This window comes from Bacillus paramobilis (assembly GCF_038096195.1).
In the GTDB taxonomy this organism is placed as follows: Bacteria; Bacillota; Bacilli; order Bacillales; family Bacillaceae_G; genus Bacillus_A; species Bacillus_A mobilis.
On record NZ_CP151108.1, the window covers coordinates 346,027 to 461,369 of the forward strand.

Below are 115,343 nucleotides of genomic sequence, written 5' to 3' on the forward strand. Positions count from 1 at the left end.
TTTCAGAAAGGGAGAAATTCCGTTATTAGTTACGACGACAATTTTAGAGAGAGGAGTAACTGTGAAGAATTTACAAGTTGCGGTGTTAGGGGCAGAAGAAGAAATCTTTTCGGAAAGTGCACTCGTACAAATTGCAGGCCGAGCAGGTCGTAGTTTTGAAGAACCTTATGGCGAGGTTGTTTATTTTCATTGCGGTAAGACAGAGGCGATGGTACGCGCGAAAAGGCATATTCAAAGTATGAACAAAAAGGCGAAAGAACAAGGATTAATCGATTAATGCATTGTCTACTTTGCGATGAGTATATGTTGGAAACAGTTAGTTGGTACACCTTCTTTGTAAAGTCTCACAAAAAATATATATGTGATAGGTGTGAGCGGAAACTTTCCTATATTATAGGAGAGATTTGCATGGAGTGTGGGCGACCTTTAGAGGACTTGACTTCTGAATATAAAAAAAATGATATTTGTGTGGATTGCATAAGGTGGATAAAAGAGGAGAAGTATCGTCCTTTTAAAAATCGTTCTTTGCACGTGTACGATGATGAGATGAAAGAAATATTAGCACAGTTTAAGTTTCGGGGAGATGCGGAGTTAGTTCATATTTTTTATCGATCCTTTCGAGAGCTATTTCAAAAGCATTTTACGAGCGTTTCAAGTGTTATTGCTGTTCCGCTTAGTAGGGAACGGGAATATGAACGTGGTTTTAATCAGGCAGAGTTATTAGCAGCATGTTTACCTGTCAAAATTTCTTATCCCTCCTTAAGAAGAAGGGAAACAGAAAAGCAAAGTAAGAAGACACGTAAAGAAAGGCTTTCGGGAAGTAATCCTTTTTATTTTCAGGGAGAAGATATGTTTCATGATCAACATATCTTACTCGTTGATGATGTATATACGACAGGAATTACAGTTAGACAAATTGGAAGTCTTTTATACGATAGAGGAGCAAGGGAAGTTTCTAGTTTGACGCTTTGTAGAAGTTGATCTGTAACTGTCGAAAGGGATAATAAAAAGACGATAAGTCTCCTTTGACTTCGTAAGTTGTCATTCGTTATAGTCAAAGTATGGGGCGAATGCCCTGATTTTTAGAGTGAAGGGAATGGAATGAACATGCAAGGAAGAGTGAAATGGTTCAATGCAGAAAAGGGATTTGGGTTTATTGAGCGTGAAGATGGTGATGATGTGTTTGTTCATTTTTCTGCTATTCAACAAGATGGATATAAGTCATTAGAAGAAGGGCAACAAGTTGAGTTTGACATTGTAGATGGAGCACGTGGACCACAAGCAGCTAATGTTGTAAAACTGTAGAAATATTGTTTTTGGGAAGAGAAAGCTGCGTTTGTGGCAACGTTATATATATGGTAGAACCTCTTGTTTTTTACAAGGGGTTTTTGTTATGAATCAAGTTGTCAAAAAGTTGTTTCTTTTCTGTAACGAATTGTCCACAGTTATATTCGTTATTCACGATGTTAATAGGATAAAATAAAGGTAGAAACGATGCATCTTTTCATTTCAACAAAAAACGATAAAAAAATCGCAATTCCACTAATTTTTTTAAAAAAGTTAGAAGGAATTTTTAAGCCAATGTCGAAATTATAGTACATAGGCTTGAAAGGAGGAATTCATCTATGAAATTCAACATTCGTGGTGAAAATATTGAAGTAACTCCAGCATTAAAGGAATATGTAGAGAAAAAACTAAGTAAGTTAGAACGTTATTTTGATACATTCCCAGAGATTAAAGTTAATTTAAAAGTATACTCTGACAAGCAACGTGTCGAGGTAACAATTCCATTTACTGATTTATTACTTCGTGCAGAAGAAACTAATAGCGATATGTACGCTGCTATTGATTTAGTAGTTGATAAACTTGAGCGACAAATTCGTAAACATAAAACAAAGGTAAATCGTAAGTTACGTGAGAAAGGTTCTGTGAAAACGAACTTTATCCTTCCAGAAGCAGTAGCTGTTCTGGATGCGGTAGAAGAGGATGAACTAGAACTTGTACGTACAAAACGATTTGATTTAAAACCGATGGACGTTGAAGAAGCGATCCTACAAATGGATATGCTAGGACATAATTTCTTCGTCTTCACAAATGCTGATACAAATGAAACTAACGTTGTATATGGCCGTAAAGATGGGAAATACGGTTTAATCGAAACTAAATAATAATTCAAAAGCGCAGCCGAAATGGCTGCGCTTTTTTTGCTGAAAATAGATTTTTTTTAAAAGTTTTCTTAATTTAGAACGAGACATTCGGCCGATTGTTGTCATAGTTATAAGACAAGTGTTACAATTATCATTAGGTATATACATTTTAGTTTTTTTAATTAGGAGAAAAATTGGCATAACATACATTTGATTTTTATAACGACTGATTGTAATAGAAAAAGAAAAAACAATCGGAAGTTTTATTTTAATAAAAAAGAGGAGCGTATTTCCTATGATCGGTATTTTAAAAAAGGTATTTGATGTAAATCAACGCCAAATTAAACGTATGCAGAAGACAGTTGAGCAAATTGATGCATTAGAATCATCTATTAAGCCACTAACAGATGAACAATTAAAAGGAAAGACGCTTGAATTCAAAGAACGTCTAACAAAAGGTGAGACAGTAGATGATCTACTTCCAGAAGCTTTTGCGGTTGTTCGCGAAGCTGCGACTCGTGTTCTTGGAATGCGTCCGTATGGCGTGCAGTTAATGGGTGGTATTGCCTTACATGAAGGGAATATCTCTGAGATGAAAACGGGTGAAGGTAAAACGTTAACATCTACATTACCTGTATATTTAAATGCTTTAACAGGAAAAGGTGTTCACGTTGTTACAGTCAATGAATACTTAGCACAACGTGATGCGAGCGAAATGGGACAACTTCATGAGTTCCTTGGCTTAACAGTAGGAATTAACTTAAACAGTATGTCACGCGAAGAGAAACAAGAGGCTTATGCTGCTGATATTACGTATAGCACAAATAATGAGCTTGGATTCGATTACTTACGTGACAACATGGTTTTATATAGAGAACAGTGCGTTCAGCGTCCACTTCATTTTGCTATTATCGATGAAGTCGATTCTATTTTAGTCGATGAAGCACGTACGCCGCTTATTATTTCGGGACAAGCTCAAAAATCAACAGAGCTATACATGTTCGCAAATGCATTCGTTCGTACGTTAGAAAATGAAAAAGAGTATTCATTTGATGTGAAAACGAAAAATGTAATGTTAACTGAAGATGGTATTACGAAAGCAGAGAAAGCTTTCCATATTGAAAACTTATTCGATTTAAAACATGTCGCACTTCTTCACCATATTAATCAGGCGCTTCGTGCACACGTTGTCATGCACCTTGATACAGATTATGTTGTACAAGAAGGCGAAATCGTAATTGTAGACCAATTCACTGGTCGTCTTATGAAAGGTCGTCGTTATAGCGAAGGTTTGCACCAAGCTATTGAAGCAAAAGAAGGCGTAGAAATTCAAAATGAAAGTATGACACTCGCAACAATTACGTTCCAGAACTATTTCCGTATGTATGAAAAGTTATCTGGTATGACTGGTACAGCGAAAACGGAAGAAGAAGAATTCCGTAGTATTTACAATATGAATGTTATCGTAATTCCAACGAACAAAGAGATTATTCGTGATGATCGTGCTGATTTAATCTTCAAATCAATGGAAGGCAAATTCAATGCAGTTGTTGAGGATATTGTAAATCGTCATAAACAAGGGCAACCTATTCTTGTTGGTACAGTTGCAATTGAAACGTCAGAGCTTATTTCAAAAATGTTAACACGTAAAGGTGTACGCCATAACATTTTAAACGCGAAAAACCATGCGCGAGAAGCAGATATCATTGCAGAAGCTGGTATGAAAGGTGCTGTAACGATTGCGACGAATATGGCTGGTCGTGGTACGGATATTAAGCTTGGAGACGATATTAAAAACGTTGGTCTAGCAGTTATCGGTACAGAGCGTCACGAAAGCCGTCGTATTGATAATCAGTTACGTGGTCGTGCTGGTCGTCAAGGGGACCCTGGTGTAACGCAGTTCTACTTGTCTATGGAAGATGAACTAATGCGCCGCTTCGGTTCTGACAATATGAAAGCGATGATGGATCGTCTTGGTATGGATGATTCACAGCCGATTGAAAGTAAAATGGTTTCTCGTGCGGTAGAATCTGCACAAAAACGTGTAGAAGGAAATAACTATGATGCACGTAAGCAGTTACTGCAGTACGATGATGTACTTCGTCAGCAACGTGAAGTTATTTACAAACAGCGTCAAGAAGTAATGGATTCTGAGAACTTACGCAGTATTATTGAAGGTATGATGAAATCTACAGTAGAACGTGCTGTTGCGCTTCATACACAAGAGGAAATTGAAGAGGATTGGAACATTAAAGGTCTTGTTGACTACTTAAATACAAACCTTCTGCAAGAAGGCGATATAAAAGAGGAAGAGTTACGTCGTCTTGCTCCAGAGGAAATGAGCGAGCCAATTATCGCGAAATTAATAGAGCGTTACAACGACAAAGAAAAGCTTCTGCCAGAAGAGCAAATGCGTGAGTTTGAAAAAGTTGTTGTATTCCGTGTAGTAGATACGAAATGGACAGAGCATATTGATGCGATGGATCACCTTCGTGAAGGTATTCATTTACGTGCTTACGGTCAAATTGATCCACTTCGTGAGTATCAAATGGAAGGATTCGCAATGTTTGAGTCAATGATTGCTTCTATTGAAGAGGAAATCTCTCGTTACATTATGAAAGCTGAAATTGAACAAAACTTAGAGCGTCAAGAAGTTGTTCAAGGTGAAGCTGTTCATCCATCTAGTGATGGCGAAGAGGCGAAGAAAAAACCAGTTGTAAAAGGTGACCAAGTAGGCCGCAACGATTTATGTAAATGTGGTAGCGGTAAAAAATATAAAAACTGCTGTGGTATCGGGAAGTAATACAGGGCGGTAGCCCAGATTGCTTTGCAAAATTTTACATCAAAAATGTATAATTAAGAAAGATTAAACTCTCTCCGTCATAAGTGGAGAGAGTTTCCCTTGTTTTCATAAGAAGTAACAGCAATTACATAGAGGTGAAGGAAATGGAATTAGTAGAAATTAGACAAGAATTAGAGAAAATGGCTAAGAGATTAGCGGCTTTTAGGGGGTCTCTTTGACCTTCCTACTAAGGAAAAACAAATTGCAGAATTAGAAGAGACAATGATGGGTGCAGGATTTTGGGATGACCAACAAGGCGCACAAGCTGTAATTAACGAAGCTAATGCACTGAAAGAGATGGTTGGAAAGTTCCGTCAGTTAGATGAGACATTCGAAAATTTAGAAATCACGCATGAGCTTTTAAAAGAAGAGTATGATGAAGATTTACATGAGGAGCTTGAATCAGAAGTGAAAGGCTTAATTCAAGAAATGAATGAGTATGAGCTTCAGTTACTACTAAGCGATCCTTATGATAAAAATAACGCTATTTTAGAATTACACCCAGGTGCTGGTGGAACAGAGTCACAAGACTGGGGTTCTATGCTACTACGTATGTACACACGTTGGGCTGAAAAACGTGGATTTAAAGTAGAAACGGTTGACTACTTACCAGGTGATGAAGCTGGTATTAAGAGTGTTACTTTATTAATTAAAGGTCATAACGCTTACGGTTACTTGAAAGCAGAGAAAGGTGTACATCGTCTTGTGCGTATTTCACCATTCGATTCTTCAGGCCGTCGTCATACATCGTTCGTATCTTGTGAAGTTGTACCTGAGTTCAATGATGAAGTTGAAATCGAAATACGTTCAGAGGACTTAAAAATTGATACGTACCGTGCAAGTGGTGCAGGTGGACAGCATATTAATACGACAGACTCAGCAGTTCGTATTACACATACACCTACAAACACAGTTGTAACGTGTCAGTCAGAGCGTTCACAAATTAAAAACCGTGAGCACGCGATGAAAATGTTAAAAGCGAAATTATACCAAAAGAAATTAGAAGAGCAACAAGCGGAGTTAGATGAAATTCGCGGTGAACAAAAAGAAATCGGATGGGGTAGCCAAATTCGTTCTTACGTATTCCACCCGTATTCTCTTGTGAAAGACCACCGTACAAATACAGAGATTGGTAACGTGCAAGCAGTTATGGATGGAGAAATTGATCCATTTATTGATGCTTACTTACGTTCTCGCATCTAATAAAGTTGAACCAATCGGGCTTTTACGGGCAGTTGATTCCACACCTAACTTCTTTGCTTTCGCTGAATTTTGAGTTGGGGATCTTATTGCCCGTTAATGCGGGATAAGCGAAAAAAAGCCAACAAAGTTGTCGGCGTATGCTGAGGATAGTCGAGGAGATAAAGCATTTGATTTTATTTCTATAGATGAAGTAAAGAGGAAGAGAAGTTGGAAACGACAACTTCTCTTTTTGATGGGATTATATGTAGCATATAATGTTGTATATTGTATTGTAAAAAGTAGAGAATAGTAAAACAGAGTAGCAATAGAGTAAGACTTGAACAGAACTTTTCTGATTTTCTGTTCAACAAGAATTCTTTATAGAAGTTTTTAAGTTGTTCACAGAATTGAAACAACTTATGAAAGCTTTATATTATCAGGGTTCTTACTGTATTTTTGAAAAATATGAAATATACCTTAGTTTTTCTATATAAAGATAATGCTTATAATGAAAATGAGTGTGTTAGGAATGAAAAGAATATCAACAATGGGGAGCGATAGAAGTGAAAAAGAAATTGTTGGCTATTGCGTTAGGAACATCAGTCGTTTTTGCTTTAGGAGCATGTGGAAATAAAGAAGAGAGTAAACCTTCGAAACAATCTGCAAGCACAGATAGCGCAGAGCAAATTTACCAAAAAAGTTGTATAGGCTGTCACGCGAAAGATTTATCGGGAGCAACTGGACCGGATTTACGAAAAGTGGGACAGAAATATGATGCAGCAGAGATTGAAAAGATTATTGAAAAAGGTCGCGGTTCCATGTCACCAGGAATCATTCAAGGTGAGGATGCGAAAAAAGTAGCTGAGTGGTTAGCTGAACATAAATAAAAAAGGTAAAGTGGACGAGTTGGTTATATAATCTTATCCCAAAATGATTTTGGGTGAGAACTATGACAGCTCGTTTCCTTTTTGTTGAGTGTAACATAACTGTAACAAAAATGTATCCGAACTGGAAACCGTTTGATGTTACAATGGGGTTTGTAGAATTTTGCTGAAATATATTACATAGAGTAGCGCTGCTAATAAAAAGCATGAATGGAAGCTACCTTCAACAAGAGTGGTTAAGTGAGAATAAAGTTTTTATTTTCAGATGTACAGAAAAGTATTTCGAAAAAAATCATTAAGTATTGGGTGATAAATAATGATAAAAATGACGAATGTTTATAAGGAGTACCCGAATGGTATGAAAGCCATTGCTGGTCTCACAGTTAACATTAAACAAGGTGAGTTTGTATACGTAGTTGGACCGAGTGGAGCCGGGAAATCTACATTTATTAAAATGATGTATCGTGAAGAGAAGCCATCTACAGGATCGATTAATGTAAATGGACTTGTTATTGAAACATTAGCAGAAAGAGATGTTCCATATTTCCGTCGTCAATTAGGCGTAATTTTCCAAGATTTTAAATTACTACCTAAGTTAACGGTATATGAGAATGTTGCGTTTGCCTTAGAAGTAATTGAAGAAGAAAAAGAAGCCATTCGTGAGCGTGTAACAGAAGTTTTAGGTCTTGTAGGTCTTGAGGATCGTGCAGACGCACTACCAAGTGAACTTTCGGGCGGAGAGCAGCAACGTGTTGCGATTGCGAGAGCAATTGTTAATAGACCAAAGGTTGTAATTGCCGATGAGCCAACAGGTAACTTAGATATTGAAACAGCTCTTGATATTATGAAGATTTTTACGCGTATTAACGAGCGTGGTACAACGATTGTTATGGCGACACATAACTCAGATATCGTAAATACAATTCGTCATCGTGTAATCGCGATTGAAGGCGGAAAAATTGTTCGAGATGAGATTGAGGGAGGATACGGATATGAAGGCTAAGACCCTTAGTCGACATTTGCGAGAAGGTGTAAAGAATCTATCACGTAACGGATGGATGACATTTGCTTCTGTTAGTGCAGTAACAGTTACATTATTACTTGTAGGTGTCTTTTTAACAGCGATAATGAATATGAACCATTTTGCGACGAAAGTAGAGCAAGATGTAGAAATTCGTGTACACATTGATCCAGCAGCAAAAGAAGCTGATCAAAAGAAATTAGAAGAAGATATGAGTAAGATTGCGAAAGTAGAATCTATTAAATATTCTTCTAAAGAAGAAGAGCTAAAACGCTTAATTAAAAGCTTAGGTGATAGTGGAAAAACGTTTGAGTTATTTGAACAAGATAACCCACTTAAAAACGTATTCATTGTAAAAGCAAAAGAACCAACAGATACAGCGACAATCGCGAAAAAGATTGAGAAAATGCAGTTTGTAAGTAATGTTCAATACGGTAAAGGGCAAGTTGAAAAATTATTTGATACTGTAAAAACAGGACGTAATATCGGTATTGCGTTAATTGCAGGTCTTTTATTCACAGCGATGTTCTTAATCTCTAATACAATTAAAATTACAATTTATGCTCGTAGTACAGAAATCGAAATTATGAAACTGGTAGGTGCAACAAACTGGTTTATTCGTTGGCCGTTCTTATTAGAGGGATTATTCTTAGGAGTATTAGGATCAATTATTCCAATTGGTCTAATTCTAGTTACGTATAATTCACTACAGAGTGTGTTTAACGAGAAACTTGGCGGAACAATTTTCGAACTTCTACCATACAGTCCTTTCGTGTTCCAATTAGCAGGTTTACTAGTGTTAATCGGGGCTTTAATCGGTATGTGGGGAAGTGTAATGTCAATTCGTCGCTTCTTAAAAGTATAAAAAGTTGCAAACATAATTCGTACAAGCTTATCATATAGTAGAAATAGGTAAAGGCATCACACACTGTGTGATGCCTTTTGCTACACCACCTGTGTGTTTTGGAAAGGGGAATTCCGCATTGAAACGTAGAGTTGCAATTATTGGAATGGTTGTTGCATTTTTAATTGGTGCTGGCGGAATGTTTGCAGGTATGTCTTTATTTGGGGTTAACCCAGCAGAAGTAACGCAAACAATTTCGAGTGGAAATGCTAGTACCGCGCAAGGGAATTTGGCAAAAATTAATGAGGCGTATGCACTAATTGATTCACGTTATGTGGAAGACGTGAAGGATGACAAGTTAGTCGAAGGTGCAATACAAGGCATGTTGTCTACGCTGAAGGACCCTTATTCCACGTATATGGATAAAGAAACGGCTAAACAGTTTAGTGAATCACTTGATCCTGAGCTAGAGGGGATCGGGGCTGAGGTGAACAAAACGGACGGTAAGCTTATTATCGTATCTCCAATTAAAGGCTCACCGGCAGAAAAGATTGGAATTAAACCGAATGACCAAATTTTATCTGTGGATGGAAATAGTGTGAAAGATTTATCACGTGAAGAAGCAGTATTAAAAATTCGTGGTAAAAAAGGAACGACTGTCGCGATTGAAATTAAGCGTGCAGGAGTAGCTGATCCGATTGTATTTAAAATTAAGCGTGAAAAAATTCCAATCTTCACGGTGTTTAGTTCTGTGAAACAAGAGAGCGGAAAAGATATCGGTTATATGCAAATCACTTCTTTTGCTGAAAATACGGCGAAAGAATTTAAGGATCAGTTAAAAGAGTTAGAGAAGAAAAATATAAAAGGCTTAGTTATTGACGTGCGTGGTAATCCTGGTGGCTACTTAAATAGTGTAGAAGAGATACTAGGGGAAATTATGACGGATAAAAAGCCGATGCTACAAGTAGAGCAACGAAATGGTGAGAAAAAGAAATTCTCTACGGAACTGAAAGAGAGAAAGTCATATCCAATTTCAGTATTAATTGATAACGGAAGTGCTTCTGCTTCAGAGATTTTAGCGGGTGCGCTAAAAGAGGGAGAAGGATACGATTTAATTGGTGAAAAAACGTTTGGTAAAGGCACTGTTCAGCAAGCCGTTCCATTTAAAGATGGCAGCAACATTAAATTAACGATGTTTAAATGGTTAACACCGGATGGAAACTGGATTCATAAAAAAGGAATCGCGCCAACAGTAGAAGTGAAGCAGCCAGATTATTATCATGCGACACCAATTCAAATTGAAAAAACACTTTCATATAATTCAAATGATGTGCAAGTAAAACACGCGCAAGAAATGCTTAAGAGCCTAGGATATGTACCGGGGCGTGAAGATGGATACTTTAGTAAAGAGACAGAATCAGCGCTGAAAGCATTCCAAAATGCGAATGAGATGGAAGCGACAGGACAGCTGGATAAAAAGACAGCTGAGGCGATTCAAACGAAAATTATTGAAAAAATCCGTTCTGGAGAAAATGATCTACAATTACAATCAGCATTAAAATTAATAGCGAAATAAGAAGAAATACAGGCAGTTTGCTGCCTGTATTTTTTTGTGTTAAACAAACGTTTGTCCAGTTATGATAATATAAAAAGAAAGAATGATATAAATGGTGGTGAATGAGTTCGTGGAGGCATGGATTTTTGAAATAATGCGGGCAGTTGGACGTTTTTTCTTACACCCTGCTGTCTATGTATTTTTAATAAGTAGTATCTTCGTTGGATACTTACGTATGTTACGAGAACGAAAGGATTTTTCCTTTAAAGTTTATGATATTTGGTTTGAACTGCGAACATCTCTATTTGCGGGCGTTGGATACGGATTAATCGTATCTATTATTACAATTGGACTTGGCCTTGTCGTTTCCAAAGCAAGCTTATGGGTCATCTTATTATGGACGTTATTATTTGGATTAACTGCTATGTATCGATATTTATCAGCAGCTTATACATTTAGTATCGCAATTGTATGCGTTCTATTATCTTCTAAGCTACCAGTTTCTTTCTTACAGCTTGGAGAAGGTGAAGAGAATACGATTGTATCTCTTGCTATTTTACTAGGCGTCATGCTCATTGTAGAGGGCTTGTTGATTTCTAAAAATGCAGTAGGATATTCGACACCGAAGATTAGGAAGGGTAAGCGCGGGTTAAAGATTGGTTTACATGAATCAAAGCGCTTATGGATCGTTCCTATTTTTATTCTTGTACCAGGTGACGCAGTAACACAATTTATTTCATGGTGGCCTGTCGTTTCAATCGGTTCAGATACTTATTCTTTATTCCTCGTTCCATTTTTAATTGGATTTATGAGAAAGATTAGAAGTTATGAGCCAACGGAAGCTTTATTATTTACAGGAAGACGTGTGTACGGATTAGCAGGACTTGTGCTTGTTTTAGGAATCGCAAGTTATTGGTGGCACGTACTTGCAATTATCGCGATGGGAGTTGCAATGCTTGGACGTTTCACAATTTCCATGCAAGAGAAAATTGTGGATGAGACAAGACCGGCGTACTTCGCTGCACGTAATGATGGGCTTGTTGTATTAGATACAATCCCAAATACAATTGGGGCAGAGTTGAATTTACTGCCTGGAGAAGTAATTACGAAAGTAAATGGAGTCATTCCAGGAAGCGCTGAGGAATTTTATGATGCGCTTCAAACGAAGACGACAGGAGCATTTTGCAAGTTAGAAGTATTAGATACTAATGGAGAGCTTCGCCTTGCTCAAACGGCATTATACGCCGGAGGACATCACGAATTAGGAATTGTGTTTGTTCAGCAGGAGCATGAGTGGGATTCGGAAGCGATGTAATAGAAGAAAGGGTATCACCTTGTGGTGATACCCTTTTTGGTTGTGAGGGGGCGGTAGTAATTGAGATTTATATCGGCGATTATTCAAATATATCGACTTTCCGGCAAAAAAAAGAAACTAGCGCAAACATTCTTTTTAGTTTCATAGACGGATAACTTGAATAATTATTTGATAATGGTTATCATTTAGAGGTGTTTTAATTTTGGAAAATGGAGGTAAGATATGCTACGTAAATTTTTTTCTTACTATAAACCGTATAAAGGTTTATTTATACTCGACTTTTCTTGCGCAGTTGTCGCAGGGTTACTAGAACTTGGCTTCCCGCTTATCGTAAATCAATTTATTGATAAGTTATTGCCAGGGCAAAACTGGACGCTTATTTTATGGGCTTGTTTCGGTTTACTTGCAGTGTATATTTTAAATGCAGGCTTACAATACGTCGTTACATATTGGGGACATATGCTTGGCGTTAACATTGAAACGGATATGAGGCAGAAATTATTTGATCACATTCAAAAGCTATCATTCAGATTTTTTGACAATAATAAAACAGGTCATTTAATTTCACGTCTTACAAACGACTTAATGGAAATTGGGGAAATTGCTCACCATGGGCCAGAAGATTTATTTATCGCTGTTATGACTTTAGTTGGGGCATTCTCATTTATGATGATGATCAACTGGAAGTTAGCGCTATTAACGTTCTTCGTTATTCCATTCTTATTATGGTTGGCACTTTACTTCAATAAAAAAATGACAGGTACGTTTAGACGTTTATTCTCAGACGTTGCTGATTTCAATGCATGTATTGAGAATAACGTTGGTGGTATCCGTGTTGTACAAGCATTCGGAAATGAAAGGTTTGAGAAAGATCAATTTGCTGTAAACAATGCTCGTTTCCGTACAACGAAATTAATGGCGTATAAAATTATGGCGTTAAATTCATCGATTAGTTATATGCTCATGCGTCTCGTAACGCTCTTCGTCTTAATATGCGGTACATGGTTTGTTCTGCAAGGTGAATTAACGTACGGTGGATTTATCGGATTCGTTCTATTAACGAATATTTTCTTCCGCCCAATTGAAAAAATTAATGCGGTAATCGAAAGCTATCCGAAAGGGATCGCTGGTTTTAAGAGATATGTAGAGCTTCTTGAAACAGAGCCAGATATTGTAGACTCTAAAGATGCGATGGAAGTGAAACATGTACATGGTGATATTCAATATAGCAACATTACGTTCGGATATGAAAATAAAGAACCGATTTTAAATGATATTAGTTTGAAAATACATGCAGGCGAAACGGTTGCGTTCGTTGGACCATCAGGAGCTGGAAAAACAACGTTATGTAGTTTACTCCCACGTTTTTATGAACAATCGTCTGGGTCAATCCAAATTGATGGTATTGATACGAAAGATATGACGTTATCTTCACTTCGTAAGCAAATTGGAATTGTGCAGCAAGATGTGTTCTTATTCTCAGGAACGATTCGTGAAAATATTGCTTACGGAAATTTAAAGGCATCAGAAGCTGAAATTTGGCAGGCAGTAAAACGTGCGCAGTTAGAAGACTTAATTTACTCACAACCAGACGGTTTAGATACTGTTATCGGTGAGCGCGGCGTGAAACTTTCAGGAGGACAGAAGCAGCGTCTAGCGATTGCTCGTATGTTCTTGAAAAATCCGCCAATTTTAATATTGGATGAAGCAACTTCTGCACTAGATACAGAGACGGAACTAGCAATTCAAAAATCACTTGCTGAACTATCTGTCGGCCGTACAACATTAGTTATCGCTCATAGACTTGCAACGATTAAAAATGCAGATCGTATTGTCGTTGTAAATAAAGATGGTATTGCAGAACAAGGTTCACATGAAGAATTAATTGAGCAAGGCGGAGGATACAGTAGGTTATACGAAGCTCAGTTTAGTTCGTAAATATAATTTGTACTGAATTAGCACATCATATAAGTAGATGGAAATCTCATATGGGAGGCTATAAAGTATGATTGTAACAACAACGTCTACAATTCAAGGGAAAGAAATTATTGAGTATATCGATATCGTCAATGGAGAAGCGATTATGGGTGCGAATATCGTTCGTGACCTTTTTGCCTCGGTCCGTGACGTTGTCGGCGGTCGTGCTGGCGCTTATGAAAGTAAATTAAAAGAAGCGCGCGACATCGCAATGGAAGAGATGAAAACTTTCGCAAGACAAAAAAATGCGAATGCAATTGTTGGTATCGATGTGGATTACGAAGTAGTTCGCGAAGGGATGCTAATGGTTGCAGTGAGCGGGACTGCTGTCCGTATTTAAAGTGAAAAGCCGTGCTGATGCACGGCTTTTTACTTTTATTGATGCTATTCTATGTCGAAGTTCCAATATTTCTTGGGAAATGCGGAAGGCCTTGTCGATATATAGGGAAGACATTAGAGCGCTTCTTTACATTTCCGGATTTGAACTAATAATGTTTCATATTCTTGTTCGAGAGATGTGATGTCATCGTGATGATTTGGTATGGAAATTCGGCTGATGATTTCTGTTAGTTTTGTTTGTAATCGTAATAATTCTTGTTCAGTAACGTTTACAGAATCCCCAGTCGTTCTTTTGGTGTATTGCTCGTAATTACCGTGGAATACTCTAGGTTCACTCTCATCTACTTGTAGAATATGGTCGGCAACAGAGCGAATAAAGGCACGGTCATGGCTAATGAAAAGTATTGTGCCAGGATATTCTTGTAACATGCTTTCTAATTCTTCTTGTGTTGCTAAGTCTAAATAGTTTGTCGGTTCATCAAGCAGAAGCATATTATAGTTTCCTAAAAATACTTTTGCGAGTGCAACCTTCATTCGTTCACCACCGCTTAGAACGTGCACAGGTTTATGAACATCTTCACGGCGGAATAGGAGCCTTGCAAGTATTGTTCGAACGAACGATTCAGTATAATTTGTTTCTTCTAGAACGTTTTCTAAAATGGTTTTATCTGTTTTTAAAATTGATAATGTTTGTTCGAAGTATCCAATTTTACAACTTTTCGAAAGCTGCATGCCACGCTCGTTTGCGAGAAGCATGTTGAACAAAGTTGTTTTGCCGCTTCCGTTTGCACCTAAAATAGCAAGTTTTGCACCAGGGGCAATAGTTCCATTCATATTTTTAAATAGTGTGCGGTCGCTTATTTTCTTTGTTGCTTTATTGAACTGTACTGCCACTTTACTATGAATGGGTGTATGGTATTGCACGTCAAACTGAGCCTGAGAAAGATCTTTTGGCTTTTCTTTCTTTTCTAGTTTTTCGAGACGTGTTTCTAATGCCTTTGTTGCTTTGCTAACCTGTTCTTGCCCATGAGCCCCACTTAACTTATAAAGTTTAGATTCAGATGAACTGAACCGAGTTGGGATTTTTGTCATGTTGGAAGCACGTTGTTTTCTTTGTGAAATGGATTGCTCTAAACGATTTTTTTCTTGTATATATTGCTCATACTCTGCTTGTTTTTGTATTCGTTCACGTTCTTTTTGTTTTCGATAGTTGGAATAATTCCCTTTATACTCTTGAATCATGCCGTCTTCAATTTCAATGATTTTTGTACATATATTATCTAAAAAGTCACGGTCGTGCGATATTAAAACAAGTGCCCCTTTATAAGATAAAAGTGCCTTTTCTAATTGCTCTGTACCGACCATATCTAAGTGGCTTGTTGGTTCATCAGCGAATAAAATGCCTGCATCTTGTTCGAGAGCATGAGCAATCTTTAGCCGCATTCGTTCACCGCCGCTCATTGCATCTGTAACGTTTGAAATACTCCATTTTCCTTTTGCGAGAGAAGAAGCGGTTTCCGGTAGTTCCTTACTAAGCTGAGGAATGATGCTGATAGAACTATGATGAGTTACTATGCCTTTGTCAGCTTCTATTTCTTTACTTAATATTTGTAATAACGTAGATTTACCAGCTCCGTTAACCCCGACAATTCCTATACGATCCTGTGCTTGAATTTCCAGTGACGGTAACGTAAATAGCGTGCGATCACCAAAGCTCTTTTCAATATTGCGTGCGAATAAAATAGTCATAAAAAAACCTCCCTAGTTTCACTAGAGAGGATAAACGTCGCCCTTGCATGTAAAAAATCGTACATAAATAAACGATTTTTTTACATGATCGTTTCGAAAGAAAGTATCGACAAATGGACAGACTAATCCTCTGCTAGTTTTCATCATTTTTTGTTCACTATTTGTGATGGATGAAATAAATAAGAGAATTAGAACTTCATTGGTCAAAGTACCTTCCTTTCATAATGTTACTTTTATTGTATGCGCATACAAAATGGTTTGTCAAAGTTATTTTTGCTTGTGATTTTTGAATTCGTTATTATACAGTTGTGCCTTTGCTAGTGCTTCAGCATCATTTTTAATTTCGTCCAATCCATTCGCATCCCCAATAACATACCCTTCAAATGATGAACCAACAAAATCAAAGATGTATTGGAACTGAGCGATAAGCGGTAATGCTTTCAGCTTTGGATTGTCTCCGCCAACGATTACAACGTACATTTTTTTACCTTTCATTTTTTCTTTGAAATGAAGAGATGTATCACGCAAGCTTTGTGACCAGCGATCGACGAAGTTTTTCATATGACCGCTCATTCCATACCAGTATAGCGGTGTAGCAAAGATAATTGTGTCGTGCTCTAGCATGCGTTCAATTAAATGTTGATAGTCATCGTTTACAGACTGGAATCCTTTTGCATCATGACGTTGGTCTGTAATAGGATGGACTGTATGGTCTCGCAAGTAAATTTGTTCTGTTTCGATTCCATCGATCATCGTATGTGTTAAAGCTTCTGTATTTCCGTTTTGTCTTGAACTGCCATGTATAACAAACATGTAATCATTCCTTTTCTTTTGTTTGTTTTAGGAGTGAAACGTGTTTTTGCAAATTCGTTTGAATGCTGGAAAGTAATGAGATTTGTTTCGTTACTTCATTGAGTTTATCTTCATAAAGCGTAAGGATACTGCTGCAAGGATTTTCGTACAGGTGCGGCTCTATTTCGAGGCAGCGCAGCATCCTTTCCGTCTCTTCTAAATTTAAGCCAATTTGTAAGTACATTTGAATAAGCTCCACTTTTTCGATGGCACTTTCATCAAAATCACGGTAGCCATTTGCGAGGCGCTTAGAAGGGAGTAATCCCTTTTCTTCATAATGTCTTAGTGATCTTTCGCTAACCCCGGTTTCTTTTGATAACTCTCCAATTCGCAATGTGTTTCACTCCTTTTACATGTATTGTAAACCTTCACACTAATGTGAAGGTCAACCCTGTTTTTTCGCAAAGGAATCTACATGATTTAAAAACACTTGAATAGCCTTAGACGGGATGAAGTATTTGCCGCGTACGATGGAGAACGGCCGGATGAGTTTTTCATTTGGAACTTCTACGTGGAATAGCTCTTTTGCCAGTAGCTCTTTCCGTACGGTCCAATCAGAAAGGATGGCGATGCCAAGCCCAGCACTAACTGCTTCCTTCACACTTTGGATACTACTAAATGTAAAGAATCGTTTCATTTTTAAATGGTGTTGATGAATAAAGCGGTCACTATAAGCGCGTGTTCCAGAACCACTTTCTCTTAATACCCATACTTGATCTTGGAGTGTACTTTCATTTATTTTCTTTGTGCGGAGTAGTGGATGATTTGGCGGGACGACGAGCTTCATTTCATCTTGCATAAACGTTTCAACGTCAACGTCGGCGTATACGACTTGCCCTTCCACTAAGCCGATATCAATTTGATTAGAGCGAAGGCTTTGCAAAACATCTTCTGTATTTGAGATAAAAGTATGAACTTCGACGTGTGGATTTTCATTCGCATAGTTAGCCAGTATTTTGGGAAGTAAGTATTCACCAATTGTAAAACTAGCACCGATGCGAAGAGTTCCTGTTACAACGTTATGTAGCTCGTTAATTTCTTGCTTAGCATCTTCATAAAGAGAGAGCATTTGCTTTGCATGTATATATAATATGTTTCCAGCCTCCGTTACTTGAACGTGCTTCGGAGAGCGCTGAATAAGTGTAGTGCCAAATTCGTTTTCTAAGTTGCGTATATGCATACTTACGCCAGGTTGTGAAAGGTTTAATAATTCTGCTGCACGGGAGAAGTGTTTCTGTTCAACGACAGTAACAAAAATTTTTAAAATGTCTACGTTCATGTAATGGGCTCCTTTCGTTTTTCTTTCATCTTATCATAAGTATTTCTGATGATAGAGATTCAATATTGATATTAAACTTATTATAGAAACTCTCTTATAATGTAAGTAGAAAGAACATGCATGTTCCAATACGATTATTGGAGTGGTTCAAAGTGGAACAAACACTTGTTATACAAAAGAAGAAGGGTTATGGATTTTCGCAAGGAATTGGGATTACACTATTAATCGCAATTGCTGCGAAATATTTAGCAGAGCTTCCGTTTTTAAATATTATGGGACAATTAGTAATTGCTATTCTAATTGGGATGGTTTGGCGTGCGGCAATTGGGGTTCCGCAAGAAGCGATAGCTGGAACGAACTTTGCGAGTAAGAAGTTACTTCGCTTTGGGATCATCTTACTTGGAATGCGATTAAATCTTGTTGATATTGCGAAGGCAGGGCCGAAAGTACTGGTCATCGCAGCGGTTGTTATTACATTTACGATTTTCGTTGTATATGGACTAACGAAAGTATTTAAAGTAGAGAAGAAGCTTGGAATTTTAACAGCGTGCGGAACAGCAATCTGCGGCGCGGCAGCGGTCGTGGCAATTGCACCGCAAGTGAAAGCGAAGGATGAGGAAACGGCAGTCGGCGCAGCGATTATTGCAATTTTAGGTACAATATTTACACTTATTTATACGCTATTATACCCAGTGCTTGGCTTCTCACCGTACGGTTACGGTGTATTCTCAGGTGCGACGCTGCATGAAATCGCTCATGTCATCGCAGCTGCGGCGCCAGGAGGAAGCACGGCTGTAGATATCGCAGTTATCGTGAAGTTAACGCGTGTTGCAATGCTTGTGCCAGTAGCGATTTTAATTGGACTATGGTTTGGTAAGAGCGAAGGTAGCGAGGAAAAAAGATCGTGGCGCGACCTTCCAATACCATGGTTCATCTTCGGATTTTTAGCAATGAGTGCCGTGCATTCGCTCGGTATTATCCCAGAAGTTGTTGCCGGATACATTGTTGTCATTGCTTACATGCTTATAGCTATGGCGATGGCAGGACTTGGTTTAAATGTAGAGTTTAAAACGTTCCGTAAGTTAGGAAGTAAAGCATTCGTGGCGGGGCTGATCGGCTCGGTTTGCCTTTCTATTCTTGGCTACGTTCTTGTATATGCGTTAGGATTTATGTAGTAGGACGAAGAGGCTGTTCCAAAAGATATTTTGGGACAGCTTTTTTCTTATGATTATAGTGCCACGGATGTCGATATATTTAAAAAATCGCTGATATAAATTGAATTACGCTTGTACTTTGTTAGAGAAGATGTTCAGTGAAATGTTTTACTAAAATTTGTAAAGATATCTTTACTTGGAAATGGAAAATATTTATAATTAAAGTAAAGATATCTTTACTTTCGAAGGTGGAGCCTATGGGTGTGAAAAATAAAATAAAAGAGTTAAGAAAGCAACATCATATAACGCAAGTTGAAATGGCAAAGGCGATGCAGGTGACGCGGCAGACGATTGTGGCGATTGAAAACCATCATTATAACCCGAGTCTAGAGTTATCCCTAAAAATCGCCAAATATTTTGGGGTGAAGGTGGAGGAAATATTTGCGCTAGAGTAAGGGGAGGAAACATGAACGATACTAAAAAGTTATTGATCGGTGCGACTTTTGGATTGTTTTTGGGAGACATTGTAGTTCATATTATGAACCCGGTTATACCAATTTTACCGCTCGTAGTGAGTAACGTTTTAGTAATTGTATTTTTGATAGTGTATACGTATTACAAAAAGCGTAAGTACAAAAAAGAAGAACTTCCAGATATAGATGAGCGAGTAAATGAAAATATAAAAAAATATGTAAATGTCTCATTTGTATTCGCATTTCTATTGCTTATTGTTTATATTGTTGCGAGTAAGGCGATAGGAAGAGCTGTTATACCAGTGCAAGAAATATTTCTGATATGTAGTTCCTTATTTGCGGGTAGTCTCATCATAGGAGTCATGATAGGAAAACGAGCATAGAGATAGGAGGAATGAAAAATGCAAGATGAGTTTGAGAGATTCCAGTCAGATAAAGCGTTTAAATATGTAGGGTTATTTTTTATGATTAGTTTAGCGGTATGGAGTTTATATAATTTAATAGTTGATGGAAATGCTGGTATGCCGTTTGTTTTATTTGTACTAGGACAGTGGGTGTATTTTCTTGTGAACTATTGGCCGAAGTGGAAATATAGAAATCAAAAAGAGGCTGATCATGTATGAGTAAGCAAGATATTATACGGTTCATAGGAAGTTTATCCCGCTTTAATGGGCAGTAAGACCCCATCTCAAAATTCAGTGAAAGCAAAGAATTTAGGTGGGGGATCAACTGCCCATAAAAGTCCGATTGGTTCAACTAATAATCAGTGGGGGATGAAGAAAACCCCCACTGATTAAAGTTTCACTTTATTTTTAGCGGGTCTTGTTTTAAATGTGAGTTTAATGATTTTAAGTATTTCGTGGGGAACGATCTTCATATCAAATGTAGCACTAGTCATTTTGTATGGTATTTCGGAATATAGAGAACAGAAGCGTTTGAAAGAAGAGGGAGTACCGTCGATTGATGAGCGAGTTGTGAACAAGATGAAGTCATATTTTACGATTAGTATGACAAGCTTCGTTTTTTTGTTCATTATGTATCTTTGTGTAAATAAGTATTTAGATAGGCAAGCAGTACATGTAAATGAGTTATTATATATTGCTATTTTTGGTTTATTAATAAGTATGGCATCGACGAGTGTGTTAGCAACAAGGAATAGATAGAAAAAAGGGGAACTGGGATGGGATTACCGGTATTATGTGTCGCTACGGCTATTTTTGCTTTGTTTTGGGGAATGCAGAACTTCTCTCGTAATCCAGTACCAAGTATTTGTATTATGCTTGGTACTGTAGGTTTATCATATTATTTATTAGTTTCAGCTCATTACCATAAAACAGCAACGAGTGTTGTTGTTGGAGCACTTATTTTATTTTGTGGGCGCGCTGTACAAAAGGGATTATTTCCGTAAAAGCTGTTTATACAAAGAGTATAAACAGCTTTTTGTATTTTTTTAGAAAAGTCTTGAAAGTTACGTAACGTCATCTTTTATAATGAAGGGGAAGAGGTGATGGTAGTGATTTCAATACAACAATTGACGAGAGAGACAGGGGTAACAGTACGTACATTACGTTATTATGATCAAATAGATTTATTAAAGCCGAGCGGGAAAACAGAAGGCGGGCATCGTTTATATAGTGAAGCTGACGTAATACGTCTCCAACAAATTTTATTTTTAAAGGAAATGGGATTTTCATTAAAAGAGTCTGCGAATATGTTAGTAAAAGGTGAGCTTAACTTAAAGGATTCGCTTGAAAAACAACTTCGGTTTGTACAGGAAGAACAAAAGAAATTCAATCGAATGGAGCGCGTTTTACAAGCAGTTGTTTATTCGGTAGATGTGGAGGGAGAGCTCGATTGGAAAGTTATGTTTGAACTGATCCAGCTTTCGAAACAGTCTCCTCGTATACGTGAAATATTTCAAAATGAAGTATTTTCAAAGGAAGAACAAAAGTTGCTTCATAATTTGCCAAATATGAGTGAAGAAGATCCGAATGTTTTAGAATGGGTGGATTTATTAAAGCAATTACGCACTTTTATGAAAGACGGTAAAGAAGCTGCAAGTGATGAGGTGCAAGGGGCAATGAAGAGATTAATGCAGAAGTGTTTAGAAATGGCCAATGGTGATGAAGCGTTTTTAGATAAGTTATGGGAAGTTAGAAAATCGAAGGAAGATTCACAGAAAATGAGCATGTATCCAATTGAAGAAGAACTTTTATTATATATGGATGAAGCTTTTCGTATATATGATGAGAAGGAGAGGGATAAATGAGTATACTCGCAGAATATCGTTGGTACTTTTTAATTGGGGCAGAGATTGTATTTTGGTTATCGGCTATCGGTTTCTTTTTACTCCGTTACGGATTCCGTTTGAAGAAGGCGAGCTTTATTATGGGGATTGTACTACTCGTAAATGAAGTGTTCATTTTAACCTTAGGGGTAGTGGACTATTATCAAACAGGAAAGTTCTCTAACTTTCAAATCATTACGGTAATTATTTTATTGTATGCAGTTTTCTACGGGAAAAAGGATTTGAAGAAGCTTGATATATTTGCGCAAAAGCTAGTTGCGAAATGGCGGAATGAACCAGCGCCAATTAGGGAAGAACACGTAGAATTAACAGGTATGGCTTATGCGAAGCAGGAAATAAAAAATTGGGTATTACATCTTGTTTTATTCGTTGTTGTGCATATTTTCTTTTTCTTTCTGTACGGTTTTGTCCCGTTTGAACAGTGGCATAATTGGTTAGAAACGGGGATTGTTTTAAATGAAAAAGCAAGTCGTGTTAGCCAAGTTTGGGCGATTATACTTTTAGTGGATACAGTTATTTCATTTTCATATGTTCTTTTCCCGAAGAAGGAAAAAGGAAAAGAGAAGCTACTTTCGTAGAGGAAAGTAGCTTTTGCAGTATACAAATGATTTTTATAGGAGCGGATGACAATAGGAAAAAGAAGTGGTTTTATATGCCTACTTCTCTTTAGTTTAGTAGCATGCTCACAACCTAACATTACAATTGATAAGAAGAATGATGTCATTGTAAAGGAAGCAGGAACTTCCAAGCTAGATAAATTTGAAAAGTTCGTTTTGAATGTGGAACAAGGGGAAGTTGATAAAATAAGAATTGTACATTATACACATGAAGGTGATCCGGTTTTTCAAACGTTAGAGTATAGTGGAACAGATATAATTCATATGTTAGATAATAGACAAGATCGATTTGCTGGTAATCATACAGGTATGAATGAAGATAGCTGTAAAAGGATTGTTAAAGAGTGGCGTGAAGCACAAATGGCTTATAGGTTAATAGATTGTGCGAATGAAAGTGGGCGCAATGGATATGATTTATTATATGTACCTAAAAAATAGAGTTAGTAGAGGAAGGAAGATTTGACTCCTTCCTTTTTCTATGTATATATTGTCGAAAATTTTACCGAATATCTGTTCGTTTTTTTAGGTTTTTTATGGGCGTTCGTGGTAAAATAATAATACAGATTTTTATGAGGAGGTCGGAACTTAAGTGGAACATCAATTTGAAATTATTTCAGCGTATTCCCCCCAAGGTGATCAGCCGGTAGCTATAGAGAAGCTTGTAGAGGGAATTAATAGTGGAAAGAAAAAGCAAGTGTTGCTTGGAGCGACAGGAACGGGTAAGACATTTACGATTTCAAATGTCATTAAAGAAGTGCAGAAGCCAACACTTGTCATGGCTCATAATAAAACGTTAGCGGGACAGTTATATAGTGAGCTGAAAGATTTTTTCCCGAATAATGCAGTTGAATATTTTGTTAGTTATTACGATTATTATCAGCCAGAAGCGTATGTGCCGCAAACAGATACGTTTATTGAAAAAGATGCGCAAATTAATGATGAAATTGATAAATTGCGTCACTCAGCAACGTCTGCACTATTTGAACGGGACGATGTAATTATCGTTGCGAGTGTTTCATGTATATATGGTTTAGGTTCTCCAGAAGAATACCGCGAGTTAGTTGTTTCACTTCGCGTTGGCATGGAGAAGGACCGCAATCAATTGCTTCGTGAACTTGTTGATGTGCAGTATGGACGTAATGATATTGATTTCAAGCGTGGTACATTCCGTGTGCGCGGGGATGTAGTTGAAATCTTCCCGGCATCACTTGACGAGCATTGTATTCGAATTGAGTTTTTCGGCGATGAAATTGATCGTATTCGCGAAGTAAATGCGTTAACAGGTGAAGTATTAGCAGAACGTGATCATGTAGCAATCTTCCCAGCATCTCACTTCGTTACACGTGAAGAAAAGATGAAGGTCGCTATTGAAAATATAGAAAAAGAATTAGAAGAACGTTTAAAGGAATTAAATGATAATGGCAAGTTGTTAGAAGCGCAGCGTATAGAGCAGCGCACACGTTATGATTTAGAAATGATGCGCGAGATGGGATTTTGTTCAGGGATTGAAAACTATTCCCGTCATTTAACACTTCGTCCGGCGGGTGCAACGCCATATACGTTATTAGACTATTTCCCGAAAGATTTCTTAATCGTTATGGATGAGTCGCACGTATCGGTACCGCAAGTAAGAGCGATGTATAACGGGGACCAAGCACGTAAACAAGTGCTTGTAGATCATGGATTCCGTTTGCCATCAGCTTTAGATAATAGACCGCTTACGTTTGATGAATTTGAAGAGAAAACGAATCAAGTTATTTACGTTTCGGCAACGCCAGGACCGTATGAGTTAGAGCAGTCACCGGAAGTAATAGAACAAATTATTCGTCCAACAGGGCTTTTAGATCCACCAATTGATATACGACCAATTGAAGGACAGATTGATGATTTATTAGGAGAAATTCAAGATCGCATTGCAAAAAATGAACGTGTATTAATTACGACTTTAACGAAGAAGATGTCAGAGGATTTAACGGATTACTTAAAAGATGTAGGAATTAAAGTAAACTATCTTCACTCTGAAATTAAAACGTTAGAACGTATTGAAATTATCCGTGACCTTCGTCTTGGTAAGTTTGATGTACTTGTCGGTATTAACTTATTACGAGAAGGGTTAGATATTCCAGAAGTATCACTTGTAGCTATTTTAGATGCTGATAAGGAAGGGTTCTTGCGTTCAGAGCGTTCATTAATTCAAACAATCGGTCGGGCAGCACGTAATGAAAACGGCCGCGTAATTATGTACGCAGATCGTATAACAAGATCGATGGGAATTGCGATTGAAGAAACGCAGCGTCGTCGTACGATACAAGAGGCTTACAATAAAGAGCACGGTATTACGCCGAAAACGATTCAAAAAGGCGTGCGTGATGTTATCCGTGCAACGACAGCTGCTGAAGAGCCGGAAACATATGAAGCAGCACCAGCTAAGAAGATGACGAAAAAAGAGCGTGAAAAGACAATTGCGAAGATCGAAGCAGAGATGAAGGAAGCAGCAAAAGCGTTAGATTTCGAGCGTGCAGCTGAATTAAGAGATTTACTATTAGAATTAAAAGCGGAAGGGTGAACAGAGTGAGCATGAGCAAGGATTTTATTGTTGTAAAAGGTGCTAGAGCACATAACTTAAAAAATATTGATGTAACCATTCCGAGAAATCAGCTTGTTGTTGTGACAGGATTGTCTGGTTCAGGGAAATCATCATTAGCGTTTGATACGATTTATGCAGAAGGGCAGCGCAGATACGTAGAATCGTTATCTGCGTATGCGCGCCAGTTTTTAGGGCAAATGGATAAACCTGACGTGGATACGATTGAAGGCTTATCTCCAGCGATTTCAATCGACCAAAAAACAACGAGTCGCAATCCACGTTCAACTGTCGGAACGGTAACGGAGATTTATGATTATTTACGTCTACTATTTGCGCGAATTGGTACGCCGATTTGTCCGAATCATGGTATTGAAATTACATCACAAACAGTAGAGCAGATGGTAGACCGTGTACTTGAATATCCTGAACGTACGAAATTACAAGTGTTAGCTCCTATCGTTTCTGGACGTAAAGGTGCACATGTGAAAGTGCTTGAAGATATTAAGAAGCAAGGGTATGTTCGTGTACGTGTTGATGGTGAAATGCTTGATGTATCTGAAGATATTGCGTTAGATAAAAACAAGAAGCATTCCATTGAAGTTGTAATTGACCGTATTGTTGTAAAAGAAGGGATTGCAAGCCGTCTTGCGGATTCTCTTGAAAGTGCATTAAAGCTTGGCGGGGGCAGAGTGTTAATTGATGTAATGGGAGAAGAGGAACTTCTATTTAGTGAACATCATGCTTGTCCACATTGTGGTTTTTCAATTGGAGAATTAGAGCCGCGCATGTTCTCATTCAACAGTCCATTCGGAGCATGTCCTTCTTGTGATGGACTTGGTTCAAAGTTAGAGGTAGATTTAGAACTTGTCATTCCGAACTGGGATTTATCATTAAATGAACATGCGATTGCTCCATGGGAACCGACAAGCTCACAATATTACCCGCAGCTTTTACAATCTGTATGTAATCATTACGGCGTTGATATGGATATGCCTGTGAAAGATATACCGAAAGATTTATTTGATAAAGTGTTGTACGGAAGCGGAGAAGAGAAGGTTTATTTCCGCTATGTAAATGAATTTGGTCAAGTAAAGGAAAATGAGATTTTATTTGAAGGGGTTATTCCAAATATTGAACGTCGTTATCGTGAAACGAGTTCGGATTATGTTCGTGAGCAAATGGAGAAATATATGGCAGAGCAAGCTTGTCCGAAGTGTAAAGGTGGACGCTTAAAGCCTGAGAGTTTAGCTGTTTTCGTTGGTGATAAAACGATTGCTGATGTAACGAAGTATTCTGTTCAAGAAGTACAGGAATTCTTCTCAAATGTGGAGCTAACGGAGAAGCAACAAAAAATTGCTCATTTAATTTTAAGAGAAATTCAGGAGCGCGTTGGATTCTTAGTGAACGTTGGTTTAGATTATTTAACGTTAAGTCGTGCCGCAGGAACTTTATCAGGTGGTGAGGCACAGCGTATTCGTTTAGCGACACAAATCGGTTCTCGTCTGACTGGCGTACTTTACATTCTTGATGAGCCTTCTATCGGTTTGCATCAGCGTGATAACGATCGTCTTATTCGCACATTGCAAGAAATGCGTGATTTAGGAAATACGTTAATTGTCGTTGAGCATGATGAAGACACGATGATGGCTGCTGATTATTTACTTGATATCGGACCTGGTGCAGGTATTCACGGTGGTCAAGTTGTGTCAGCAGGTACACCAGCTGAAGTGATGCAGGATGAGAATTCGCTAACAGGTAAGTATTTAAGTGGTAAAGAGTTTATTCCAGTTCCACTTGAAAGACGTAAAGGTGACGGAAGAAAAGTGGAAATTGTCGGCGCAAAGGAGAATAACTTAAAGAATGCGAAGATGTCATTCCCGCTTGGTACGTTTGTAGCGATAACGGGTGTATCTGGTTCCGGTAAAAGTACGATGATTAATGAAGTATTATATAAATCATTAGCGCAAAAGTTATATAAAGCGAAAGCGAAGCCAGGTACTCATAAAGAAATTAAAGGTCTTGAGCATTTAGATAAAGTAATTGATATCGATCAATCGCCAATCGGGCGTACACCACGTTCTAATCCAGCGACGTATACAGGTGTATTCGATGATATTCGTGATGTGTTTGCACAAACGAATGAAGCGAAAGTGCGTGGATATCAAAAAGGACGTTTCAGCTTTAATGTAAAAGGTGGACGTTGTGAAGCGTGCCGTGGTGATGGAATTATTAAAATCGAAATGCACTTCTTACCAGACGTATACGTTCCATGTGAAGTTTGTCACGGTAAACGTTATAACCGCGAAACGTTAGAAGTGAAGTATAAAGATAAGAACATTTCTGAAGTGTTAGGGATGACAATTGAAGACGGGGTAGAGTTCTTCGCTAATATCCCAAAAATTAAGCGTAAACTTCAAACGCTTGTAGATGTAGGGCTTGGTTATATGAAATTAGGGCAACCAGCTACGACGTTATCTGGTGGAGAAGCGCAGCGCGTAAAATTAGCTTCTGAATTACACCGTCGTTCTACTGGGCGTACGTTATATATTTTAGATGAGCCAACGACTGGTTTACATGCACATGATATCGCACGTCTTCTAGAAGTGCTGCAACGTCTTGTTGAGAGCGGTGAGACGGTGCTTGTTATTGAACATAATTTAGATGTAATTAAAACAGCTGATTATATCGTTGACCTTGGACCAGAGGGCGGAGACAAAGGTGGACAAATCGTTGCTTCCGGAACGCCAGAGCAAGTAGTGAAAGAAGAGCGCTCGTATACAGGTAAGTATTTAAAAGATATTTTAGTTCGTGATAAAGCAAGAATGAAAGAGAAAATAAAAGAAGTAGAGTTATCACAATAAGTGTATTATGAAAAACCGAGTGGAAATGACACTCGGTTTTTCGTTCATAGGGGGAGACGATGGAATTTTTAGATGTGTTGCAAAAGAAAAATATGAAAGTAAGGGAGTTTCAAAGTTGGGGTGTATATTTTCGCAAGCGCTGGGAGGGTCATTTTGCAAACCATTTAAGTGATGAGGAAAAAGAAGACATTTTCCTGTATGGAGATAAGTATGCATGTGGCTATCTTTGGCACATATTTAGTTATGAGAAAAAGAAGTGTATAGAGGGTGAAGAAGCGAAAAAGGATTGCTATATATTCTATCAACATTGTGATGATGTACTGCTAATAAAAGATGCAAGTTTATTACATATGGATGATATATTGTGTGAGAGGGACGATATGTATAAAGGGGATATCTATATCGTAGATAAAGCGTTCACTTGGACTTTTGTGAAAACTCATGAACATAGATGGTGTGGCCCTTATTTTGCGAGGAAATGTTAGTAGGTATACAAGCATGGAGAATAGAATAAGTTGATATAAGTGTTTGTATGATACTTGCGTTTATTATCTATTAGCGTATGATGAAATATATATGTCAAAAGGATGTGTAAGAAAATGAGATGGATTGTATCACTTCTTGTAAATAGCGTTGTGTTAATCGCTGTATCGGGACTTTTAAAAGGGATTGCGCCAGACGCGTTTTACGTAGCGAATATACAAACTGCAATTATTGCGAGTATTATCTTGGCCGTTTTAAATGTGTTCGTAAAACCGTTTTTAATTTTAATTACGCTACCGATTACTGTTGTAACTTTCGGGTTCTTCTTAATTGTTATTAATGCGATTACGTTAAAAATAGCAGATTCATTATTAGGAGATGCATTTAATATATCAGGATTTGGTGTAGCGATTGTAGCGGCAATTTGTATTTCAATTTTTAATATGATTATTGAAAAGGCAATTGTGGAACCACTATACGAAAAAAAGAGAAAATGACAAAAAGAAAAACATTTCATGATGTGTATGAAATGTTTTTTTCTATTTATTAGAAACCGTATTTCTTGTTTCCAGAAAAAAATGGTACAATATCCGGTAGAATGGAATTTTACATCAAATGAGACTGAACCCGCAGCGGAGTGGAGGTTTATACATATGCCGAAAGTAAGGACAAAAGATTTAATTGAACAATTTCAATTGGAGTTAATAAGTGGTGAAGAAGGAATTCATCGTCCGATTGATACAAGTGATTTATCACGACCTGGAATTGAAATGGCAGGATTTTTTACATATTATCCAGCTGATCGCGTACAGCTTCTTGGAAAGACGGAGCTTACGTTCTTTGACACGTTAACGACAGAGCAAAAACAAGAGAGAATGAAAGCGCTTTGTACTGAGGAGACGCCATGTATTATTATAACTCGTAATCAAGATGTACCAGATGAGTTACTGCAAGCGTCACGTGAATCGGGTATGCCTTTATTACGTTCTTCTCAAACGACAACAAGATTATCAAGTCGTTTAACAAATTATTTAGAAGGTAAGTTAGCGCCAACAACAGCTGTACATGGTGTGCTAGTAGATATTTACGGTGTTGGTGTTTTAATTACAGGTCAAAGTGGTGTCGGTAAAAGTGAGACAGCTCTTGAACTTGTGAAACGTGGTCACCGCCTTGTTGCGGATGATAGCGTAGAAATTCGCCAAGAAGATGAAGACACATTAGTAGGAAGCTCACCAGATTTAATTGAGCATTTATTAGAAATTCGTGGTCTAGGTATCATTAACGTTATGACGTTATTCGGTGCAGGGGCAGTGCGAAATTATAAGCGTATTACGCTTGTTATTAATCTTGAAATTTGGGATCAAAAGAAAAATTACGATCGCTTAGGTCTTGATGAAGAGAAGATGAAGATTATTGATACAGAACTTACGAAGATTACACTTCCAGTTCGCCCTGGTCGAAACTTGGCTGTTATTATTGAAGTGGCAGCGATGAACTTCCGTCTAAAACGTATGGGCGTCAATGCAGCACAGCAGTTCTCTGAACGATTAATGAGTGCGATTGAGTTAGGAAATCAGGAGTAAACTTTGGAGAAGGAGGTCATACATATGCTGTTAGGTTCTGTACCACAGCTTGACCGCGTAGCGATCCAACTTGGACCGTTTCCTGTTTATTGGTACGGGATTATTATCGGGACAGGTGTGCTATTAGGTCTTTGGCTAGCAACTAGCGAGGGAGAAAGGCTAGGTATTCCAAAAGATACATTTGTTGACCTTGTATTAATTGCAGTACCAATCGCTATTCTATTTGCGAGAATGTACTATGTTATTTTTGAATGGGAATATTACGCGCAAAACCCGAGTCAAATTATTAATATTCGTCAAGGTGGCTTGGCGATTCATGGTGGTTTAATTGGGGCTGTTATTACAGGGATTCTTTTTGCGAAACGCCGCGGGGTTTCATTCTGGAAGTTGGCTGATATTGCTGCGCCAAGTATTTTACTAGGACAAGCAATTGGCCGATGGGGAAACTTTATGAACCAAGAGGCACATGGTGATGAAGTAACGAGACAGTTTTTAGAAGGCCTTCATTTACCGGATTTCATTATTAATCAAATGTATATTGATGGTGTGTACTATCATCCGACGTTTTTATATGAATCATTATGGAATTTTGCAGGTGTCATTTTATTACTTGCATTACGAAAAGTGAACTTGCGACGTGGGGAACTGTTCTTTACATATTTAATTTGGTATTCAGTAGGGCGCTTCTTCGTAGAAGGCTTACGTACAGATAGTTTAATGCTAGGACCACTTCGTATCGCACAAGTAATGTCAATTGGACTTGTTGTTATTTCTATTATTTTCATTATTGTGAGACGAAAAATGGGGCAAGCTGATAAAAGATATTCGGAAAATTAGAGAAAAGTAGCATCTTATTATGAGATGCTGCTTCTTTCATATTCAGGAAAGAGAAAGGACTAAGGCAATGAGAATAAATACAGTGTTATTTGATTTAGATGGAACTTTAATTAATACAAACGAACTTATTATTTCTTCTTTTTTACATGTGTTACATACATATTATCCAGATCAATATAAACGTGAAGATGTATTACCATTCATCGGCCCGTCTTTACATGACACTTTCAGCAAGATTGATGAGAACAAGGTTGAAGAGATGATTACATGTTATCGTCAATTTAACCATGAGCGTCACGATGAATTAGTGGAAGAATATGAAACTGTATATGAAACAGTTCAAGAGTTGAAGAAGCAAGGCTATAAAGTTGGTATTGTTACAACGAAAGCGAGACAAACCGTTGAAATGGGATTAAAGCTGTCAAAGCTTGATGAATTTTTTGATGTTGTCGTGACAATTGATGATGTAGAGCATGTGAAGCCACATCCAGAGCCACTTCAAAAAGCGCTTGAGTTATTAGATGCGAAACCGGAAGAAGCATTGATGGTTGGGGATAACCATCATGATATTGTTGGTGGGCAAAATGCGGGTACGAAAACAGCTGCTGTCTCATGGACGTTGAAAGGTAGAGCGTATTTAGAGGCTTACAAGCCGGACTTTATGCTAGATAAAATGAGTGATTTGCTACCGATTTTGTCTAATATGAACCGGTCATAAGGGTCCGAGTAAGTTAGTAGGGGGTGTATTTCCCTACTTTAGTAGAGGAGCGAGCTAAGTGCGACGGACAACGCGCTATCCTGTTTCGGGAGAGAATTCATTATGGAATGTGTATAAAACAGTGTCCTTTTGGAAGGTAATGAAGAACTTTATTATTATCCAAATTGCGCGTTATACGCCATTTTTATCCGTTAAGAATTGGTTGTACCGCACATTCTTACGGATGAAAGTAGGAAAGAAAACATCATTTGCGCTTATGGTAATGCCGGACATTATGTTCCCAGAAAAGATAACTGTGGGAGAGAATTCAATTGTCGGCTATAACACAACGTTTTTAGCACATGAATATTTAATTCGTGAATATCGACTTGGAGAGATCATCATAGGAAATGAAGTGATGATTGGAGCGAATACGACTATATTACCAGGTGTGAAAATTGGGGATGGCGCGATTATTTCAGCTGGCACACTTGTTCATAGAGATGTCCCAAGTGGTGCTTTCGTGGGTGGAAATCCAATGCGTGTTATTTATACGAAAGAAGAAATGGATGCTAGAGAAGGTTGATGCCAAAAATGTAACATTTCTCTTCTTTTTTAATGAATAAAAAGGAAATAATTGAGTATAATATACTGTTTTGTTTTTTACGGAATCGTTTATACTTATAGATAGAAGAATGTGTGAACGAAGAAAACAAAAAACTGGAGGATATATGGGGAAAAATCAAGGAATATATAAGGAGAACGGACAAGTTATCTCTTTTAATCAATTAGCGGACTTCTTTTATAAAAAAGGGATGAGGGCTTACAAAGGGCAAAAATTGCAAGATGCAATTAAATATTTTCGAAGAGCGGCACAAAGTGAGAAGGAGCCGTTTATTTTATGTCAATTAGCAACAGTATTATCTGAGGCTGGTGAATATCAAGAGTCGAATCAAATCTTCTTTAAGCTTGTTAGATCTAATCCAGAACTTGAACAGTGCTATTATTTTATTGCAAATAATTATGCATATATGGGGCTATTTCAGCAGGCGAAAAAGTATGCGGATCGCTATTTAGAAGTTGCAGAAGAGAAGGAATTTGTAGAAGATACATTAGAATTACTTGAAATTATGGAAGAAGAAGCGATGGGTGCGGAAGAGATTGAGGATGAAGATGATCTAATTGTTATGCAGGAAGAAGCGAATCGTTATATTCGTAACGGACAATTGGAAGAAGCAATTGCTACATTAGAAATTGTTACAAAAGATTATCCGGAATTTTGGTCGGGTCATAATAATTTAGCCATTGCACATTTTCAATCTGGTAATGTAGATAAGGCACTGAAATTAACGGAAATGATTTTAGAGAAAAATCCTGGCAACATACATGCACTTTGTAATACGCTTATTTTTCTATATTCAATTGGAGAGCATAAACAAGTAGAAGCGTTAGCGGAGCAGTTAGTTTCAGTGTATCCAATTTCGTTCGAGCATCGTTTGAAACTTGGAACGACACTTGCCACAATTGGTCATTTTGAGCCTGCATATAAATGGTTCAAAGTATTAAAGCGTCAAGGGTACGAGGGAGACGTTAGTTTTTATTATTGGTTTGCATATTCTGCTTATATGGTGAAAGATCAGCAAGTTGCTGAAAAAATGTGGCAACATGTTGTAGAATTGCACCCTGATAAAAAGGGGAAAGAGCCGTGGAATGCGCTGAATTTAGCAGATGAAGGACAAAACGTATTATTTGAAGAATTACGAAAATCATTTCAGCAAAGTGGGACGCTAGAGGAACAAATGCTAGCTTTATATTTAATGAATGAATTGTCCACGCCAGAGAAGGTGGGATTCTTCTTTGATGTAACGCAGGCGAAGAACGGTGTTCCAATCGTATCGCAACTTGCAAAGTATTTCTTTTTACTTAATAGCCATAAGAGCATTCCGGCTGATTTACAGCAATTTGAACAGTGTGCGCGAATTGCGGATGCTTTATATAATTATACGAAAAAAGATGATGAATTAATCGAAGAGTGCTTACAATTTTGGTTCTGTACGTTCATACGTTTATATACATCTGGGGCAGTTTTCACAAATGTATACGGCTGGTCAGCTGCGGTTGAATATATCGTACGCAGCGAACAAGGAAATAAGATGACACAGTCGGAGCTCGGAGATGTATATAATGTATCTGTAGCGACTGTTCGAAAGTATGTGCAGGCTGTTAAGCGTACGCACACATAGGGTAAGCAAATCATTGGGAAAAAAATGATGCTAACAGTATAATGAGGGTAACTTAATTGTGTAGGAATGAATAGGAGTGAATAGTGTGTCAGAAGAAAAAATTTATGATGTCATTATTATTGGTGCAGGACCAGCTGGTATGACAGCTGCAGTATATACATCTCGTGCGAATTTAAGCACATTAATGCTTGAGCGTGGTATCCCAGGTGGCCAAATGGCAAACACAGAAGATGTAGAAAACTACCCAGGTTATGAGTCTATTTTAGGACCAGACTTATCGAATAAAATGTTCGAGCATGCGAAGAAATTTGGTGCTGAATATGCATACGGTGATGTGAAAGCAGTCATCGATGGTAAAGAATACAAAACAATTATTGCTGGTAAAAAAGAATATAAAGCACGTGCAATTATCGTTGCAAGCGGTGCAGAGTATAAAAAAATTGGTGTGCCAGGCGAAGCTGAACTTGGCGGACGCGGTGTATCATATTGTGCAGTATGTGATGGGGCTTTCTTTAAAGGAAAAGAACTTGTAGTTATTGGTGGCGGAGATTCTGCTGTTGAAGAGGGTGTGTTCTTAACACGCTTCGCATCGAAGGTAACAATTGTTCACCGTCGTGACACGCTTCGTGCACAGAAAATTTTACAAGATCGTGCTTTCCAAAACGAGAAAGTAGATTTCATTTGGAATCATACTATTAAAGAAATTAACGATGCAAATGGTAAAGTAGGAAGCGTAACACTTGTAGACGTAAACAGTGGAGAAGAGAAAGAAGTCAAAACTGATGGCGTATTCATATACATCGGTATGTTACCATTATCAAAACCATTTGTTGAACTAGGTATTACAAATGAAAATGGTTACCTTGAAACAAACGAGCGTATGGAAACGAAAGTTCCAGGTATTTTCGCAGCTGGAGATGTTCGTGAAAAAATGCTACGTCAAATTGTAACTGCAACTGGTGATGGTAGTATCGCAGCACAAAGTGCACAACATTACGTAGAAGAATTATTAGAAGAACTAAAAACTGTATCAGAAAAGTAAGGGATAACATACCTTTTGAGAAGAAAGCTACCGATAGGAGCTTTCTTCTTTTTTGTGAAAATGTCAAAGTTTTGTCAAAAAATATTAGGATTATAAGCTTTCTTATTGATATACTGGACTTTACGGAAAAATCACTATAAGAAATGAGGAATTTATTCAGTATGGAATGGCGTAATATATATCGTGGATTTTGTATGGGCGTTAGTGATTTAATTCCTGGTGTGAGCGGCGGTACAATCGCTGTTGTGTTAGGAATTTACGAACAATTACTTGCGGCAATTAGTGGATTCTTTAGTCGTGAATGGAAAAAACATTTAGGATTTTTAATTCCCCTTGCAGCTGGTGTGGCAGCAGCGTTTTTAACATTAAGCCACGTTATTAAATATTTACTTGCAAATCATTATGAACCGACTCAATTTTTCTTCCTCGGTTTAATTATTAGTATATTACCGATGTTAATGAGAGAAGCTGATGCAAAGTCTTCGTTTAAAGGTAAGCACATTGTTTTACTAATCGTTGCAGCAATTCTTGTTGCGATTACAGCTTTCTTTAAGCCAGATAAGGCAGCAGATCCAATTACAACGTTAACAATTTTAAATGCAATTGGTTTATTTTTCGCAGGATGGATGGCTAGTATGGCCATGTTGCTTCCTGGAATTAGCGGATCATTTATTTTATTAATTATTGGTGTGTATCCGACGGCAATTAATGCTTTAACTACACTGAACTTACCTTTAATCGTAGTTATCGGTGCTGGTGTTATGGTAGGATTCGTTGTAAGTAGTAAAGGAATTAGTTTCTTGTTAGATCGTTATAAAAGTATGACATTTGCGGCAATTATTGGACTTGTTATCGGCTCAATTGTAATTGTATTCCCTGGTATTCCAACTGGAGGATTTTCAATTATAAGTTCAATTATTACCTTTATTTTAGGATTTGCGATTGTTACTTATTTCGGTAAGAAATAAGGACTTTAATCCCCTTGGCGATAAAAATCGTTAAGGGGATTTTTCATGCTATTCATTGAAAGTCTAGGCATTTACATTGCTTGTTCTAGAAAGCTTTTTTAAAATTGTTGAGTATCAGTACTTAGCGAAAGGGGACTGGCTCCTTCGTTGTAGCAAACTGTTTTTGATAGTATAATGAAATGAGTATGCAGTGAGAAATTTACTGCAAGTAGCTGAGGTGAAGAAACATGCAAAGAGTGACAAACTGTGTGTTAATTAGAGATAATGAAGTGCTCTTACTCCAAAAACCTCGCCGAAATTGGTGGGTTGCACCAGGCGGGAAAATGGAGCGTGGTGAGACTGTAAGAGATTCCGTTGTTCGCGAGTATCGTGAAGAAACAGGTATTTATTTAAAGAACCCAGCGTTAAAAGGGGTCTTCACCTTTGTCATCCAAGAAGGTGATAAAGTTGTTTCTGAATGGATGATGTTCTCCTTTTTAGCGACAGATTTTGCAGGAGAAAACAAACTAGAGAGCGAAGAAGGCATCATTGGTTGGCATACATTTGACAAAATTGATGATTTAGCAATGGCGCCAGGAGATTATCACATTATTGATTATTTAATTAAAGGAAATGGCATAATCTACGGTACATTTGTATATACCCCAGATTTTGAGTTGCTTTCATATCGATTAGATCCGAGTTAAACCGTCAAGGAGAGGATACGATGACAGAGAATAATGATATAAAAATGGTAATTATTACAGGAATGTCTGGAGCTGGAAAGACAGTAGCTTTACAAAGTTTTGAAGATTTAGGATATTTCTGTGTTGATAATTTACCACCGATGTTATTGCCAAAGTTTATTGAGCTTATGGCGGATTCAAAAGGAAAAATGAATAAAGTAGCACTTGGCGTTGATTTACGTGGCCGAGAGTTTTTCGAACATTTATGGGGAGCACTTGATGATTTATCAGAACGCACATGGATTATTCCTCATATTTTATTCTTAGATGCGAAAGATGGCACGCTTGTAACGCGTTATAAAGAAACGAGACGTTCGCATCCACTTGCACCAACTGGTTTGCCGTTAAAGGGAATCGAAATGGAGCGCAGCTTATTAACTGATATGAAGGCACGAGCGAATATTGTGCTTGATACATCGGATTTAAAACCGAAAGAATTACGTGAAAAAATTGTTCATCTGTTTTCAACTGAAACTGAGCAAGCATTTCGTGTAAATGTTATGTCATTTGGATTTAAGTACGGTATTCCAATTGATGCAGATTTAGTATTTGATGTTCGTTTTTTACCAAATCCATATTACATTCCACATATGAAGCCATTAACAGGACTAGATGAGGAAGTTTCATCGTATGTGCTGAAATTTAATGAGACACATAAGTTTTTAGAGAAATTGACGGATCTTATTACTTTCATGCTGCCTCATTATAAAAGAGAAGGCAAGAGTCAACTTGTAATCGCAATTGGATGTACAGGTGGACAGCATCGTTCTGTTACGCTTACAGAATACCTTGGGAAACATTTGAAACCAGAGTATAGCGTTCATGTATCTCATCGTGATGTGGAGAAGAGAAAGGGCCATTAAGGGATGAAAAAGGAGAGAAAACCTAAAATTGTTATCATGGGAGGCGGTACTGGACTCTCTGTTTTATTACGAGGATTAAAACAATATCCAGTTGATATTACAGCAGTTGTTACAATCGCGGATGATGGTGGCAGTTCAGGTAGATTACGTGATGAGCTAGAAATTCCACCCCCAGGTGACATTCGTAACGTACTTGTTGCGTTATCAGATGTAGAGCCGCTGGTGGAAGCTTTATTCCAGCATCGTTTCACAACGGGAGACGGTCTGAAAGGTCATGCGTTAGGAAATTTATTATTGGCGGGTATGACCTCGATTACAGGAGACTTTTTCCATGCGATTACGGAAACGAGTAAAGTATTAAACGTCAGAGGACGTGTGTTACCGGCAGCGAATCAAAGTGCGGTACTTCATGCGGAACTAGAAGATGGAGAAATTGTAACAGGTGAATCAAAGATTCCTTATTACGGAAAGAAGATTAACCGCGTCTTTTTAACTCCAGAAGATGTAGAGCCGTTACATGAAACGTTGGCTGAGATTAAACGAGCTGATTTACTTGTTTTTGGTCCAGGAAGTTTGTATACGAGTATATTACCGAATTTAGTTGTTAACAAAATTGGGGACGCTGTTCTTGCTGCAAAAGCAAAGAAGGTATATGTGTGTAATGTTATGACGCAAGCTGGTGAAACGATGGGATATACTGCGTTTGACCATGTGCAGGCGTTACATGATCATTTAGGTAAACCATTTATCGATACTGCAATTGTAAATAACCGTGATATTCCTTGTGAATTACGTCAGTTATATGAGGAAGAAATGTCGGCACCAGTTGTAGTAGATGAAGAGCGTTTTGCAGAGAGCAATATTGATGTCATTCAAGATCAATTAGCGAAGTATGATGATCGTGTTGTAAGGCACGATACATTAAAACTAGCTTCTATTTTATATTCACTGTTGTAGATGTGCGTTGCCTCGTTTGAGGTAACGCTCATCCTTTCATATAGGACAAGATTTTTGTTCCAAAGTAATCGTATAAGGAGGTGTTGACTGTGTCATTTGCATCAGAAACAAAGAAAGAGTTGACGAATCTTGAGATGAAGGAATGCTGTGAGAAAGCAGAATTATCAGCGTTACTTCGAATGAACGGATCGCTTTCTTTTTCAAATCGTCGTCTATCTATCGATATTCAAACGGAGAATGCGGCAATTGCAAGAAGGATTTATACGCTTTTGAAAAAAGGATATGACGTGACGGTAGAATTACTTGTTCGTAAAAAAATGCGATTGAAGAAAAATAATGTATATATTGTGCGGCTTGTTGAGAAGTCTCGTGAAATATTAGCTGATCTTCATATTGTTCGAGACGACTTTTCATTTATCCGAAATATATCACAAGAATTGATTGAGAAGAAATGTTGTAAACGATCGTATTTACGCGGTGCATTTTTAGCAGGTGGTTCAGTAAATAACCCAGAAACATCATCTTATCATTTAGAGGTCTTTTCGTTATATAAGGAACATAATGATGCTATATGTGAACTGATGAACGGATTTGATTTAAATAGTAAGACGTTGGAAAGAAGAAAAGGGTACATTACGTATTTGAAAGAAGCAGAAAAGATTACGGAGTTTTTAAATATTATAGGTGCTCATAATGCACTTTTAAGATTTGAAGACATTCGAATCGTTCGCGATATGCGTAATTCAGTAAATCGTTTAGTGAACTGTGAAACAGCCAATTTAAATAAAACAATTGGTGCAGCGCTAAGGCAGATTGAAAATATCCGTTATATTGATGAGACAGTTGGTCTTGATATATTGCCAGATAAACTGCGAGAAATTGCACAATTACGAAGAGATTATCAAGATGTAACATTGAAAGAGTTAGGCGAGATGGTATCCGGGGGGAAAATTAGTAAATCGGGTATTAATCATCGTTTGCGTAAAATCGATGAGATTGCAGAGAAATTACGTGCGGGGGAAACGGTAGCAAAAAAATAAGAGGTTAAAGGGGAAATGGAGCTGTGGTTCAAAAAAGAGTTAAGGTTTCATTAAAAAACGGTTTACAAGCACGTCCGGCTGCGTTGTTTGTACAAGAGGCCAATCGCTTTCATGCGGATATCTTTATCGAGAAAGATGGAAAGACAGTGAATGCAAAGAGCATAATGGGGATTATGAGCTTAGCAATTGGAACTGGTAGCATGATAACAATTACAACAGAAGGTTCAGATGCAGAAGAGGCTTTAGAAGCATTAGCTGCATATATGCAATAAAAAGTTATCGCGCATGTGCGATAGCTTTTTTGTTTTGTTGTTTGTTATTGGGAGGCTGGGGTATGCGAGTGCGGAGGCCACACTATAAAAAAAGCGCCCTGTTATAGGGCGCTTCCGCTTTAAATCTATCTAGCTCCAGCGGCTAGAATGGTCGGTGGCTTCGCTTCTTCCGACGAGGTAAAAAGCACCTCTTTGTCAGAAGCTCCATCCTCCTCCCATTCTAAACGAGCCGCTTCCGCTTTAAATCTATTAACGATTTGTAAAGATCTTATCGATTAAACCGTATTCTAAAGCTTTTTCTGCTGTCATGAAGTTGTCGCGGTCTGTGTCGCGTTGTAGTACTTCAAGTGGTTGACCTGTGCGGTCAGCAAGAATTTGGTTTAGTTTTTCACGTAAGAATAGGATACGTTTTGCAGCGATTTCGATTTCAGTCGCTTGACCTTGTGCTCCGCCAAGTGGTTGGTGAATCATTACTTCACTGTTTGGAAGTGCATAACGTTTTCCTTTTTCACCTGCTGCAAGTAAGAATGCACCCATAGATGCAGCCATACCGATACAGATTGTTGATACTTGTGGTTTAATAAACTGCATTGTATCGTAAATTGCCATACCTGCTGTGATAGAACCACCAGGGCTGTTGATGTAGATGTGAATATCTTTTTCTGGATCTTGAGATTCCAAGAATAAAAGCTGGGAAACGATTGAGTTAGCTACGTTGTCATCAATTGCACTACCAAGCATAATGATGCGGTCTTTTAATAGTCGAGAGTAAATATCGTAAGCGCGTTCTCCACGATTTGTTTGTTCAATTACTGTAGGAATTAAATTCATCTGTTATTTCCTCCTTCTAAAGCTTTCTTAGTCTTATAATACAATTATGGTCAATAAAGGTCAAACGAAACCACTTTAAATCAAAAAAATATGTAGTTGTACCATGAAATATTCGCTATGTTTTTGAAATTCCCTGCTTATGTATCTTCAACATCATAACCGAATTACATAAATTTAAACGTTATAAAAACTGTAGAAAAAAAGAAAAGAACGCCTTTTTACTACAGCGTTCTTTCGATATTTATTCTTTTAAAAGATAGGTTACTTTATTTAAAATCTTTTCGATGTTTTTCGCGTTTTTACTATACATTTCGCTTGCTGATTTCGACTTTGTTTCTAGGGAAAATAGTTCAAGATCAGCATGACATTTTTTTAAAGATGCTAATAATAAAGGCTTGTTTTGAGGAGAAGGCATTTGTAGTTTGTCATTATAAATGTCGATAGTAAGTTGCCCATATGAATCCACTTGACCGAGAAAGACATTTTCAATAACAACACCGAGCTTTTCTAGTTCAGAATGTAACCAAGCACGGTTATGTCCGCTTGAGGATAAAGGTTCATCTAAGACATTTCCATCCATAATAACAGTTTGTGGTTCTTTTTCATTTGGTACTTTTAAGCCGATGTCTTTTGCTGTAAGTGGCTGAGAATCTTTCTTTAATAGTACATTTAATTCTCCGCTTGGTTCTAAGACAGCAAATTCGACTTCAGCTACGCTGAAAGCATTTTTTCCGCGAAGAAGTTCCAGTAATTCGTCACTTGTATATTTTTCTTTCTTTAAGTTGTCTTCAAGTATCTTTCCATCTTTTATTAGTACGGTAGATTTTCCTTCAAAAAAATCTCGAGCTGTTTTGTTCTTTAAAGAGAGGATTCCTGTTAAAAAAGGTACCACAGCGAAAATGAGTATCGCAAAGACGCCGTGGAAAAATTTTGAATCGAGCCCTGTAGATACTTGGGCAGCAATGTCACCGATTGTCATTCCGGCTATGTATTCAAAAAAGGAGAGCTGAGAGATTTGTCTTTTCCCTAACCATTTTGTAATAGCGAATAAAATAATTAATATGAATACAGAGCGAAGAATGACAAGTGTCCATTCCGGCAGGTGAGACATAGTCATTTCCTCCAGTCTACTTAAAACCCTTTATATTGAGGTTCTTCACGTTCTAATACTGAAACTCTATTCTGTAAATCAGTGATGATGTTGTCCATTTCTAACATGCATTCATGAAATACACGTTTTGATTCCGCGTCTTGTGAATTTAGTGAAAGAGAGCTTAAACTTGCTTGAGCACCTCTTACACTAGCGAGGCAGGTTTTAACGCTAGCGATAACTGTCATACGAACACCTTATCCTTTCGGTTTGAATAGCAATGCACCAATGAAGCCGAAAATAATAGCTGCTGATACACCGGCGCTCGTTACTTTAAACATACCGGTGATGACGCCGACGATGCCATGTTTTGCAGCTTCTTCCATTGCGCCGTGAACGAGGGCATTACCGAAACTTGTAATAGGTACAGTTGCCCCGGCTCCAGCAAAATCAATTAATGGTTCATACAGGTTGAATCCGTCCAGTATAGCGCCGACAACAACAAGTGTTGCCATTGTATGAGCGGGTGTTAATTTGCCGACATCAAACATAAGTTGTCCGATTACACATATGAGTCCACCAATGACGAAAGCCCAGAAAAAAATCATTGCGTTGCACCTCCAAATTCAATCGAAACGGCATGAGCGATACACGGAATCGTTTCTTCTTGTTGGAATGTAAGTGGAGATAGTAAAGCGCCTGTCGCAACGACAAGTATTTTTTTGAACTCTCCTCTTTTCATTCGGTTTAATAAATGACCGTACACAACTGTTGCGGAACATCCTGGTCCACTTGCCCCAGCTATGACTGGTTGTCCGTCTCTGTAAATAATGATCCCGCAATCTTGGAATTGTTCGCTCGTTACTTTTGTTCCGTGTTTATGTAGTAGGTCGTAGGCAATTTCGCGACCGACATGTCCAAGGTCACCTGTTACGATTAAGTCGTAATAAGAGGCGTCAATTTGTCGTTCGCGTAAATGAGCTTCAATCGTATCGACAGCCGCTGGGGCCATCGCACCACCCATATTAAAAGGATCTGTTAATCCCATATCAATCACTCGTCCGATTGTTGCAGATGTTACTCTAGGACCATGTCCAGTGTCGCTTAAAATAGCTGCGCCAGCTCCGGTTACTGTCCATTGTGCGGTAGGAGGTTTTTGGCCGCCATATTCAGTTGGATACCGGAATTGTTTTTCTACAGCGGCATTATGGCTGGATGCCCCGGTTAATAAATATTTTGCGCCTTTTGCATTTACAATGCTTGCCCCGAGTGCTAAGCCTTCCATTGAAGTAGAACATGCTCCGAATAATCCGAGGTATGGTGTTCCGAGTGTACGGCAGGCAAAGCTTGTTGGAGTGATTTGATTAATTAAATCTCCTGCAAGTACAAATTGAATATCGTCTTTACGAAGCTTGGCTTTTTCAGTAGCACGGCTACAAGCTTCTTCGAATAAAATTTTATGGGCTTTTTCATAGGAATCCTGTCCGAGCCATAAATCTTCATGAAGGATATCGAAGTCTTCTGGAATGTTCCCTTTTGCTTCAAACGGTCCACCAACGACTCCTGTTGAAATAATAACGGGCTTATTTTCAAATACCCACGTTCGGTGTCCTTGTAACATTTATAGCCCTCCCCATTGAACGAGAATCGTTTTAATAAGTGCGATGACGAAAGCTGAAAATACACCAAATAAAATAACAGAACCGGCTAATTTAAACATATTTCCTCCAACGCCGAGTACGAACCCTTCAGTTCGGTGTTCGATACATGCGGCAATAACAGAGTTCCCGAATCCAGTAACGGGTACAGCTGTGCCTGCTCCAGCAAACTGCCCAAAGCGGTCATATATACCGAATCCAGTTAGCAACATGGAGATGAAAATAAGAGTTGCGACTGTTGGATTTCCTGCGGAACGCTCAGTGAAATCAAAATATGTGATGTAAAAAGTAGAAATGAGTTGTCCGATGAAGCAAATAAAACCACCGACGAAAAAGGCTTTTATACAATTTTTCAAGACAGGACGCTTCGGTTCTCGTTCTTGCTCGAATTTTTTATACTCCTGTTGTACAGGGGTTAAGTTCTTATCTTTACTAGACATTGCGATCCTTCCTTTTCTTTTAAAAAGCGTTAAGTGTTAGACTCCATTTTTTTTCCGATGAGTTTTAATTGCTTATTAATCTCATCTTTAGATACTTTTTTTTCCTTAATCTTTCTTTCAAGCTTTTCGAGTAACATAAAGATTTTTTTATCTGTACTTACACGAACATCGAAAGTAGGATGTTCATCACTTAGCTGCTTTTGAAGCTTCTTACGTAAAGGTTTTAATCCAAACCTTTCGTGGTGCTCCGGTGTAACTGCTATGTAGAGATCTAAATTTGAATTCACTGCTGTGCTTTTTATAATTTCATCCATAGCGAGAGCCCTTTTCTTGGCTCCTTGTGATATAGATTGATTAAAGGATTCCGTACTCGTCTTTGTTAATTTGGGACCTTTCTCTTTCTCCGTTCGTTTTGCTTCTTCTTTCACTTTTTTATCTAAGGGACTATTATCACATCCGGTAAAAGAGCTACATAGAAGGGCAAATAACGCGGTTATGAGGCCGAGTTTTCGCATGATTATCATTCCATTTCTATTGCAATATGTAATGTGATAGAAAAAGGATGACTGCATATCATCCTTTTTCTATTTCACAGCATGACGAATACGTTATTGCTGTGAGTATTGTGGTTCTTCTTGTTGGACTTCTTCAACGCGTGGATTTAAAGAATCGATAATCGTTTGCGTTTGCTCTGCAGCTGTTTGGAAAAGTTGCTTTGCTTGTTGGTTATCCGTATCAAGAGCGAATCCCTCTAAGCTCGCTTGTGCACTTTTTAATCCAGAAACAGTTTGCTTTAGTTTTGTAATTACAGTCATTGAATGAAGCCCCCTTTGGAATATCAATTCAAAGGTTATAATTTGTGAGTTGGGGTAAATTTATGATTGGAAAATTTAGGGGAGAGTGCCTGGTTAATATACTACTAACTAAGGTGTATAAAGGATTACGGGGATATTTTTATTGATTTAGATGGATTTTATTGCTATTATTATGGAAAGAAAATGAAGTGTTTTCTATAATCATGCGCCCATAGCTCAGTCGGATAGAGCGGTGGTTTCCGGTACCACGTCTGCCGGGGGTTCGAATCCCTCTGGGCGCGTCAAAAAGTCCTAACTTACGTATTGTAGGTTAGGACTTTTTTATTTCCCTCTTGTTATATCTAGTAATAAGATTTACTATTAGTACTTGATAATAACTTTTTCGGTTTATTATTTTCTTTCAATATTATTCAAATTTCAGTTGTAAGTTGTAAATCTCATTAATACATATAAATTAATAATATTTTGGAATGGGTGTCTGTCATAGGATTCTCCTTTTACCAAACTTATTGTACAATAGAAACAAGGGGGAGATTAGTTTGAAGGCAAGTCTTTTACAAGAACAAAGCTTACGTTTGGCAATGACACAAGAGTTAAGGCAAGCGATTACAATGCTCCAGTATAATGTACAAGAATTATCGGAGTTTTTGTATGAGCAATCGTTAGAGAATCCCCTTATTGAGTTAGGTGGTTTTGAGAGGGAGAAGAAAAAGAGCTCTAACAACAGTAAAAGTACCAGCAAACAAATCGAGAATCAGATGGAAATCTACAGTGTGGATTCTACAACGATTCAGCAACATTTATTAAATCAAATACAGTATTATAAAATAGATGAAGAAGAGCGAAAGGTAGCTTCTTTCATTATTATGAACATGGATGGAAATGGATATTTACAAGAAACGAACGAAGAGTTAGCAGATCTCCTTTCCGCACCGCTTCATGTAGTCGACCGCTCTGTAGAGCTTGTCCAATCACTCGAGCCAGCAGGGGTAGGGGCGCGTAATATTCAGGAATGTCTAACCTTACAATTGAAGCGCTTACAAAGACGGAATGGATTAGCGGAAGAGGTTATAGAGGATCACTTCGCTTATTTCGTGAAGAAAGATTGGCGAAAGCTCGTTCAAGTGTTGAAGTGTAGTAATGAAGAATTGCAATCGGCGGTGAACTGTATTACGTCATTACAGCCGAAACCAGGTCTTGCGTTTTCTTCTGATAAACCACTTTATATCGTGCCTGATATGGCGGTGAAAAAAGATGGTGATCGTCTCGTTTTACAAATGAACGAGAGAAATATGCCGAGAATTGAAATTCATTCTGAGTATAGTGCGCTTCTGAATAATAGTGAAAGTGAAGTAGCATCTTACGTATCAGAAAAGTATCAGCATGTGCAGTGGATTATGCGCAGCTTAAAACAGAGAAAACAAACGCTTCTGCAAGTGATGACCATTATTATGGAAAAACAACATGATTTCTTCTGGGAAGGTCCAGAACATTTAAAGCCACTTGCTTTAAAAGAGGTAGCGGAAGAGTTAAGTGTGCATGAATCTACAATTAGTCGTGCAACGCGAAATAAATATGTGCAAACACCACACGGTTTATTTGAGATGAAATCGTTCTTTAGTAATGCTGTTTCGACTACTGAAGATGAAGCAGTTTCTACAAAGCGTGTGAAACGATTTATCCAAACGCTTGTTGAGGCAGAGAATAAGAAAAAGCCACTTTCAGATCAAAAGATTTCAAAATTATTAGAAGAAGAGCATGAAATCGTTATTTCTCGAAGAACAGTGGCAAAGTATAGAGAACAAATGCACATTCCAGCGTCGTCATTGCGAAAAACGATCGGATAGGTGAAGAAAATGAAAGTTGTACTGTATACAAAAAAAGATTGTGGTCTTTGCGTGCAGGCGAAACAAGTTTTACAGGAAGTACAATGTGAATATTCTTTTCATATTGAGGAAATAGATATATATGAAGATAATGACCTTTTAGAAAAGTATCACCTAATGATTCCGGTTGTAGAAATAGGCGGAAAACAGGTGGAATATGGTAACATTCACAAAGGTGTCATAATAAACTATATAAAGAATGCAGTTAAGAGTTGAATAAGTTTCTATCTCCTGTTACAATAATACACGTAGCAGGGATTATTTTTTTAACCTATGTGGGACGCAAAATGTCACTACGGGACGAAAAGTGACCACAAGGAAAAATGAACCAATGTAGTGAGGAGAAAAGATATGCGCTCATGGATTCAGAACACAAAAAAATTATTACCTGATCTGCTACCTGTTATGCAAACGAGAATGCAAATTCTTCAATACATTAGGCTCATGCAGCCGATTGGAAGAAGAAATTTGTCAGCAAGTCTCGGTATGACAGAACGAGTATTGCGAAGTGAAGTTCAAGTTTTGAAAGAACAAAACTTAGTTCACGTCGCTTCTTCTGGAATGACTTTGACAGAAGAAGGAACAGCTTTAGTTCTTGCTTTGGAAGACTTTATGAAAGAAATTTCCGGGTTAAAGGTTTTAGAAAAGCAACTTAAGGAAACATTAGACTTGGATGAAGTTTTCGTTGTCCCTGGTGATAGTGATGAATCGCCTTGGGTCAAACTGGAGATGGGCCGTGCTTGTGTGACTTGTATAAAAGACCGTCTGACAGCGAATAATATCGTTGCTGTGGCTGGAGGAACTACGCTAGCTGCTGCTGCGGACATGATGCAGCTTGATTGCAAAGATTTACATATGCTATTTGTCCCAGCACGTGGTGGAATTGGAGAAGGTGTCGAATTAGAAGCCAATACCATTTGTGCCAAGATGGCGCAAAATACGATGAGTAATTATCGCTTATTGTATGTTCCAGACCATGTTAGTAGCGAAGCATATGCGTCTATTGTGACAGAGCCTTCCGTGAAAGAAGTTCTTGAGTTGATTCGATCTTCCAATATCGTCATTCATGGAATAGGTGATGCGTTAACAATGGCACGTCGCAGAAATACTTCAGAAGCAGATTGGTTAAAGATTCAAGCAAGCGAAGCAGTAGGCGAAGCTTTCGGTTACTACTTTAATGAACAAGGAAATGTTGTTCATAAAGTAAGAACAGTTGGTATGCAACTTGAGGATTTACAACATGTATCTCACGTTGTTGCAGTCGCTGGAGGTTCTTCAAAGGCAAAGGCAATACAAGCTGTAATTAAACAAGGGCACACTTCAATTCTAATTACAGATGAAGGTGCAGCAAAACAGTTAACAAAGGGTATTACCCTTTAATATAATCCCCCAAGGAGGAAATTCAAATGACTAAAATTGGTATTAATGGATTTGGACGTATCGGACGTAACGTATTCCGCGCAGCTCTTAACAACTCTGAGGTAGAAGTAGTAGCAATCAACGACTTAACAGATGCTAAAACATTAGCTCACCTTTTAAAATATGACACAGTTCACGGAACTTTAAATGCAGAAGTATCTGCTAACGAAAACAGCATCGTTGTTAACGGTAAAGAAATTAAAGTTATCGCTGAGCGTGACCCAGCTCAATTACCATGGAGCGACTACGGAGTAGAAGTAGTAGTAGAATCTACTGGCCGTTTCACTAAAAAATCAGACGCTGAAAAACACTTAGGTGGATCAGTTAAGAAAGTTATCATCTCAGCTCCAGCTTCTGACGAAGATATCACTGTAGTTATGGGTGTTAACCACGAGCAATACGATGCAGCTAACCACAACGTAGTATCTAACGCTTCTTGTACTACAAACTGTCTAGCTCCATTCGCTAAAGTATTAAACGAAAAATTCGGCGTAAAACGCGGAATGATGACAACAATTCACTCTTACACTAACGACCAACAAATCTTAGACTTACCACACAAAGATTTACGTCGTGCTCGTGCAGCAGCTGAAAACATGATCCCAACTTCTACTGGTGCAGCTAAAGCTGTAGCATTAGTATTACCAGAACTTAAAGGTAAATTAAACGGTGGCGCTGTACGTGTTCCAACTGCTAACGTTTCTCTTGTTGACTTAGTTGTTGAACTTGACAAAGAAGTAACAGTTGAAGATGTAAACGCAGCATTCAAAGCAGCAGCTGAAGGCGAATTAAAAGGTATCCTTGGATACAGCGAAGAGCCATTAGTATCTATCGACTATAACGGATGTACTGCTTCTTCTACAATCGATGCATTATCTACAATGGTAATGGAAGGTAACATGGTTAAAGTACTTTCTTGGTACGATAACGAAACTGGTTACTCTAACCGCGTAGTAGACCTAGCTGCATACATGACTTCTAAAGGTCTTTAATTCTTAATTATATAAGTAATCAATGACAAAACGAGGGAGAGGGTTTGTTCCCTCTCTCTCTTCTTTCGTTTTAAAAGCAAATGTGTTAAGCTTTTGAGTGGGTTTTGTCAATCCTAACTAGTAGTCGGAGGGAAATCCAATGAACAAAAAATCAATTCGTGACGTAGATTTAAAAGGTAAGCGTGTATTTTGCCGCGTTGATTTCAACGTACCTATGAAAGAAGGCAAAATTACAGATGAAACTCGTATCCGTGCAGCTCTTCCTACAATTCAATATTTAGTAGAGCAAGGTGCGAAAGTTATTTTAGCAAGTCATTTAGGCCGTCCAAAAGGTCAAGCAGTAGAAGAATTACGTCTTACTCCAGTAGCAGCACGTTTAGGCGAGCTTCTTGGTAAAGATGTTAAAAAAGCAGACGAAGCATTCGGACCAGTTGCACAAGAAATGGTTGCAGCAATGAACGAAGGCGACGTATTAGTTCTTGAAAACGTACGTTTCTATGCGGGCGAAGAAAAGAACGATGCAGAACTTGCGAAAGAATTTGCAGCTCTTGCTGACATCTTCGTAAACGATGCATTCGGTGCAGCTCACCGTGCTCACGCTTCTACAGCAGGAATCGCAGACTACCTACCAGCAGTATCTGGTCTATTAATGGAAAAAGAGTTAGATGTATTAGGTAAAGCACTTTCTAACCCAGAACGTCCATTCACAGCTATCATCGGTGGTGCGAAAGTAAAAGATAAAATTGGTGTAATTCGTCATCTATTAGACAAAGTAGATAACTTAATCATCGGTGGCGGACTTGCTTACACATTCGTTAAAGCTTTAGGTCATGAAATTGGTCTATCTCTATGTGAAGACGACAAGATCGAACTAGCTAAAGAATTTATGCAACTTGCAAAAGAAAAAGGCGTAAACTTCTACATGCCAGTTGATGTTGTAATCACAGAGGAATTCTCTGAAACTGCAACAACTCAAATCGTAGGTATCGACTCTATCCCTTCTAACTGGGAAGGCGTGGACATCGGTCCTAAAACACGTGAAATTTATGCAGATGTAATTAAAAATTCTAAGCTTGTTGTATGGAATGGACCAATGGGTGTATTCGAAATGACTCCATTCGCAGAAGGTACAAAAGCAGTAGGACAAGCATTAGCAGATGCAGAAGATACATACTCTGTTATCGGCGGTGGTGACTCTGCAGCAGCTGTTGAAAAATTCGGTATGGCTGATAAAATGAGCCACATTTCTACTGGCGGCGGTGCGTCATTAGAATTCATGGAAGGTAAAGAGCTTCCAGGTGTAGTTTGTCTTAACGACAAATAAGTAGCAGCCAAAGAAAAAGGACGGTGCAAAGCATGCGTAAACCAATTATCGCAGGTAACTGGAAAATGAATAAAACTCTATCTGAAGCAGTTAGCTTCGTAGAGGAAGTTAAAGGTCAAATCCCAGCAGCTACAGCTGTTGATGCAGTAGTTTGCTCTCCAGCTCTATTCTTAGAGCGTTTAGTAGCAGCGACTGAAGGAACTGATTTACAAGTAGGTGCACAAAACATGCACTTCGAAAAAAATGGTGCATTCACTGGCGAAATTAGCCCAGTAGCACTTAGCGACTTAAAAGTAGGCTACGTAGTACTTGGCCACTCTGAGCGTCGTGAAATGTTTGCTGAAACAGACGAGTCAGTAAACAAAAAGACTCTTGCTGCATTTGAACATGGTTTAACACCAATCGTATGTTGTGGTGAGACTTTAGAAGAGCGCGAAAGCGGAAAAACATTTGATCTAGTAGCAGGTCAAGTGACAAAAGCACTTGCAGGTTTAACAGAAGAGCAAGTTAAAGCAACTGTTATCGCTTATGAGCCAATCTGGGCTATCGGTACAGGTAAATCTTCTTCTTCTGCAGATGCAAACGAAGTATGTGCGCACATCCGTAAAGTTGTTGCAGAAGCTGTTTCTCCAGAAGCTGCAGAAGCTGTTCGTATTCAATACGGCGGTAGCGTAAAACCAGAAAACATTAAAGAGTATATGGCACAATCTGACATCGACGGCGCTTTAGTTGGCGGTGCTAGCTTAGAGCCTGCTTCGTTCTTAGGTCTTCTGGGGGCGGTAAAATGAGAAAGCCAACAGCTTTAATCATTCTTGATGGTTTCGGACTACGTGAAGAAACTCATGGGAATGCTGTAGCACAAGCTAAGAAACCTAATTTTGATGGTTACTGGAACAAATTCCCTCACACAACGCTTACAGCTTGTGGTGAGGAAGTGGGTCTTCCAGAAGGTCAAATGGGTAACTCTGAGGTTGGTCACTTAAATATCGGTGCTGGCCGCATTGTATATCAAAGCTTAACACGCGTAAACGTTGCAATTCGTGAAGGTGAGTTCGATCAGAACGAAACGTTCCAAAATGCAATTAAAAGCGTAAAAGAAAAAGGTACTGCTCTTCATTTATTCGGTTTACTTTCTGACGGTGGTGTGCACAGTCACATGAACCATATGTTTGCTCTTCTTCGCTTAGCAGCAAAAGAAGGTGTGGAGAAAGTTTATATCCATGCATTCTTAGATGGCCGCGATGTTGGACCACAAACAGCAAAAGGTTATATCGATGCAACAAATGAAGTAATTAAAGAAACAGGAGTAGGACAATTCGCGACTATCTCTGGTCGTTATTACTCTATGGACCGTGACAAGCGTTGGGATCGCGTAGAAAAATGTTACAGTGCTATGGTGAATGGTGAAGGCCCTACTTATAAATCAGCAGAAGAGTGTGTAGAAGACTCTTATGCAAATGGTATCTACGATGAATTCGTATTGCCGTCTGTAATTGTTAACGAAGATAACACGCCAGTTGCAACAATCAATGATGATGATGCAGTTATCTTCTATAACTTCCGTCCAGACCGTGCAATTCAAATTGCTCGTGTATTTACAAACGAAGACTTCCGTGAGTTCGATCGTGGTGAAAAAGTACCTCACATTCCTGAATTCGTTTGTATGACACATTTCAGTGAAACTGTAAATGGTTACGTGGCATTTAAGCCAATGAACCTTGATAACACATTAGGTGAAGTTGTTGCGCAAGCGGGATTAAAGCAACTTCGCATCGCGGAAACTGAAAAGTATCCGCACGTTACATTCTTCTTTAGCGGTGGTCGTGAGGCTGAATTCCCAGGAGAAGAGCGTATCTTAATTAACTCACCGAAGGTTGCAACATATGACTTGAAACCTGAAATGAGCATTTACGAAGTAACGGACGCTTTAGTAAATGAAATCGAAAATGATAAACATGATGTTATCATTCTTAACTTTGCGAACTGTGATATGGTTGGCCATTCTGGGATGATGGAACCAACAATTAAAGCAGTAGAAGCAACTGACGAATGTTTAGGAAAAGTTGTAGAAGCGATTCTTGCAAAAGATGGTGTAGCACTTATTACTGCTGACCATGGTAATGCTGATCAGGAGTTAACTGCTGATGGCGAGCCAATGACAGCTCATACAACTAACCCGGTTCCTTTCATCGTTACAAAAAATGACGTAGAGCTTCGTGAAGGTGGTATTTTAGGAGATATCGCCCCAACAATGCTTACACTTTTAAATGTGGAACAACCGAAAGAAATGACAGGTAAAACAATTATTAAATAATTTGCTTATATAAAAAGGAGAGAATTTATTATGTCAACAATTATTGATGTTTATGCTCGCGAAGTCCTTGACTCTCGTGGTAACCCAACTGTAGAAGTAGAAGTTTACACAGAAAGCGGCGCTTTCGGACGCGCTATCGTACCAAGTGGTGCATCTACTGGTGAGCACGAAGCAGTAGAATTACGTGACGGTGACAAATCTCGTTACCTTGGTAAAGGTGTTCTAAATGCAGTAAACAACGTTAACGAAGCAATCGCTCCAGAAATCGTTGGTTTCGATGTAACTGACCAAGCTGGTATCGACCGTGCTATGATCGAATTAGATGGCACTCCAAACAAAGGTAAACTAGGCGCTAACGCTATCCTTGGTGTATCTATGGCAGTAGCTCACGCAGCAGCTGACTTCGTAGGTCTTCCATTATACCGTTACCTTGGTGGATTCAATGCAAAACAATTACCAACTCCAATGATGAACATCATCAACGGTGGTTCTCACGCTGATAACAACGTAGACTTCCAAGAGTTCATGATCTTACCAGTTGGTGCTCCAACATTCAAAGAATCAATCCGTATGGGTGCTGAAGTATTCCATGCACTTAAAGCTGTATTACATGACAAAGGTCTTAATACTGCAGTAGGTGACGAAGGTGGATTCGCTCCAAACCTTGGTTCTAACCGTGAAGCATTAGAAGTAATCATCGAAGCTATCGAAAAAGCTGGTTACAAAGCTGGCGAGAACGTATTCTTAGGAATGGACGTTGCTTCTTCTGAGTTCTACAACAAAGAAACTGGTAAATATGACCTTGCAGGCGAAGGCCGTACTGGCTTAACTTCTGCAGAAATGGTTGATTTCTACGAAGAGCTTTGCAAAGACTTCCCAATCATCTCTATTGAAGATGGTTTAGACGAAAACGACTGGGATGGTCACAAATTATTAACTGAGCGTATCGGTGATAAAGTACAATTAGTTGGTGACGACTTATTCGTAACTAACACGCAAAAACTTGCTGAAGGTATCGAAAAAGGTATCTCTAACTCAATCTTAATTAAAGTTAACCAAATCGGTACTTTAACTGAGACTTTCGAAGCTATCGAAATGGCTAAACGTGCTGGTTACACAGCAGTTGTATCTCACCGTTCTGGTGAAACTGAAGATGCTACAATCGCTGACATCGCAGTTGCAACTAACGCTGGCCAAATCAAAACTGGTTCTATGAGCCGTACTGACCGTATTGCTAAGTACAACCAATTATTACGCATCGAAGACGAACTAGGCGAAATCGCTGTTTACGATGGTATCAAATCTTTCTACAACATCAAACGATAATTGTAGAAAATAACGACAGACCGTGAGAAATCACGGTCTGTTTTTTTATGTTAAAATTGCTCACCCGTCATAAGTGACATGAAATGTTTAAAGAAACGGTTATAATCAAAATCAATTGCGATTTGATGACTCGGCCAATTAGTAAATGGTTTAGATTCTCCTAAAGAGCGAAATTCTCCAATGCTTGCTCCTTGTGCATAGGATTCCGTCATGACAGCGATAGGTGATTTATGATACGTAAACATAGAGTTATCAAGTAAAGCGAGTATTGGTATTGTGTCATGAAAGGGGCTTCCTTTTAAATCTGGTAGGGCATTTTTATAATATCCATAGTAATAATGATCGAATAACGGTTTGACAAGTGGGGCTTTTCCTTTTGCTTCAATGTATTCAGCCATTTCTGGTGTAATGACAGAATATTGAGTGACGTTTAACGGGTATATATACATGTTAGCTGTGGATTGAAGGACTATATTAGCAGCAGTAGGATCGCCATAAAAGTTTGCTTCGGAAATAGGTGTAACATTACCAGGGTGTAAAAAGGCACCGCCCATTACATAGTAAGATTTAATTTGCTTCATTAGCTGTTTACATAGGATGAATAAAATTGCGAGGGAGGTAAGTCTTCCTAAACTTACAATGATTAATTCATCTTTATATTGCTCAATAAGAGGGATAACTTCAAAAAAATTCTCCATTTCTCCGTTAGTGACATTCTCCTTTGGAATAATTGGCCCGAGTCCTTGTTTCCCGTGTACTTCCGTAAAGAAAGCAGGAGGGGCGCCAGTAAGTGGGCGTTCTGATCCACCAAATATCTTGATATTTCTATCCTTTGCTTCGCTCTTAAGAAAATGAGCGTTTTGTACGGCCATTTCTTTTGGAACATTGCCGTAATCAGCAACAATGCCGACGATTTCTATTTCATCGATAAAGAATGCTAAGAGGAGAGCCATCGTATCATCAATCCCAGGATCACAAAAAATAAGAACTTTTTTGGGCATATGTTCACCACCTATCTTGTTTATCCCGTAAAAGTCCGATTGTGGGGATGAAGAAAACCACCACTAATGAAAGTTTCACTTTATATATATGTAAGCTTAAGGATAAAAAGATTATTTTATTGAAATAACAACGTTATAAATTCAGAAAATAAAAACTTTTTGTATTAGGTCAAGGTTTTTGACTTAATTTCTATGCGAAAATCCAGTCATATCAAGGTTGTAAGCGTCTAACATAAGCTGTTTTTGCTGTCAAGTTGATAAATTGCAGCTTTTTACAATTTATACTATGATAAAGATATTAAGAGAAGATCGTATAAACATGAGGGATGATGAACATGAAATTTACAAAGATTCTTGTCCAAATTGCTGCTCTTTACGTCTTTTATATGGTTGGAACTTGGGTACAAGAAGTGTTAAATATTCCGATTCCAGGAAGTTTGATTGGAATGTTTCTCTTACTTGTTTTACTTAGCCTAAAAGTCCTTCCAGTGAAATGGTTCGATTTAGGAGCAGAAACACTCGTTGCTATTATGCCGTTTTTATTAATTCCGCCAACGCTTGGCCTAATGAATTACGGTGCTTTTTTTATGAGTAAAGGAATTTCTCTTTTCATTACAATTGTAGCGAGTACATTTTTAATTATTATTGTCGCAGGACATACAGGACAATATCTTGCGAATAGAAAGGAAAGAGAGTCGCGATGAGCCAAATATTAATCGGAATCGGTTGGGTTCTTTTTACGGTGCTATTATACCAATTATCTAAAAAAATCTATAAATTATTTCCAACACCATTCACCATTCCAATGCTTGTAGCAACAGGATTAATGGCTTTCTTATTTATCATGCTTGATATACCATATCAACATTATATGGAAAGCGGTGGTGGCTGGATTGCAAAACTGCTCGGACCCGGTGTTGTAGCATTTGCAATTCCTCTTTATAAACAACGTCACGTTCTGCAAAAATATGTTGTACCGATTGCTGGTGGCGTATTAGTAGGGACAACAGTTGCAATCGCAAGTGATTTTGCCATTGCATCACTTATGGGAACAGATAAAAGCTTAATTTTATCTTCTTTACCAAAATCGGTGACAATGCCAGTTGCGATGAGTGTTTCAGAGCAAGTTGGTGGTGTACCGTCATTAACAGCAGCTTTCGTTGTTATCGCAGGTATTACTGGAACGATTACCGGCCCACTTTTATTAAAATGGAGCCGCGTTACAAACTCAGTTGGTAAAGGTATCGGATTTGGATGTGCTTCTCATATTATGGGTGTAATGAGAGCGATGAAAAATAATGAACATGAAGGTGTTATTGGATCGGTAACAATGACATTAACAGCAATTTTGACATGTTTGCTCGGGCCGTTATTTGCAATGATGTTTATGTAATAGAAGAAAAGCGAGAGCGACTCTATAGCTCTCGCTTTTCTATAGAATTTATGCTACAGTTAAAATAACTGAATCTTTGTAGGAGGTACGCCAAGTGCATACGTTATTATCCGTTTTACTTATTATTGTATCGATTTTAATGATTGTTATGGTACTTATGCAGTCTAGTAATAGCTCAGGCCTTTCAGGTGCAATTTCAGGCGGTGCAGAGCAATTATTTGGTAAGCAAAAAGCACGTGGAATTGAAGCGGTATTAAACCGTATTACAATTGTTTTAGCTGTTCTATTCTTCGTATTAACAATTGCTGTTACGTACTTAAATTTATAGAATTGAAAGAAGAAGCGTTAGTAAGATGTACTAATGGTTCTTCTTTTTTATTTTGCCATTTGAAAGATGTTTCTAATTAGATTATAGAAATATAAATATGGTACACTAGATATAGAAAGAATACGACTAGATTACAGAAGAGAAAGAGGAGAAGTACATGATGAAATTAGCATCTCCGAAACCATTTACATTTGAGGGTGGAGACCGCGCTGTTTTATTACTACATGGTTTCACAGGAAACTCAGCTGATGTACGTATGTTAGGGCGTTTCTTAGAGAAGAAAGGCTACACTTGTCATGCGCCAATTTTTAAAGGGCACGGTGTACCACCAGAAGAGCTTGTTCATACAGGTCCTGAAGATTGGTGGCAAGACGTAATGGAAGCATATCAGCTTTTAAAAGATAAAGGCTTTGAGAAAATTGCTGTTGCTGGATTATCACTTGGCGGCGTATTTTCTTTGAAATTAGGTTATACAGTACCGGTTTTAGGTGTAGTACCAATGTGTGCACCAATGTATATTAAGAGTGAAGAAACGATGTACCAAGGTATATTAGCATACGCCCGCGAATATAAAAAGCGTGAGCAAAAATCACCAGAGCAAATCGAACAAGAAATGTTGGAATTCCAACAGACACCGATGAATACATTAAAAGCATTACAACAATTAATTGCTGACGTACGTAACAATGTGGATATGATTTATGCACCAACATTTGTTGTACAAGCACGTCATGATGAAATGATTAATACAGATAGTGCTAACATTATTTATAACGGTGTAGAATCTACGTTAAAAGATATTAAATGGTATGAAGACTCTACGCATGTCATTACACTGGATAAGCAACGTGACGAGCTACATGAGGATGTATATAACTTCTTGGAGCAACTAGATTGGTAAGATCTAGTTGCCTCTTTTTTTCATAAGGGAATTTTTTATGAAAGCTGTAAAAAAATCATTGGGAGATGATTGAAGTTTCGCTTTATACATCACCCATCTTTCGGATACACTAAATAATATAAGGGTTTAAAGGAGGTATTTTTGCTTGGAAGAAATCATACAAGAACATATTGATAAGTTGTTATTATTTATGAGAGAAGAAGCGTATAAACCGCTAACGATACAAGAGTTAGAAGAGGCATTTGGAATTGAAGGTTCTGAGGGCTTTAAAGATTTTGTAAAGGCACTTGTAACGATGGAAGAGAAGGGACTTGTTATTCGCACACGTAGTAACCGTTACGGTCTTCCTGAAAAGATGAATTTAGTACGTGGTAAGTTAATTGGACATGCACGTGGCTTTGCATTCGTTGTACCAGACGAAAAGAAAACGGGAGATGATGATCTTTTCATCCCGCCTACAGAGTTAAACGGTGCACTTCATGGCGATACTGTATTAGCACGCCTTAGTTCCCAATCGAGCGGTTCGCGTCAAGAAGGTTCAATTGTACGCATTTTAGAGCGCGGCACGAAAGAACTAGTTGGTACATATACAGAATCGAAAAACTTTGGATTTGTTATACCTGACAATAAGCGCTGGACGAGTGATATCTTTATCTTGAAAAGTGCATCAATGGGTGCTGTAGAAGGTCATAAAGTAGTTGTGAAAATTACGAGCTATCCAGAGAATCGTTTAAGCGCAGAAGGTGAAGTTATTCAAATTCTAGGTCATAAAAATGATCCAGGAGTAGATATTTTATCTGTCATTCATAAACATCATTTACCTTTAGCATTTCCTGAAGAAGTGATGGAGCATGCAAACAGTGTACCAGAAACGATTTCAGAAGAAGATTTAAAAGATCGCCGTGACCTGCGTGACCAAATGATTGTAACAATTGACGGTGCAGATGCGAAAGATTTAGATGACGCTGTTACAGTAACGAAGCTCGAGAACGGTAACTACAAGCTTGGCGTTCATATTGCGGATGTAAGTCATTACGTTCAAGAAGGTTCTCCAATTGATGTAGAAGCAGCGGAAAGAGCAACGAGTGTATATCTTGTTGACCGTGTAATTCCGATGATTCCGCATCGTCTATCTAACGGTATTTGTTCGTTAAACCCGAAAGTAGACCGTCTGACGTTATCTTGTGAAATGGAAATCAACAACTTAGGTGATGTTGTAAAGCATGAGATTTTCCAAAGTGTGATTAAAACGACAGAGCGTATGACGTATGCTGACGTAAGAAGCATTTTAGAAGATGAGGACGAAGAGTTAATCAAACGCTATGAGCCGCTAGTACCGATGTTTAAAGAGATGGGTCAATTGGCACAGATTTTACGTGAAAAACGTATGCGCCGTGGTGCAATTGACTTTGACTTTAAAGAAGCGAAAGTATTAGTAGACGAAGAAGGTAAACCGACAGATGTTGTCATGCGTGATCGTTCTGTATCAGAGAAGTTAATTGAAGAATTTATGCTTGTTGCGAACGAAACAGTAGCAGAGCATTTCCACTGGATGAACGTACCATTCATGTACCGTGTCCATGAGGATCCGAAAGAAGATAAGCTGGAACGTTTCTTCGAGTTTGTAACAAACTTCGGATATGCAGTAAAAGGACGTGCGAATGAAATACATCCTCGTGCGCTGCAACAAATTCTTGAAATGGTTCAAGGACAGCCTGAAGAAGTAGTTATTTCAACAGTAATGCTTCGTTCAATGAAGCAAGCGCGTTACGATGCGGATAGCTTAGGGCATTTCGGTTTATCAACTGAGTTCTACACACATTTCACATCACCAATTCGTCGTTACCCAGATACAATCGTTCATAGATTAATTCGTGAATACATCATTAACGGTAAAGTCGACAATGAAACACAAGCGAAATGGCGTGAAAACTTACCTGAAATTGCAGAGCATTCTTCTAATATGGAACGCCGTGCTGTTGAAGCAGAACGTGAAACAGATGAAATGAAAAAAGCAGAGTATATGGTTGATAAGATCGGCGAAGAGTATGACGGTATGATTAGCTCTGTAACAAACTTCGGTTTATTCGTAGAGCTTCCAAATACAATTGAAGGTCTTGTACATGTTAGCTACTTAACGGATGATTACTACCGTTATGACGAGAAACATTTCGCAATGATCGGAGAACGTACAGGTAACGTATTCCGCATCGGAGACGAAATTACAATTCGTGTTATTAACGTAAACAAAGACGAGCGTGCAATCGACTTTGAAATCGTTGGCATGAAAGGTACGCCTCGTCGTAAGTTCAAAGATCGCCCAGTCGTTATCGAACAGCCAAGAACAGGCAGAAAGAAACGCGGTGGACGTAGCGAGCGCAGTAATGAGCGCGGCGGAGAACGTGGTACAGGTAGAAAAGTCGACCGTGGTGGCAAAGGAAAAGGAAGAGGATCAGCTTCTGCTTCCACTTCCACGTCCGCTAGTCAGCCAGGGAAACAAGATGGTAACGGTAAGAAGAAAAAAGCATTCTTCGAAAATGTACCAGGATTCAAGAAGAAAAAGAAAAAGCGTAAGTAAGAAAAGGAGGGCTTCGCTTTGATGAAAAGCGGGGCTTTTTCTTTTTTATTGGTGGCTTGAGAGCGAGCCGCTTTCGCTTTTAATGAAGTCCAGCTACAGTGGCTAGAATGTTCGGCGGCTTCGCTTCTTCCCAAGAGGCAAAAAGCGCCTCAAGGTCAGAAGCTCCATCCACCTCACATTCTGAGCGAGCCGCTTTCGCTTTTTATTAACATTTGTTACAATAGTAAAAATAGAGGAGGGACGTTATATGCCAAAGGGTACAGGTAAGGTTATTGCACAAAATAAAAAAGCATTTCATGATTATTTCATCGAAGAAACATACGAGGCAGGGCTTGTCCTTCAAGGAACTGAAATTAAGTCGATTCGCGCTGGACGCGTGAACTTGAAAGATGCGTTTGCACGTGTACATAATGGTGAAGTATGGGTACATAATATGCATATTAGTACATATGAGCAAGGGAATCGTTTCAACCATGATCCGCTTCGCACGAGAAAGTTACTTCTTCATAAAAAAGAAATTGAGAAGTTAACGGGTGCTTCAAAAGAAACAGGCTATGCATTAGTTCCAGTTAGAATTTATTTGAAAAATGGATTCGCGAAAATGGCACTTGGTTTAGCAAAAGGTAAAAAGCAATATGATAAGCGTAACGATTTAAAAGAGAAAGAAGCAAAACGTGAAATTGCACGCGCGTTCCGTGATCGTCAAAAGATGTAATACAGATATTTACATTTGTAAAACGACGCGCGTATGTTATAATAACTTATGTAAGATTGTTGCACATTGAAAAACAGCTCTTAGTAGCTATCACGATATTTCTTCGTATGCTCCATTTTTATCATGGGGACGTTACGGATTCGACAGGGATAGTTCGAGCTTAGGTTGCGAGTCGAGGGGATCGGCCTCGTTAAAACGTCAAAGCCTATAATTGGCAAACAAAACAATCTTTCTTTAGCTGCTTAATTGCACTAAAGGTTCCTCCCTCCATCGTCCATGTGGTAGGGTAAGGGACTCAAACTAAGTGGACTACGCCGGAGTTCGCCGTCTGAGGGCGAAGGAAGAGAACAATCAGACTAGCAACTTGGAAGCCTGTCGATAGGCCGAAGAGTTCGCGAAATGCTAATATATCGACTACACTCGTAGAAGCTTAAGTGCCGATATTTTTGGACGTGGGTTCGACTCCCACCGTCTCCACCAATACATAACTGTTTGGTGGTTTTTTATTTTGTATGATATGAACCATAACTTTGCCAGATTGGCGAGGTTATGGTTCTTTTTGTTTGTGGCAAACTTATGGTTCCGAAAATAAAATGTAACAAGAAGCGTAGAATAGCCATTTTACGCTTCTTGTTACACTTTAAGGACCACATTACAATCAAGATAGGAAAAGCAAATACCCCAAAACTAATAAATAATCTCTTTGGTTCGATGGGCATGTGGGGGATCCCTACTAGGCGAATTTTAACCTAAAAAATTCGAATTTCTGTACATTAAGTAAAGTGAATTTTTATTCGCGTGATTCTTATTATCTGAAATTAATAAAGCATGTTATACTCTCTTCTTTAAGAACGTCTCCATAATATCCTTTTTGAATCTTTCATAATCAAACTGAAAAGCTACATTATGCATTTTATAGCCTGGATTAGCAACAAAGCGAAAATCTGCAATGCTTTGACCAAATCCTTCTCCTTGATCAGGAATTATTTTAATGGGTACTCTTGAAAGGCTAACAGCCTCTTGATTTAGCAAATACCACACTGTTACAAAATCATGCATAGGACTTCCACTTATACCAGGATTAGACTTGGAGTAGAAATTATAATAATAGTCTAGCATGGGCTTGATGATGAGTCCTGCAAGATCTTGTGTATTCCGATGAAATGTATCAATTTGCTGGACCATTTCAGGTGTAACAATCGCATGTTGAGTCACATTTAAAGGAATAATTGTCAAGTTCTTCGCATGCTGCAGAATTAAATTTGCTGCATAAGGGTCTGCGTAAAAGTTAGCTTCAGCCACAGCAGTTACGTTACCTGGATAGAAAAAAGCTCCCCCCATGCAAATGCATTCTCTTACGTTTCGCATTGTTTCTAAATTCAATACAAAAGTCGTGGCTAGCGAAGAAAGTCTTCCTAAATTGATAATTGTAAGATCTTCTAAATTTGATTCTATAATTTGATAAATATCATTTAAGGGGTAAATTGGATATGGAATTTCAGGGGGAATAATAGGACCTAATCCGACTTTTCCGTGTACCTCAGGGAAATACTGAATCAATATACCTGTCAACGGCACAGAAGCACCAAGGAATACAGGTATCTCTTCTCTTCCCGCAATGTACTTCAAATAGTTAATATTTCTTATTACATTTTCTCTTGATACATTTCCATAATCGGCTACAATTCCTACAAGTTGAATGTCTTTACGAAAAAAGGTGTACAGTATAGCAAACGCATCATCAATTCCCAAATCTGTAAACAGGAGAACCTTTTTTGGCATATCTCTCCCTCCAAAATTTATAGAATCCTATGTTCACTAATGAGTAGGCTAAACTTGTGTGTATATATTTTATGTATTCTTAAAGAGTGAATTCTATTCACTTGACGTGGCTTCGCTCATCTAATTTTAATATTATGTTTAAGCGTAAAATACATAAGGTGCATTAGAAATATGAAAAGATCCATTGTTATTGAGGAGTTTACACCGGATTGGGCAATATCATTAGGGCTCATCATATCAAAAAAAGAAAATGGTACGTTTAGATACAAAATAATCGATTTCTTGTATGTTAAGGAACTGGTTATTTGTTTTTCTATTTTTTAGGGAGTTTTTCTGGTAATGGTGTATACAAATAATAAAGTTGTTTAATTTACAATAAAGACGTTTAAAACAAAGTGTTTTTAATTGTGTGATTCGTGTTAACCCATATAGATCAAGAGAGAAACTTTATTGTAAATAGATAAAATAAAAGCAAGACTAATACTTAAAATTATACGTATCTCGGCTGTACTCTCATAAATAACTGTAGAAGATAAAAATCTCGTTATGGGGATGGGGCGGTATCCCTGAAACAAAAAATGAAGAAATAGTTATTGATGATAATCAGGTAGATACTATAGCTGCACCTTAATGATTAAATAATATTTATTTAAATCTTCATATCTTTTGTATTCGTCTCCATATCTATTGTAAGATTATATAGAGTTCCCCTAATAAGCTGTTATAATGGCTTTTTTTAGGAGTTTAATATTTATAAATCTTACATTATTTTTTTTGAGATAATTTTTTATCTAACTAAGTTATATTGAAGTAGAGGTGAACCATCGGTGAGGCAGGTGTTAGTAATTAAAAATGAACGGTCTTTAGCAAAGAAAATCGTAAGCGGTCTAAAGAAAGAAGGCCATTTCATTTTAAAACTTCACAATGAAAACGAAGGTTTAAATATAATATATGAACAAGATTGGGATATTATCATATTGGATTGGGATTCATTAAGTATATCCGGACCAGAAATTTGCAGACAAATACGACTTGTTAAAACGACACCGATCATTATTGTGACAGACAATATTTCTAGCAAGGATTGTATAGCAGGGCTACAAGCAGGAGCAGATGATTATATTAGAAAACCATTTGTGAAAGAAGAATTAGTAGCGAGGGTTCAAGCTATTTTAAGGAGAACTGACTATAATCAGCAAAATGAGATAAACTTTTTTCAATTTAAAGATCTCTTTGTTGATGCATCTAGCAATATTGTAAAAAAAGGTGGTAAAAATCTCTCGCTTACGAAGCGTGAGTACGATTTACTTGTATTTTTAATCAAGAATAAAAATACAATATTGAGCCGTGAAATGCTTTTGAATCAGGTTTGGGGATATAACGTAGTAGTAAATCCAAATGTAGTAGACTTATATATTGGGTATGTAAGAAAAAAGTTAAAGTGCGAGAAGAAAGACCGATATATTCAAACGATACATGGCAGAGGCTATTCAATGGTTGAATGATAAAAATAAGATAATAAAATAGTTTCTGTGAAATATTAAAAGACGGAAACTATAAAAAGAAGATTGCTATCAGATAGTGGAATATGTAATGGGCCCTTTTTTGCAGTAGAAATCATGGTATATAAGGTGCTAATCTATCAGTTAGTACGTGTGGGGGATGGATCTGGTGGAGACTGTATCTAATTTGTTTTTAATTTTGTTAACTCACACCATTCACAAGATTTTCACAGAATTAATGACTATACTTATTTACAGGATGTTCAAATGAAAATGATTATCAATAGCAATTTAGATACATGAAAGTTACTATCTAATTCAATCTATGGACGTCATCATTTTCGAACTAAATTACATAATAAGGAGTATACGTATGAAAAAAACTATGCTTTTAAAATTAGTAAGTATTCTAGCAATTTTCACTTTAATGTTAGTAGCTTGCTCAGATTCAGGTAAGGAAACTTCGAAAGCTAATAAAGGTGATAGTAGTGATAAGCCAAAAACGGTTGAAATCACTGATGCTCATGGAACTGTTAAAGTCCCTGCAAATCCAAAGAATGTAGTTGCTTTAGATAATAGAACTTTTGAAACTTTAGCTGATTGGGGAATTAAATTAGCGGCTGCTCCAAAGGATATCATGCCTGCAGATTCAGCATATAAAAAGGATGATTCAGTTAAAAATATCGGGAATCACCGCGAACCAAATCTTGAAATCATTGCAGCGGCAAACCCTGAACTTGTAATCGTTGGTCAAAGATTTGCTGATCATTACGAAGAAATCAAAAAATTAGTGCCAAAAGCAGCTGTTATTGATCTTAATTTTGATGTTTCTGAGAAATCTACTACGCCTGGAAAAAATTTAGTAGATGGACTTAAAAATTCTACAACTACTCTAGGAAAAATCTTTGATAAAGATAAAGAAGCTAAACAATTAGTAGCTGATTTTGATAAATCTATTGAAAAAGCAAAATCTGCTTATAACGGAAAAGATAAAGTTATGAGTGTTATCGTTACTGGTGGGAATATTGGTTTTGCTGCTCCACATTCTGGTCGTGTTTGGGGACCGATGTATGAAATTTTCGGTTGGACTCCAGCATTAGAAGTGTCTAATTCTACTGCAGGTCATAAAGGTGATGACGTTTCTGTTGAAGCTATCGCACAAACAAATCCTGATTGGCTGTTCGTATTAGATCGTGATGCTGCAACATCTGATGCAGCTAAGTCAACACCTGCTAAGGATGTTATTTCTAAATCACCAGCTCTTCAAAACACAACTGCTGTTTCTAAAAAACAAGTTGTTTATGCACCGGAAGATACTTACACAAATGAATCAATTCAGACTTATGTAGAGTTATTTGGAAATCTTGCAAAAACTTTAGCTAAGTAGTGTAAAGGAGTACGAAACAGTGTCAAAAAATATGATTTCTAGGGTTGAGAATATTTCTCAACCCCAGTTTTATAATCACAATAAAATATGGACAAAACCTTTTATAATAGCGGTTATAGTTGTTATAATTTTAGGGATTATATCACTGTTTACTGGAGTTTATGATATACGTGGACAAGAGGACGGAATGGAGATGTTTTTCATCACTCGTGTTCCGAGAACAGTTGCATTAATGCTTACTGGAGCTGCGATGGCGATGGCAGGACTCGTAATGCAACTCATTACACAGAATCGTTTTGTTGAACCTACTACAACGGGTACTATTGAATGGTCAGGCTTAGGCCTGCTTTTTGTGTATTTACTATTTCCTGCCCCGACTTTAGTTCAAAGAATGACTGGTGCAATCATTTTTTCTTTTATAGGAACTATGATTTTCTTTCTATTTTTAAGAAGAGTTAAGCTTCGTTCGTCTTTAATTGTCCCGATTATTGGATTGATGCTTGGAGCAGTTATTTCTGCAGTGTCTACTTTTTTGGGACTTCTTTTTCAAATGACACAAAGTATTGAAACTTGGTTCGTAGGTTCATTTGCTAACATTCAGGTGGGAAGGTATGAATATTTATGGCTGATTGTTATCATTACTTTGCTTATTTTTATGTATGCGAATAGATTGACTTTAGCTGGACTAGGAGAAGATGTCGCAACAAGCCTTGGCGTTAATTACAATAGAATTGTTCTTTTTGGGACTGCTCTTATCTCTGTTGCAGTTGGAATTGTTGCAGCTGTTATTGGACACTTACCTTTCTTAGGATTAATTGTGCCAAACATTGTTTCCATGTTTAGAGGCGATGATCTTAGAAGTAATTTACCTTGGGTTTGTGTGATTGGAATGGGGACAATAACTGCCTGTGACATCATTTCTCGAACAATTATAAAGCCTTTTGAAGTCCCTGTTTCTTTAATACTTGCAACAGTGGGAGCGGTCGTGTTTATTACTATTCTATTGAGACAAAGAAAACCAAGGAGGCTGCGATGATCACATTAGAATATAAAAATAAAGAAAATGTCGAAATCGATTCTAGCCTTCATAATGCAAGTAGATCAGCTAGTGCTTTTCGTTCTAAAAAGGAAGCAAGACGTTATTGGATTTTACTCATAACATTGATCGCTTTAGGTCTCCTTTCTTCATATGGACTTTTAGTTTATAACAATCCAGTTCCGATAGATTCACCTTCTTTTATCCCAGTTGTTAAGAGAAGGATAGTAGCTATTGTTGCAATGATTATTGCTGCAGTTTGCCATAGCTTATCGACAGTTGCTTTCCAATCTATTACGAATAATAAGATTATTACTCCTTCACTTTTAGGTTTCGAATCACTTTATTCGGCAATTCAAACGAGTACAATATTCTTCTTTGGTGCTAGTGCATTAATAAACTTTAATGGAATTGGATCATTTTTATTTCAAGTTGTTGTGATGGTCTTCATGAGTTTGATACTTTATGGATGGTTACTTTCCGGTAAATATGGGAATTTACAACTTATGCTGTTAGTTGGAATTATTATTGGTACCGGGCTAAATTCTGTGTCAACTTTTATGAGAAAACTACTTGCGCCTTCAGAATTTGATATTTTACAAGCGAGATTATTTGGTTCTGTTAATCATGCAGACCCTGCATATTTTCCTATTGTAATTCCTATGATCATAATTGTAGCGGTATTAATTTTTGCTCATTCTAAGAAGTTGAATGTTTTGTCACTAGGAAAGGATGTTGCTACTTCTTTTGGGGTTAAATATCAACCTAGTGTAATTTATACGCTTGTGTTAGTAGCTATTTTAATGTCTATCTCAACAGCTCTAATTGGGCCACTTACGTTCTACGGCTTTTTAGTAGCAACTTTGAGTTATCAGGCGGCGTCAACTTATGATCATAGATATATTTTCCCAATGGCTTTTGCTATAGGATTTTTAATAATGACGAGTGCATACTTTTTAATGTATCATGTATTCCATGCTCAAGGGGTAGTTTCAGTTATTATTGAATTATTTGGTGGAATCATATTCTTAACTATAGTTTTAAGGAAGAGGGCTTTATGATAAAAATCGATAATGTTAAAAAGTTCTATACGGATAAGGTGAAAATAGGACCTTTGGATATTGAAATACCAAAAGCGGGCTTTACTTCTTTAATTGGACCAAATGGCGCTGGAAAGTCTACGACACTTTTGATGATTGGAAGACTCTTAGATATGGATGAAGGTCAAATTCAAGTAGCGAATATGGATGTTTCTGAATCCAAATCAAAAGACTTAGCAAAAATCCTGACTATATTGCGACAAGAAAATCATTTTGTAACGAGGCTCACTGTTAGACAATTAGTTGGATTTGGGCGCTTTCCTTATTCAAAGGGTAGATTAACTAAAGAAGATGAGGTTATCATTTCTAAATATATCGATTTCTTAGATTTAACTAGTTTAGAGAATAGATATTTAGATGAGCTTTCTGGTGGTCAAAGACAAAGGGCATATGTAGCGATGGTATTGTGCCAAGAGACTGAATATGTGCTATTGGACGAGCCTCTGAACAATCTTGATGTTGCTCGTTCTGTTCAAATGATGGAGCATTTAAGACGTGCGGCTAATGAGTTTGGAAGAACAATTTTGACTGTTATGCATGACATCAATTTTGCAGCTAAATACTCTGATAAAATTTGTGCTATGAAAGATGGACAAATTGCTGCTTTTGGAACAGTAGAAGAGGTTATGGACCCAATACTTTTGACAGATATTTTTGAAACGAAAATTGAAATTATCCAAGGTCCTTATGGGCCGATTGCTGTTTATTAATTACAAAATGAGTATGAAAAAAGCTGCTGCCTATATTTTATAGGTAGCAGCTTTTTTATGCGATTGCCGATGATAGCTCTGTCCTACAGGTATTTCATTATTTTCGGTCCTGCGACGCTCCCAACAATAAACTTGTAAATTACTCATAAAATGCAAAGGAATGCTTCAATTTTTCAAGTATCTACTAAACGAAAAATTTATCCCGCTTTAATGGGCAGTAAGACCCCCACCTCAAAATTCAGCGAAAGCAAAGAATTTAGGTGGGGGGTCAACTGCCCATAAAAGTCCGATTGGTTCAACTAATAATCAGTGGGGGATGAAGAAAATCCCCACTGATTAAAGTTTCACTTTATCTCTGTATAACTTTTTATGAGGATTCAGCTTGGTTCTTAGTATGTAATATTGCATATAAGAGTGTATTGATAAAAGTGTAAGGGGTCACTATAATGAGGGCATAAAGATAGATCACATTTTCGTAGCAATAAAAAAGGAGGAAATAATATGGAAATCGCAATGGCTGTTTTGAAATTTGTAGGTGGCGTAATCCCGTTAATTCAAGAACTTTTAAAAGCATTTATGTAGGTTTATTAGTTAGCAATCATTTATCAATCATTATCATATCTTACTAAAAAAAGAACGGGGTGATTTTTCTGAATATTAAGAAAAAAACTAAAAGAAGAAAGTTCCTTGCATGTTTATTAGTTAGTCTATGCACTATTAATTATTCATCTATTTCCTTCGCAGAAACACAAGTAGGTAATGCAACTGATGTAATCAAAAATGCTAGTGGCATTGATACTGGTATAGCAAATCTTAAATATAATAATCAAGAGGTTTTAGCTGTAAATGGTGATAAGGTAGAGAGTTTTGTTCCGAAAGAAAGTATCAATTCAAATGGTAAATTTGTAGTAGTGGAACGCGAGAAAAAATCACTTACAACTTCACCAGTCGATATTTCGATTATTGATTCTGTGGTGAATCGTACGTATCCAGGAGCGGTACAACTTGCAAATAAAGCTTTTGCAGACAATCAACCGAGTTTATTAGTGGCTAAGAGAAAGCCTTTGAATATTAGTATAGACTTACCTGGCATGAGAAAAGAAAATACAATTACTGTCCAAAATCCGACATATGGTAATGTGGCTGGAGCAGTAGATGATTTAGTATCTACTTGGAATGAAAAGTACTCTAAAACACATACGTTACCTGCAAGAATGCAGTATACAGAATCTATGGTTTATAGTAAATCACAAATCGCAAGTGCCCTTAACGTTAACGCTAAATATCTCGATAACAGTCTAAATATCGATTTTAATGCGGTTGCAAATGGAGAGAAGAAAGTGATGGTAGCGGCATATAAGCAAATATTTTATACCGTAAGTGCTGAACTACCTAACAATCCATCCGATCTTTTTGATAATAGTGTTACTTTTGGTGAGTTAACTCGTAAAGGTGTAAGTAATTCGGCTCCACCTGTTATGGTTTCAAATGTAGCTTATGGTAGAACTGTTTATGTAAAATTAGAAACAACATCTAAGAGTAAAGATGTACAAGCTGCTTTTAAAGCTTTACTTAAGAATAACAGCGTCGAAACGAGTGGACAGTATAAAGATATTTTTGAAGAAAGTACCTTTACTGCTGTAGTATTAGGCGGAGATGCGAAAGAGCATAACAAGGTTGTTACTAAAGATTTCAATGAAATCCGAAATATCATTAAAGATAATGCTGAATTAAGTCTTAAAAATCCAGCATATCCAATTTCATATACAAGTACTTTCTTAAAAGATAATGCAACTGCTGCTGTTCATAACAATACAGATTATATTGAGACGACAACTACAGAATATTCAAGTGCTAAAATGACACTTGATCATTACGGTGCTTACGTTGCTCAATTTGATGTATCTTGGGATGAATTCACATTTGATCAAAATGGAAAAGAGGTACTAACACATAAAATATGGGATGGTAGCGGCAGGGATAAAACGGCTCATTACTCTACAGTTATTCCTCTTCCACCAAATTCCAAAAATATAAAAATTGTAGCTAGAGAATGTACTGGTCTTGCATGGGAATGGTGGAGAACAATTATTAATGAACAAAATGTTCCATTAACAAATGAAATAAAGGTTTCAATTGGAGGAACAACATTATATCCAACTGCTAGTATTAGTCATTAGGTATAAAAAAGCGCCCTGTAAGCAGGGCGCTTTTTTACTTAGTTATAAATTTTACTCTTTCCAAAACTGTTCTAGCAAAATAACGATCATAGTACCTACGAGTAATCCGTTACTTAAAACATATTGTAAGGAAGAAGGAACTCCGCTAAATGCGCTTTCTGGAAGAAACATTATTCCTAAACTGATTAATAATGTAATTCCCAATATAGTTAATCGGCGTTGATTTAATTCTTCACGTAAAATCGAGTGAAATGAAATGCCTATTACTTGGACAAACGTCGCTAAAAGTGCAGCATTTGCAATAGGTCCTGGCAGCAAGGATATAAAGCTTACAATTGAGGGGATAAAAGAAATACCTGCTAATATAAGACTTGCTATAAGGAACGACTTCACTTTTCTTTGTCCTGTTAGTTGGATAAATCCTGCCGATGCAGGTAATGGTACAATTCCAATTGTAGAGAACAACGACGAGATAATATGTGATATACCTCCGACCCATACACCACGGTTCAGTGTTTGCTTTTCATTTTCTTTAGATAACGGAGTCGCTTGTTTTACAGCCGAAATAGCAGCGATTGTATTTGCAACTAAAAGAAATGTAAATAAAGTTGCAGTTAGAGTCATTCCAATATCGAATCTAGGTGTGCCCCAAGCAAATATCTCTGGTAACTTAACTAGCGTTGTGTGCGAAGGCATATGAGATGATTTTCCTAATACTGCATACAAAAGCCAACCGCATGAAATTCCAAGTAATACAGCGTAACTTTTCATCCATCCTTTCCCTTTAATTGATAAGAAAGTAATAAGGGCAAAAACAAAGAGAGCAATAGTAGCTGTTGTATAGTCAGGATGAGTTGCAGATCCTTGTAATCCCATCATGCCTTTTAGTAACACGCCACTAAGCTGAAGTGCTAAGATTAAAAGAAAAGTTCCTGTAACTAAAGGGGTAAATAAACGTAAGATTCGATGAACAAGCCCTGTTATACCAAGAACGAAGAGTAATATACCTGCAATAATTAAACCACCTTCTAAAAGTTGTAATACATCTTTTGCACTCTGTCCTTGATGCATAGCGACTTGTCCCAATATGACAAATATACTTACCCATGAACCGGCTGGTCCATCCGCAATAGGATAGCGATGCCCAAACCATGCTTGTATAAATGAGCTTACTCCTACTACTAAAAAAGTTCGCTGCATTAATGTTGAGATATCTTCTATTGGTAAATGGAATATGCCACCAATAATGATAGGTAATGCAATTGCATTTGCTAATAAAAACACAAACCATTGTAGAATACTAAAACTCGTATCAAAGTGTTTTTTATTCATATTATTCTCCTTTGCCGAAAAAGAATTTCATAGTTAAAATCCATCCTTTCTACACAGTTAGAAAGGATGGATTTTGTAAATCTATAAAATTACTTTAATTATATAGATGGATTTTTTGATTATTCACCATGTACGGAATGGTAAGAATTTCCCGTTAAGTGTAATGACGATACGAGGGTCGCCACCTTGTGGATCTTCTTGTGTATCCACACCTAGGTTGAAGTTAATTGCACTCATTACACCCTCGCCGGCTTTTTCTAAGATTAATTCTCTAATAGTTGGTGCATATTGTAACATCATTTCATATAAACGATATGCAATCGGGTCAGTAGGAGGCATTTCCATTACTTGGCCACGAAGTGGAACTACTGTTAATGCTTGAACTACTTCTTCATCTAATTCTAATAGTTTACCGATTTTTTCTGCTTCTGGACGTGTCATTGTAGCTTGTCCTAATAACGCTGTTACAACCCAAGTCTCAGAGTTTTCACTTACTTGTGCAATCTCTTCCCAAGTTAACCCTTTTTTAATTTTTGCCGCTAGAATTTTTTGCGTAGCTTCTTGTCTATTCATATCTAATACTTGTTTTTTCATATTTAATAACTTCCCTTCATGTACGTAATAATTATTATTTTGTTTCACTATTTAATGCTTTATATCCATCAACCACTACATCTAATTTACCTGTGTGAGGGTCAATAACTAAACCATGTACAGGAACATCTTTTGGGATAAGTGGATGGTTTCTTACTAAATCAACATTAGCTTGCGTTGAGTCGCAAACATCATCGAATCCGAATAACCATTTTTCAAGGTTAATACCAGCATATTCAATTGCTGATAAAATTTCTGGTGAAGCTACTCCGCGATCTAATATTTTTTGAAGTGTTCCTTTTGGATTCGTTTGGCTCGCACCACATCTATGGTGTCCAATAAGGAAGATTTCATCTGCATTTAAATCGTATACTGACGCTACAACACTTTGCATAACACTATCGAAAGCAGAAGCAATTTTACCGCCTGCATTTCTGATAACTTTTGCATCACCATCATGTATATCTAAAGCTTTTGGAAGTAGCTCAATTAAACGAGCATCCATGCAAGAAACAACAACCATACGTTTTTTAGGCATTTTTGTCGCTTCACGAGGAGCGTAGTCCTTATTTTCTACAAATTGTTCATTGAACGATAGAATTTCTTGTAATAACATATTTGTAACCTCCTTTAAATCTAGATGTATTTTTTGTTGCGTCCTCTGTGTTATAAGTAAATATAACTGATAAACAATGTGATGTAAGAGGATAAACTAAGTATAGTGAATTGTATCGATAAGCAGAATAAGTTGGCGAAACACTTTCGGGCTTTCTACTTTCACGGTGAAAGGATTGGTTTATATCATTGATCAAACAGATTTTGAGATACTGAAATTATTAGGAGAAAACTCGAGAATACAATGGAAAGAACTTGGTCAGAAAATACATATGACAGGGCAGGCTGTAGGAAATCGAATTCGGAGATTAGAGGATCTAGGAATTATTGAACAATATACAATTGCAATAAACCGAATCAAGTTAGGACAAGTAGTGACTGCATTTGTTACTTTGTTCGTAACAACAGCTAATCACCAAGAGTTTATGAATTTCTTTCAAGGAGAAGAAGGGATTTCTGAAGTGCATCGTATAAGTGGTGAGGGGTGTTATTTATTAAAAACACATTTTGCGTCCAATGAAGACTTAGATAACTTTCTAGGACGACTATTAAAATACGGGAATTATCGTGTTAACTTATCAATAGGAAAGTTGAAATAAGGTTTCTTTTCCTTGGAGGGGATGGTAACATTATTTGCTAAACTTTATTTGTATAGAGATAATGAAGTCGTTTAATGTTTATCTTAAATAGTCAGAGCCTTACTACAATGTATGTGTAGTAAGGCTTTTTTAAGGGAGTCATAAATAATTTTTCCTTAAAAAAATCCTGTAGCTCAGTACAGGATTTATAATGAAATGTTTTTAAAAGCTAAATTGTGGTTTCATATCACCTTTATAAGGCTCATGTTCAACGAATATAGTTATGTCCTTACCAGCTTGCTGTATGCCTCTTTCGAACACGTACCAATTTTTTCGATGCCTACAAGTAATCCAAAAATACATAGTAAGGAAGAAGGAAAGCCGTTAATAGTAATGTAATTCTTAATAGAGTTAATTGATTGTATTGTAAAAATTTTCAAAGTGAGTTGTAGGGGAAATGAAGATCTTATAGAAGGTGATTATATAGGAAGGGGACGGCTATGTTTGATTCAACAGATTTTAAAATTATAAAGTTACTACAAGAAAACGCTAGGATGAATTGGAAGGAAATTGGAGAGTTAGTACATTTGACGGGCCAGGCTGTTGGGAAACGAATTAATAAATTAGAAGAGGCAGGTGTCATTCAAAAATATACGATAGATATCGACAGGGCTAAGTTAGAAGGGTCTATTATGACGTTTGTTACACTATTTCTGCATGCACCACATTATCATAATCAAATTCAAACCTTTTTCGAAAAAACGGACGTAATTGCTGAAATGTATCGTATAAGTGGCGATGGGTGTTATATCATGATTCTTCATACATCTTCGCACCAGCAATTAGAAGAGACTCTTGCAGATGTTTTACATTATGGTGATTATCGTATAAACACTGTCATTAAAACAATTGAAAAAAAGAAAGAATAAGATATTTATTCTTTCTTTTTTCATATGGAACTGTAATTCTTTATTTGATTTTGTTTATAAAACTGCTTGCTAATACGACTTTTGCATAAATATTACCAAACTCTAATGCACTCATGAACGATTGATGAGCATGTACTGCGGGGATTAGATTTCCTTGAAACTCTAAATCTTTTGTTGTACAAGCATCTTCAATTACAACACATTGAAATCCTAAATCACTGGCAGCGCGTACGGTTGCATCAATACATACGTGAGTCATCATACCGCAAATGACTAGTTGATCTATTTTTTCTTTTTTTAATGTTTCAAATAAATTGGTTCTTAAAAAACTGTTAGGATGATGTTTTTGTATGACTAGTTCGTTAGCAATTGGTTGTACATCATCATGAATTTGAACACCCACTGTTTCAGGTAAGAAGAAAGTAGCTCCGTCATTGTTCGCAATATGTTGTACGTGAATAACTGTTTTATGATTTTCACGAAATACTTTCAAGACTTCTTTCGCTTTTTGTACGGCTTTTTCAGATTGATGTAATTCCATATTGCCGCCTTCAAAGTAATCATTTTGTATGTCGACTAACAGTAAAGCTTCGTTCATAGTTAATCCCCCCACATATATTTGTACAGTACGTTCTTTATACTGTACCGTTATTATATAAACTGTAGGTATGTGCAGGTAATAATGTCATGAAACGATTTTGACGCATATAGTTTCATTGTGAAAAAGCTCAAAGATACAAAGTGAAGATTGGGGAAGCGACTATATTAAGCGTAAATATCAGAATGGTGAAGTGATAGTGAAAGAGGACGATCATATTGGATTTAACACTTTTGTAAGTATAATTTTGCTATAATAAATAAGTATTTACGTGAAGGAGAGTGTGAAATGAAGTTTAATATCGATCATTATATAGCTAGCGTTTTACAGTGGATATTAAATATAGCGTTAATTATATTGTCCATTGTTTTATCGATCTTTTTAATAAATGAGACAATCACATTTATTCAATACATATTTTCAACAAAGGAATATACGTCGTATAAATTAGTTGAGAGCATCATCGTTTATTTCTTATACTTCGAGTTCATCGCATTGATTATTAAGTATTTTAAGTCGAATTATCATTTCCCGTTACGTTATTTTATTTATATCGGAATTACGGCGTTAATTCGTTTAATTATTGTATCTCATGAGGAACCGATGGAGACGTTGTTATATGCAGGATCCATTCTCGTTTTAGTCGTTGCTTTATACATATCAAATATGAGAGATTTGAGAAAAGAGTAGTGCAGGCATAAGTTTGCACTACTTTTTTATGTCTTGACCTTCAAGTTGCTTGAAAGTTTACAATGTAAATAGGGCGTTTGAAATTGAAAAAAATTGAGAAATTAAGTGAAGAGGTTTCTTTTACTTGGAGGTTATAACAATGAGTCAGGAATTGAAGTTACGTCCTTTAGAACGGGAAGATTTAAAGTTTGTACACGAACTTAATAATAATGCACATATTATGTCATATTGGTTTGAAGAGCCGTATGAGGCATTTGTAGAGCTGCAGGATTTATACGATAAACATATACATGATCAAAGTGAACGCCGATTTATCGTTGAGAAAGATAATGAGATGGTTGGATTGGTCGAGTTAGTGGAAATCGATTATATTCATCGTAGAACAGAATTCCAAATTATTATTGATCCAAATTATCAAGGACATGGCTACGCAGCAGAAGCGACGCGTTTAGCGATGGACTACGCTTTTTCTGTATTAAATATGCATAAGATTTATTTAGTTGTGGATAAAGAAAATGAGAAAGCAGTCCATGTGTATAAAAAGGTTGGATTTATAGTGGAAGGCGAGCTTTTAGACGAGTTTTTCGTTGATGGTAACTATCATAATGCGATAAGAATGTGTATGTTCCAGAAGGAATATTTTAAATATAAGTAGTTGAATGATTTGGAAGTAATGTTGACGCTTCATAAAACCGTGTGCTAAAATCCCTTTTAAGTATTAAGGAAGGTGCAGAACATGCTTTATATAAAATTTGTAAAACTCATTAGAAAACTTTGCTCCGCACAAATGTATACGGTGAAGCGTTGTACGGAGCTTAATCAAGGGGTATAAATCCCTATATTCATCGGCTGAATAACTTTTCGAAAAAAGTATAGTTTATCTATGCTTATTTGGTTATGGTTTTTCAGCTGATGTATAAAATAGATTAAGGGGCCATAGACAATGCTTTGTCTATGGCCCTTTGTGTATATTATTCCAATGAGCTTTTACTGTAAATTGGAGTAGTATGGGAAAAATCACGAAGCAGAGGGCTAGTGTCGAATGACGCTATCTCTCTGCTTTTTTTAATTTCAGGAAAAGAGGAATAAAAATGAGTTTACTTAAAGTTGAAAGTTTATCACATAGTTTTATAGATAAAGCATTATACGAAAATGCTTCTTTTGATTTGCATAAAGGAGAACATATGGGGATTGTTGGGCAGAATGGTGCAGGAAAAAGCACATTAATGAAAATATTGGTGGGGGAAATTATTTCTGATAAGGGGAGCATTAAGTGGCAACCTAATATTCAAATTGGACATCTTGATCAATATGCAGAAATTGATGGGAGCTATACCATTGCACAATATGTAAAGCGAGCCTTTTATGATTTGTTTGAAATGGAAAAGAGAATGAATACGTTATATGAAGAAAGTGCGATGACTGGAGATGAGAATCAACTATTGAAAGCAGCTGAAATACAAGAGCAGCTTGAGGCTCGTGATTTTTATTCAGTAGACAGCGTAATAAATAAGGTGGCAGCCGGTTTAGGTATTGACGCTATTGGGATGGATTGTGTTATTGGTGAATTAAGCGGAGGACAACGGGCAAAGGTGATTTTAGCAAAGCTTTTATTAGAAGAGCCTAATATTTTATTACTAGATGAACCGACAAACTTTCTTGATAAAGAGCATGTTGAATGGCTTGCTAATTATTTAGTGAATTTTGAAGGGGCGTTTATTGTCGTATCACATGATTTTGATTTTCTAGAAAAGGTGACTTCTTGCATATGTGATGTAGAGTTTGGAACGGTGAAGAAGTATTACGGCAAATACTCAGATTTTGTAAGACAAAAGGAGCATTTGCGAAAAGATTATATGCGCCAATATTATGCACAGCAAAAGAAAATTGAAAAAACGGAAGAGTATATTCGTAGAAATATTGCTGGAGTAAATTCTAAAATAGCACAAGGACGTAGAAAGCAGTTGCAACGTATGGAAAGAATTGCGCCGCCAAGTTTTACTCATAAACCGTCTATTCATTTTCAGGAACTTCCTATTTCTGTTCAGACAGTTCTTGAAGTAAATAACCTTGAAGTTGGTTACGATTTTGCTCTTTTACCAAAATTGAATTTTTCAGTAATGGGTGGGCAAAAATTTGTTATTACAGGGTTCAATGGAGTAGGGAAATCTACTTTATTAAAAACAATCGTTGGAAATATTGCTAGCATTTCTGGAGAATTTCACTTCTCAGAGCAAATAAAGATTGGATATTATGAGCAAGATTTAAATTGGAATAATGATTCTTTAACGCCGCTTCACATTATTTCGGAACAGTTTCCTAAACTAAGCGTGAAGGAAATACGTCATCATTTAGCTGCGTGTGGTGTGAAGGATACTCATGTTTCCCAAGAAATACGTACGTTGAGTGGTGGTGAACAATCAAAGGTTAAATTATGCGGGTTGTTATTATCACCTTGTAATTTCTTAATATTAGATGAACCGACAAATCATTTAGATGCAGAAGCAAAGGAAGCTTTGCAAAAGGCGTTAATACAGTTTAAGGGGAGCGTTATACTTGTATCTCACGAAGCGAGTTTTTATCTTGATTGGGCAGATAGTATTTTTAATATAGAGACAGGATTAGTTAAGGGGGTGTGAAACATATGAGTGAAAATAATTGGAAAACGAAAATTATATTATTTTTGACCGCTCAAACGATTTCGTTGTTCGGTTCATCTCTCGTACAGTACGCGATTATATGGTATATCACCCTTACAACATCATCGGGGATGATGTTGACCATTTCAACTGTTTGCGGTTTCCTACCACAAATCGCGATTTCTTTATTTGCAGGTGTGTGGATTGATCGTTACGACCGTAAAAAAATGATTATGTTATCGGACGGGGTTATAGCAATTGCTACGTTAGTTTTAGCAGTTCTATTTGTAACAGGATATAAAAGTATTTGGTTACTTTTTATCGTACTACTCATTCGTTCAGCTGGGACAGGGGTACAAACGCCAGCTGTGAATGCATTAATCCCACAAATCGTTCCGAAAGATCATCTTATGAAAGTGAATGGGATAAATAGCAGTATTACATCTTTAATTATGTTTCTTTCTCCAGCAGCAAGTGCTGCAATTCTTTCTATTGCTAGCATTGAAACGACATTTTTTATTGATGTTATTACGGCTATGATTGGAATTAGTATTATGTTTATCATTCAAGTGGAGAGACATGTGAATACAGAGAGTAAGCAAAAATCTAATCTACAAGGTATAAAAGAAGGCTTTGCTTACTTAAAAGAAAATGTATTTATTAAAAGGCTACTCTTTTTATTAATCATTGTCATGATTTTAATAAGTCCAGCCGCCTTTTTAACACCTTTAATGGTAACTCGTTCTTTCGGTGCAGAAATGTGGAGACTTACTGCTAGTGAAATGACTTTTAGTGCGGGGGCGGCAGCTGGTGGCGTATTGATTGCGGCATGGGGTGGTTTCCGTAATCGTATGCATACAACGGCGATAGCTTGTGCGTTGTATGGACTGCTTATGATTGGACTAGGGATTGCTCCGGTATTTATTGTGTATTTAGTATTTAACTTTTTAATTGGTATAACAATGCCGTGCTTCAATACACCGGTTACCGTGTTATTGCAGGAAAAAGTAGAACCTTCTATGCACGGAAGAATGTTTAGTGTTGTACAAATCGCTAATTCATGCGCGCTTCCTTTAGGAATGATCATATTTGGCCCATTGGCTGATATGTTTAGTGTAGAAATTTTGTTAATTTATGCTGGGATGTTCGTGCTATTGTGTGCGATTTATGTTGTAGTAAGCAAGAGGTTTGAAGTGTAAATATTTATGTTTGAAAAGGTTTGTAAGGCAATTTAAGGTGCCTTAACAAACCTTTTTTTTGTTTTGGTCAATAATTATTTATTGTTTTACGATAAAAAATTATTGACCATTAATGTTGTTTTGAGTAATATGATGTTAACTAATCAAAAGATTATACGAATAGAGGAGAATATAAGATGAAGAAAAAATACTTACTAGCTTCTAGTCCAATATTTTTGGGAGTGTTATGCATCATCATGTTTAATATAATTGGTTCTGAAGTGAAACCAGATGGAACTTTAGTGGAGCCATTTTTCTTAATTCCGTTAGCATATTTATTTACTTTTACTGGAATTGTTTTGGTTTTGTGCGTGGCTCTTTTCTCGGTGCTTCGAAAAAAGACAGTATGACAAAACACTCACTATGAAATAGAAACATACTATATGGAAGAAAAATAATAAGTGAGCTGAATCATGATGAATCATTATTTTTATAGTGGTAGACAAGTGGGAGCAGCTATTACGCTGGCAGGAGCGCAAGGGACTATGCATGCTGTGTATCAGGCTATTCAAATGCAGCAGCAACAAGCACAAGTAGCGCAAATGATGCAAAGTCAGTATATGCCGTATGCGCAGCCGCCTATGCAAATTGTACATTACGATGTGCATCCAGCAGATTTATTTTCCATTCCATATGGTGGGACATATTTCTTATGAAAGAAAGCGACTGATCAGAGTCGCTTTCTTTTTTATATTCCGCCTAGCTTCATTCCAAGGAATGAGAAGAGGAGACCAATTATGTAAGTAGCACTTAAATATAGAAATAGTATGCCAAGGTTTTTACGATTGAAGAGCTGAATGGACTCTAGCTTAAATGTCGAAAATGTAGTGAACGCTCCCATAAATCCAGTACCTAATAATAATTGCCAACTTGTAGTGACGCCGTTACCAATTATATATCCGAGTAAAAATGCTCCTGTTATATTAATGAGAAACGTAGCAATTGGAAATGAAGTTTTATTCCTTTTTTTTAACCAATTGCTAATTGCAAATCGTGTAATAGCACCGAAAAATCCTCCTGTTGCTACTAATAAAGCTTCTATCATAAGTGATCACCTTCCGTAAGATGTTTCTTAATTAAGAAATCACCTAGTGTAAACCCAAGACCAGACATAATGAGCCCACCAAGTATACTGCATGATACATATAAGAAAGCTATACTCCACTCAGAATGATTGATTAATTGCACAGTTTCTACACTGAATGTCGAAAACGTCGTAAAGGAACCGATGAATCCAGTTCCAATGCCTGTAATAATTTCTGAAGGCAAGATATTTCTCCGAGCGATATACGTAGTTAGCCACGCTAATAAGAAGCAGCCGGCTAAGTTAATAAGTAATGTAGCTAATGGAAATGAATGATGCCAAAATGTATGAATAGTAAGTCCTAAATAATAACGAGAGAGGGCTCCTAATATACCGGCAATGCCAACGATAATATAAATCAATTTTCTCACCTCTTTAAATAGCTTGCTCAAAAAAATAGACCCCTACCAGTAGTTATACTGGTAGGAGTCATTAGCTAAGCAGCAGTTATGGCGAACTCCATCGCCTATAATTATTACATATAGTGTACTAAACATTTTGCTGGATTTCCAGTGAAGGAGTCGGGGCATTTTGTATTTTTGCTAATTTAAGAGCGAGAATAATTACTTATAAACTAAATATAGTGATATAGGGTTTTCAATGTGATAAAATATTTCTTATGTCTGTCATTCAGTTTTAGTTAACTGAAAATAAAGAAAATTAAGCTATGTGTTTTAGAAAAGGGGCGTTTATTTGAAAAAATTATTAAAAATAGTACTTATATGTATTTTAGTAGGGGTGGGAGTTGTGGGTGGTTTTTTAGCGTATATGACACTTACAAAAGAACAGCCAGCTGATGTTATAAGCTTGAAGGTGGAAAATAATAAGGAGCGTGTATTAGCGCCTGACAATGAGTTTAAAGTTACAACGTTTAATATTGGATATGCTGGATTAGATAAGGATCAAGATTTCTTTATGGATGGTGGAAAGGGATCTGGTTCAAGTAGTAAAGAGCAAACGGAAACGAATTTAAAGAATATGCTTTCGTTTTTACAAAATGAGAATAGTGATTTTGCGTTATTACAAGAAGTTGATATAAAGTCACTGCGATCTTTTGATGTAAATGGGCATGAATTTTTGAAGAAGGGATTACCTGATTATGCTTCGTCGTTCGGAAAGAACTATGATACAAAATGGGTTCCCGTCCCAATTACAAGTCCAATGGGATATGCGGAGGCCGGACTAAGTACGTTTTCTAAATATAAGGTTCAAACAGCGGAGAGGTTCCAGCTTCCTGGAATGGAGCCTTGGCCAAAGCGTTTGTTTGATTTAGATCGAGCGATTGTTGAGCACAAAATCCCTGTTAATAATGGGAAGTTTGTTAGACTCGTAAATTTACATTTGTCTGCGTATGATGAAGGCGGGAAAATTAGAAAACAGCAAGTAGAGTTTTTAAAAGAATATATGAACAAGCATTATGAAAATGGTGATTACGTAATAATGGGCGGAGATTGGAATCAATTACTTTCTGATGTTCAGTTAAGTGATCCGAAGTTTGTGAAAGAGCGTCCTGAATGGTTAGTAGAGTTGCCGAAGGACTTTACTAATGGTGGCTTTAAGTGGGCTGTAGATCCGTCTGTTATGACGGTGAGAGATGATGTGAAGAAGTATGTAGAAGGTGAAAACTTTGTCACGATTATTGATGGCTTTATCGTTTCACCGAATGTTGAGATTGTAAATGTACAAGGGAAAGATTTAAAGTTTAAAAATAGTGATCATAACCCAGTGAGTGCGGTCTTTAAGTTGAAGTAATTAAGTGTAGAAAGTGGGACTTTATATATGGAGTGGTTAAAGAAAACTTGTTTTTCTAACCTGGAGAAAGAATCACAGAAAAATCATTTATTGCTGTTTATCACGATTTGTAGTTTCTTCCTCGGAATAATCGCGATTGGGTATTACGGATATATTTTTACAGAGAGAGCAATAGCGTTTTGGGTTTGCGGTATTTCAGTTGTCGTATTTGGAACGCTCCTTACTTTTATAGAAAGCATGGAAGCAATGTATAAATATATCATGACATTTATGCTGCTTATTATGTCTTTCATTATGGTACAAGCTTTTAATGAAAGTCCGGCTGTATTCCAAATGGTCTATTTTACATTAGCAGTTTCACTTATTTATTTAAGTGAACGTCTCGTTATCATTCTCGGCGGAGTGGCGGTTGTTATTACATTTATTCTTTGTAGTTATTGGCCGGAGCAATTTTTTGCTTATACAGCGGCATCTGAAGCTGCAAACTTCGCAAGCTTGTTAGCAATCGTAACGATTGCTATGTGGGGCGTAACGAAGATTGGCTCTAATCTGCTAGCTCGTTTAAGTGATGAGAAGCAAGAGGTAATGAGGAAAGCTCAGGAGCTAGAAGAGACTCAAAGACTTATTGAGGAAACTGTTATGAAACTAGATAGTAATTTCAATCATTTAAGACAAAATATGAATATATCGATGGAGTCGATGAGTGAAATTAATTTCGCTTTTGAAGAAGTGGCAGTTGGTACCCAATCACAATCAGAGATGATGCATCGTTCGGTAGAAGTATTGAATGATATGGAAGGAAATATTGAACAAATCATTTCTCAAGTAAGAAATGCGTCACTTCGTATGGATGAAAGTTTAGAAATTTCAAAGGGCAGTGTACATACTTTACGAAATTTTGAAGCGAATATGAGAAGTTTAAACGATGTTGTTTCACAATCAGGAATTATATTTAGAGATTTAATGATGCAGTCGAAGCAAATTAATGAAATTGTAGATGTAATAACGAATATTTCAAGTCAGACGAGTTTGCTAGCTTTAAATGCAAATATTGAAGCGGCAAGAGCAGGAGAGCATGGAAAAGGATTTGCTATTGTAGCGAATGAAGTATTAAAGCTTGCTGAAGAATCGAATCGTTCTGCGGGGAGAATTCAAGGTATTTTGAAGGAGTTTAGTAATCAAGCGAGTAAAGTGGAAGTACAGGTAGAGAAATCAGAAAGAGTACAAGAAGAATGTAACGAAATGTTAGCAAGTGTTTTAACAAATGTAACGGATTTAGGGAAGTTTATTGATGTAATTAATGATGTAATGAGAGAGATTGTTGATCATCAAGAAAGTTTCCAAGTTAAAACGACGAATATCGTAAAGGATGTTACGCATGCTTCTAATGTAATTCAGCAAACTTCTGCTGCTACGGAAGAAGTATTGGCAAGTGTGGAAGAAGAAAAGCATCGAAATGATACATCGGTGAAGACGTTACATACTGTTAGCGAGCAAGTGAAGTTACTAGAAGATATTCTAGAAAAGTAATATTTCTTGAAAAGGGCACACTATGTGTGCCTTTTTTTATTTAAATGAATACTTGATAGTAATTTAATTGCTTTTCTGCGCGTTTTCTGCCAAGCTTAAGGAGATAAAGTGAGACTAATACCTACTGATTATTAGTTGAACCCCTGCAAATAGCGGGATAAAATACTTCAAAGAAAGAATTGTATAGGTGACGCATATGATTGAAGTTAAGACTTCTGAACTTAGTGATGGAGAATTTAATAGAGGTGTATTTGCAACTCGTGATATTAAAAAGGGTGAGTTGATTCACTCAGCGCCAGTTATCTCTTATCCGAATGAACAGCATGAACACATTGAGAAAACGTTACTTGCTGACTACGCATTTGAGTATGGGGTAAATCATACGGCATTCCTTTTAGGATACGGCATGTTATTTAATCATGCATATAATCCGAATGCAACGTATGAAATTGTCTTCGAGAATCATACGTTTAACTTCTTCGCTTATAAGGATATAAAAGCGGGAGAAGAGATTCTAATCAATTATAATGGTGAAGTTGATGATGAAGAACTATTATGGTTTGATAAGGAAAAAGAAGAGAACGAAAAGTAAATTATAATAAGTAATAAAAAAGATGCTTTTACATAAGTAAAAGCATCTTTTTTATTGATGAAAATAAAGTAAAGATTACAAAAAATACCACTTTATTTTCGTGTGATATAGTAAGATACTGAAGGATAGTGTTTTGAAAAAGTAATATATTTTACAAATTGTTGTCTTTCTGATGACATGTCAAGTTTAGTAGCTCATTTGGGTTGCTTTATTATGCAATATATATTTTAATATGAGTGGCACCTCTTATAAATTAAGAGGTTTATAGGTGTCTCGAATTGATTTTGGGTACACTGTATCCACCACTTTAGGTTCGTTCATGTATGTGGGGATATTATGGGCCCGTATAACGGGATAAAAAGAATATAGAAATAGAGGAATCGTAAAATGAATATGCAAGAGGTTTATGAATATTTAAGTACGGTATTGCCTGAAGGTCATGTGAAACAAGATGAAATGTTAAAGAATCATACGCATATTAAAGTTGGTGGAAAAGCAGATGTGTTCGTTGCGCCGACAAATTATGATGAAATTCAAGAAGTTATTAAATATGCTAACGAATATAATATTCCAGTTACGTTTTTAGGAAATGGATCGAATGTCATTATTAAAGATGGTGGAATTCGCGGGATTACAGTAAGTTTAATTCACATTACAGGTGTGACTGTAACAGGAACGACAATTGTAGCACAGTGCGGTGCAGCAATTATTGATGTATCACGTATTGCATTAGATCATAATTTAACGGGTCTTGAGTTTGCTTGTGGTATTCCAGGTTCAGTTGGCGGAGCATTATATATGAATGCTGGTGCTTACGGCGGTGAAGTATCGTTTGTATTAACAGAAGCTGTTGTAATGACAGGTGATGGAGAGCTACGTACTTTGACGAAAGAAGCATTTGAATTTGGATATCGTAAGAGTGTATTTGCGAACAACCATTACATTATTCTTGAAGCGAGATTTGAACTTGAAGAAGGTGTACGTGAAGAAATTAAAGCAAAAATGGATGATTTAACGTTCAAACGTGAATCAAAACAGCCTCTAGAATATCCTTCATGTGGTAGCGTATTTAAGCGCCCACCAAATAACTTTGCTGGTAAATTAATTCAAGAATCAGGACTACAAGGTAAACGAATTGGCGGAGTGGAAGTTTCTCTAAAACACGCTGGATTTATGGTGAATGTAGATAACGGAACAGCACAAGATTACATTGATTTAATTCACTTTGTACAAAAGACCGTTGAAGAGAAATTTGGCGTGAAGTTAGAGCGAGAAGTAAGGATTATTGGGGAAGACCTACAGTAATCTTTGAATTAAAAGTGTATAAAAGTATGAATTATTTTGAAATAATATTTGGGTATTGTTGACAATTTGTTTTCAATTCAATATAATGGCTAATAATTTAACAAATAACATACGTTGAAAGAGCCCAGTAGCAGTTTGTCACTGTTAACGAGAGAGCTAGGGGTTGCTGGAACCTAGCACAAACAAACTTGCGAATTACACTCTGGAGTATCTTAGGTAATGCTAAGCGGATTGGCAATCGATATTATTGCTAAGAGTGGTATGAGTAGCTATGCTATTTATACAAACTGGGTGGTAACACGGTGAATCATCGTCCCTATGTCATAGACATAGGGACTTTTTGTTTTCAAAAAATAGAGGGGGATGACAAAAGATGAATATTATTGATGAATTAGAATGGCGCGGTGCCATTAATCAACAGACGGACGAAGAAGGTTTACGTAAGCTAGTAGATGAGAAAAAGATTTCACTATACTGCGGAGTGGATCCGACTGGTGATAGTATGCATATCGGACATTTGATTCCGTTTATGATGATGAAGAGATTCCAGTTAGCTGGCCATCATCCTGTTATTTTAATTGGCGGGGCAACAGGAACAATCGGTGATCCGAGTGGACGACAATCAGAACGTCAACTTCAAACGTTAGAAGTAGTTCAGCATAATGTGGATGCGTTAACAGCGCAAATGAAAAAGCTATTTGATTTTGGCGGAAATAGCGAAGTGAAGATGGTAAATAACTACGACTGGACACATGAAATAAACATTATTGAGTTTTTACGTGATTACGGGAAAAACTTTAGCATTAATAGCATGTTAGCGAAGGACATTGTAGCAAGTCGTTTAGATACAGGGATTTCTTTCACGGAATTTACGTACCAAATTTTGCAAGCGATGGACTTCCATCATTTATACACGAAAGAAGGTGTTCAACTGCAAATTGGTGGTAGTGACCAATGGGGGAATATTACGAGTGGTTTAGATTTAATTCGTAAGTTAGAAGGGCACGAAGCGAAAGTGTTCGGATTAACGATTCCGTTATTATTAAAATCAGATGGTACGAAGTTCGGTAAATCAGCAGGTGGTGCGGTTTGGCTTGATTCTGAAAAAACAACACCGTTTGAATTTTACCAGTTCTGGGTGAATACAGATGACCGTGATGTCGTTAAATACTTGAAATACTTTACGTTCTTAACGAAGGAGCGCATTGATGAATTGGCAGCGAAGGTAGAAACAGAGCCTCATAAGCGTGAAGCACAAAAAGTATTAGCGGAAGAAATGACGAAATTCGTTCATGGAGAAGAGGCATTATTGCAAGCTGTGAAAATTACAGCAGCGTTATTTAGCGGAGATATTAAATCGTTAACAGCTGATGAAATTGAACAAGGCTTTAAAGAGATGCCAACATTCGAGTCTTCAAAAGAAACGAAAAACATCGTAGAATGGCTAGTTGATTTAGGAATTGAACCATCTAGACGACAAGCACGCGAAGACATTAATAATGGTGCGATTTCTATGAATGGTGAAAAAGTAACAGATGTGGGTACGGATGTAACTGTAGAAAATTCATTTGATGGACGATTTATTATTATCCGTAAAGGGAAGAAGAACTACAGCCTTGTGAAGTTAGGAGAATAGTTTGTGTGAAAGGATGGGAGTAGGAAGAATACTTCCATCCTTTCGTATACATAATTTAGACATAAAATAATCAGTAAATTTAGATAATTAAAAGGGTTATATTATTCTTCTGCCGAATAAATAAGTTAGAGAAAATTACGGATAAAGTGAAACTTTAATCAGTGGGAGGGGTTGATCCCCACTGATTATTAGTTGAACCAATCGGGCTTTTACTGCCCGTTAATGCGGGATAAAAATAGCCCGAACCATGCAGGGCATGATTCGGGCTTATATTCAGATTAGTAAGCTAAGCTGAATAGACCTTTAATGTGTGATAAGTAACGAACGTTACTTGCTTCTTTCATTAATGATGCTGGTAAACCTTTAAGTGGAGTATTGCTTGCTCCGATTGTAGCAACAGCATCTTTACGTCCTAGACTAGCAAGTGTTCCAGAGTTTACAGGTGCGAACTCTTCGAATGCTTTGCCTTCTAGTGCTGCGTATAAGTTGTATCCAATTAACTCACCCATTTGCCAAGCGATTTGTGCAGTTGGTGGGTATGGACGACCATCTGGAGAGAAGACAACAGCGCTGTCTCCAGCAACGAATACGTCTTTGTGAGAAGTAGATTGTAGGTATGCATCAACTGTTGCACGACCACGGTTTACTTCAAGACCTGATTCACCGATTAATGGGTTACCTTGTACGCCACCTGTCCAAACGAATGTGTTAGCAACAAGTTTTTGACCGTCTTTTAAGTCAATTTCATTGCCAGCAACGTTTGTTACAGGAAGACCTGTTAAGAATGTAACACCGCGTGCTTCTAGGCTAGTAGTTGCACGTTCGATTAAGTGGTCTGGTAATACTGGAAGGATTTTTGGACCTGCTTCAACAAGAAGAAGTTTAACTTCTTTTGGATTTACGCCGTGGCTTTTTGCAAGTTTAGGCATAATGTCAGCAAGCTCACCAACTAGCTCAACGCCAGTTAATCCGCCACCACCGATTACGATTGTAGCATCAGCTTCGTTTTTCGTTTTCGCGTATTCACGAATACGGTCTTCAACGTGTTTGTAGATTTTGTTTGCATCAGCAGCAGATTTTAATACCATGCTGTTTTCTTCCAGTCCTGGAATACCGAAGTAAGCAGTTTTACTTCCTAAAGCAACTACAAGTGCATCGTAAGATAAAGTAGTGCCACCAGCTAGTTTAATTTCTTTGCTATCAACTGAGAATGACTCAACTGTTGCAATTTTAAGATCGATGTCTTTACCTTTGAAAAGCTTTGTAAGTGGCATTGCAATTGCTTGCTCAGCAACGTTACCAGCTGCAAGGCGGTGTAGTTCAGTGATGATTTGGTGTGTTGGGTATTGGTTAATCACTGTAACTTGTGCTTCTGATTTGCTGTAATATTTACGTACGTTTAAAGCGGCAAGAAGACCGCCATAACCAGCGCCTAAGATGACAATTTGTTTTGACATAGTATGATATCCCCCGTCTTTACTAATTGTTGTTATAAGTTAAATTATTTATTGTTACGTTCTGCACTAATTTGAAGATATGCGTTCACAAAGCGGAACATTTTTTGTGCTTGTGGGTCTTTTAATAATTTTAATAGACCGAACAGGCCGATAACTTCGTTGCTTTCGTCAGCACGATCTTTCGCTTCGATTGCAGTAGCAGCCATGCTTTTCACTGTATCTTTTACAGGTTCTACAAGCTCTGTGATTGCACCAACAGTGTCGCTTTTTAATACTTCATCAGTAGCAACAGTTTGAGCGAAGTCATAAGACTTAGTTAAAATGTTAACAAGCTCAGTTAATTTTGGAAGCTGTTCTACTAGTGTAGTTAATGATTCTTGTACCTCAGGTTTTAACAACTGATCAAGTACATCAAGTTGTCCTTGGCTAGCAGAAATTTGTACAGTTTCTTGTTCTGGCTTTGTTTGAGTCATAGTTTCTGGCATCTCCAATTCTCCTTTACGATAGCAATACTCTTATTTTTGATAGGTAAGATAGTAAACGCTTGCGAAACTTTATACAAAGTTTCACAAAGCACAATAAAATGCCTTTAAATTTATGCCAGCAAGTAAGCTGAAATCATAAATCCAAAACCATAATGTCTTACCTATTATTTATGAACTGTCCGATACATGGCTTGTCCGCATAATGGAAAGCTCCGTTACCGGAAAGTGTATATAATATATATCCTATATTATATACTATATACACCTATGTTAACATAAAAATGATTCCTAATTATTCGATATTAAGCGTATAACGTAGTACTGACAAGGCATGAAAGCGCATAAATTATTTTGTTACGGTTAGAAATGTACGTATATATAAATAAAAAAAGGAAAAAATGGACAAATTTATGTTCATTTTTTCCTTTTTTTATTGTTCACCTTCTGTTATTAGCATCGATGTGTTACCGCTTTTTTCAAGATGGCATTCGCCCCAAGTACAAAGGGAATCAAGAATGGATTCTAAAGACCAACCGTAGTCTGTAAGGGAATACTCTACTTTTGGTGGTACTTGATTGTATACCTTTCTTTGAATAACTCCATCTTCTTCTAATTCGCGTAATTGCTGTGTTAACATTTTTTGTGTAATACCAGGCATGAGACGTTTTAATTCACTCGTTCTCTTTGTCCCTTTCGTTAAGTGGCAAAGAATAACGACTTTCCATTTTCCGCCGATAACCTCTAAAGTTGCTTCAACGGGAATATTATATTTCTTCATATAAAAATCTCCTTTGATGAATGTAGATGTCAGTTTTCCAACAAAAGAAGCTAAATAATTTAAATGTTACTAAAAAGTACCTATAGCACTTTAAAGTACGTACTTTTTATCATGTTGAATATGTTCCATAATAGCATAAGTAAGAGGGAAATGAGTAGTACGGTACTAAAAAGTGCCTATGTTACTTTTTGGTACCTATCGTACTTTTAAGTGCGTTCTTCAAAAAAAGAGTGAAGCCATTCATAATAGCATATATGAGCAGTAAATATATTTTTGTAGAAGAAAAAAGGCCTTTTTTCATACTATTATGATTGGATTTCTCGCATTAAGGAGGAGTTCAATTGAATTCATATACAGTATCTTCTTCGGCTATGCAGACGAATCGAAGAAGTATGTTTGCTTTATTAGCGCTAGCAATTAGTGCGTTTGGAATTGGTACAACCGAATTTATTAGTGTCGGTTTATTACCATCTATTTCAGAGGATTTACATGTTTCTGTTACAACAGCGGGTTTAACCGTTTCTTTATATGCATTAGGAGTAGCGTTTGGTGCTCCGGTATTAACGTCATTAACAGCTAGTATGTCGCGAAAGACGTTATTAATGTGGATTATGATTATTTTCATTATTGGTAATGGAATTGCGGCAGTGGCAACAAGTTTTACTGTGTTACTTATCGCGAGGGTTGTATCTGCGTTTGCGCATGGTGTTTTTATGTCGATAGGATCCACAATTGCGGCTGCGCTTGTACCAGAGAATAAACGTGCGAGTGCAATTGCATTTATGTTTACTGGTTTAACTGTTGCGACTATTACAGGTGTGCCAATTGGAACATTTATTGGTCAGCAATTTGGCTGGAGAGCATCGTTTATGGTAATTGTGGCAATTGGAATCGTTGCCTTAATTGCCAACAGTATGCTGATTCCGTCTAACTTGAAAAAAGGTACATCCGTATCATTTCGTGATCAATTCAAACTGATTACGAATGGAAGACTATTACTTGTATTTATCATTACTGCATTAGGGTACGGGGGAACATTCGTAACGTTTACGTATTTATCTCCGCTATTACAAGAAGTAACAGGATTTAAATCAAGTACTGTTACAATTATTTTGTTAGTGTACGGAATCGCAATTGCGATTGGGAATATGGTCGGTGGAAAATTATCAAATCATAATCCGATTCGAGCATTATTTTACATGTTCTTTATTCAAGCGATTGTATTATTTGTTTTAACATTTACAGCGCCGTTTAAATTCGCTGGATTCATCACAATTATTTTTATGGGACTATTTGCGTTTATGAATGTTCCAGGACTACAAGTATATGTCGTTATATTAGCTGAGAGATTTGTACCTAGCGCTGTTGATGTAGCATCCGCGATTAACATTGCAGCATTTAACGCAGGTATTGCTCTTGGTGCTTACTTGGGCGGTATTGTAACGAACTCGTTAGGGTTAATTCATACAGCTTGGGTAGGTGGCATCATGGTAGCAGGGGCTGTTATTTTAACAGCGTGGAGTATGACATTAGAAAAAAGAAATCAAGTGAAATAAGGGAGAGAAAATATAATGAAACATTTACAAAGTACAACAACATTGCATAACGGTGTAGAAATGCCTTGGTTCGGTTTAGGTGTATTTAAAGTAGAAGATGGACCAGAACTTGTAGAAGCTGTAAAATCGGCGATTAAAGCAGGATACCGCAGTATCGATACAGCTGCGATTTATGGAAATGAGAAAGCTGTAGGAGAAGGAATTCGTACTGGTATAAAAGAAGCAGGGATTTCTCGAGAAGATTTATTCATTACTTCAAAAGTGTGGAATGCAGATCAAGGATATGAAACGACACTAGCTGCATATGAAGAGAGCTTAAAAAAATTAGAGCTAGATTATTTAGATTTATATCTTGTTCATTGGCCTGTAGAAGGGAAATACAAAGATACGTGGAGAGCTTTAGAAACACTTTATAAAGAAGACCGCGTACGTGCAATTGGCGTGAGTAATTTCCAAATCCATCATCTGAAGGATGTACTAGAAGGCGCAGAGATTAAACCGATGATTAATCAAGTAGAATATCACCCACGTTTAACACAAAAAGAATTGCAAGCGTTCTGTAAAGAGCAAGGTATTCAAATGGAAGCATGGTCACCACTTATGCAAGGTCAATTATTAGATAACGAAACATTGCAAGAAATTGCTGATAAGTATGGTAAAACGACAGCTCAAATCATTTTACGTTGGGACCTTCAAAATGAAGTTGTAACAATTCCGAAGTCAACGAAGGAACACCGCATCGTTGCAAACGCTGATATATTTAATTTTGAATTAACGAAAGAAGATATGGAGAAAATCGATGCGTTAAATGAAAATCATCGCGTTGGTCCAGATCCTGATAACTTTGATTTCTAAACTTATAGTGGAGAGAAAGAGTGCAAACAGTTTGCACTCTTTTTTGTTTTGTTTATGTATAAAAAAAAATTCTAACTAAATAATAAACAGAAGAAAATTTGTTATTTCATAAGGGGTTGTAAACATGAATATAAAAAGATCGTTCAAGCTAATGGCCGCTTTTTTGAGTGTTTTATTTGTATTTGCGAACTTATTATTTCCACTTCAAAAAGCATTCGCGGAAGTTATGGATCATACAAAGTATGAAATGGATTGGAGTTATAGTAAGTCAAAGAAGAAACCAATTCGAACAGAGCTTATAAAAACAGCAGATGGTAAAATTGCCTTTTGTTTAAATGTAGATTTGAAATCTCCCAGCGGTCAAGATTTACCGGAAATGGGGAAAGTGGATATTAATGTGTACCGTGTACTATTGAATGGATATCCACAAAAGAGTCCACAAGAATTAGGTGTTTCTGATTGGAGAGAAGCACATTATGCAACGCAGCTTGCAGTATGGAATGCGTTAAAACAAATCGATATTAATGATTTAGATTTCCGTAATAAAAATGTAGAAAAGGTAACGAAAGATATCGTTGCAAAAGCAAACGCTAGTGAAGAGTTACAAGAAATTACGATGAGTGTAACGCCTACAGAAGAACAAGAAGCGGTATTAAAAGATGAGTTTTTTGAAACAGGTTTATACACAGTACAAACTAACGCGAAAAGTGGAACGTATAAAGTACAGGCAACAGGTGCACCGCAGGGCGCGAAGTTCGTAAATGAAAAAGGTGAGGCGAAAACAGAATTTAATGTGGGAGAGAAATTCCGCATTTTAATTCCGAAACAAACACCGGCTGGTGGATTTAGTTTCAAAGTAATAGGGAATTTAACGAAGTTACAAGGGATTGCACATAAGGGCACACCGACAATTCAAAATGCAGTAGTATTACTTGAGCGTAGTGAAGAAAAAACAAGTCCAGAGTTAGCGGTAAGTTGGAAAAAAGCAAATGGTCATGATAATAAACCAAATAAACCCTATACACCAAATGAACCACATAAACCGAATCAATATAACAGATGATGAAAAAAGCGTTGGCATTTGCCAATGCTTTTTTATTGGTTTAAATTTTGCCACGAAAAATTTCTATAGCACCTTTTCTTTAGAAGTACGAAAAGGGTTAGAATTCGTTTGTTTTGGCCTCATTACACCACCGTAAGGTATAATGAAAATGAGAAATTAGAAAGAGAGAAGGAATTATGACTCTTCATATTTGTAAAGTAACGGATGAAAATTGAAATGAAATTGCCAATTTAGAAGTAACGGGAGAACAGCTTGCATGTATTGCAAGTACGGTTTCAGAGTGTTTAGTCGATGCTGATACAAGATATAAAGGTGAGGCTGCTTCAGTAGGTTTTTATGACGGTGATATGCCAATCGGATACACGATGTATGGTTGGTTTGAAGAAAAAGAGAAGGCTGTATATTTAAATCAATTTATGATTGATAGTAATTGCCAAGGTAAAAGGTATGCGAAAACATTATTGCGTTTGCTAATAGATTATTTACAAAAAGAATATGATAGAAAAGTTATATATTTAAGCATACATCCAGAGAATAAACTTGCCCAAAAATTAAATGAATCCATCGGGTTTCATTTAACTGGTGAAATTGAAGGTGAATGGATAAATGGAAAAGGATTTATAATGAAACGTATACTGAACTAATAAAAAAACCTGTTAAAAAAGAGTAGTATCTTTTTTGACAGGTTTTTATTTTAAAATAATATTTAATCCATTAATCTTAACGTTAAGATTAATGGATTAAATTCACTAAATTGTAACATTATTCTGATTGGGAGTGCTATCAAACAAAGTGTAAAGCGTGTACAATTCAGTTGGAAAAACTGCCTATAGATGGTCATATATGAAGAAAATGTAAGATTTTATTACTATTTTTTAGATGTATAGATGACAATACTAAATGATATCTTTTACTATTCTCTTTTTATGTACGAAGAGAACTCATCACAAATAGAGAGAAGTGAGGAGGGCATATTACATAAAAATTTTACAATGTAAGAAAGCGAATATACTTAGAGAAATGCGGTAGTAATTGATATAGGTGTGCGAGGTGTTAGTCTATTCTTTAAATGTTTTTATAAAAATAATAGGATTTTTCATTAAATGAATATATAGGATGCTTTTTCTAAAAAAAGGAACAGGGGACACAGATTATGTCAAAGAACAAAAAGAGTAGGGTATTAGTAGCTGGTATATGTATATCTACATTATTATCACCAGTAGCTTTCGAAGCATCGAGAGTGTATGCGGCGCCTTTGGAAGAAGTTAAAGGCGAGAAATTAGAAGAGGTTAAAGAGAATAAGTTTGAGCAGAGGGTATTTCAGTTGCCGGGAAAAGGTAGCGTGGAAGAAGAAAATAACCGCTTAAGAGTTACTTGGAAACTTTCCGCTAATGAGCCGACTGGAATTTATGCGGCGCCAAATGAAGAGATTACAATTGATATAAAAGGAACACAGACTATTCAAGCTTTCATAGGAACGAGATCTTATGATGAGGAGGGGCCAGAAGAGTTTGATTTAAAACCAGGGAAAAACGTTATATCATCTCCAAGAGGCGGTATTCTATATTTTTACAATATGAATAATGAAGGGGAAGTAACAGCTTCAGTTACGAATGGCGGTAGCCACTTTCCTTTGTTTATCTTAGGTAAGCATACGGAAAAAGATTGGGATGAGATGTTGAAGAAATATAAGGATCCTTATGCAGTTGAATTAAAAGGTGAGAGAAGTTTAATCACTACTACTTACGATTCAGTGCAGAAATATATGAAGAATACGGATCCAACAGATTTAATGAAATTGCACGATAAGATTATTCGTTTGGAAAATGCAGTGGCTGGATTATCTGAGGACGGTGTTGGGATAGCGAAATCTCCAATTCATTATGTACAGTTTATTGAGAAACGGAAGCCTGCTGAAGGGGACTTTATGTTTGCGAAAAATTATCATACAGGATATATCCCGAGGGCGATGAATAGAGTTTTAGATATAGAAGTGCTTGAAAAGGATGGCTGGGGACCCTGGCATGAAGTTGGACATTTACATCAGCAAGAACCTTGGAAGTGGTCTAAAGTAAGGGAAGTTACAGTAAATATTTACTCATTAGCTGTTCAAAAGGCGTTAGGGAACCGATTAGAAATGGATGGGCACTATAAAGACTCATTTGAATATTTAGAGAAACCTAAAGCAGAAAGGTTCATTGATGACATTAATCCTCTAACAATGTTTTGGCAATTAAATGTAGTGTATGGAGAACATTTCTATCCTAGGTTACATCAAGCTTATCGCTTGTTACCACAGAGTGAAATGCCTGCGTCTGATGGAGAGAAAAAGCAAATGTTTGTTTATATGACATCAAAAGTGGCAGGACAAAATTTAATTCCTTTCTTTGAGGAATGGGGATTAACGCCAAATGATGATATTAGAGAGAAAATAGAAAAATTAAATCTACCTAAATTAGAAAAGGAAATTTGGAAAGCTACAGATAGTAATGATATTCGTGAGAAGCAAGTTGAAGCTTACGAAGTTCCATATGGTGAACCCTCTAATGAGATGAGAAATCTTTTAGTTGGTACAGATTTTGATGAAAATGAAGCAAGTAAGCTTGTTCAAAAGTTAGGTGAGAATGTAAAAGTAACAGGTAAGATGATATGGTCTAAATTAGAGAATGGGAAACAGGAAGTATTAGTGGAAATTGAGGATGAGAAGGGAAATAAAAATTCAATTCCTGTTCAAGTTAATGGGATTTATGGTGACAGTATTATTTTCCAAGGAATTTCAAACGATGTAATGTCAACAGTGATGCTTCGTCACAATGAAAAAAAATTAAATGCAAACTTTACTAATAATGAGATACATTACCGTTTTGAAAAAGAAGAATATATGGGCTTAACGCTATACGATCGAAATGGGATTGAAAAGAAACGTGTATCAGCAGAAGGGCAAGAAACTGGAAAACGATTCGCAATGGAACTAAATGAATTGGATTTTGAATATGGTGATGTAGTAAAAGTATTCCACGCAGAACCAAGCCGTCTGAAATGGTACAAAAATAACGCACTTGTAGATCAAGGGAAAGCTAAAAATAAAGAAGAAAAATTATTCAAAATTACTCCGCAAGGGTTCGAGTTAAAAGATGGTTTACAAGAAGTGACGGCGAAACCGCAAAAAGTAGTAGTCGGAACAGATATTAAGAAGTTAGATGCGAAAAACTTTGTTGAAGTAAAAGATGGAGAAGTAGTTGGATTTGTAGAAAAACCGAATACAACAAAAATCGGTGAACAAAAAGTAAAAGTAGAAACGAAAGATCGTTTTGGAAATAAGAAAGTGACGGAAGTACCGTTAGAAGTCATTTATGGAGACAGCATTATGTTCTTCGGTACATGGCATGGCGGAAGCAATATTAAATCGGTTGTCACGTTAAATCATGAAGAAAAGAAATTTAGTACAACAGATTCAGAAGGTCCAATGCATACTTCATTTGCAGATGAGAAGTATATGGGGATGACTGTATACGATAAAAATGGAAAAGAGAAGAAAGCTCTATCAGTAAAGGCATCTGAAAATACAAAAGGATTTGCAGAACAATTCAACGGAATGACGTTTGAATATGGGGATATGGTAAAGGTATACCAAAAAGAGTTTGATAGATTTAAGGTGTACAAAAAGAATGAAATAGTGGATGTGCAGTACGGTATTCATGAAGTAATCTTTAAAGTAACGGAGCATGGTTTCGAGAGAATAGAAGCTCAGCAAGAAGTAAAGGCAGTACCGCAAAAAGTAGTAATCGGAACAGATGCTGAAAAATTAGAAGCGAAAAACTTTGTTCAAGTGAAAGATGGAGAAGTAATTGGATTTGTAGAAAGACCAGATACAACAAAAATCGGTGAACAAACAGTGAAAGTAGAAACGAAAGACTACTTTGGAAATAAGGAAGTGACAGAAGTACCATTGGAAGTAATCTATGGCGATAGTTTAGTCTTCCAAGGTAATGGTAATACAACGCGTTCTGTCGTAACTGCGGATCATAATACGAAAAAGCTACAGGCAACATCAACGGATTCTAAAGTTCATTATCGCTTTGAAAAGGAAAAATATATGGGAATCACGCTATATGATCAAAATGGAAATGAAAAGAAAGTTATTTCTGTAGAAGGACAAGAGACTGCTAAAAATTTTGCAGAACAGTTAAATGGTGTAAACTTCGCATATGGTGATGTTATTAAGGTATATCATGCAGAATCAGATCGATTAAAGTGGTATCAAAAGAATGAGTTTGTAAGTAGCGGTAAAGGGAAACAAGAGTTGTACTTTGAAATAACGGAAAAAGGTTTTGAAAAACTGGAAAGCTTACAAGAAGTAACGGCAGTACCACAAAAAGTAGTAATCGGAATAGACGCTGAAAAATTAGAAGCGAAAGACTTTGTTCAGGTGAAAGATGGAGAAGTAATCGGATTTGTAGAAAAACCGAATACAACAAAAATTGGTGAACAAAAAGTAAAAGTAGAAACGAAAGATCGTTTTGGAAATAAGAAAGTGACGGAAGTACCAGTAGAAGTAACATATGGAGATAGCATTGTATACCAAGGGCTTAGTAATGTTGTTCGTTCTATTGTAACGTTAAATCATGAGGATAAGAAACTACATGTAACGTCTACAGATGAACAAATTCATAGCTACTTTAAAAATGAATTATATATGGGAATTACGTTATACGATCAAAATGGAACTGAGAAAAAGCATGTAACAGCAGAAGGGCAAGAGACTTCAAAGAATTTTGCTGAGCAAGTAAATGGCACTCCATTTGAGTATGGAGATGTTATTGAAGTGTATCATGCAGAACCGAGTCGTTTAAAATGGTATAAAAAGAGTAAATTAGAAGAGCAATTAGCTTCAACAAAAGTTTCATTTAAAGTTACTCAAAGTGGATTAGAACAAGTAAAGGGAATATAATAAAAGAAAAACGCGCATAGATATTGTATCTATGCGCGTTTTTTTTTATTCAGCTTCAGAAACAACTGTGAAGCGTTCGTTTACGTGTTTTGGATTTTCGATTTCATCAAGTGCTGCAACTGCGAAGTCTTCGTAACTTACGTAGCTATCACCTTTTGCGTTAACAAGAAGGTTGTCTTTGCCAGCTGTATAAGAACCAGTACGTTTTCCTAGTGCGAATAGTGCAGAAGGGCTGATAAATGTCCAAGTAATATCGTTTGTTTGTTGCAGAATTTCTAAGTTTTTTCCTTGGTTTTGAGCTGTTGCAAGGTATTCGTTAGGGAAACCAGGTGTATCAAATACACGTGTTGTTTTCTCTTCGTCTACAAATAAGCTGCCAGCGCCGCCAACTACAAGTAATTTTGTGTTAGGTGCACCTTTCATAGCTTCAATTAGTACATTTCCTGCATCTACATGAAGATGTTCTTCTCCTGCTGGAGCGCCGAATGCATTTACAACTACATCGAATGCTTGTAGGTCGTTAGATGTAAGAGAGAATACATCTTTCTCTAAAACTTTTACGTTTTCTTCTGTAATTTTTGCAGCATTTCTTACGATTGCAGTTACTTCATGTCCACGATCTAATGCTTCTTTTAAAATACGACTTCCTGCTTTACCAGTTGCTCCGATGATTCCGATTTTCATAATAAATCCCTCCAAAGTGTTTTGTTAAAGTGTATATCTGAAAGTAAATGAATTTGTTGTAATTAGGTTTGTTACAACCTGATGTAATCATTATAGTTACAGGTTGGTACTTTTGTCAATGGGGTAGTTTGTAGATTTATTTTTTGTTTTAGTATGCACAGTTAGAGGGAAGAGAGTCATAAAGATATTGTTACTTCGTGCCTGGCTAATATTTGGAAATTGCAAATTGTCGAAAAATGTTGATTTTTGAATGTTTTTTAAATATAATTCGTTTTATGGAGAAAAGGAGGGGTTAATTGTATGAATATTTTAGAGCAATTTATTTCATCAACGAATACAATTCTTTGGTCATATATTCTTATTGCAATGTTAATTGGTTTAGGTCTTTATTTTTCTATTAAATTGAAATTCGTACAAATTACTCATTTAGGGGAAATGGTTCGACTAATGAGTGATGGATTAACTGGAAAGACGCGTAAAAAAGGTAGTGTATCTTCTTTCCAAGCGTTCTGTATGAGTTCAGCAGCTCGTATTGGTATCGGTAATTTAGCTGGTGTAGCGTTAGCTATTTCTATGGGAGGACCTGGCGCAGTATTTTGGATGTGGGTTATTGCGATTATCGGAGCTTCTTCAAGTTTCGTAGAAAGTACGCTTGCACAAATTTATAAAATAAAAGATGGCAGTGGCTTCCGTGGTGGTCCTGCTTATTATATGGAAAAAGGTTTAAATAAACGTTGGATGGGAATTTGGTTCTCTATCCTTATTACAATTAGTTATGGTTTAATTTTTAACTCAGTACAAGCAAATACAGTTACATTAGCATTTAAAAATGCTTTTGGTATTGAGCGTTATATTGTTGGGATTGCATTAGCTGCATTAGTTGCGGTTATTATTTTTGGTGGTGTAAAAAGTATCGCACGTATGTCGGAAATGATTGTTCCGCCAATGGCGCTTATTTATATTGCGGTAGCTATTTTTGTTGTCATTAAAAACTTCTATTTAATACCAGATGTGTTTACGGAAATCTTTAAAGGTGCATTCGGTTTAGATTCAGCTGTAGGTGGCGGTATCGGTGCTGCAATGAAATATGGTATTCAGCGCGGATTATTCGCGAACGAAGCAGGTATGGGTAGTGCGCCGAACGCGGCAGCAACAGCTGATGTAACGCATCCAGCGAAACAAGGTTTTATTCAAACGATTGGTGTTTTAGTAGATACATTCTTAGTATGTACATCAACAGCATTTATCGTACTATGTTCTGGTGCATATAAAGCGACAAATTTAGAAGGTATTGAATTAACGCAAAATGCATTAAGTTCACAAATTGGCCCGTGGGCGAGCAGTTTCTTAGCGATTATTATTTTCTTATTTGCATTCAGTTCACTTTTAGGAAATTACTATTATGGTGAAACGAATATTGAATTCATTAAACAAAGTAAAACTTGGTTAACAATTTACCGTATTGCGGTAGTTGGAATGGTGTTATTCGGTTCTATTGCGACGCTTCAAGTCGTATGGAATATGGCAGATTTATTCATGGGTCTAATGGTAATTACAAACTTAATTGCGATTACACTTCTTGGGCGATTTGCATATGCTGCTTTGGCAGACTATGTAAGGCAAAAGAAACAAGGAAAAGATCCAGTCTTCAGTGCAGATTCGATTCCAGGTTTAACGAATACAGAGTGTTGGGATAAGTCAGCGGTAACGGATAAAGAAAAAGCGGTATAATGAAAAAACGAGCATCGAGATGAATTCGATGCTCGTTTTTTTGATCTTTTTTTCTGTGATTTGTAGAAAATATGTGGTTGGGTATTAGGTAAATGCACTAGTTAAGTACAGTTTTATTTTATGAAAAAATCCGTATGTAACATAATGTAACACCATCATGTCATAAAAACTAACATGAATTTGTCGAAAATTCTTGATTACTAAAAGTTTTTAGAATATAATTTTCTTATTGTTAGGAAGAGGGGGCAATACAATTATGGATTTTTTAGCTAAGGTAATTGGGGATATAAATAATGTCCTTTGGTCATATGTCATTATTGCGATGTTAATTGGGTTAGGGCTCTACTTTTCATTCCGTGTGAAATTTGTCCAAGTTCGTTACTTCGGTGAAATGATTCGTTTGCTTGGGGATGGAGCAAGCTCGAAAACGAGGAAAGCGCAAAAAGAGAAGAGCGGCGTATCATCATTCCAAGCATTTTGTATGAGTACAGCTTCTCGTGTAGGTACTGGTAACTTAGCTGGTGTAGCTATTGCAATTTCAGCAGGTGGACCAGGAGCGGTATTTTGGATGTGGTTAATTGCGGTAATTGGGGGTGCTTCTGCATTTGTAGAGAGCACATTAGCGCAAATTTATAAAGTAAAAGATGGGAATGCGTTCCGTGGTGGACCAGCTTATTATATGGAAAAAGGATTAAATAAGCGCTGGCTTGGAGCTATTTTCTCTGTTTTAATAACAGTAAGTTTCGGATTAATTTTTAACGCTGTACAGTCTAATACTGTAGCTGCTGCTTTTGATGGGGCATTCAAAACAGACAGTAGATTAGTAGGTCTTGTAATGGCTGGTTTACTTGCAGTTATTATCTTCGGCGGAGTAAAACGTATTGCACGCGCGGTTGAAATGATTGTTCCAGTAATGGCAATTATTTATGTAGCAGTGGCATTATTCGTTGTTGTAACAAACATTACGGCAATTCCGTATGTATTTAAAGAGATTTTCTTACATGCATTTGGAATTAAAGAAGTAGTGGGCGGGGGATTAGGAGCTGCGATTTTACTAGGGGTAAAACGTGGATTATTCTCAAATGAAGCAGGTATGGGTAGTGCGCCGAACGCAGCTGCGACTGCAAACGTAACGCACCCAGTTAAACAAGGTTTCATTCAAACTTTAGGGGTATTTACAGATACATTATTAATTTGTAGTTGTACAGCATTTATTATTCTTTTATCAGATGTGCATAATGCAGCTGATTTAAATGGTATTCAATTAACGCAGCAAGCATTAAGCCAACATATTGGACCGTGGGCATCTATATTTGTAGCGGTTGCAATCTTCTTATTTGCATTCAGTTCATTAGTAGGTAACTACTACTATGGTGAAACAAATATTGAGTTCTTAAATGGAAGTAAAGTGTTATTAAATGCATACCGCATTGCTGTACTTGGTATGGTTATGCTAGGATCTGTAGCGACAATTCAAATCGTTTGGGATTTAGCAGATTTATTTATGGGAATTATGGCTGTTATTAACTTAGTAGCAATTGTATTCCTTTCTAAGTACGCTTTCGCAGCGTTATCAGATTATATTAAGCAAAAGAAACAAGGGAAAGATCCAGTCTTTTATGCGGAGTCTATTCCAGGTTTGAACAATACAGAGTGTTGGGATAAGCCAGCGGTAGCTGATAAAGAAAAAGCAGTATAATGAGGTGAGCATCAAGTGAAACTTGATGCTCATTTTTTTGTTTTATAAAGATATTTATGGGTAGTAAAAGACGAACATTCATGAGTGTTTTATAATAAAATGTAATTTTTTTAAGAAAAGTGCGGATATGAGTTGTGATTTATGTTAGAATGGAAAATGCCTTTGAAACAAGAGATTTTATGGTCTTTTCTATCCGATTGAAGGTTTTTGAGGAGAAATGGAAAGTTCGGATTATTTCTTATTTTGAATGGTCAGACGTTCAACGTTAATGAAGAGTTAAATGGAGGATTTTATTAATGAAGTTTGTTATGTTTCTTGTAGGATTGCTCGTTGTATTCGTACTCGGTTTTCTTATAAGTGCCGATCGAAAGAAGATTAAGTATAAACCAATCGCAATCATGCTTGTTATTCAGCTAGTGTTAAGTTATTTCTTATTAAATACGCAAGTTGGTTATATTTTAGTAAAAGGAATTTCAGATGGATTTGGCGCGCTGCTTGGATATGCGGAAGCTGGAATCGTTTTCGTATTTGGCGGTCTTGTTAATAAAGGAGAGGTTTCATTCTTCTTAACGGCGCTATTACCAATCGTATTCTTTGCCGTTTTAATCGGAATTCTGCAACACTTTAAAATTTTACCGGTATTTATTCGTGCTATTGGTACGTTGTTAAGTAAAGTCAATGGTCTAGGAAAACTAGAATCATATAACGCAGTAGCAGCTGCAATTGTTGGGCAAGCAGAAGTATTTATTACAGTAAAAGATCAATTAAGTAAAATCCCAAAACATCGTTTATATACATTATGTGCATCTTCCATGTCGACAGTATCAATGTCAATCGTTGGTTCTTATATGAAAATGATCGAACCGAAATATGTAGTAACAGCACTTGTATTAAATTTATTTAGTGGTTTCATTATTATTCATATTATTAACCCGTACGATATTACAGAAGAAGAAGATACACTGAAATTAGAAAATAAGAAAAAACAATCATTCTTTGAAATGTTAAGCGAATATATTATGCTTGGTTTCACAATCGCGATCACAGTAGCGGCAATGTTACTTGGTTTTGTAGCATTAATTACAGCAATCAATAGCTTGTTTGATTCCATGTTCGGTATTACATTCCAGGCTATTTTAGGATACATTTTCTCACCATTGGCATTCGTAATGGGTATCCCGCAAGCAGAGATGGTAACAGCGGGACAAATTATGGCAACAAAATTAGTATCAAACGAGTTTGTTGCGATGCTTGATCTTGGAAAAGTAGCTGGTGACTTATCAGCTCGTACAGTTGGTATTCTTTCTGTATTCCTTGTATCATTTGCGAACTTCTCATCAATCGGAATTATTGCAGGTGCAACGAAAGGTATCGATGAAAACCAATCAAATGTTGTATCATCATTCGGTCTACGCCTTGTGTACGGTGCGACATTAGTAAGTATTCTATCAGCGATTATCGTTGGTGTTATGTTATAAACAAAGATGGCCCTAGCTCATAGCTAGGGTTATTTTTTATGGTAAATTTGCATGAAAAAACCAATTATTTAGGAATATATTAACATATAAAAATCTTTTAAAATTTATATTGCATTTCGATTAGATAACGCTTACAATTTGATTTGTAGGTGGTATCAATTTCAGACCTTCAAATATGGTAGGAGAGAAGAAGCTACCTTTTATAAATTGCAATTTATGTAAACGCTTACTGATTTTAGATAACAGTTGAATAGTATTTAGGGGTTTTGAATTTTTTTAACATCAATGGTCAGACGTCATTCGTTATACGTTATACGACCAATAACTCGTGGGAGAAGTGGAGGATTCACATATGAAAATAGTAATGTTCCTAGTCGGTTTACTTGTAGTGTTTGTACTAGGGTTCCTTATCAGTTCAGATCGTAAGAAAATTAAATATAAACCAATTGCACTTATGCTTGTCATTCAATTGGTACTTGCGTATTTCTTACTAAATACAAAGGTCGGATTTGTGTTAGTAAAAGGGATCGCAGATGGGTTTGGCGCTATTTTAAAATTTGCGGAAGCAGGGGTTAATTTCGTATTTGGTGGTCTAGCAAATGATGGACAAGCACCATTCTTCTTAACAGTATTATTACCAATTATTTTCTTAGCAGTACTAATTGGGATTCTGCAACACATTAAAGTATTACCGATTATCATTCGTGCAGTCGGTTTCCTATTAAGTAAAATTAACGGCTTAGGAAAACTAGAATCATATAATGCAGTAGCAGCTGCGATTGTTGGTCAAGGGGAAGTATTCATTACAGTAAAAGATCAATTAAGCAAATTACCGAAAAATCGTTTATACACACTTTGTGCATCTTCCATGTCGACAGTATCGATGTCAATCGTCGGTTCTTACATGAAAATGATTGATCCAAAATATGTAGTAACAGCACTTGTATTAAACTTATTCAGTGGATTCATTATCGTTCATATCATTAATCCATATGAAGTAAAAGAAGAAGACGATATTTTAGAATTACAAGAAGATAAAAAACAAACATTCTTTGAAATGTTAGGCGAATATATTATGCTTGGTTTCTCTATCGCTGTAACAGTAGCGGCGATGTTAATCGGTTTCGTAGCATTAATTACAGCAATTAACGGTGTATTCGATTCAATTTTCGGAATCACATTCCAAAGCATTTTAGGATATGTCTTCTCACCATTAGCATTCGTAATGGGTATTCCAACATCAGAGATGCTAACAGCAGGACAAATTATGGCAACGAAATTAGTAACGAACGAATTCGTTGCAATGCTTGACCTTGGAAAAGTAGCTGGTGATTTATCAGCTCGTACAGTAGGTATTTTATCTATCTTCCTTGTATCATTTGCGAACTTCTCATCAATCGGAATTATCGCAGGTGCAACGAAGAGTATCGATGGCAAACAAGCAAACGTTGTATCTTCATTCGGACTAAAACTTGTATACGGTGCAACGTTAGTAAGTATATTATCAGCGATTATCGTTGGGGTTATGCTTTAATAAAACGGTAAAGAAGTCGTTTGTCTCTCGCCTAGAGGGATGAACGACTTTTTTTGTTTTGATATGATAAATAGTGTGGAGAGGGGGAATTAGGGTGAAAGAACAGGATAGTTTGAAGGAATTTGATGAGGTTATAGATAACATTAATCGTTTAACTGGTGAAGATGCTAGAACCTTTTTGAAATTCATACATGGATATTTAAGTATAGTAGAAGAAGGCGATGGGACGTTTGCTCATAGTAACTTTGTTGAAAAGGTTTCAAGTTTTTATAAGAAGGATTTGGCTAAGATTATTAATCTGAGAGAAGAGATCAAAAAATCACCTTAATACATTCATTAAGGTGATTGAAATACTATTCAGCTGGAGGCGTAAATGTACGTTTCTCTAATTCAGCATCTAGCATAAATAGTGCGTTTGAATCGCTTGTAATACGTTTTAATTTTTGGATGATGCTATCGAATGAAGCTTCTTCTTCTACTTGCTCATCGACGAACCATTTTAAGAATGTAATTGTTGCGTGTTCACGCTCATCCCAAGCGATATCAGATAAGTTGTAAATACGCTTCGTTACTTCACGCTCGTGCTCAAGTGCGACTTCAAAAGCGTTCAGTACAGATTCATATTCGTTATTTGGATTATCAAATCCAGTAACAATAGCGCGCTCACCGCGGTCGTTAATGTAGTTGTAAAGCTTCATTGCGTGGAAGCGTTCTTCTTCAGCTTGTACAAGGAAAAAGTTAGCGAATCCATCATAGCTCTCCGCCGTACAGTAAGCAGCCATTGCCATATAAGCGTGGGCAGAGTAAAATTCAAAGTTCATTTGATCGTTTAATGCGTCGTGCAATTTTTTAGATAACATAAAATCCCCCTTAGTATTGTGACAAGAATATTATACCATAATTGATAATATTCTCATTTGGATGTCTCGAACCTTTTTGAAAGCTTTGTGACGTGTGCTTCCATAATGTCTTGTAAATCTAAATCATATTTTTGTGAAAGAATAATAAGATTAGATAGTACGTCACCAAGTTCTTCTTTTAACTCTTGTTTTAGCTCTTCTTCTGTTTTCGCGTCTTCATCAGGGCGATCACGGCCGATTTCAATGGCACGAACAACTCGTGAAACTTCCCCAACTTCCTCTGTTAAGAAATTTAAGCGAATAAAGGAATTATACTGTGACCAGCTTCGTTTTTCGTAAAATTCCTCCACCCATCTTTGAAATGCGACGATATCCATTTCTTCCTCATCCCTTCAATATGTTGTACAATATTCATTGTATCATAACAATATATAGTTTCGGGGTGTAGGGATGAGAAAGATTTGTGTGTTTGCAGGTTCCAACTTAGGGGAGAGACCAGAATTTAAAGAGCAAGCAATAGCGTTAGGAAAAATGTTTGTTGAGAACGATTATGAGCTCGTATACGGCGGTTCATGCGTTGGATTAATGGGAGAAGTAGCAAATGAAGTTCTTCGTTTAGGCGGGCGTGTAACAGGTGTTATGCCGCGCGGTCTATTCCGAGGAGAAATTGTACATACAGGGTTAACGGAACTAATTGAAGTAGAAACGATGCATGAACGTAAAGCGAAAATGGCAGAGCTTGCGGATGCCTTTATTGCATTACCAGGCGGATATGGAACGTTTGAAGAGCTATTTGAAGTTGTATGTTGGTCACAAATTGGTATACATAATAAGCCGGTTGGTTTATTGAATATAAAAGGCTTTTACGGACCAATCCTGCAAATGGTTGAACGTGCAGCAGAAGAAGGGTTTATGAACCCATCTAATAAAGAGTTGATTGTTTCAGCTGAGACGGCAGATAAACTAATTCATGAAATCCAAAATTACGAGCGTCCTGTTTTAGGAACGAAGTGGAAACAGTTATCATAATACAAAATTATAGAGATTTTTGGAAACACATGTCATTTTATCTTGAAAAGGCATGTGTTTTTTAATTTGGTTAAATATATTAATGTTGAGATATAATGTTTTTGGAAGAGGAGAAACAGATGGAGGAGTTTGTGTATTTACGTCCTGTTTTTAAAAGTATATTAGCAACATCCCTTCTTGTTATGCTAATTGTTTCAACACAGAAAAAAGAGCTAATTAATGAATTTTCGCTTTGGTTTATCTCGATATTATGTATCGGTGTTTCTGCGATAACGTTGTTTATGTCTGGGTTTATCGTCGATGAGTATAATTTAGGTGGAGATGCACAGAGTTTTAGCATGTTTATTGCGATTGGTTGTATTAGCGGTTTGAATTTTATTATTTATCCCGCTTTAATGGGCAGTAAGACCCCCACCTCAAAATTCAGCGAAAGCAAAGAAGTTAGGTGGGGGATCAACTGCCCATAAAAGTCCGATTGGTGAGGGCTGATAATCAGTGGGGGATGAACAAAACCCCCACTGATTAAAGTTTCACTTTATTATAGACGGCAATAAAAGAAGGCATTCCGTATTATTTTGGAATGCCTTTATCACTTTGATTACTTTGTTTTTTATACAGGTACCAGCCACCCCAGCCGCCACCAATTGCTACAACAACGAGGAAAGCATAGTCTTTCACCTCGACACGTATATTGAAAATATTAGCTATAAGTAAGACAATCCCAACTGTTATTAACGCAAAAAATGCTCTAATTAAGTAGTCTTTCAACTGAACCACTCCCGCCATTTAAGTAGTAAATGATGAATATGGAAAAGCTTTTGGGTCTATTTTACTAAAAGGTGTTACCTATATTTTAACATAAAAGGGATTGTAATATATTGATAAAAGTAGAGGAGAGGGGCGCTGATATTGTCGTGATTTGTCGGTAAGTCGATATCCTGTGTCGAATCGTCGATATAATGAAAAAATCGTTGATATAATTTCATGTATCAGCATGTGCAATCCCCTCATAGAAAAAAGCGACTCTGAACGAGCCGCTTCCGCTTTAAGTATTATCCAGCTCCGGTGACTAGAACAGTCGGTCATTTCGCGCCTTCCTGTGAGGCAAAAAGCGCCTCTTCGTCAGGAGCTCCAATGCCCTTTTGTTCTGAGCAAGTCACCTCCGCTTTTAAGTGATATCCAGCTCCAGCGGCTAGAACAGTCGGTTGTTTCACTCCTTCATTCGAGGCAAAAAGCGCCTCGTAATCAGGAGTTCCAACACCCTCCTGTTCTGAACGAGCCGCTTCCGCTTTTAAGTGATATCCAGCTCCAGCGGCTAGAACAGTCGGTTGTTTCACTCCTTCATTCGAGGCAAAAAGCGCCTCGTAATCAGGAGTTCCAACACCCTCCTGTTCTGAACGAGCCGCTTCCGCTTTTAAGTGATATCCAGCTCCAGCGGCTAGAACAGTCGGTTGTTTCACTCCTTCATTCGAGGCAAAAAGCGCCTCGTAATCAGGAGTTCCAACACCCTCCTGTTCTGAACGAGCCGCTTCCGCTTTTAAATATATTATTGATTCAAGAACGCGCGTAGCATCCAAGCGTGTTTTTCTAGTTCTGTGTAGATGCCTAGTAGTAGGTCAGATGTCATTTCGTCGTCAGAGTTTTGAGCAATTTCCATGCCTTTTTTCAGTTCGACTAGCATCATTTCGTAGTCTTTCATGATTGCTTCAACCATTCCTTCTGCAGTTTCTCCGTAAGCTGCTTCTTGAATAGTAGAGATTTCTAGGTATTCTTTCATAGTCGCTACTGGTTTACCACCGATTGCTAAAATACGTTCTGCAATTTCATCGATGTGAGTAGCTGATTCTGTGTATAGTTCTTCGAATTTCTCATGTAATGTGAAGAATTGAGGTCCTTTTACGTACCAATGGAAGTTGTGTAATTTTGTGAATAAAACGCTCCAGTCTGCTACTTGTTTGTTTAATACTTCGATTACTTGTTTGTTCATTATGATCAATCTCCTTTTGAGTTGTTATGTTATATCAATTACTAATTTATAATTATTATAATCTAGTAATTTGTATAAATCAACCCTTTTGCTGGAATTAATTTGAACAAATTATGAACTGTTATAAATAAAAATCCCTATTACTGTTGAGTAATAGGGATTTTGTTTGATATAGCTCTTGTTCTAAACGAGCCGCTTCCGCTTTTAATTATTATACAGCCTTTTGCTTCTCTTCTATATCCTGTCCATCCCAGCACTCTGTATTCTGTAAGCCAGGGATAGAACTTGCAACGAAGACAGGGTCTTTTCCTTGTTTCTTTTGCTTCATATAGTCTACTAATGCTGCGTAGGCGAATTTGCTAAGGAATGAGATGGCAATTAAGTTTGTGAATACCATTAGTCCCATGAATAAATCAGCTAAACTCCAAACTGTTTGAAGGGCAGCGATTGATCCGAAGAATACCATTCCGACAACTGCAACGCGATAAATCATTAACCATGTTTTGCTTTCTTTAATGAATGCGATGTTTGTTTCACCATAATAGTAGTTCCCTAGTAAAGAACTGAAAGCGAATAGGAAAATAATAATCGCTAAGAAAGTGCTTGCCCACGGTCCGATTTGTGAACTTAATGCTTGCTGTGTTAATTCAATACCTTGTAAATTTGTTCCTTTGTACAGTCCAGAACATAATACGATAAATGCTGTTGATGTACATACTAAGAATGTGTCTACGAACACTCCTAATGCTTGAACAAGTCCTTGTTTTACAGGGTGAGATACATCTGAAGTTGCTGCTGCATTAGGAGAGCTACCCATACCGGCTTCTGTCGCGAATAGACCGCGCTGAATTCCGAACTTGATTGCTGCTCCAATACCACCAGCGATAGCTTGGTCTAAACCGAATGCACTGTTAAAAATTTCTGCAAAAATACTTGGTAACATGGTGAAGTTGTTAATAACGACAAAAATAGCCACACCAATATAAATGATTGCCATTGGAGGAACAATTATTTCTGTAATACGTGAAATGCTCTTAATACCACCAAAAATAATAACTGCCACTAATAAAGCTAATAGAGCTCCTACGAGAGTGCGCTCTAGTCCAAAAGCATTTTCAAATGCTATTGTTACTGTGTTTGCTTGTACAGAATTGAAAATTAATCCGTACGCAACTGTGATAAGCAGTGAAAACCAAACACCCATCCAGCGTTTGTTTAATCCTTTTTCCATGTAATATGCTGGCCCACCACGGAACCTGCTTCCATCTTTTACTTTATAAATTTGCGCGAGCGTACATTCTACGAAACTAGTAGCTGCTCCAAGGATAGCGATAAACCACATCCAAAATACTGCGCCAGGTCCACCCATTGAAATGGCTAATGCTACACCAGCTAAGTTCCCGATACCGATACGTGCTGCTGCACTTAAGCAAAATGCTTGGAATGGAGAGATGCTATCTTTCTTTTTTTCTTTCCGATTAAACCCTTTACTAATTAAACCGACCATCTCACCGAAATGAGTAATTTGGACAAACTTCAATTTAAAAGAGAAATAAAGACCGAAGCCGATTAGCATTGCAATAAGAATATATGACCATAAAATATTATTCGTTACCTCAAGGAATCTGCTAAAGATATCAACCATATAATACACTTCCTTTTTTCCGTAATAAGAAAATTATATGCAAAAAATATATGAGAATCAATTTTTCTAAAAAATTATGTGACATAAACATATTTTGTGTTATGATTATGTTACATCGTAATATTTTTAGAATTATTTACATTTTAAAAAACTAAATGTAAAGCAAGAAAGAGGGGATAATTTGAAAGAAGAAACTTTATTGAAAGTAAGCCTTAAAAGTTTGAAAATGAGAAGTAATATATTTTTTATCATTACATCTTTAAGTATCTTTTTAGGAGCCACTTATTATTACAATAAAAGATTTCCAACTCACATGTATCCTGAATGGTTAGGATTTCTAAAGTTGATTGGATGAATAAAAGACAGAAAAACAGAAAATTTAAATAAAAAATGTTGTGGAGGAGCTAAATATGAATATTAGAGAAAGTGAACTTCCAGGTATTGGCTATAAGTTTCAAATCGTTACGAAAGGTAACGAAAAGATGGTGATTGTCATTCATGATGATGGACGTAGAGAAATGTATCATTTTGATTCAGATCATGAAGAAAGTATCTCAAGTATTTCATTACGTGACTCAGAGGCAAGACAAATTGCAGCAATATTAGGTGGAATGGTATATAAGCCTAGAGCATTAGAAAATGTTGAGATGGTCTTTGAAGGTTTAGCAATTGAGTGGTTCAAGGTGGAGAATGCAGCTCCGGCACTTGGAAAAACAATCGGTGATCTTGAAATAAGAAAAACATATAGCGTAACGATCATTGCAGTTATGAAAAAGAATATGAAAAAGCTATTTAATCCAGGGCCAGAAACGGTAATTGAAGAAGGCGATATGCTTGTAGTTTCAGGTGAGAGAGACGAAATTAAAAAGATTATTAATGAGTTACTTTCGAATAGGGGGACTGACTAGATGGATACGTTAATTTTTGAAGTTGGTACAGCGTTAGTGTTAGTTGCAATTGCAGCAGTAATTGCTGGAAAGTTTAAATTCTCAGTAATTCCGTTTCTAATTGTTCTTGGGATGTTAGTGGGACCACATGCGCCGACAATAGGTGTTATCGATTTCAAGTTTATTGAAAGTGCAAGTGTCATTTCCTTCCTTGGACGGATTGGGGTTCTGTTCCTTCTGTTCTATCTAGGACTAGAGTTTTCGATGAAAAAACTAATTAAATCTGGACGTTCTATTGCGATTGGCGGAACAATCTATATTTTAATTAACTTTTCACTTGGCTTATTATACGGATTTATAATGGGATTCCCTTTACTAGAAATCTTAATTATTGCGGGTATTATTACGATTTCTTCTAGTGCTATCGTTGCTAAAGTGTTAGTGGATTTAAGAAGAACTGGTAATAATGAGACCGAATTAATTTTAGGAATTATTATGTTCGAGGATATATTCCTTGCTGTATATTTATCAGTTGTATCAGGTTTAGTTCTAGGAGATCATGCTTCCTTCCTAGGTGCTCTTACTTCAATTGGAATTGCTTTAGGATACATGCTTCTATTCTTTATTGTAGCTAGAAAGGCAACGCCGTTATTAAATAAATTGCTTAATATTAGCTCAGATGAAATTTTCATTATTGTAGTATTTGCTTCGTTATTCTTTATCGCAGGATTTTCAGAAACAATTCACGTTGCCGAAGCAATTGGAGCACTTCTTTTAGGATTAGTTTTCTCTGAGACAGAACATAGTGACAGAATTGAACATCTCGTTGTTCCATTTAGAGACTTTTTCGGAGCTATTTTCTTCTTCAGTTTCGGATTAAGTATTGATCCGTTTTCATTAGGCGGAGCGATATGGTTAACGTTAGGTGCTGTCCTTCTTACAATCATCGGTAACTTTGTTGCAGGGATGATTGCAGGGCGACAAGCTGGATTATCTCATAAAGCGTCAACAAATATTGGATTAACAATCGTTTCAAGAGGAGAATTCTCCATCATTATGGCTAATATCGGTATCGCGGGTGGTTTAATGTCAGTACTGAAACCATTCTCAGCACTATACGTGCTTATACTATCGATTTTAGGTCCACTTCTGACGAAAGAGTCAAAGAATGTATATAAATTTTTAAATAAAATCTTTAAGTGGGATACAAAGGCTAACTAAATTTAAAAAATAAAAGTACGAGATATTTCCTGCTTGTACTTTTATTTTTTGCAATGAAACAGTAAAGAGAGGTACATGATGTTAGGAGAGTTGATTCATTCTGTTTTAGTTTTTCTAGAAGGGCTTGGTTATTGGGGGATTATGCTTGGATTAATGCTAGAGGTTATCCCAAGTGAAATCGTATTATCTTATGCAGGTTATTTAGTATCAACAGGAAGTATTACATTTTGGGGCGCTGTCGCGTTCGGTACAATTGGTGGTGTAATTGCACAACTATTCATTTATTGGATTGGTCGATATGGAGGAAGACCTGTTCTTGAGCGATATGGCAAATATATTTTAATTCAAAAGAAACATATTGATTATGCTGAAGCTTGGTTTAATCGTTACGGAACTGGTGTTATTTTTACTGCTCGTTTTATTCCTGTGGTGCGTCATGCTATTTCGATACCAGCGGGTATTGCAAAAATGTCACATGCTAAGTTTATTACGCTAACTACATTAGCTGTTATTCCATGGTCAATTGTATTTGTATATTTAGGTTTTAAATTAGGAACAGAGTGGGAAAGTATTAATAAAGTAGCTGGGCCATATGTGAAATACTTTGCACTTGCTGCTATTGTTTGTGCAATTGGTTACTTTGTATTAAAAAAAATGATGAAAAAAAAGTGATTACGGAAAAGGGATCTATGTCGACATAGATTCCTTTTTTATTGGCATTTTTTCAAGGATGAAAGAATACGTTTAATATTTACCATATTGTGGCATACATATAGAAAAAGGGTGCTTGGAAAGGGGAATAAAGAGAAATGGAACTCCAGTTTCAAAATGTATATCAACAGGTGGAGAATTGGTATGTGTTGGATTCGGAGCTTCCTTGGGATGTCAAAAGGCTTAGAGCTGATTTGTTTTCATTGATTGAAGTATGTAAAACGCCAGTTATTTTTTGTGATACGTGTGATGCGAATCATGTGCTTCTATCGTTAGGAGAAGAAGAAGAGGAATTTTTATTCCCAGTAGGTGGTTTTTATCATAAAGAAAAACAATTAATTTTTGTTTGTATGTGGGAAGAGTATGAGCAAGTGCTCAAAACACTACTGCATGAATTTCGCCATGCGATGCAGCATAAGAGCGAAATATTGTATGTTGGAAGTGAATTGTACGAAGATAGATGGATTGAGAAAGATGCGAGGAAGTTCGCGGAGAGGAAGTTAGATGAATATAAAAATAGAAAGTTAATGTAAAGCATAGTGGAGAAATGGCACTGTGCTTTCTTTGTTGTTTACTATAAGTAAGTGATTGACTTTTATAAAGTTTAGTTCTAAACTATTGGTATGAAACGAGCGAGGTGATAGAATGAAAACAGAAGATAGACTCGGATTACTATTATGGTTTCGTTTATCACGTTTTTATAACAAAAGTATTCGTGAGACGAATCAGCATTTGAAAGAATGGAATGTATCTGCCGCTCAGTTTGATGTACTGGCTCAAGTTGGAGGGCATAATCGTCTAACGCAGCAAGAGCTTGGAAATAAACTATTTGTTACGAAGGGAAATATCACGCAGCTTTTAAATAAAATGGAGCAGCTAGAGTGGATTCGTCGTGAACAAGAAGGTACTACAAAATATATTTCGTTAACAGAAAAGGGAAAAGTTTTATATGAAGAAATCGTCCCGCCTCAAGAAACGTTCCAAGCGGAGCAGTTTCAAAATTTAAATGTAGAAGAACAACATCAATTATTACAATTACTAAAAAAATTACAGTGAGAAAAAGTTTTGAAATAAATCTCGAATTCGAGATAATATGAGGTGAAGGATATGTTTAGAAAAGTTGATCATAAAAATATGGGAAGAGCAAATCACGGTTGGTTAAATACACATTTTCATTTTTCCTTTGCGAATTATTATAATCCTAATAACATGAACT

General features: G+C 36.9%; 118 protein-coding genes, 1 tRNA gene, 1 other RNA gene, 2 pseudogenes, 1 riboswitch and 1 other annotated feature (2 of these 124 only partly in view). Of the genes and pseudogenes, 91 read left to right on the top strand and 31 right to left on the bottom strand.

Annotated features, from left to right (window positions below; translation table 11 throughout):
• From comFA to AABL52_RS01675, 13 genes are all read left to right on the top strand, one after another.
• Positions 1–277, top strand: partial view of an ATP-dependent helicase ComFA gene (gene comFA / locus AABL52_RS01615; RefSeq protein WP_341518804.1) — the 3' end only. The gene continues 1,073 nt to the left of window position 1, outside the view; only the last 277 of its 1,350 coding nucleotides appear in the window; the start codon falls outside the window, past its left edge; its stop codon occupies positions 275–277.
• A complete protein-coding gene (locus tag AABL52_RS01620) occupies positions 277–981 on the top strand; it encodes a ComF family protein (protein ID WP_081256977.1) in 705 nt (234 codons plus the stop codon). Before comFA ends, AABL52_RS01620 begins: the two co-directional genes overlap by 1 nt.
• Positions 982–1,107: 126 nt before the next feature.
• Positions 1,108–1,305 (top strand): cold shock protein CspC, encoded by a 198-nt coding sequence (cspC, locus tag AABL52_RS01625; RefSeq protein WP_001990088.1) that lies wholly within the window; start codon positions 1,108–1,110, stop codon positions 1,303–1,305.
• Positions 1,306–1,625: 320 nt separating this feature from the next.
• Positions 1,626–2,168 (top strand): ribosome hibernation-promoting factor, HPF/YfiA family, encoded by a 543-nt coding sequence (gene hpf / locus AABL52_RS01630; protein WP_000671193.1) that lies wholly within the window; start codon positions 1,626–1,628, stop codon positions 2,166–2,168.
• 274 nt (positions 2,169–2,442) lie between these two features.
• Positions 2,443–4,950, top strand: coding sequence for a preprotein translocase subunit SecA (gene secA / locus AABL52_RS01635; RefSeq protein WP_097844752.1), 2,508 nt, complete (start codon positions 2,443–2,445; stop codon positions 4,948–4,950).
• A 143-nt stretch (positions 4,951–5,093) separates the two neighbouring features.
• Positions 5,094–6,192, top strand: a protein-coding gene (gene prfB / locus AABL52_RS01640) for a peptide chain release factor 2 (RefSeq protein WP_097844753.1) whose coding sequence is annotated in 2 segments (ribosomal slippage) — positions 5,094–5,165 and positions 5,167–6,192 — 1,098 coding nt in all. Because the reading frame shifts where the segments join, the coding sequence is not laid out codon by codon here.
• Between the two features lie 542 nt (positions 6,193–6,734).
• Positions 6,735–7,058, top strand: coding sequence for a cytochrome c551 (gene cccB / locus AABL52_RS01645; protein ID WP_000727965.1), 324 nt, complete (start codon positions 6,735–6,737; stop codon positions 7,056–7,058).
• Positions 7,059–7,413: 355 nt separating this feature from the next.
• Complete coding sequence (ftsE, locus tag AABL52_RS01650) at positions 7,414–8,058, top strand: cell division ATP-binding protein FtsE (RefSeq protein ID WP_002096203.1); 645 nt, start codon at positions 7,414–7,416, stop codon at positions 8,056–8,058.
• Positions 8,048–8,941, top strand: coding sequence for a permease-like cell division protein FtsX (gene ftsX / locus AABL52_RS01655; RefSeq protein WP_000645029.1), 894 nt, complete (start codon positions 8,048–8,050; stop codon positions 8,939–8,941). The genes ftsE and ftsX overlap by 11 nt, the downstream gene beginning before the upstream one ends.
• 70 nt (positions 8,942–9,011) lie before the next feature.
• Positions 9,012–10,496: a S41 family peptidase gene (locus AABL52_RS01660; protein ID WP_002073557.1), complete on the top strand. Its 1,485-nt coding sequence runs from the start codon at positions 9,012–9,014 to the stop codon at positions 10,494–10,496.
• A gap of 91 nt (positions 10,497–10,587) precedes the next feature.
• Complete coding sequence (locus AABL52_RS01665; protein WP_341518805.1) at positions 10,588–11,790, top strand: PDZ domain-containing protein; 1,203 nt, start codon at positions 10,588–10,590, stop codon at positions 11,788–11,790.
• A gap of 222 nt (positions 11,791–12,012) precedes the next feature.
• Complete coding sequence (locus AABL52_RS01670; protein ID WP_000944612.1) at positions 12,013–13,728, top strand: ABC transporter ATP-binding protein; 1,716 nt, start codon at positions 12,013–12,015, stop codon at positions 13,726–13,728.
• A 67-nt stretch (positions 13,729–13,795) separates the two neighbouring features.
• Complete coding sequence (locus AABL52_RS01675; protein ID WP_000637523.1) at positions 13,796–14,107, top strand: heavy metal-binding domain-containing protein; 312 nt, start codon at positions 13,796–13,798, stop codon at positions 14,105–14,107.
• A gap of 113 nt (positions 14,108–14,220) precedes the next feature.
• Here AABL52_RS01675 and abc-f read toward each other — a convergent pair whose 3' ends face one another.
• From abc-f to AABL52_RS01695, 4 genes are all read right to left on the bottom strand, one after another.
• Positions 14,221–15,855 (bottom strand): ribosomal protection-like ABC-F family protein, encoded by a 1,635-nt coding sequence (abc-f, locus tag AABL52_RS01680; protein ID WP_341518806.1) that lies wholly within the window; start codon positions 15,853–15,855, stop codon positions 14,221–14,223.
• A 267-nt stretch (positions 15,856–16,122) separates the two neighbouring features.
• Entirely contained in the window at positions 16,123–16,668 is a 546-nt protein-coding gene (locus tag AABL52_RS01685; RefSeq protein ID WP_341518807.1) for a flavodoxin family protein, read from the bottom strand.
• Between the two features lie 4 nt (positions 16,669–16,672).
• The gene (locus tag AABL52_RS01690; RefSeq protein ID WP_001219207.1) at positions 16,673–17,041 is read right to left on the bottom strand and encodes a MerR family transcriptional regulator; all 369 of its coding nucleotides are present in this window, start codon (positions 17,039–17,041) and stop codon (positions 16,673–16,675) included.
• Positions 17,042–17,092: 51 nt separating this feature from the next.
• A complete protein-coding gene (locus tag AABL52_RS01695; protein WP_001099979.1) occupies positions 17,093–17,986 on the bottom strand; it encodes a LysR family transcriptional regulator in 894 nt (297 codons plus the stop codon).
• 152 nt (positions 17,987–18,138) lie between these two features.
• Here AABL52_RS01695 and AABL52_RS01700 point away from each other — a divergent pair, with 152 nt between their 5' ends.
• The 25 genes from AABL52_RS01700 to AABL52_RS01820 all read left to right on the top strand — a co-directional run bounded on the left by AABL52_RS01700 (position 18,139) and on the right by AABL52_RS01820 (position 39,696).
• Positions 18,139–19,161, top strand: coding sequence for a YeiH family protein (locus AABL52_RS01700; protein ID WP_341518808.1), 1,023 nt, complete (start codon positions 18,139–18,141; stop codon positions 19,159–19,161).
• A gap of 236 nt (positions 19,162–19,397) precedes the next feature.
• Positions 19,398–19,595 carry a helix-turn-helix transcriptional regulator gene (locus AABL52_RS01705; RefSeq protein WP_097844763.1) on the top strand — a complete coding sequence of 66 codons (198 nt, stop codon included), beginning with the start codon at positions 19,398–19,400 and terminating at the stop codon, positions 19,593–19,595.
• 11 nt (positions 19,596–19,606) lie between these two features.
• On the top strand, positions 19,607–19,996 hold the full coding sequence (locus tag AABL52_RS01710) for a hypothetical protein (protein ID WP_097844759.1): 390 nt from the start codon (positions 19,607–19,609) through the stop codon (positions 19,994–19,996).
• An 18-nt stretch (positions 19,997–20,014) separates the two neighbouring features.
• Positions 20,015–20,236 carry a hypothetical protein gene (locus AABL52_RS01715; RefSeq protein ID WP_341518809.1) on the top strand — a complete coding sequence of 74 codons (222 nt, stop codon included), beginning with the start codon at positions 20,015–20,017 and terminating at the stop codon, positions 20,234–20,236.
• A 219-nt stretch (positions 20,237–20,455) separates the two neighbouring features.
• Positions 20,456–20,776, top strand: a complete 321-nt coding sequence (locus AABL52_RS01720) for an ATPase (RefSeq protein ID WP_144564111.1) — start codon at positions 20,456–20,458, stop codon at positions 20,774–20,776.
• Between the two features lie 17 nt (positions 20,777–20,793).
• Entirely contained in the window at positions 20,794–21,021 is a 228-nt protein-coding gene (locus AABL52_RS01725) for a hypothetical protein (protein ID WP_000524124.1), read from the top strand.
• Between the two features lie 99 nt (positions 21,022–21,120).
• Complete coding sequence (locus AABL52_RS01730) at positions 21,121–21,882, top strand: MerR family transcriptional regulator (RefSeq protein WP_141548532.1); 762 nt, start codon at positions 21,121–21,123, stop codon at positions 21,880–21,882.
• A complete protein-coding gene (locus tag AABL52_RS01735; RefSeq protein ID WP_341518810.1) occupies positions 21,879–22,499 on the top strand; it encodes a hypothetical protein in 621 nt (206 codons plus the stop codon). The genes AABL52_RS01730 and AABL52_RS01735 overlap by 4 nt, the downstream gene beginning before the upstream one ends.
• A 45-nt stretch (positions 22,500–22,544) precedes the next feature.
• Positions 22,545–22,976, top strand: coding sequence for a DUF4362 domain-containing protein (locus AABL52_RS01740; RefSeq protein ID WP_341518811.1), 432 nt, complete (start codon positions 22,545–22,547; stop codon positions 22,974–22,976).
• 151 nt (positions 22,977–23,127) lie between these two features.
• Positions 23,128–25,104 carry an excinuclease ABC subunit B gene (gene uvrB, locus AABL52_RS01745; protein ID WP_341518812.1) on the top strand — a complete coding sequence of 659 codons (1,977 nt, stop codon included), beginning with the start codon at positions 23,128–23,130 and terminating at the stop codon, positions 25,102–25,104.
• 11 nt (positions 25,105–25,115) lie between these two features.
• Complete coding sequence (gene uvrA / locus AABL52_RS01750; protein WP_000030974.1) at positions 25,116–27,986, top strand: excinuclease ABC subunit UvrA; 2,871 nt, start codon at positions 25,116–25,118, stop codon at positions 27,984–27,986.
• 59 nt (positions 27,987–28,045) lie between these two features.
• Positions 28,046–28,471: a DUF4275 family protein gene (locus tag AABL52_RS01755; protein ID WP_341518813.1), complete on the top strand. Its 426-nt coding sequence runs from the start codon at positions 28,046–28,048 to the stop codon at positions 28,469–28,471.
• Positions 28,472–28,585: 114 nt separating this feature from the next.
• Complete coding sequence (locus tag AABL52_RS01760) at positions 28,586–28,966, top strand: phage holin family protein (RefSeq protein ID WP_001267308.1); 381 nt, start codon at positions 28,586–28,588, stop codon at positions 28,964–28,966.
• A gap of 156 nt (positions 28,967–29,122) precedes the next feature.
• Complete coding sequence (hprK, locus tag AABL52_RS01765; protein ID WP_001127251.1) at positions 29,123–30,052, top strand: HPr(Ser) kinase/phosphatase; 930 nt, start codon at positions 29,123–29,125, stop codon at positions 30,050–30,052.
• Between the two features lie 24 nt (positions 30,053–30,076).
• On the top strand, positions 30,077–30,889 hold the full coding sequence (lgt, locus tag AABL52_RS01770) for a prolipoprotein diacylglyceryl transferase (protein WP_341518814.1): 813 nt from the start codon (positions 30,077–30,079) through the stop codon (positions 30,887–30,889).
• 67 nt (positions 30,890–30,956) lie between these two features.
• Positions 30,957–31,607 carry a pyrophosphatase PpaX gene (ppaX, locus tag AABL52_RS01775; protein WP_001222404.1) on the top strand — a complete coding sequence of 217 codons (651 nt, stop codon included), beginning with the start codon at positions 30,957–30,959 and terminating at the stop codon, positions 31,605–31,607.
• 58 nt (positions 31,608–31,665) lie between these two features.
• On the top strand, positions 31,666–32,172 hold the full coding sequence (locus AABL52_RS01780) for an acyltransferase (protein ID WP_341518815.1): 507 nt from the start codon (positions 31,666–31,668) through the stop codon (positions 32,170–32,172).
• Between the two features lie 145 nt (positions 32,173–32,317).
• Positions 32,318–33,829, top strand: coding sequence for a tetratricopeptide repeat protein (locus tag AABL52_RS01785; RefSeq protein ID WP_000517699.1), 1,512 nt, complete (start codon positions 32,318–32,320; stop codon positions 33,827–33,829).
• Between the two features lie 85 nt (positions 33,830–33,914).
• Positions 33,915–34,871, top strand: coding sequence for a thioredoxin-disulfide reductase (gene trxB / locus AABL52_RS01790; protein ID WP_001288064.1), 957 nt, complete (start codon positions 33,915–33,917; stop codon positions 34,869–34,871).
• Positions 34,872–35,032: 161 nt separating this feature from the next.
• Positions 35,033–35,839 carry a DUF368 domain-containing protein gene (locus AABL52_RS01795; protein WP_000455196.1) on the top strand — a complete coding sequence of 269 codons (807 nt, stop codon included), beginning with the start codon at positions 35,033–35,035 and terminating at the stop codon, positions 35,837–35,839.
• A 227-nt stretch (positions 35,840–36,066) separates the two neighbouring features.
• A complete protein-coding gene (locus tag AABL52_RS01800; protein ID WP_001190080.1) occupies positions 36,067–36,525 on the top strand; it encodes an NUDIX hydrolase in 459 nt (152 codons plus the stop codon).
• Positions 36,526–36,545: 20 nt separating this feature from the next.
• Positions 36,546–37,427 carry an RNase adapter RapZ gene (gene rapZ / locus AABL52_RS01805; RefSeq protein WP_000138462.1) on the top strand — a complete coding sequence of 294 codons (882 nt, stop codon included), beginning with the start codon at positions 36,546–36,548 and terminating at the stop codon, positions 37,425–37,427.
• Between the two features lie 3 nt (positions 37,428–37,430).
• On the top strand, positions 37,431–38,384 hold the full coding sequence (locus AABL52_RS01810) for a gluconeogenesis factor YvcK family protein (RefSeq protein WP_000712183.1): 954 nt from the start codon (positions 37,431–37,433) through the stop codon (positions 38,382–38,384).
• Between the two features lie 89 nt (positions 38,385–38,473).
• A complete protein-coding gene (whiA, locus tag AABL52_RS01815) occupies positions 38,474–39,424 on the top strand; it encodes a DNA-binding protein WhiA (RefSeq protein ID WP_000006564.1) in 951 nt (316 codons plus the stop codon).
• Between the two features lie 23 nt (positions 39,425–39,447).
• The gene (locus tag AABL52_RS01820) at positions 39,448–39,696 is read left to right on the top strand and encodes an HPr family phosphocarrier protein (protein WP_341518816.1); all 249 of its coding nucleotides are present in this window, start codon (positions 39,448–39,450) and stop codon (positions 39,694–39,696) included.
• Positions 39,697–39,945: 249 nt separating this feature from the next.
• Here AABL52_RS01820 and clpP read toward each other — a convergent pair whose 3' ends face one another.
• From clpP to AABL52_RS01860, 8 genes are all read right to left on the bottom strand, one after another.
• Positions 39,946–40,527, bottom strand: coding sequence for an ATP-dependent Clp endopeptidase proteolytic subunit ClpP (clpP, locus tag AABL52_RS01825; protein ID WP_001049162.1), 582 nt, complete (start codon positions 40,525–40,527; stop codon positions 39,946–39,948).
• A 241-nt stretch (positions 40,528–40,768) separates the two neighbouring features.
• On the bottom strand, positions 40,769–41,638 hold the full coding sequence (locus AABL52_RS01830) for a DUF421 domain-containing protein (RefSeq protein ID WP_097845439.1): 870 nt from the start codon (positions 41,636–41,638) through the stop codon (positions 40,769–40,771).
• 20 nt (positions 41,639–41,658) lie between these two features.
• Positions 41,659–41,865 carry a DUF1657 domain-containing protein gene (locus AABL52_RS01835; RefSeq protein ID WP_000215904.1) on the bottom strand — a complete coding sequence of 69 codons (207 nt, stop codon included), beginning with the start codon at positions 41,863–41,865 and terminating at the stop codon, positions 41,659–41,661.
• A 9-nt stretch (positions 41,866–41,874) separates the two neighbouring features.
• Positions 41,875–42,225: a stage V sporulation protein AE gene (gene spoVAE, locus AABL52_RS01840; RefSeq protein WP_000575922.1), complete on the bottom strand. Its 351-nt coding sequence runs from the start codon at positions 42,223–42,225 to the stop codon at positions 41,875–41,877.
• Entirely contained in the window at positions 42,222–43,238 is a 1,017-nt protein-coding gene (gene spoVAD, locus AABL52_RS01845; RefSeq protein WP_000938978.1) for a stage V sporulation protein AD, read from the bottom strand. The genes spoVAE and spoVAD overlap by 4 nt, the downstream gene beginning before the upstream one ends.
• Positions 43,239–43,715 carry a stage V sporulation protein AC gene (gene spoVAC / locus AABL52_RS01850; protein WP_000095399.1) on the bottom strand — a complete coding sequence of 159 codons (477 nt, stop codon included), beginning with the start codon at positions 43,713–43,715 and terminating at the stop codon, positions 43,239–43,241. It abuts the gene before it with no gap.
• Between the two features lie 29 nt (positions 43,716–43,744).
• Entirely contained in the window at positions 43,745–44,230 is a 486-nt protein-coding gene (locus tag AABL52_RS01855) for a YhcN/YlaJ family sporulation lipoprotein (RefSeq protein WP_001228535.1), read from the bottom strand.
• A gap of 93 nt (positions 44,231–44,323) precedes the next feature.
• The gene (locus tag AABL52_RS01860; RefSeq protein ID WP_000216160.1) at positions 44,324–44,530 is read right to left on the bottom strand and encodes a DUF1657 domain-containing protein; all 207 of its coding nucleotides are present in this window, start codon (positions 44,528–44,530) and stop codon (positions 44,324–44,326) included.
• A 205-nt stretch (positions 44,531–44,735) separates the two neighbouring features.
• On the opposite strand from AABL52_RS01860, the gene AABL52_RS01865 reads away from it, so the two are divergent.
• The 9 genes from AABL52_RS01865 to eno all read left to right on the top strand — a co-directional run bounded on the left by AABL52_RS01865 (position 44,736) and on the right by eno (position 53,791).
• Positions 44,736–44,811 (top strand) — tRNA-Arg (locus tag AABL52_RS01865).
• A 258-nt stretch (positions 44,812–45,069) separates the two neighbouring features.
• Positions 45,070–46,377, top strand: coding sequence for an RNA polymerase factor sigma-54 (gene rpoN / locus AABL52_RS01870; RefSeq protein ID WP_000647948.1), 1,308 nt, complete (start codon positions 45,070–45,072; stop codon positions 46,375–46,377).
• Positions 46,378–46,386: 9 nt separating this feature from the next.
• Positions 46,387–46,632 (top strand): glutaredoxin family protein, encoded by a 246-nt coding sequence (locus AABL52_RS01875; protein WP_000869732.1) that lies wholly within the window; start codon positions 46,387–46,389, stop codon positions 46,630–46,632.
• 135 nt (positions 46,633–46,767) lie between these two features.
• Complete coding sequence (gene cggR, locus AABL52_RS01880) at positions 46,768–47,796, top strand: gapA transcriptional regulator CggR (protein WP_001258183.1); 1,029 nt, start codon at positions 46,768–46,770, stop codon at positions 47,794–47,796.
• Positions 47,797–47,822: 26 nt separating this feature from the next.
• The gene (gene gap / locus AABL52_RS01885; RefSeq protein ID WP_000161234.1) at positions 47,823–48,827 is read left to right on the top strand and encodes a type I glyceraldehyde-3-phosphate dehydrogenase; all 1,005 of its coding nucleotides are present in this window, start codon (positions 47,823–47,825) and stop codon (positions 48,825–48,827) included.
• 139 nt (positions 48,828–48,966) lie between these two features.
• Entirely contained in the window at positions 48,967–50,151 is a 1,185-nt protein-coding gene (locus AABL52_RS01890; RefSeq protein ID WP_001036332.1) for a phosphoglycerate kinase, read from the top strand.
• Positions 50,152–50,183: 32 nt separating this feature from the next.
• Complete coding sequence (gene tpiA / locus AABL52_RS01895) at positions 50,184–50,939, top strand: triose-phosphate isomerase (protein WP_001231046.1); 756 nt, start codon at positions 50,184–50,186, stop codon at positions 50,937–50,939.
• Positions 50,936–52,465: a 2,3-bisphosphoglycerate-independent phosphoglycerate mutase gene (gene gpmI / locus AABL52_RS01900; protein WP_061666152.1), complete on the top strand. Its 1,530-nt coding sequence runs from the start codon at positions 50,936–50,938 to the stop codon at positions 52,463–52,465. The genes tpiA and gpmI overlap by 4 nt, the downstream gene beginning before the upstream one ends.
• Before the next feature lie 30 nt (positions 52,466–52,495).
• Positions 52,496–53,791, top strand: coding sequence for a phosphopyruvate hydratase (eno, locus tag AABL52_RS01905; protein ID WP_000103948.1), 1,296 nt, complete (start codon positions 52,496–52,498; stop codon positions 53,789–53,791).
• A 50-nt stretch (positions 53,792–53,841) separates the two neighbouring features.
• On the opposite strand, the gene AABL52_RS01910 is transcribed toward eno, so the two are convergent.
• Positions 53,842–54,792, bottom strand: coding sequence for a nucleoside hydrolase (locus AABL52_RS01910; RefSeq protein ID WP_341518817.1), 951 nt, complete (start codon positions 54,790–54,792; stop codon positions 53,842–53,844).
• A 335-nt stretch (positions 54,793–55,127) separates the two neighbouring features.
• On the opposite strand from AABL52_RS01910, the gene AABL52_RS01915 reads away from it, so the two are divergent.
• The 7 genes from AABL52_RS01915 to ssrA all read left to right on the top strand — a co-directional run bounded on the left by AABL52_RS01915 (position 55,128) and on the right by ssrA (position 61,187).
• Positions 55,128–55,496, top strand: a complete 369-nt coding sequence (locus AABL52_RS01915; protein ID WP_000673225.1) for a CidA/LrgA family holin-like protein — start codon at positions 55,128–55,130, stop codon at positions 55,494–55,496.
• Positions 55,493–56,185 carry an LrgB family protein gene (locus AABL52_RS01920; RefSeq protein WP_000078299.1) on the top strand — a complete coding sequence of 231 codons (693 nt, stop codon included), beginning with the start codon at positions 55,493–55,495 and terminating at the stop codon, positions 56,183–56,185. The genes AABL52_RS01915 and AABL52_RS01920 overlap by 4 nt, the downstream gene beginning before the upstream one ends.
• Before the next feature lie 94 nt (positions 56,186–56,279).
• Positions 56,280–56,513: a preprotein translocase subunit SecG gene (gene secG, locus AABL52_RS01925; protein WP_000557263.1), complete on the top strand. Its 234-nt coding sequence runs from the start codon at positions 56,280–56,282 to the stop codon at positions 56,511–56,513.
• 160 nt (positions 56,514–56,673) lie between these two features.
• Positions 56,674–57,414 (top strand): carboxylesterase, encoded by a 741-nt coding sequence (estA, locus tag AABL52_RS01930; protein WP_161940854.1) that lies wholly within the window; start codon positions 56,674–56,676, stop codon positions 57,412–57,414.
• Positions 57,415–57,604: 190 nt separating this feature from the next.
• Positions 57,605–59,992: a ribonuclease R gene (gene rnr / locus AABL52_RS01935; RefSeq protein WP_423250476.1), complete on the top strand. Its 2,388-nt coding sequence runs from the start codon at positions 57,605–57,607 to the stop codon at positions 59,990–59,992.
• A gap of 247 nt (positions 59,993–60,239) precedes the next feature.
• A complete protein-coding gene (gene smpB / locus AABL52_RS01940; protein ID WP_001123922.1) occupies positions 60,240–60,707 on the top strand; it encodes an SsrA-binding protein in 468 nt (155 codons plus the stop codon).
• 125 nt (positions 60,708–60,832) lie between these two features.
• Positions 60,833–61,187, top strand: a transfer-messenger RNA (tmRNA) gene (gene ssrA / locus AABL52_RS01945).
• A gap of 351 nt (positions 61,188–61,538) precedes the next feature.
• Here ssrA and AABL52_RS01950 read toward each other — a convergent pair.
• Entirely contained in the window at positions 61,539–62,489 is a 951-nt protein-coding gene (locus tag AABL52_RS01950; protein WP_001125076.1) for a nucleoside hydrolase, read from the bottom strand.
• An 827-nt stretch (positions 62,490–63,316) separates the two neighbouring features.
• Between AABL52_RS01950 and AABL52_RS01955 the strand changes: the two genes are divergently transcribed.
• The 6 genes from AABL52_RS01955 to alo all read left to right on the top strand — a co-directional run bounded on the left by AABL52_RS01955 (position 63,317) and on the right by alo (position 70,404).
• A complete protein-coding gene (locus tag AABL52_RS01955) occupies positions 63,317–63,994 on the top strand; it encodes a response regulator transcription factor (protein WP_151035631.1) in 678 nt (225 codons plus the stop codon).
• Between the two features lie 370 nt (positions 63,995–64,364).
• Positions 64,365–65,378, top strand: a complete 1,014-nt coding sequence (locus tag AABL52_RS01960) for a siderophore ABC transporter substrate-binding protein (protein WP_341518819.1) — start codon at positions 64,365–64,367, stop codon at positions 65,376–65,378.
• A 19-nt stretch (positions 65,379–65,397) separates the two neighbouring features.
• Positions 65,398–66,414, top strand: coding sequence for an ABC transporter permease (locus tag AABL52_RS01965; RefSeq protein ID WP_061679285.1), 1,017 nt, complete (start codon positions 65,398–65,400; stop codon positions 66,412–66,414).
• Positions 66,411–67,475: an iron chelate uptake ABC transporter family permease subunit gene (locus AABL52_RS01970; protein ID WP_064449605.1), complete on the top strand. Its 1,065-nt coding sequence runs from the start codon at positions 66,411–66,413 to the stop codon at positions 67,473–67,475. The genes AABL52_RS01965 and AABL52_RS01970 overlap by 4 nt, the downstream gene beginning before the upstream one ends.
• Positions 67,472–68,224: an ABC transporter ATP-binding protein gene (locus AABL52_RS01975; RefSeq protein WP_064449606.1), complete on the top strand. Its 753-nt coding sequence runs from the start codon at positions 67,472–67,474 to the stop codon at positions 68,222–68,224. Before AABL52_RS01970 ends, AABL52_RS01975 begins: the two co-directional genes overlap by 4 nt.
• 641 nt (positions 68,225–68,865) lie before the next feature.
• Positions 68,866–70,404: an anthrolysin O/cereolysin O family cholesterol-dependent cytolysin Alo gene (alo, locus tag AABL52_RS01980; RefSeq protein ID WP_341518820.1), complete on the top strand. Its 1,539-nt coding sequence runs from the start codon at positions 68,866–68,868 to the stop codon at positions 70,402–70,404.
• A 51-nt stretch (positions 70,405–70,455) separates the two neighbouring features.
• On the opposite strand, the gene AABL52_RS01985 is transcribed toward alo, so the two are convergent.
• From AABL52_RS01985 to AABL52_RS01995, 3 genes are all read right to left on the bottom strand, one after another.
• The gene (locus AABL52_RS01985) at positions 70,456–71,736 is read right to left on the bottom strand and encodes a purine/pyrimidine permease (RefSeq protein WP_341518821.1); all 1,281 of its coding nucleotides are present in this window, start codon (positions 71,734–71,736) and stop codon (positions 70,456–70,458) included.
• A gap of 123 nt (positions 71,737–71,859) precedes the next feature.
• Entirely contained in the window at positions 71,860–72,309 is a 450-nt protein-coding gene (cynS, locus tag AABL52_RS01990) for a cyanase (protein WP_341519683.1), read from the bottom strand.
• A 55-nt stretch (positions 72,310–72,364) separates the two neighbouring features.
• Positions 72,365–72,946 (bottom strand): beta-class carbonic anhydrase, encoded by a 582-nt coding sequence (locus tag AABL52_RS01995; protein ID WP_341518822.1) that lies wholly within the window; start codon positions 72,944–72,946, stop codon positions 72,365–72,367.
• A gap of 166 nt (positions 72,947–73,112) precedes the next feature.
• Here AABL52_RS01995 and AABL52_RS02000 point away from each other — a divergent pair, with 166 nt between their 5' ends.
• A complete protein-coding gene (locus AABL52_RS02000) occupies positions 73,113–73,544 on the top strand; it encodes an Lrp/AsnC family transcriptional regulator (RefSeq protein ID WP_002008929.1) in 432 nt (143 codons plus the stop codon).
• 201 nt (positions 73,545–73,745) lie between these two features.
• Here AABL52_RS02000 and AABL52_RS27090 read toward each other — a convergent pair.
• Positions 73,746–73,832, bottom strand: a pseudogene (locus AABL52_RS27090) (DUF4822 domain-containing protein); the annotation flags it as partial.
• Between the two features lie 191 nt (positions 73,833–74,023).
• Between AABL52_RS27090 and AABL52_RS02005 the strand changes: the two are divergent.
• On the top strand, positions 74,024–74,452 hold the full coding sequence (locus tag AABL52_RS02005) for an Lrp/AsnC family transcriptional regulator (RefSeq protein ID WP_061679280.1): 429 nt from the start codon (positions 74,024–74,026) through the stop codon (positions 74,450–74,452).
• A 40-nt stretch (positions 74,453–74,492) separates the two neighbouring features.
• Here AABL52_RS02005 and AABL52_RS02010 read toward each other — a convergent pair whose 3' ends face one another.
• Positions 74,493–75,050: a cysteine hydrolase family protein gene (locus AABL52_RS02010; RefSeq protein WP_341518823.1), complete on the bottom strand. Its 558-nt coding sequence runs from the start codon at positions 75,048–75,050 to the stop codon at positions 74,493–74,495.
• 288 nt (positions 75,051–75,338) lie between these two features.
• Here AABL52_RS02010 and psiE point away from each other — a divergent pair, with 288 nt between their 5' ends.
• From psiE to AABL52_RS02040, 6 genes are all read left to right on the top strand, one after another.
• Positions 75,339–75,740 (top strand): phosphate-starvation-inducible protein PsiE, encoded by a 402-nt coding sequence (gene psiE / locus AABL52_RS02015; RefSeq protein ID WP_000671179.1) that lies wholly within the window; start codon positions 75,339–75,341, stop codon positions 75,738–75,740.
• 139 nt (positions 75,741–75,879) lie between these two features.
• Positions 75,880–76,395: a spermidine N1-acetyltransferase gene (speG, locus tag AABL52_RS02020; protein ID WP_341518824.1), complete on the top strand. Its 516-nt coding sequence runs from the start codon at positions 75,880–75,882 to the stop codon at positions 76,393–76,395.
• Between the two features lie 436 nt (positions 76,396–76,831).
• Entirely contained in the window at positions 76,832–78,379 is a 1,548-nt protein-coding gene (locus AABL52_RS02025; RefSeq protein WP_341518825.1) for an ABC-F family ATP-binding cassette domain-containing protein, read from the top strand.
• Between the two features lie 5 nt (positions 78,380–78,384).
• Positions 78,385–79,578, top strand: a complete 1,194-nt coding sequence (locus AABL52_RS02030) for an MFS transporter (RefSeq protein WP_341518826.1) — start codon at positions 78,385–78,387, stop codon at positions 79,576–79,578.
• 176 nt (positions 79,579–79,754) lie between these two features.
• On the top strand, positions 79,755–79,967 hold the full coding sequence (locus AABL52_RS02035; protein WP_016085623.1) for a DUF3955 domain-containing protein: 213 nt from the start codon (positions 79,755–79,757) through the stop codon (positions 79,965–79,967).
• Positions 79,968–80,030: 63 nt separating this feature from the next.
• Positions 80,031–80,273: a DUF3947 family protein gene (locus AABL52_RS02040; protein ID WP_341518827.1), complete on the top strand. Its 243-nt coding sequence runs from the start codon at positions 80,031–80,033 to the stop codon at positions 80,271–80,273.
• Positions 80,274–80,305: 32 nt separating this feature from the next.
• On the opposite strand, the gene crcB (AABL52_RS02045) is transcribed toward AABL52_RS02040, so the two are convergent.
• Positions 80,306–80,662 carry a fluoride efflux transporter CrcB gene (crcB, locus tag AABL52_RS02045; protein ID WP_341518828.1) on the bottom strand — a complete coding sequence of 119 codons (357 nt, stop codon included), beginning with the start codon at positions 80,660–80,662 and terminating at the stop codon, positions 80,306–80,308.
• Positions 80,659–81,063, bottom strand: coding sequence for a fluoride efflux transporter CrcB (gene crcB / locus AABL52_RS02050; protein ID WP_341519684.1), 405 nt, complete (start codon positions 81,061–81,063; stop codon positions 80,659–80,661). Before crcB (AABL52_RS02050) ends, crcB (AABL52_RS02045) begins: the two co-directional genes overlap by 4 nt.
• Positions 81,064–81,117: 54 nt before the next feature.
• A riboswitch (Fluoride riboswitch) is annotated at positions 81,118–81,177 on the bottom strand.
• A 217-nt stretch (positions 81,178–81,394) separates the two neighbouring features.
• Here crcB (AABL52_RS02050) and AABL52_RS02055 point away from each other — a divergent pair.
• From AABL52_RS02055 to tyrS, 5 genes are all read left to right on the top strand, one after another.
• Positions 81,395–82,453: an endonuclease/exonuclease/phosphatase family protein gene (locus tag AABL52_RS02055; protein WP_341518829.1), complete on the top strand. Its 1,059-nt coding sequence runs from the start codon at positions 81,395–81,397 to the stop codon at positions 82,451–82,453.
• A gap of 27 nt (positions 82,454–82,480) precedes the next feature.
• Positions 82,481–83,983: a DUF4077 domain-containing protein gene (locus AABL52_RS02060; protein WP_341518830.1), complete on the top strand. Its 1,503-nt coding sequence runs from the start codon at positions 82,481–82,483 to the stop codon at positions 83,981–83,983.
• Positions 83,984–84,179: 196 nt separating this feature from the next.
• The gene (locus AABL52_RS02065; RefSeq protein WP_000573653.1) at positions 84,180–84,575 is read left to right on the top strand and encodes an SET domain-containing protein; all 396 of its coding nucleotides are present in this window, start codon (positions 84,180–84,182) and stop codon (positions 84,573–84,575) included.
• Between the two features lie 387 nt (positions 84,576–84,962).
• A complete protein-coding gene (gene murB, locus AABL52_RS02070; RefSeq protein WP_341518831.1) occupies positions 84,963–85,880 on the top strand; it encodes a UDP-N-acetylmuramate dehydrogenase in 918 nt (305 codons plus the stop codon).
• Positions 85,881–85,985: 105 nt separating this feature from the next.
• Positions 85,986–86,201: a binding site (T-box leader), on the top strand.
• Positions 86,202–86,253: 52 nt separating this feature from the next.
• Complete coding sequence (tyrS, locus tag AABL52_RS02075) at positions 86,254–87,516, top strand: tyrosine--tRNA ligase (protein ID WP_341518832.1); 1,263 nt, start codon at positions 86,254–86,256, stop codon at positions 87,514–87,516.
• Positions 87,517–87,794: 278 nt separating this feature from the next.
• Here tyrS and AABL52_RS02080 read toward each other — a convergent pair whose 3' ends face one another.
• The 3 genes from AABL52_RS02080 to AABL52_RS02090 form a co-directional block, all read right to left on the bottom strand.
• Positions 87,795–88,973, bottom strand: coding sequence for an NAD(P)/FAD-dependent oxidoreductase (locus AABL52_RS02080; protein WP_000043197.1), 1,179 nt, complete (start codon positions 88,971–88,973; stop codon positions 87,795–87,797).
• Positions 88,974–89,017: 44 nt separating this feature from the next.
• A complete protein-coding gene (locus AABL52_RS02085) occupies positions 89,018–89,458 on the bottom strand; it encodes a DUF1641 domain-containing protein (protein ID WP_001115309.1) in 441 nt (146 codons plus the stop codon).
• Between the two features lie 430 nt (positions 89,459–89,888).
• Positions 89,889–90,236: a winged helix-turn-helix transcriptional regulator gene (locus tag AABL52_RS02090; RefSeq protein WP_000760478.1), complete on the bottom strand. Its 348-nt coding sequence runs from the start codon at positions 90,234–90,236 to the stop codon at positions 89,889–89,891.
• A 371-nt stretch (positions 90,237–90,607) separates the two neighbouring features.
• Between AABL52_RS02090 and AABL52_RS02095 the strand changes: the two genes are divergently transcribed.
• From AABL52_RS02095 to AABL52_RS02115, 5 genes are all read left to right on the top strand, one after another.
• Positions 90,608–91,792, top strand: a complete 1,185-nt coding sequence (locus AABL52_RS02095; RefSeq protein WP_341519685.1) for an MFS transporter — start codon at positions 90,608–90,610, stop codon at positions 91,790–91,792.
• 12 nt (positions 91,793–91,804) lie between these two features.
• Positions 91,805–92,647, top strand: coding sequence for an aldo/keto reductase (locus AABL52_RS02100; RefSeq protein ID WP_341519686.1), 843 nt, complete (start codon positions 91,805–91,807; stop codon positions 92,645–92,647).
• A 124-nt stretch (positions 92,648–92,771) separates the two neighbouring features.
• On the top strand, positions 92,772–93,710 hold the full coding sequence (locus tag AABL52_RS02105; RefSeq protein ID WP_341518833.1) for a thioester domain-containing protein: 939 nt from the start codon (positions 92,772–92,774) through the stop codon (positions 93,708–93,710).
• Between the two features lie 347 nt (positions 93,711–94,057).
• The gene (locus tag AABL52_RS02110; protein WP_098560996.1) at positions 94,058–94,354 is read left to right on the top strand and encodes a GNAT family N-acetyltransferase; all 297 of its coding nucleotides are present in this window, start codon (positions 94,058–94,060) and stop codon (positions 94,352–94,354) included.
• Between the two features lie 509 nt (positions 94,355–94,863).
• Positions 94,864–98,661: a putative mucin/carbohydrate-binding domain-containing protein gene (locus tag AABL52_RS02115; protein ID WP_341518834.1), complete on the top strand. Its 3,798-nt coding sequence runs from the start codon at positions 94,864–94,866 to the stop codon at positions 98,659–98,661.
• Between the two features lie 45 nt (positions 98,662–98,706).
• Here the strand turns inward: AABL52_RS02115 and AABL52_RS02120 are convergent, their stop codons facing one another.
• The gene (locus AABL52_RS02120; protein ID WP_000689893.1) at positions 98,707–99,345 is read right to left on the bottom strand and encodes an NAD(P)-dependent oxidoreductase; all 639 of its coding nucleotides are present in this window, start codon (positions 99,343–99,345) and stop codon (positions 98,707–98,709) included.
• 300 nt (positions 99,346–99,645) lie between these two features.
• Between AABL52_RS02120 and AABL52_RS02125 the strand changes: the two genes are divergently transcribed.
• From AABL52_RS02125 to AABL52_RS02145, 5 genes are all read left to right on the top strand, one after another.
• Complete coding sequence (locus AABL52_RS02125; RefSeq protein WP_001022921.1) at positions 99,646–101,076, top strand: alanine/glycine:cation symporter family protein; 1,431 nt, start codon at positions 99,646–99,648, stop codon at positions 101,074–101,076.
• Positions 101,077–101,332: 256 nt separating this feature from the next.
• A complete protein-coding gene (locus AABL52_RS02130) occupies positions 101,333–102,775 on the top strand; it encodes an alanine/glycine:cation symporter family protein (protein ID WP_341518835.1) in 1,443 nt (480 codons plus the stop codon).
• A 296-nt stretch (positions 102,776–103,071) separates the two neighbouring features.
• Positions 103,072–104,253 carry a NupC/NupG family nucleoside CNT transporter gene (locus AABL52_RS02135; protein WP_000673855.1) on the top strand — a complete coding sequence of 394 codons (1,182 nt, stop codon included), beginning with the start codon at positions 103,072–103,074 and terminating at the stop codon, positions 104,251–104,253.
• Positions 104,254–104,605: 352 nt separating this feature from the next.
• Positions 104,606–105,787 (top strand): NupC/NupG family nucleoside CNT transporter, encoded by a 1,182-nt coding sequence (locus AABL52_RS02140; protein ID WP_000706847.1) that lies wholly within the window; start codon positions 104,606–104,608, stop codon positions 105,785–105,787.
• A gap of 94 nt (positions 105,788–105,881) precedes the next feature.
• A complete protein-coding gene (locus tag AABL52_RS02145; RefSeq protein ID WP_341518836.1) occupies positions 105,882–106,115 on the top strand; it encodes a hypothetical protein in 234 nt (77 codons plus the stop codon).
• A 25-nt stretch (positions 106,116–106,140) separates the two neighbouring features.
• On the opposite strand, the gene AABL52_RS02150 is transcribed toward AABL52_RS02145, so the two are convergent.
• A complete protein-coding gene (locus AABL52_RS02150) occupies positions 106,141–106,647 on the bottom strand; it encodes a ferritin (RefSeq protein ID WP_063261728.1) in 507 nt (168 codons plus the stop codon).
• A gap of 53 nt (positions 106,648–106,700) precedes the next feature.
• Entirely contained in the window at positions 106,701–107,024 is a 324-nt protein-coding gene (locus AABL52_RS02155; protein WP_000355762.1) for a MazG nucleotide pyrophosphohydrolase domain-containing protein, read from the bottom strand.
• An 88-nt stretch (positions 107,025–107,112) separates the two neighbouring features.
• Here AABL52_RS02155 and AABL52_RS02160 point away from each other — a divergent pair, with 88 nt between their 5' ends.
• The gene (locus AABL52_RS02160) at positions 107,113–107,676 is read left to right on the top strand and encodes a TIGR00730 family Rossman fold protein (RefSeq protein ID WP_002081194.1); all 564 of its coding nucleotides are present in this window, start codon (positions 107,113–107,115) and stop codon (positions 107,674–107,676) included.
• 119 nt (positions 107,677–107,795) lie between these two features.
• Positions 107,796–108,062, top strand: a pseudogene (locus AABL52_RS02165) (hypothetical protein); the annotation flags it as partial.
• Between the two features lie 184 nt (positions 108,063–108,246).
• On the opposite strand, the gene AABL52_RS02170 reads toward AABL52_RS02165, so the two are convergent.
• From AABL52_RS02170 to AABL52_RS02185, 4 genes are all read right to left on the bottom strand, one after another.
• Positions 108,247–108,444: a hypothetical protein gene (locus AABL52_RS02170; RefSeq protein ID WP_000656330.1), complete on the bottom strand. Its 198-nt coding sequence runs from the start codon at positions 108,442–108,444 to the stop codon at positions 108,247–108,249.
• A 314-nt stretch (positions 108,445–108,758) separates the two neighbouring features.
• On the bottom strand, positions 108,759–109,253 hold the full coding sequence (locus AABL52_RS02175; RefSeq protein WP_341518837.1) for a hypothetical protein: 495 nt from the start codon (positions 109,251–109,253) through the stop codon (positions 108,759–108,761).
• Entirely contained in the window at positions 109,223–109,663 is a 441-nt protein-coding gene (locus AABL52_RS02180) for a Dps family protein (protein ID WP_001041892.1), read from the bottom strand. Before AABL52_RS02180 ends, AABL52_RS02175 begins: the two co-directional genes overlap by 31 nt.
• A 211-nt stretch (positions 109,664–109,874) precedes the next feature.
• A complete protein-coding gene (locus tag AABL52_RS02185; protein WP_341518838.1) occupies positions 109,875–111,308 on the bottom strand; it encodes an alanine/glycine:cation symporter family protein in 1,434 nt (477 codons plus the stop codon).
• Positions 111,309–111,718: 410 nt separating this feature from the next.
• On the opposite strand from AABL52_RS02185, the gene AABL52_RS02190 reads away from it, so the two are divergent.
• From AABL52_RS02190 to AABL52_RS02215, 6 genes are all read left to right on the top strand, one after another.
• A complete protein-coding gene (locus tag AABL52_RS02190) occupies positions 111,719–112,216 on the top strand; it encodes a cation:proton antiporter regulatory subunit (protein WP_001026070.1) in 498 nt (165 codons plus the stop codon).
• Entirely contained in the window at positions 112,217–113,416 is a 1,200-nt protein-coding gene (locus AABL52_RS02195; protein ID WP_000380217.1) for a cation:proton antiporter, read from the top strand. It abuts the gene before it with no gap.
• A gap of 78 nt (positions 113,417–113,494) precedes the next feature.
• On the top strand, positions 113,495–114,088 hold the full coding sequence (locus tag AABL52_RS02200; protein WP_000900204.1) for a DedA family protein: 594 nt from the start codon (positions 113,495–113,497) through the stop codon (positions 114,086–114,088).
• Between the two features lie 137 nt (positions 114,089–114,225).
• Positions 114,226–114,660: a DUF3920 family protein gene (locus AABL52_RS02205; protein WP_340421518.1), complete on the top strand. Its 435-nt coding sequence runs from the start codon at positions 114,226–114,228 to the stop codon at positions 114,658–114,660.
• Positions 114,661–114,772: 112 nt separating this feature from the next.
• The gene (locus AABL52_RS02210) at positions 114,773–115,183 is read left to right on the top strand and encodes a MarR family winged helix-turn-helix transcriptional regulator (RefSeq protein WP_000845463.1); all 411 of its coding nucleotides are present in this window, start codon (positions 114,773–114,775) and stop codon (positions 115,181–115,183) included.
• A gap of 51 nt (positions 115,184–115,234) precedes the next feature.
• On the top strand, positions 115,235–115,343 hold the start of the coding sequence (locus AABL52_RS02215) for a pirin family protein (RefSeq protein WP_341518839.1). It continues 590 nt past the right edge of the window; 109 of the gene's 699 nt are visible here — the first part of the coding sequence; the start codon lies at positions 115,235–115,237; its stop codon lies off the right edge, out of view.

Excerpts from the sequence above, each read along its gene's own strand:
- AABL52_RS01620 (WP_081256977.1), top strand. The coding sequence starts at position 277 with ATGCATTGTCTACTTTGCGATGAGTATATGTTGGAAACAGTTAGTTGG.
- AABL52_RS02035 (WP_016085623.1), top strand. The coding sequence starts at position 79,755 with ATGAAGAAAAAATACTTACTAGCTTCTAGTCCAATATTTTTGGGAGTG.
- hpf (WP_000671193.1), top strand. The coding sequence starts at position 1,626 with ATGAAATTCAACATTCGTGGTGAAAATATTGAAGTAACTCCAGCATTA.
- cggR (WP_001258183.1), top strand. The coding sequence starts at position 46,768 with ATGCGCTCATGGATTCAGAACACAAAAAAATTATTACCTGATCTGCTA.
- AABL52_RS02065 (WP_000573653.1), top strand. The coding sequence starts at position 84,180 with ATGATTGAAGTTAAGACTTCTGAACTTAGTGATGGAGAATTTAATAGA.
- AABL52_RS01960 (WP_341518819.1), top strand. The coding sequence starts at position 64,365 with ATGAAAAAAACTATGCTTTTAAAATTAGTAAGTATTCTAGCAATTTTC.
- AABL52_RS01740 (WP_341518811.1), top strand. The coding sequence starts at position 22,545 with ATGACAATAGGAAAAAGAAGTGGTTTTATATGCCTACTTCTCTTTAGT.
- AABL52_RS01830 (WP_097845439.1), bottom strand. The coding sequence starts at position 41,638 with ATGTCTCACCTGCCGGAATGGACACTTGTCATTCTTCGCTCTGTATTC.
- spoVAD (WP_000938978.1), bottom strand. The coding sequence starts at position 43,238 with ATGTTACAAGGACACCGAACGTGGGTATTTGAAAATAAGCCCGTTATT.
- AABL52_RS02120 (WP_000689893.1), bottom strand. The coding sequence starts at position 99,345 with ATGAAAATCGGAATCATCGGAGCAACTGGTAAAGCAGGAAGTCGTATT.
- murB (WP_341518831.1), top strand. The coding sequence starts at position 84,963 with ATGAATATGCAAGAGGTTTATGAATATTTAAGTACGGTATTGCCTGAA.
- eno (WP_000103948.1), top strand. The coding sequence starts at position 52,496 with ATGTCAACAATTATTGATGTTTATGCTCGCGAAGTCCTTGACTCTCGT.
- AABL52_RS01685 (WP_341518807.1), bottom strand. The coding sequence starts at position 16,668 with ATGTTTGTTATACATGGCAGTTCAAGACAAAACGGAAATACAGAAGCT.
- AABL52_RS02040 (WP_341518827.1), top strand. The coding sequence starts at position 80,031 with ATGATGAATCATTATTTTTATAGTGGTAGACAAGTGGGAGCAGCTATT.
- ppaX (WP_001222404.1), top strand. The coding sequence starts at position 30,957 with ATGAGAATAAATACAGTGTTATTTGATTTAGATGGAACTTTAATTAAT.
- tpiA (WP_001231046.1), top strand. The coding sequence starts at position 50,184 with ATGCGTAAACCAATTATCGCAGGTAACTGGAAAATGAATAAAACTCTA.
- AABL52_RS01970 (WP_064449605.1), top strand. The coding sequence starts at position 66,411 with ATGATCACATTAGAATATAAAAATAAAGAAAATGTCGAAATCGATTCT.
- AABL52_RS02085 (WP_001115309.1), bottom strand. The coding sequence starts at position 89,458 with ATGCCAGAAACTATGACTCAAACAAAGCCAGAACAAGAAACTGTACAA.
- AABL52_RS01785 (WP_000517699.1), top strand. The coding sequence starts at position 32,318 with ATGGGGAAAAATCAAGGAATATATAAGGAGAACGGACAAGTTATCTCT.
- AABL52_RS02010 (WP_341518823.1), bottom strand. The coding sequence starts at position 75,050 with ATGAACGAAGCTTTACTGTTAGTCGACATACAAAATGATTACTTTGAA.
- AABL52_RS02135 (WP_000673855.1), top strand. The coding sequence starts at position 103,072 with ATGAAGTTTGTTATGTTTCTTGTAGGATTGCTCGTTGTATTCGTACTC.
- AABL52_RS01710 (WP_097844759.1), top strand. The coding sequence starts at position 19,607 with ATGAACGATACTAAAAAGTTATTGATCGGTGCGACTTTTGGATTGTTT.
- AABL52_RS02110 (WP_098560996.1), top strand. The coding sequence starts at position 94,058 with ATGCCAATCGGATACACGATGTATGGTTGGTTTGAAGAAAAAGAGAAG.
- AABL52_RS02115 (WP_341518834.1), top strand. The coding sequence starts at position 94,864 with ATGTCAAAGAACAAAAAGAGTAGGGTATTAGTAGCTGGTATATGTATA.
- AABL52_RS01675 (WP_000637523.1), top strand. The coding sequence starts at position 13,796 with ATGATTGTAACAACAACGTCTACAATTCAAGGGAAAGAAATTATTGAG.
- AABL52_RS01860 (WP_000216160.1), bottom strand. The coding sequence starts at position 44,530 with ATGACTGTAATTACAAAACTAAAGCAAACTGTTTCTGGATTAAAAAGT.
- AABL52_RS01995 (WP_341518822.1), bottom strand. The coding sequence starts at position 72,946 with ATGTTATTACAAGAAATTCTATCGTTCAATGAACAATTTGTAGAAAAT.
- AABL52_RS02005 (WP_061679280.1), top strand. The coding sequence starts at position 74,024 with ATGTTTGATTCAACAGATTTTAAAATTATAAAGTTACTACAAGAAAAC.
- AABL52_RS02185 (WP_341518838.1), bottom strand. The coding sequence starts at position 111,308 with ATGGTTGATATCTTTAGCAGATTCCTTGAGGTAACGAATAATATTTTA.
- AABL52_RS01660 (WP_002073557.1), top strand. The coding sequence starts at position 9,012 with ATGCCTTTTGCTACACCACCTGTGTGTTTTGGAAAGGGGAATTCCGCA.
- clpP (WP_001049162.1), bottom strand. The coding sequence starts at position 40,527 with ATGAATTTAATTCCTACAGTAATTGAACAAACAAATCGTGGAGAACGC.
- AABL52_RS01910 (WP_341518817.1), bottom strand. The coding sequence starts at position 54,792 with ATGCCCAAAAAAGTTCTTATTTTTTGTGATCCTGGGATTGATGATACG.
- AABL52_RS02205 (WP_340421518.1), top strand. The coding sequence starts at position 114,226 with ATGGAACTCCAGTTTCAAAATGTATATCAACAGGTGGAGAATTGGTAT.
- AABL52_RS01855 (WP_001228535.1), bottom strand. The coding sequence starts at position 44,230 with ATGCGAAAACTCGGCCTCATAACCGCGTTATTTGCCCTTCTATGTAGC.
- AABL52_RS02150 (WP_063261728.1), bottom strand. The coding sequence starts at position 106,647 with ATGTTATCTAAAAAATTGCACGACGCATTAAACGATCAAATGAACTTT.
- AABL52_RS02030 (WP_341518826.1), top strand. The coding sequence starts at position 78,385 with ATGAGTGAAAATAATTGGAAAACGAAAATTATATTATTTTTGACCGCT.
- psiE (WP_000671179.1), top strand. The coding sequence starts at position 75,339 with ATGAAGTTTAATATCGATCATTATATAGCTAGCGTTTTACAGTGGATA.
- AABL52_RS02060 (WP_341518830.1), top strand. The coding sequence starts at position 82,481 with ATGGAGTGGTTAAAGAAAACTTGTTTTTCTAACCTGGAGAAAGAATCA.
- AABL52_RS02025 (WP_341518825.1), top strand. The coding sequence starts at position 76,832 with ATGAGTTTACTTAAAGTTGAAAGTTTATCACATAGTTTTATAGATAAA.
- AABL52_RS01715 (WP_341518809.1), top strand. The coding sequence starts at position 20,015 with ATGCAAGATGAGTTTGAGAGATTCCAGTCAGATAAAGCGTTTAAATAT.
- AABL52_RS02125 (WP_001022921.1), top strand. The coding sequence starts at position 99,646 with ATGAATATTTTAGAGCAATTTATTTCATCAACGAATACAATTCTTTGG.
- speG (WP_341518824.1), top strand. The coding sequence starts at position 75,880 with ATGAGTCAGGAATTGAAGTTACGTCCTTTAGAACGGGAAGATTTAAAG.
- AABL52_RS01835 (WP_000215904.1), bottom strand. The coding sequence starts at position 41,865 with ATGACAGTTATCGCTAGCGTTAAAACCTGCCTCGCTAGTGTAAGAGGT.
- spoVAE (WP_000575922.1), bottom strand. The coding sequence starts at position 42,225 with ATGATTTTTTTCTGGGCTTTCGTCATTGGTGGACTCATATGTGTAATC.
- AABL52_RS02200 (WP_000900204.1), top strand. The coding sequence starts at position 113,495 with ATGTTAGGAGAGTTGATTCATTCTGTTTTAGTTTTTCTAGAAGGGCTT.
- AABL52_RS02190 (WP_001026070.1), top strand. The coding sequence starts at position 111,719 with ATGAATATTAGAGAAAGTGAACTTCCAGGTATTGGCTATAAGTTTCAA.
- AABL52_RS01985 (WP_341518821.1), bottom strand. The coding sequence starts at position 71,736 with ATGAATAAAAAACACTTTGATACGAGTTTTAGTATTCTACAATGGTTT.
- AABL52_RS01915 (WP_000673225.1), top strand. The coding sequence starts at position 55,128 with ATGAAATTTACAAAGATTCTTGTCCAAATTGCTGCTCTTTACGTCTTT.
- AABL52_RS02095 (WP_341519685.1), top strand. The coding sequence starts at position 90,608 with ATGCAGACGAATCGAAGAAGTATGTTTGCTTTATTAGCGCTAGCAATT.
- AABL52_RS02195 (WP_000380217.1), top strand. The coding sequence starts at position 112,217 with ATGGATACGTTAATTTTTGAAGTTGGTACAGCGTTAGTGTTAGTTGCA.
- AABL52_RS02105 (WP_341518833.1), top strand. The coding sequence starts at position 92,772 with ATGAATATAAAAAGATCGTTCAAGCTAATGGCCGCTTTTTTGAGTGTT.
- AABL52_RS01810 (WP_000712183.1), top strand. The coding sequence starts at position 37,431 with ATGAAAAAGGAGAGAAAACCTAAAATTGTTATCATGGGAGGCGGTACT.
- smpB (WP_001123922.1), top strand. The coding sequence starts at position 60,240 with ATGCCAAAGGGTACAGGTAAGGTTATTGCACAAAATAAAAAAGCATTT.
- AABL52_RS02090 (WP_000760478.1), bottom strand. The coding sequence starts at position 90,236 with ATGAAGAAATATAATATTCCCGTTGAAGCAACTTTAGAGGTTATCGGC.
- AABL52_RS01665 (WP_341518805.1), top strand. The coding sequence starts at position 10,588 with ATGGTGGTGAATGAGTTCGTGGAGGCATGGATTTTTGAAATAATGCGG.
- AABL52_RS01735 (WP_341518810.1), top strand. The coding sequence starts at position 21,879 with ATGAGTATACTCGCAGAATATCGTTGGTACTTTTTAATTGGGGCAGAG.
- AABL52_RS01670 (WP_000944612.1), top strand. The coding sequence starts at position 12,013 with ATGCTACGTAAATTTTTTTCTTACTATAAACCGTATAAAGGTTTATTT.
- lgt (WP_341518814.1), top strand. The coding sequence starts at position 30,077 with ATGCTGTTAGGTTCTGTACCACAGCTTGACCGCGTAGCGATCCAACTT.
- cspC (WP_001990088.1), top strand. The coding sequence starts at position 1,108 with ATGCAAGGAAGAGTGAAATGGTTCAATGCAGAAAAGGGATTTGGGTTT.
- AABL52_RS02080 (WP_000043197.1), bottom strand. The coding sequence starts at position 88,973 with ATGTCAAAACAAATTGTCATCTTAGGCGCTGGTTATGGCGGTCTTCTT.
- ftsE (WP_002096203.1), top strand. The coding sequence starts at position 7,414 with ATGAAAGCCATTGCTGGTCTCACAGTTAACATTAAACAAGGTGAGTTT.
- AABL52_RS01725 (WP_000524124.1), top strand. The coding sequence starts at position 20,794 with ATGGGATTACCGGTATTATGTGTCGCTACGGCTATTTTTGCTTTGTTT.
- abc-f (WP_341518806.1), bottom strand. The coding sequence starts at position 15,855 with ATGACTATTTTATTCGCACGCAATATTGAAAAGAGCTTTGGTGATCGC.
- AABL52_RS01730 (WP_141548532.1), top strand. The coding sequence starts at position 21,121 with ATGGTAGTGATTTCAATACAACAATTGACGAGAGAGACAGGGGTAACA.
- AABL52_RS01705 (WP_097844763.1), top strand. The coding sequence starts at position 19,398 with ATGGGTGTGAAAAATAAAATAAAAGAGTTAAGAAAGCAACATCATATA.
- rnr (WP_423250476.1), top strand. The coding sequence starts at position 57,605 with ATGAGAGAAGAAGCGTATAAACCGCTAACGATACAAGAGTTAGAAGAG.
- AABL52_RS01950 (WP_001125076.1), bottom strand. The coding sequence starts at position 62,489 with ATGCCAAAAAAGGTTCTCCTGTTTACAGATTTGGGAATTGATGATGCG.
- tyrS (WP_341518832.1), top strand. The coding sequence starts at position 86,254 with ATGAATATTATTGATGAATTAGAATGGCGCGGTGCCATTAATCAACAG.
- AABL52_RS01890 (WP_001036332.1), top strand. The coding sequence starts at position 48,967 with ATGAACAAAAAATCAATTCGTGACGTAGATTTAAAAGGTAAGCGTGTA.
- rapZ (WP_000138462.1), top strand. The coding sequence starts at position 36,546 with ATGACAGAGAATAATGATATAAAAATGGTAATTATTACAGGAATGTCT.
- gpmI (WP_061666152.1), top strand. The coding sequence starts at position 50,936 with ATGAGAAAGCCAACAGCTTTAATCATTCTTGATGGTTTCGGACTACGT.
- secA (WP_097844752.1), top strand. The coding sequence starts at position 2,443 with ATGATCGGTATTTTAAAAAAGGTATTTGATGTAAATCAACGCCAAATT.
- AABL52_RS01920 (WP_000078299.1), top strand. The coding sequence starts at position 55,493 with ATGAGCCAAATATTAATCGGAATCGGTTGGGTTCTTTTTACGGTGCTA.
- AABL52_RS01760 (WP_001267308.1), top strand. The coding sequence starts at position 28,586 with ATGAGATGGATTGTATCACTTCTTGTAAATAGCGTTGTGTTAATCGCT.
- AABL52_RS02130 (WP_341518835.1), top strand. The coding sequence starts at position 101,333 with ATGGATTTTTTAGCTAAGGTAATTGGGGATATAAATAATGTCCTTTGG.
- ftsX (WP_000645029.1), top strand. The coding sequence starts at position 8,048 with ATGAAGGCTAAGACCCTTAGTCGACATTTGCGAGAAGGTGTAAAGAAT.
- AABL52_RS01795 (WP_000455196.1), top strand. The coding sequence starts at position 35,033 with ATGGAATGGCGTAATATATATCGTGGATTTTGTATGGGCGTTAGTGAT.
- AABL52_RS01695 (WP_001099979.1), bottom strand. The coding sequence starts at position 17,986 with ATGAACGTAGACATTTTAAAAATTTTTGTTACTGTCGTTGAACAGAAA.
- crcB (WP_341518828.1), bottom strand. The coding sequence starts at position 80,662 with ATGATAGAAGCTTTATTAGTAGCAACAGGAGGATTTTTCGGTGCTATT.
- AABL52_RS02180 (WP_001041892.1), bottom strand. The coding sequence starts at position 109,663 with ATGAACAAACAAGTAATCGAAGTATTAAACAAACAAGTAGCAGACTGG.
- AABL52_RS02210 (WP_000845463.1), top strand. The coding sequence starts at position 114,773 with ATGAAAACAGAAGATAGACTCGGATTACTATTATGGTTTCGTTTATCA.
- gap (WP_000161234.1), top strand. The coding sequence starts at position 47,823 with ATGACTAAAATTGGTATTAATGGATTTGGACGTATCGGACGTAACGTA.
- AABL52_RS01800 (WP_001190080.1), top strand. The coding sequence starts at position 36,067 with ATGCAAAGAGTGACAAACTGTGTGTTAATTAGAGATAATGAAGTGCTC.
- cynS (WP_341519683.1), bottom strand. The coding sequence starts at position 72,309 with ATGAATAGACAAGAAGCTACGCAAAAAATTCTAGCGGCAAAAATTAAA.
- uvrA (WP_000030974.1), top strand. The coding sequence starts at position 25,116 with ATGAGCAAGGATTTTATTGTTGTAAAAGGTGCTAGAGCACATAACTTA.
- AABL52_RS01975 (WP_064449606.1), top strand. The coding sequence starts at position 67,472 with ATGATAAAAATCGATAATGTTAAAAAGTTCTATACGGATAAGGTGAAA.
- AABL52_RS02140 (WP_000706847.1), top strand. The coding sequence starts at position 104,606 with ATGAAAATAGTAATGTTCCTAGTCGGTTTACTTGTAGTGTTTGTACTA.
- hprK (WP_001127251.1), top strand. The coding sequence starts at position 29,123 with ATGCCGAAAGTAAGGACAAAAGATTTAATTGAACAATTTCAATTGGAG.
- spoVAC (WP_000095399.1), bottom strand. The coding sequence starts at position 43,715 with ATGTCTAGTAAAGATAAGAACTTAACCCCTGTACAACAGGAGTATAAA.
- AABL52_RS01755 (WP_341518813.1), top strand. The coding sequence starts at position 28,046 with ATGGAATTTTTAGATGTGTTGCAAAAGAAAAATATGAAAGTAAGGGAG.
- AABL52_RS02155 (WP_000355762.1), bottom strand. The coding sequence starts at position 107,024 with ATGGATATCGTCGCATTTCAAAGATGGGTGGAGGAATTTTACGAAAAA.
- AABL52_RS01720 (WP_144564111.1), top strand. The coding sequence starts at position 20,456 with ATGATTTTAAGTATTTCGTGGGGAACGATCTTCATATCAAATGTAGCA.
- AABL52_RS01875 (WP_000869732.1), top strand. The coding sequence starts at position 46,387 with ATGAAAGTTGTACTGTATACAAAAAAAGATTGTGGTCTTTGCGTGCAG.
- estA (WP_161940854.1), top strand. The coding sequence starts at position 56,674 with ATGAAATTAGCATCTCCGAAACCATTTACATTTGAGGGTGGAGACCGC.